Origin of the sequence: Catenulispora yoronensis, from assembly GCF_039531695.1 — a bacterium.
Taxonomy (GTDB): Bacteria; Actinomycetota; Actinomycetes; order Streptomycetales; family Catenulisporaceae; genus Catenulispora; species Catenulispora yoronensis.
Genome location: NZ_BAAAQN010000045.1, coordinates 1 through 109,966, shown reverse-complemented (window position 1 = coordinate 109,966; position 109,966 = coordinate 1). Strand labels below are relative to the sequence as shown.

Here is a 109,966-nt window from a genome sequence, read left to right as displayed (position 1 = left end):
GGGCGGCGGCGCGGCGGGCGGCGCGGGCGTCGGCCCGGTGGGTGGCGCGGGTGGGCGCGCGGGCGGCGGCGCGGTCGGTGGCGCGGTCGGTGGCAGAGTCCGGACACGGTACTCACCCGATCGACCCCATCGACCGGGTGAGTACTCGTCTGTCCGACCGAGTGTCAGTCCGCGGACAGAGTCACGCCGCCCTCGAAGGGCTCGCTCGTGAACCGGTACTCCCGCGGGCTGGCGCCGTAGGCGGAACGGAACACCCGGCTGAAGTGCGCGGCGTCGACGAAGCCCCAGCGGGCGGCGATGGCGCTGACCGGGCGGGTGAGCTGGAGCGGGTCGCGCAGGTCGCGGCGGCAGTGTTCGAGCCGGCGCTCCCGGATGAGGGCGGAGACGGTGGTGCCTTCCTGGCTGAACAGCTTGTGCAGGTAGCGGGTGGATATGTAGTGCGCCGCGGCGATCGTCTCCGGGCCCAGGTCCGGGTCGCCGAGGTGGCTCTCGATGAACGAGGTGATGCGGATCAGCAGGGCCCTGCGGCCCGAGTCCGGGTTCGGCGAGTCCAGTTCGAGCTGCCCGGAGATCAGGGTGACCAGCAGGTCGACGATGTTGTCGGCGAGGCGGGGGCCGGCCGGGCTCTCGTACTCGTCGAAGTGGTCGGCCAGGCGCAGCAGCAGCGGCGAGACCAGGGCGCCGATCCCGTGCCGGCCGGAGACCCGGACCGCGGTGATCCGGGCGACCTCCTCGGGCTTCAGGCGCAGGCGGGCGCGCGGGACCATCAGGACCAGCTGCCGGTAGGTGTCGTCGAAGGACAGGCTGTAGGGCCTGGTGGTGTCGTAGACGGCGAAGTCGCCCGGGGTCAGCGGGGCCTCGCGGCCGTCCTGCGTCAGCACGCAGTAGCCGCGGACCTGGAGGCCGATCTTGAAGTAGTCCCGGTCGGAGGAGGCGATGGTGCGCGGGGTGCGGCGCACGGTGTGGGCGTTGGCCTCGACCGAGGAGAGCTGCACGGCGCCCAGGCGCACGGTGCTCAGCTCGCCGTGGAAGTCGCCTTCGCCGGGCTCGGCGCGCAGCGGCACGAAGGCGTCGCAGACGACGCTGCGCCAGTAATCGAAACGCTCAGCCAGTGCGACATCGGCGGTGCGCAGGGTGAGGGACATCGCCACCTCCTTGAGGGTGGGGTCCATAGTGTCCTGCGGGCGGGTTTCTGCCAAGACCCGCGTTCGCTGACGGACAACCGGTGTGCGTTTGGACGCAAGGATGCACGGCGGGTCGGCGAGAAGACTGGGGGTCAACCTGACACAGTGCTGGAGACCCCCACATGCCGCACCCTCTCGGCGCGCGACCAGGCAAGGTCATCGCCGTCCATCTCAATTACCGGTCCCGGGCCGCCGAACGCGGGCGGATCCCGGACCAGCCGTCCTACTTCCTGAAGCCGGCCTCCTCGCTGTCCGGGGCCGGCGATCCGCTGGTCCGGCCGCGCGGCTGCGAGCTGATGTCCTTCGAGGGCGAGATCGCCCTGGTCATCGGCGAGCGGGCGCACCGGGTGCCGCCGGAGCGGGCCTGGTCGCACGTGCGCTGGGTGACCGCCGCCAACGACGCCGGCGTCTACGACCTGCGGTACGCCGACCGCGGGTCCAACCTGCGGTCCAAGGGCTCGGACGGGTTCACGCCCATCGGCCCGCGGCTGCTGGAGGCGTCCGCCGTGGATCCGGCCGCGCTGCGGCTGCGGACCTGGGTCAACGGGCACCTGGTGCAGGACGACACCACCGACACCCTGCTGTTCGACTTCGCGCGGCTGGTCGCCGACCTGTCGCGGACCATCACCCTGGAGCCCGGCGACGTCATCCTGACCGGGACGCCGACCGGGGCCGGGGTGGTGCAGCCCGGCGACGTGGTCGAGGTCGAGGTGGTGGCCGGGGCGTCGAGCACCGGGCGGCTGGCGAACCAGGTCGTCGAGGACGACGGCCCGCTGGCCGAGTACGGGGCGATGCCGCGGCTGGTGGCCAGTGACCGGGACGACGCGTACGGGGTGCGGTCGGAGCCGGTGCTGACCGAGCGGCGGAAGGCGGCGCTGGCCGGCCTGGCCACCGCCACGCTCGCCTCGCAGCTGCGCAAGCGCGGGCTGAACGGGTTCTTCGTCGACGGCGTCCGGCCCACCCGGCCGGAGCTGAAGATGGTCGGCACCGCCCGGACGCTGCGCTACCTGCCGCTGCGGGAGGACCTGTTCCAGAAGTACGGGGGTGGGATGAACGCGCAGAAGCGGGCCGTGGAGTCGCTGCTGCCCGGCGAGGTGCTGGTCATGGACGCCCGGCGGGAGGCCGACGCCGGCACCATCGGCGACATCCTCGCGCTGCGGGCGCTGAAGCGGGGCGCGGCGGGGGTGGTGACCGACGGCGGGCTGCGCGACAGCGTGGCGGTCTCGGCGCTGGACCTGCCGGTCTTCCACGGCGGCGTGCACACGGCGGTCCTGGGGCGCAAGCACGTGCCGTGGGACACCGACGTGCCGATCGCCTGCGGCAACACCCTGGTGCAGCCCGGCGACGTGCTGGTCGGCGACGCGGACGGCGTGCTGGTGCTGCCGCCGCACCTGCTCGACGAGCTGATCGCCGACTCCCAGGAGCAGGAGGCGCAGGAGGCGTTCATCACCGAGCAGGTCGCGGCGGGGGCCGGGATCGCGGGGCTGTATCCCGTGGGCCCGGACTGGCGGGACGCCTACGAGCGCTGGCGTGCCGCCCGGCCGACTCCCTCTCCGGAGGAACCGGCCGCCGGGAGCCCGGCCGCGACGGGCTCCGCCGAAAACCGTTCCGAAAGCACTTCCCAGACCCGAGCGTTGGAGAACCGACCGTGAAATTCCGCAGCGACCCCCGCCAGATCCGAGGCTCCCTGGCCCCGGTGGTGACCCCGTTCACCGACGACGGCGCCGTGGACCTGGAGGGTCTGCGCCGCCTGGTGCGGTGGCAGATCGACGCCGGCTCCCACGGCATCTCCCTGGGCGGCTCCACCGGCGAGCCGGGCGCGCAGAGCGTCGCCGAGCGGATCGCGGCGATGGCGGCGGCGTCCGAGGTGATCGCCGACCGCGTGCCGTTCCTGCCCGGCACCGGCTCGGCGAAGCTGGCCGAGACCATGGAGCTGACCGCCGCGGCCCGGGAGCTGGGCGCCGACGCGGCCCTGGTGATCACGCCCTACTACGCGCGCCCCACGCAGGAGGCGCTGTACCGCTGGTACGCGGCGGTCGCGCAGGAGTTCCCGGACCTGCCGCTGGTGGTCTACAACGTGCCCTCGCGCACCGCGGTGGACATCGAGCCGGCCACCGTGGCCCGCCTGTTCCGCGACTTCGACAACATCGTCGGGATCAAGGAGACGACGAAGGATTTCGAGCACTTCTCGCGAACCTTCCACGCGTGCGGCCCGGATCTGCTGATGTGGTCCGGGATCGAGCTGCTGTGCCTGCCGCTGCTGTCGCTGGGCGGCGCCGGCTTCGTCTCGGCGCTGGCGAACATAGCGCCGACGGCGGTGGCCAGGATGTACACCCTGTGGGAGGAGGGCGACCACGCGGCGGCGCGGGACCTGCACTACCGCCTGCACCCGCTGGTGGACCTGCTGTTCGTGGAGACGAACCCGGCGCCGGCCAAGTGGGTGCTGAAGGACGCCGGGCTGCTGGCGTCCGGCCATGTGCGGGCTCCGCTGATCGAGCCGACCGAGAGCGGCCTGAGCGCCATCCGGGCCCTGCGGGCGGCGGGCGAGGACCTGCTGGACTTCTCCGCGGCGGACATCGCCGTCGCGGGCGCGGAAGTGGGGAGCTGACAACGATGGCCGTTCCGAAGGACTGCCCGGCGCCGGACGTGGTGCGCTCGGCCTACGCGCAACTGGCGGTGACCGACCTGGCGGCCTCGCGCTGGTTCTGGGTCGACATGCTGGGCTTCCACGTGCAGTGCGAGACCAAGGACGCCCTGCACCTGCGCGGCACCGACGAGCTGACGCACCACTCGCTGGTGCTGCGCCAGAACGACGTCGCGGCGCTGGACCACATCTCCTACCGGGTCCGCACCCCCGAGGACGTCGAGCGGGCCGCCCGCTACTTCGACGCGCTGGGCTGCCCGGTCCGCCGCGTCCCGGCCGGCAAGGGCACCAACGGCGTCGGCGACGCGGTCCGCGTCGTGGACCCGCTGGGCTTCCCGGTGGAGTTCTTCTACGAGATCGAACGCGCCGAACGCCTCATCCAGCGCTACGACCTGCACCGCGGCGCCCAGATCGCGCGGCTGGACCACTTCAACATCTGCACCCCGGACATCCCGGCGGCCTACGAGCACTACCGGGGCCTGGGCTTCGGCTGCTCGGAGACGATCGAGGGCGACGAGCACGAGCTCTACGCGGCCTGGATGTTCCGCAAGCAGACGGTCCACGACGTGGCCTTCACCGGCGGGGCCGGCCCGCAGCTGCACCACGTGGGCGTGGCCACGCACGAGTCGCACCAGGTGCTGCGGACCGCCGACATCTTCGGCGCGCTGCACGCCGAGCACCACATCGAGCGCGGCCCGGGCCGGCACGGCGTGTCGAACGCGTTCTACGTCTACCTGCGCGACCCCGACGGGCACCGGGTGGAGATCTACACGTCGGACTACTACACCGGCGACCCGGACCACGAGACCTACCGCTGGAACGTGCACGACGACCGGCGGCGGGACTTCTGGGGCAACGCGGTGATCGAGTCCTGGTACAAGGAGGCGTCGCCGGTGCTGGACCTGGACGGAGTGCCGCAGCCGATCTCGGCGACGATTCTGGACGAGTCGGCGGTGAAGGTAGGGGCTGACGGACTGGGGTAGGACCCTTGGAATCGTGCGCGGCGTCGTCTTGGGGGCGGCGTCGCGCACGTTTGTTTTTCGCGGATGTCGATTTCGGCCGGGGCGGTTCGTATAGAGGGTGAACCGGGCCGCGGAAGAACGGTCCGCGAACGAACGGAGCAGATCGATGCGTGCGATCACGGCGACGATGTCGGTCACCCTCGACGGGGTCGTCCAGGGCCTGGGCCGCCCGGACGAGGACACCCGCGGCGGGTTCGCCCACGGCGGATGGGGCGGAAGGTACAACGACGAGGTCATGGGCCAGGAGATGGGCAAGGGCATGAGCAAGCCCACCGACATGCTGTTCGGCCACCGGACCTGGCAGGACTTCATCGGGGCGTGGGCCGGCCGGACCGACGGCAACCCGTTCACCACGCACATGAACGCGGCCACGAAGTACGTCGCGTCCAGGACCCTCAAGGACGCCGACGCCTGGCAGAACTCGGTCCTGCTGCGCGGCGAGGCCACCGAGACCGTGGCCGAGCTCAAGGCCACCCCCGGCAGGGAACTGACTATCATCGGCAGCACCTCGCTGATCCACAGCCTGCACGCCGCCGGCCTGATCGACCACTACTGCCTGCTGATCCACCCGCTGACCCTGGGCGGCGGCACGCGCCTGTTCGAGGACCCCGCGCCGCTGACCGAGTTCGAGCTCGCCGAACCGGCCGTCACCACCACCAAGGGCGTGATCATCGCCCGCTACAGCCGCCGATAGAGCGAGAGGAGCAGACCGTGCCGAAGTACCTGCTGTCGATCTACCAGCCGGACGGCCCGCCGCCGGAGAGCGCGGTCATGGACCGGATCGCCGATGCCCTGCACCAGTTGAACCAGGAGCTGCGCGACAGCGGCTCGTGGGTGTTCACCGGCGGCCTGCATCCGCCGAGCACCGCGACGGTGGTGCGGTCCGACGGTCTGTTCACCGACGGCCCTTATATCGAGGGCAAGGAGTGCATCGGCGGCATCTGGGTGATCACCGCGCCCGACCTGGACGCGGCGCTGGCGTGGGGCCGCAAGGCCGCGGCGGCCACCACGCTGCCGATCGAGGTCCGGCCGTTCCGGGATGTCGAGCCGTATTGAGCACCCGGTGAGCACCCCGTTGAGCGCCCGGTTGAGAACTCTAATGAGCACCCCATTGAGCACTCCAATGAGCACTCCATCGAGCACCCTTTGACCGGCCGGTGAGCGCCCCTTGAGCACCAAACCGATGACGCCGCAGGACATCGCAGCCGTCTTCCGCGCCGAGTACGGCAGAGCCGTGGCCGTACTCGTGCGCATGCTCGGCGACATCGGCCTGGCCGAGGACGCCGTCGCCGACGCCTTCGAGACCGCGCTCGCCAAATGGCCGGCCGACGCCCCGCCCCACCCGGCCGGCTGGATCATCACCACCGCCCGCAACCGGGCCGTCGACCACCTCCGCCGGGAGAGCGCCCGCCCACGCAAACACGCCGAGGCCGCCCTCATCAGCGCCCCGGCCGAGCCCACCGAGGAGGACGCCGTGCCGGACGACCGCCTGCGGCTGGTGTTCACCTGCTGCCATCCGGCCCTGGGCCGCCCCGCCCAGGTGGCGCTCACCCTCCGCCTGCTCGGCGGGCTCACCACCCCCGAGATCGCCCGCGCGTTCCTGGTGCCCGAAGCCACCATGGCGCAGCGCCTGGTCCGCGCCAAGGCGAAGATCCGCGACGCCCGCATCCCCTACCGGATTCCGACCGAGGCCGAACTGCCCGAACGCCTCGCCGCCGTACTCGCGGTGCTCTACCTGATATTCAACGAGGGGTACGTGTCCGCCTTCGGCACCGACCTCGCCCGCGGCGACCTCTGCCTCGAAGCGATCCGTCAGGCCCGGGTCCTGGTCGAGCTGATGCCCGACGAACCGGAGCCGGCCGGACTGCTCGCGCTGATGCTCCTGACCGAGGCACGCCGCCCCGCGCGCACCGACGCCAACGGTGCGCTGGTGCGACTCGCCGACCAGGACCGCTCCCGCTGGGACGCCGACCTGATCGCCCAGGGCCGCGCGATCGTCCGCACCTGCCTGCGACGCAACCAGCCCGGCCGCTTCCAACTGCTCGCCGCGATCAACGCCGTGCACACCGACCCGGCGACCGACTGGAGACAGGTCCTCGCGCTCTACGACCACCTCCTCCACTTCGACCCCGGCCCGGTCGTCATCCTCAACCGCGCCGTCGCCGTCGCCGAGCTCAACGGCCCCGAAGCCGCCCTCCAGCAGATCGAAGACCTCGATCTCGGCACCTACCACCTCTTCCACGCGATCCGCGGCGACCTCCTGTCCCGCCTCGGACGCACCGCCGAAGCCCGACAAGCCTTCGACACCGCCGCCGCGCTCACCGGCAACCGGACGGAACACGCTTATTTGACCGCTCGGCGCGACCAGCTCGACGCAGAATCCCGCTGACCGCGAACGCGCCAAACCAAAGGGCGCGGCAGAAACCCGCCGCGCCCTCTCTCCCGCCCCATCGGGCCCGCCGACACCTACCGGGTAGCGAAAGCCTTCGTCAGCGCCGCCGCCGCGTGCTCGTGGGCCACGGCCGCGATCTCGAACTTGTCGTCCAGCAGGCCGAAGAAGCCGTGGATCTGGCCGTCGTAGCGGACCAGTTCGGTCGGTGTGCCCGAGGCGCCGAGGCGGTGTGCGTACTCCTCGCCCTCGTCGCGCAGCACCTCGCACTCGCCGAGCAGTACCAGGGCCGGGGGCAGGTCGGTGAGGTCGTCGGCGGCCAGGGGCAGCAGGTAGGGGTTCTGCAGGTCCTCGTCGTCGCGCGGGTAGAGCTTGAAGAAGTCGATCATGCTGTCGCGGGACTGGAAGTACCCGTCGGCGAACTCCTCGTACGACGCGCGCCCGTCCGACGGCGCGCCGGTCACTGGCGAGACCAGGAGCTGGAGCAGGATCTTCGGGCCCTTGCGGTCGCGGGCCATCAGCGACACCACCGCCGCCAGGTTGCCGCCGGCGCTCTCGCCGCCGACCGCGATGCGGGTGCCGTCGACGTTGATCTCGGCGCCGTGCTCGGCCAGCCAGGAGGTCACGGCGTAGCAGTCGTCGGGCGCGGCCGGGAAGCGGTTCTCGGGGGCCAGGCGGTAGTCCACCGACACCACCACCGCGTTGGTCCGGTGGCAGATCTCGTGGCACATGGCGTTGTTGTCGTCCAGGGCGCCGATCACCCAGCCGCCGCCGTGGAACCAGACGAAGACCGGGAACGGCCCCTCGCCCTCGGGGGTGTAGACGCGGACCGGGATCTCGCCGGCCGGGCCGGGGACGGTGCGGTCCGCGACGCCGCCGATCCGCGCGAACGGGCCGGGGCGCTGCCAGGCGCCGGCGAACATGGCGCGCATCATCACGGGGTCCAGCGGGCCCGGCTCGGGGGCCGGGCCGGCCGCCAACTGGTCCAGGAACGCCCGGACGTCGGGGGTCACAGTCATCTGAATCCAACTCCTGTCAGGTCGTGCGGTGAGGGGATCGGCGGACCGGCGGCGGCTGAGGGAGGCGGCCGCCGGCCCGCGCATCGAGGGCCGCTGGGCCCGGCGGATCAGCCCAGCCCGGGCCGGATCACCGGCTTGATCGCGGTCAGCTCCGCCATCGCCGCGATGGCGTCGGTCGCGCCGGACAGCCCGACCGCCGGCTCGAACATCAGGTCCCAGTCGAAGCGCTCGCGGTGGCGGCGCAGGAACTCCAGCGACGCGGCGAGGTCGCCGATGTCGCCGTTCATCGACCCGCAGACCCGCAGCTCCTTGCCCATCACGGCGGGCATCGGCAGCGGGTCGGCGTGCGGCCCGGCGATCCCGACGATCACGTAGGCGCCCTTGCGCGCGGCCATCATGACGCCTTCGCGGTTGGCCGACGGCGCCCCGGCGAAGTCCAGCACCAGGTCCGCCCCCAGGCCGTTGGTGAGCCGCAGCACCTCGGCGATCCGCGCGTCCGGGTCGGGAATCTCGTCCACCGACACCGTGACGTCCGCGCCCCAGGCCCGCGCCACCTCCAGCCGCGGCTCCGGCCCGCCGACGGTGATCACCGTCCCGGCGCCCCCGGCCCGCGCGTAGGCGGTGCCGAACAGGCCCAGCGGCCCGGCGCCCTGGATGACGACGGTCCCGCCGGTCGGCACTCCCCCGCCGTTGCGGAACCCGCGCAGCATGGTCTTCACCGCGCAGCCCGCGGCCGCCGCCCAGGTGTCGGCCACCTCGTCGGCGACCACGAGCCGCTGGGCCCCCGGCGCGACGTAGACGTACTCCGACAGCCCGCCGATCACGTACGGCGACACGTCCGCACGCTGCATGAAGCCCATGCCGCGCCGCTCGCACATCACCGACTCGCCGAGCACGGTGCAGGCGTAGCAGTGCCCGCACACCGCCTCGGACCAGACGATCCGGTCGCCGACGCCGATCTCCCGGCCGACCGCGTCCCGAGTCTCGAACGGGTGGATGGCCACCACCTCGCCGACCATCTCGTGGCCGTGGATCATCGGCATCGCCACGTCCAGGAACCCGGACAGCCGGCCGTCCCACAGGTGCGCGTCGGTGCCGCACAGCGTGGTGCAGTTGATCTTCACCAGCGCCGCGCCCGGTTCGAGCTCGGTCGGCAGCGGCACCTCCTGCACGGTCAGCGGCTGCGCGTAGGCGTGCATCACGGCCGCCAGGCTCTTGGCGGGCAGGCCCGCCCCGGCGCTCACGCCCCCACCGCCTGACGCTGCGCGGTGTGCTCGTCGATGAAGTGCAGCACCCGGTGCCAGGCGTCGTCGCACTCCTGCCGGTGGTCGTCGGCGGAGGAGTCGAAGAACGCGTGCGGCAGGCCGTCGTAGAGGACGGCGGTGTGCTCGACGCCCGCCGCGCCCAGCTCGGCGTCGAAGGCGTGGAAGTCCTCCGGGCTGGACATGAAGTCCGCGCCGGCGCCCAGCAGCAGCATCGGGACGCTCATCCGGTCCACGTAGGGCCGGCAGTCGTCCGGCCGGCCGTAGAAGCCGATGCAGCCGGCCAGGCTCTGGTCGAACGCCGACTGGTTCCAGGAGTGGGAGCCGCCGACGCAGAACCCGAGGGTGAACACCGCGTCGGCGCCCTCGGCCCGCAGCAGGTCGCTGGCGGCCCGGACATCGGCCGCCACCTGCTCCGCCTGCAACCCCATGACCAGTGGGAACATCTCCTCGGGCGTGCCCTCGCGGGGCCCGTCGGGCAGGACCCGGCCGTAGTAGTCGATCGCGATCGCGGCCAGGCCGGTCTCGGCCAGCCGCGAGGCGAAGGCCTTGTAGAAGCCGTGCAGGCCGCGCATGTCGGGCAGCACCACGACGGCGGCGCGGCGGCCGCCGGCGTGCCGGGCCCGGGCCGGGTCGGCCTTGCGGCCCATGAACACGGTGCCGTCGGCGCTGGTCAGATGGATATCAGTGGCCTGGGCGGCCGTGCCCGCACCGGGCGGGCGCGGAGGCTGGGCGTCTGTCTCGTGACACATGATGAGTGCTTTCAGCCGATCTCTTCTACGGACGGGTTGTACGGTTCTCGCAGCTCAAACCGGTGCGGGAGGAGTTACGGAGCGCGGTACGGAGCGCGTTACAGGGCGCGATACGGAGCGCGCCGCTCAGGCGGCGGCGTCCCACCGCGCGTGGCGCTGGTTCCAGACCAGCACCAGGATGATGACGACCAGGGGCACCACGCCCCGGTAGACGTTCAGCGACTCGAAAGAGCTGAGCAGGCCCTGGAGGGCTCCGAGCCCCAGGCCGCCGAACAGCGTGCCCCAGAAGCTGCGGAACGAGCCGAGCAGCGCCGCGGCGAAGGCCCAGGTGATCAGCAGGCTGAGGCTGGAGAAGTCGTTGGCGAAGCTCGGCGCCACCACCATCATCGCCAGCGCGGTGGCGGCGCCGGTGACGGTCCAGACGATCATCGCCAGCCGCGGCGCGGGGACGCCGACCAGCTCGGCGGTGCGCGGCCGGGACGCCAGCGCCCGCAGCAGCAGCCCGGTATGGGTGCGGTTGAGCACCAGCACCGGCGCGACCGCGAACACCAGCGCCAGCAGGCAGACCACGACCACGGTCCACACCACGGTGACGTTGGCGACGGTGAACGCCGGCTTGTTGAACGGGTCGGGGAAGGCGTGCGGGTGCGCCGCCCCGAACAGCATCCCGCCCAGTCCCAGCAGCGCCGTGAACAGCACCGCGGTGACCGCCGTCTTCACCTCCTGGCTGCCCTCGGCGAAATAACGGGTCATGCCGAAGCCGATGGCGGCGTGCGCGGCCGCCCCGGCTATCAGGCCGAGCACGACGGCCAGCGCGAGCGGGACGCCGTGCTCCTTGGCGATGACCATCGCGAAGGCACCGAAGGCCCCCACGGCGGTCTGCGTGAAGTTGACGACCGCGACGAAGCGGTACGTCAACAGCGTGCACAGACCGAGCAGGGCAAAGGCGCCGCCGCCGATCAACCCCGCGATAGCGGTGGACAGCTGCAACATCGAGACCTCCTGGGACGGCGCCTGGTGGACGGTGCGGTGGTGGTGGAGCAAGGACGCTGTGACGCGGTACTGCTGAGGGAGAGCAGGGCCGGGTGGGAGCCCGGCCGTGCCGGTACTAGGAAGCGGCGGGCAGCTGGAAGAAGTCCGGGTTCAGGGTCTGCCAGGTGCCGTCCTTGATGGTGACCATCTTGATCGCCTGGTTCGGCGCGTGGGCGTCGGCGGGGCCGAACACCAGCGGGGAGCCGACCATCGGGATGTTGTACGGCGTGCCGGCCTTCAGCGCCGCGGTCACCGTGTCCCGGGTGATCGGGCCCTTGATGTCCTTGAGCACCTGCAGGATCCACTCCGCCGAGACGTACGCGCCCTGGGTGAACGCGGTCTCGTTGATCTTGTTGGCCTGGGCCAGCGAGCGCCAGTCGGCGTTCGCGTCGCTGGTGGAGGTGTAGGGCTCGAACTCGCTGGCCAGGTAGACCTTCATGTTCAGGCTGGAGGCCGAGGAGGCGAGCTGCGCGGTGTAGGACGAGGCGTCGAACAGGAAGTTCACGTTCTGCATGCCCTGGTTGGCCGCGGCCTTCAGGATCGACAGGCCGGTGGTGTCCGAGCCGTTGCGGAAGATCGAGTCGCAGCCGGCGTCCTTGGCCCGCAGCAGGTACGGCGTGAAGTTGGTCTCGGTCAGCGGCACGTTGCTGTCGAAGACCGTGGGGGTCACGCCGGTGGCCTTGGTCCAGCGGTCCACCGCGGCGGCCTGGGCGTCCTTGGTGCCCGGGGTGGGCGCCATGAATATGCAGACCTTCTTGGCGTTCAGGTACTTGGTGGCGTAGTACAGGTCGGCGGTGACCGAGGTGAACGGGCCGATGTTGACCGGCGCGATGTTCGGGCTGCTGTAGCAGAACGGGTCGGCGCCGATCGCGGAGATCGCCATGATCTTCTGCTGCTGGTAGTAGGCGTGGTTGGTGCCGCAGTCCACGAAGCTGACCGAGCCGACCATGGCCACCGCGCCGTCGCCGACGTACTTGCGGACCAGGGCCGCGGCGGTGGTGGGGCTGGCCGCGTCGTCGCCGGAGGTGTACTCGATCTTGTGGCCGTTGACGCCGCCCTGGGCGTTGGCCCGGTCGAACACGGCCTGGACCATCTTCTGCGCGTCGTTGCCGAACGCCTGCGGCGTCAGGGTGAACAGGCCGCCGATCTTGATCGCCCCGGACGACGAGCCGCCCTTGCTGTCGGAGCTGCACCCGGCGAGCCCCACGGCCGCGGTCAATGCCAGCGCCAGGATGGCGGCGCCTTTGCGATTACCGGACATAGTGAACGTCATTCCTTCCTTGATCCTCGACTGATTCACACGAACCCGACCGTCGTCACTCGACGGCCGCCTCCGCCCCGACGTACGCCGTCACGACCGCGGGGTCGGACAGCACGGCCTGCGGGTCGCCGGAGGCGATGACCCGGCCGAAGTCCATGACGATCAGCGAACCGCAGACCGCACGGACCAGATCCATGTCGTGCTCGACCAGCAGCACGGTGCTCCCGGTGCGCGCCGGGATCTCGGCGATCCGCGCGCCGAGCAGCTCGCGCTCGCGCGCGCCCTGGCCGGCCGCCGGCTCGTCCAGCAGCAGCACCCCGGGCTCCCCGGCGGCCAGTCCGGCCACCTCCAGCAGCCGGCGGGAGGCGATGTCCATCGTGCCGATCGGCACGTGCGCCGGCGGGCAGCCGAACCAGGCCAGGTGGTCGTCGATCTCGGCGGCGGACAGCTTGCGCCCGGCGGCCGTGGTCAGGAACGACCCGACGGTCAGCGTCGGCGGCACCCGCAGCTGCTGGAAGCTGCGGCGCAGGCCGGCCCGGGCCCGGCGGTGCGGGGAGCCGGTGAGTTCGCGGCCGTTCAGCAGCACCTGGCCGGTGCAGGACGCGAAGCCGGTGGCGGCGTTGATCAGCGTGGACTTGCCGGCGCCGTTGGGGCCGAGCAGCGCGGTGACCGCGCCGGGCTGCAAGGTGAAGCTGACGCTGTCGACGGCGGTGACCGCGCCGAACCGGACGGAGAGGTCGCGGACCTGGAGCGTGGGCTCGGTGCCGTCGGGCCGGGCCGCGGCGGGCCGGCGTTCCTGGACGGTCGCGCCGGCGGTGCGGGTCCGGTCGGCGGTGCCGGTGGCGGAGGCGCCGTCGGCACCGGTGACGCCGGTGGCGCCGGTGGTGTCCGCGTCGTCGTCGGCCGTGCCGCTCGCCGAGCCGCCCACCGCACCGCCCGCCGTCGCCGCAGCGCCCGCCGCCGCCCCGGCCGGCGTTGTTACCACCGCGACCCGGCGGGCCTGCTCGGACTCCAGCCGCGCGATCTTGGCCTGCTTGCGGGCGATCATGATCTCGCTCTGGCCCATCTGCCCCTTGCCGGCGGCGATGGTGAACACCGCGAGGAAGCCGAACAGGACCGTGACGTAGGACTGCGAGATGTGCAGCTTGTCGATCAGCGAGGGCATCAGCGGCCCGGCCAGGCCGGCCATCAGGGCCGCGCTCCACTGCCGGGTGCCGATGACCACGGCGATGGCGAAGTAGGTCAGCGAGACCTGCGACCCGAAGCTGGTGGTGGTCAGCGAGCCGGACTGGCCGGCCATCAGGGCCCCGCCGATCGCGCTGAAGAACGCGGCGATGCCGAAGGCGGCGAGCTTGCTGACCGCGACGTTGGTGCCGTGCGCGGCGGCGCCGCGCTCGGAGTAGCGCAGTTCCAGCCAGGAGGCGCCCAGCCGGGTGCGGTCGATCAGCGCCAGCAGCACGAACAGCACCGCCACCACCAGCACCGACAGCTGCAGGAACGCCCCGTCGGACTCGAACATCGCGGGCCGGGTGACCAGCAGGAACTGGTCGGTGCCGGGGAACTGGATGTTGCCGAACACCACGTCCATGCCGGTGGCGAAGGCGAAGGTGGCGATCGCCAGCCGGGCGCCGCGCAGCCGCAGCGCCGGCAGGCCGATCAGCAGGCCGCACGGGATCGCGGCCAGGCCGCCGACGACGGTCCAGGCCAGGAAGCCGCCGGGCACGCCGTGCACGTTGCACCAGCCGACGGTCCAGGCGCCGACCATGGCGAAGGACATCTGGCACAGGGCGATGACGCCGACCCGGCCGGTGATCACGCCCAGCGACTGCATCACCGGGATGGTGCACACGCCGCCGGTGATCAGGAAGATCCAGTAGCTGCTGGCCACGCCGGGGATCAGGAAGAACAGGATGAGCGCGACCGCGATCGGCGGCCCGAAGGACAGCAGCCGCCGCTGCCACAGCGGACGCTCGGCGGTCCGCGGGCGGTCGGGCGCCGGCGCCGCGGCGCCGGGCACGGTGGACTCGATGCTCATCGTCCGGCCTCCGGGGTGTGGGCGAGGTCCTCGCCGAGGTACAGGCTGTGCAGCAGGCCCTCGGTGCCGGCCAGCTCGGCGCAGCTGCCGTCGTAGACGACGCGGCCGCCGCGCAGCACGTAGGCGCGCTCGCCGATCTGCAGCGCCAGGCGGGCGAACTGCTCGACGAGCAGCACCGCGACGCCGGAGCGGGCCAGCTCGGCCACCGCCTTCATCAGGCGGGCCACCAGCAGCGGGGCCAGGCCGAGCGAGAGCTCGTCGATGATCAGCGCCTTGGGGCGCAGCAGCAGCGCCCGGCCGACGGCGAGCATCTGCTGCTCGCCGCCGGAGAGCAGCCCGGCGGCCACCTTCCGGCGCGCGTCGAGCTCGGGGAACATGGTGTACGCGTCCTCGGTGGACCCGCCGCCGGTGGCGATCAGCAGGTTCTCCTGCGTGGTCAGGTCCGGGAAGACGCTGCGGCCCTCCTCGATGTGCACCAGGCCGGCCCGCACCCGCCGGTAGGGGGCGATCCTGTCGATCCGGGCCCCGGCCAGCGACACCGTCCCGCCGGCCAGCGGCACCACCCCGGACACCGCCTCCAGCAGCGAGGTCTTGCCGGCCCCGTTGACCCCGAGCAACACGGTGACCTGGCCCGCGTCCACGTCCAGCGACACGCCGTGCACGACCGGGAGGCGTTCGCGCTCCACGGTCACGTCGGTGATGTCCAACAGCGCCATGCCGTTCTCCTCTCTGCGAGAGCCAGCGACTAATAAGATATGGAATCGTATATGACTTGGGCGCTGGTCCCGGCCAGGAACCCCCCTTTCCGGGACCAGCGGTCTGAAGGGCCCGGCCCTGTGGCCGGGCGGTCGGCGCGGCCTCAGCCGAGCAGCTGGCCGCCGTCGACCGGCACCACCGCGCCGGTCACGTGGCCGGCCGCGTCCGAGGCCAGCAGCAGGACCAGCGGCACCAGGTCCGCCGGGTCGGCGATCCGGCCCAGCGGGATCCGGGCCTGCCAGGCGGCCAGCGCCTCGGGGTTCTCGGCGAAGCCGGCCGTCATCGGGGTCCGCACCGGGCCCGGGGCCACGGCGTTCACCCGGATCCGGGAGCCGGCCAGCTCGATCGCGGCCGAGCGGGTCAGGGCGTCGACGGCGGCCTTGGTCGCCTCGTAGTGCCCCAGGCCCGGGGTGGGCTGCGCGGCGCCGATCGAGGAGATGTTGACGATCGCCCCGCCGGCCCCGGCGTCCACCATGGCCCGGCCCACCGCCTGGGTGACCAGGAAGGTGCCGCGGATGTTGACCGCCAGCACCCGGTCCAGGACCTCCACCGGCAGGTGGATCAGCGGGCCGCCGCCGCCGGCGATGCCGGCGTTGTTGACCAGCACGCCGGGGGTGCCGAGCTCGGCCACCACCTTCGCGACGGCGGCCGCCACCTGGTCGGCGTCGGTGATGTCCACCTCGACCGCCAGGCCCCCGATCGACGCGGCGACCTCCTGCGCCGCCGCGCCGTCCAGGTCCAGGACCGCCACCTTCGCGCCGGCCTCGGCCAGCGCGCGGGCCACGGCCTGGCCGATCCCGCTGGCGCCGCCGGTGACGACCGCGACCTTGCCGGTGAAGCTCATGACGCGTCTCCCTTCGCGATCGGTGCCGGGTCCCGGTCCAGCCAGAACTCGTCGGTCTTCTCCCGGATCACGGCGGCGCCGTGCCGGTCCAGCAGGTCCAGCGCCCCGAGGTTGTCCTGGAGCTGCTCGGCCCTGGTCACCCCGACCAGCACGGTGGCCAGCGCGGGGTTGGTCAGGGTGAGCGCGATCGACAGCTGCGCGGCGGTGCCGCCGAGCTCCTCGGCGACCTGCGCGGCGCGCGGCGCCAGCTCCTTGATCCGCTCCCGGATCCCGCCGGGGTCGCGGCCGATCATCCGGTCGGCGCCGGAGCGGCCCGCCAGGATGCCGCCCTCCAGCACGTCGGAGGCCTCCAGGCTGATGCCGGTCTCGGCGAACAGCTCGCGGTAGGCGTCGGCCTCGGCCATGTCGCGGCGGCACAGACTGTACTTCAGCTGTGCCAGCTGCGGACCGGGGACCCCCTCGGCCAGCGCCAGCTCGTGCACGGCGCGGATGTGCTCCACCGACCAGTTGTTCACGCCCCAGGCGTGCAGCTTGCCCTCGCGGACCAGCTCGCCCAGCTCCAGCACCATGCGGCGCAGGTCCGGGGTCTCCCCGCGGATGTCGCCGAGCACGGCGAAGTCGGCGTAGTGGGTGTTCACCCGGTACAGCGCGCGGTCCAGCTGCGCGGCGAAGGAGTGCTGCGGGAAGCCCTCCAGCCACAGCTTCTCGCTCAGGACGTAGTCCTCGCGCTTGACGCCGGCCTTCTCGATCAGGCGGCCGAAGATCACGTCGGTGAAGCCGTGATACACCGGGCCGCCCTCGGTGATCGGGAAGCCGCTGTAGACGCCGACGTCGAAGAAGTTGACGCCGGCCTCCACGGCCTGGCGGACCAGGTCCACCCCGGCGTGGAAGTCGATGCGGTCGTAGGTGTGCCAGGAGCCGAGCGAGAGCACGGACACCTCGGGCCCGAGCGTCCCGATGCGGCGGCGGGGAAGAGTCATGGCGCGCCCCGCCCTCAGACCGCTTCGGCGATCAGCACGCGCGGGCTGCCCGGCAGCAGCCGGGTCTCCACCCAGCGCCAGCCGGTCTCCTCGACCCAGGACCGGACCTCGGCCTCGGGGTAGACCACGGTGCCGTCGATGGTCAGGTACTCCCCGGCCAGCAGCGAGTCCAGGGCCCGGCGCGGCTCGCCCTCGTCCAGGAAGAAGTCCAGGACCAGCAGCGCGGCGCCGGGCTCGACGGCCTCGCGGGCCCGGCGCAGCAGCGCGCGGTTGGCCTCGGCGTCGAAGCGGTGCACGACGTGCTCCAGCAGCACCGCGTCGTGGCCCTCGGGCAGCTTGTCCACCGCGGCGTCGCCGGCCACCAGCTCGATCCGCTCCAGGTGCTCCGGCTTCAGGCCGGGCCGGGCGAACTCGACCATCTGCGGGTCGGCGAAGAAGGTGCCGCGCAGCTCCGGGTGCCGGTCCACGGCCGCGGCCAGGAAGGCCCCGGACAGGCCGGCCAGGTCCAGGACCCGCCGGTGCGCGCCGAAGTCGTAGTACTGGTCCAGCATCAGCGCGTGCGCCGAGTTGTAGGCCTGGACGCCGCCGAAGAAGGCGGTCATCCGGTCGCCGGACAGGTCCAGCTCGTTGGGCAGCGCCTCCCGGGCGGTCTTGTCGAAGCCCAGCCAGTGCGGGTAGCTGATGGCGTCCCAGAACGCCATGTGCGGGCGCAGGTCCAGGGTCTCGGGGTCGCCGGCCAGGTAGGCGGCGGCCGCCGCGCCGTTGCGGTAGTCGGCGCCGTCCCGCTCCATCAGGCCCAGGCCGACCATCGAGTCGGCGAGGATCCGGCAGGACTGCTCGGCGATCCCGGCCTTCGCGGCCAGTTCGGACAGCGGCAGACCGCCTTGCGCCAGGGCCGCGAACAGTCCGGTGGCGCTGGCCGCGAACAACTGCTTGGCGGCCATGAAACCGGCCGCGACCTGCACGATCGGCTCGGGGCTCACCGCGGGGGCGGCCGGGCTGCGCCGGGGCGTCGATCCGGTCATGGGGTTCCTCGTCTCCTCAGATCGTATATGGAATGCTATCGTATTTTGCATCTGGTTCACCGGGCGGTCAAGGGATTGAACGCACCCGTTCGAAGGAGTTCCGCCGATGACGCACCCCGCTCCACCACCCCGCCGGGACCCCGGCCGGGCTCCGGACCAGGGCCCGGGCCCGCGCCCGGCAGCCCGCCGGCCGGTTCCGCACCACCGGCTCGGCGCGTCGGGGCCGCAGGCCTCCGTGCTGTCGCTAGGGTCGTGGCACATCTGGGACCGGATGGACTTCCACGACGCGGTGGACCTGCTCCGCTTCGCCGTGGACGCCGGGATCAACCTGTTCGACGTCGGGCACTACAACACCGGTCCGCACCAGGAGCAGTCGCACACCGACGTGCTGTTCGGCCGGATCGTGCAGGCCGCGGGCCTGGACCGCGCGGACTACCTGATCTGCCAGAAGCTGTGGCTGTGGAACCACCCGGCGCAGCCGCTGGCCGAGCAGCTGCACCGCAGCCTGTTCCGCGTCGGCGCCGAACGCGCCGACCTGGTGCTGCTCGGCGACTTCGTGGGCCGGCCCGACCTGCCGCGCCTGGTCGCCGAGGTGGGCGAGCTGATCCGCGCCGGCCGCGCCGACCACTGGGGCTTCAACAACTGGGCCGCCGAGGACGTGGTGACCGCCTGCGAGTTCGCCCGCCGCGAAGGCCTGCCGCTGCCCCAGCTGGCCCAGCTGAAGTACAGCGTGGTCCGCCGCTCGGTGGCCGACGGCGAGCCCTACCGCCGCATCTTCGAGGACTACGGGGTCTCCCTCCAGGCCTCCGACGTGTTCGAGGGCGGCCTGCTGGCCGGCAACGCCACCCCGAACCGCCGGATCGGCATGGACACCGGCGGCATCCGCGAGCAGATCACCACCGCCGCCCCCCAGATCGCCGCCCTGGCCGCCGACCTCGACGCGACCCCGGCCCAACTGGCCCTCGCCTTCTGCCTGACCCACCCCGCGACCGCGACCGTCCTGTTCGGCGCCAGCCGCCTGACCCAGCTCCAGGACAACCTCGGAGCCCTGGACCTGCTGGCCCGCCACGGCGGCATCCTGCGCGACCGCTGCGACCAGTGGTGGCTGGACCGCGGCGTGGTCGAACCGACAGCATCCTGGGGCACAACCCGCGAGGCCGCGGTCGACCCGCGATAGCCGACTCCGGAACCGGCCGGTCCGCGCAAGCCGAGCTTGCGCGGACCCGGCTTCCGCCGGGAGGGGCTTCGACATCCTGGCTGGCGGGGGCACTGACTCGGCAGATCCAGCGTGAGCAACTCCGGCCTTCGCTCGGCACGCTTGCCCGAACCCAGCCCGCACTTGCACAGCCTCGGCAAATCCAGTCCCAGTGAATCCGCCGCTTGCTCGGCAGGCTCGCCCGGACCTGGCTGGCGCGGGCACAGCTTCGGCAAATCCAGTCCCAGTGAATCCGCTGCTCGCTCGGCAGACTTGCCCGGAGCCGGCTCGCGCGAGCACAGCCTCGGCCAAACCAGCGTGAGCAAATCCAGCCTTCGCTCGGCACGCTTGCCCGAACCCGGCTCGCGCAGGTTCCGCCTGAGCGAATCCGCTGCTCGCTCGGCGAGCTTGATCGGATCCGGCTCGTGCGGACACAGCCTCGGCAAATTCAGTCCCAGTGAATCCGCCGCTTGCTCGGTAGGCTCGCGTGGACCCGATCGGCGTGGGCACCGCCGGTCCGATCCCGCCGTGCCAGGCTCCTGTTCCGGCGCCGCTTCCGGCTCCGGCAGATCGGCTCGGCTCCCGCGCGCATCGCGGATCCGGTTCCCGGTGCGCGCGCTGCTTTGGGCTCGGCCAGTGCGTCGGCCAGTGCATCGTCGGTCCGCCCGGCTCAGGCTTCGCGGTCGAAGACGACCCGTCCGTCGAGGACCGTCATGCGGATCTCGATCTCCGGGATCTTCTCGGGGGGTGCGGTGAGCGGGTCGGCGGCCAGGACGCAGAGGTCGGCGACCTTGCCGACCTCGATCGAGCCCTTCCAGTCCTCGGCGCCGTCCTGGCGGGCGCCGCTCATCGTGTAGGCGCGTAGGGCTTCGGTGACGGCTATCCGCTGGTCCGGGCCTCGCACCGGGCCGGCCTCGGCGGTCCGCAGCACCGCCGAGGCCACTCCCCGGCGCCAGTCCGGCATCGTGACCGGGCCGTCGGAGCTCAGGCACACCGGGACGCCGGCGTCGAGGGCGGAGCGCAGCGGCAGCAGTTCGTCGGTGCGGCAGGCGCCGATGGCGGGTTCGAGCATTCCCGGCGTCGCGGTGTAGATCGAGGGCTGGGCGTTCACGCCGATGCCGTGCTCGGCCATGGTGGTCAGGGTGTCCGGGCCGATCGCGTCGCCGTGGATGATGTAGTGGCGGCGTGCGGCGGCGGAACCGGCGGTGGCGTCGGAACCGGCGGCGGAATCAGCATCGGCGGCCAGCGCCTCGGCCATCGCGCGCACCGTCTCGCCGACCGCGCGGTCGCCGGTGGCGTGCACGCCGATCTGGCAGCCGGCGCGGTGCGCGTGGCCGATCATCGCGCGCAGCGCGGCGAGCCGGGCGTCGTCGTCGTCGCCCTCGACCATCAGCGTGCCGTGGCCGCCGCCGAGGTAGGGCTCGGACATCCAGGCGCTGTGCATCGGCGGGATGCCGTCGGCGAACAGCTTCACGCCGGCGACCGCGAGCCAGCGCGGGTCGACGTCGTCGGCGCCGGTGCTCCGGTCCAGCCCGGCGACCAGGTCGGCCACCGTGCTCAGGCCGTCGAGCTCGCCGAACAGGCGCAGCACGGTGACCCGGGCCCGCAGCTCGCCGGCCGTCGCGGCGTCGACGTACGCGGCGAGCGTCTCGTCGTCGCAGGCGCCGCCGTGCTGGCCGCGCGCGCCGGGGCCCAGGCCCGGCTCGGTGTAGCTGGTGATGCCCAGCGGCTGCAGGACGTCGGCGGCCAGGTCGATGGCCGCGCGCCGGTCGGCGCGGTCGGCCAGCTGCCGGGGCACCGGGAAGCCGCCGTCGGCCATGCCGTCGAGCCACATCGCGGGCCAGTAGGCGCCGAGCATCGCGGCGTGCAGGTGCGAGTCGTTGATGCCGGGCAGGACCGCGCCGCCGTCCAGGCGCACCACCCTGGTGTCCGGTCCGATCGCGGCTCCGACCTCCTCGGCCGTGCCCACGGCGGTGATCAGCCCGCCGGTCACGGCCACCGCTTCAGCGATCCGGTCGGCGCCGTCCACCGTGATGACGGCGCCCCCGGTGAATACGAGATCGGCATGCTCCATGGGCGGTTCCTTCCGCAGCGGCCAGCCCGGGCGGCGGCCCTCCGGCGGGCCGCGTCATAGCGGTGATCGTATATGATCTCATCGCGGATAAGTACCCTTGACACATCACGATTCGGTATTTGCTCAGGGCCGGCCGGGCCCGGCGCCGCCCAGCGGCGCGCAAGCGACACCGGCCGCCGTGACCTGGACGGCCGGTGTCGTCGCGGTGGCGGCCGGTGGTCGGCCGCGCGACGAATCGGTACGGTTCCGGCCGCTGCCGGCCGGGGTGCGGCGGGGTCCGTCCCGGCCCCGCCGAAGCGGCCCGGATCGGCCCCGCGGCACCGGATCGCGCGACGGGCGCGATCAGTGCGCGAAGTGCGAGCAGTGCGCAAGGTACGAGCACTGCAAAAGGTGCGACAAGTGCGAAAGATCCAAGAAGTACGTCAAGCAGGAGAAACAGGACCGGAACGAACCGGTCGAGGCGCGCGGCCCCAGGGACCGCGCCGGCCTCAGCCCTCCGTCCCCGTCTCGGCGTGCGTGTGCTCGATGACCGCCTGGAGCGTCCCGAGCTTGTGCCGGCGCGCGGCCAGCTCGATGTCCTGGGCGTCGGCCCCGGCCTCCACCAGGTCCAGGATGTGGTCGTGCTCGGCCACCGAGGCCCGGGCCCGGCCCGGCACGAAGGCGAACGAGCTGCGCCGGACCAGGTCCAGCCGGGCCCACTCGCCGGCGGCGAGGCTGCGGATGTAGGTGTTGGGGCACCGGTCCAGGAACACCTCGTGGAACCGGTGGTTCAGCTCGGTGAAGGTGGCCGGGTCGAATCCGCTCAGGGCGTCTGCCATCCGGCGGTTCACGTCGCGCGCGTTCTTCAGGTCGCTCTTGCGCATCCGCGGCGCCGCGAGCGCGGTGGCGTAGCCCTCGAGCAGGGCCAGGGCCTGCATGGCCTGGCCGTAGGTCTCGGTGTCGATGTGCGCGACGCGCGCGCCGACATTGTGTATGAACTCTACGTAGCCCTCGGCCTCCAGCCGGCGCACGGCTTCGCGCACCGGCACCGGGCTCACTCCGAACTCGCGCGCGAGCTGCTCCAGCACCAGCCGGTAGCCCGGGACGTAGGTGCCGTCCACGATCCGGCTCTTGATCATCTCGTACGCGAGTTCGTGCTTGGAACCGCCCGCACGCTTGGAGGCCGTGCCCCTCGCCGCAGTTGTCCCTGCCACCTGTGCCATCCAATCGTGCCGCCGGAAACGGGAACACCCGCTCCGACCTCGCACATATCCGGTTTCGTACATGGTACCGCCTCGTCCCCCCGCGCCGGTGGCGGACCGGCGCGGGGACGGCGCGGGGCCGTGCTCAGGACGCGGCCTGGCCCTGCCCGGCGCCGAAGCGGGGGGTGCGCGCCACGTCCAGCGCGACGTGCACGATGTGCTCGTTGGTGTAGAACTCGATGCTGCGCCGGCCGCCCTCGTGCCCGACGCCGCTGTACTTCACGCCGCCGAACGGGGTGCGCAGGTCGCGGACGTTGTGCGAGTTCAGCCACACCATCCCGGCCTCGATCCCGGCCGCGACCCGGTGCCCGCGCCGCAGGTCCGAGGTCCACACGTAGCCGGCCAGCCCGTAGCGGACGGCGTTGGCCAGGGCCAGCGCCTCCTCCTCGGTGTCGAACGGAGTCAGCGCGACCACCGGCCCGAAGATCTCCTCCTGGAAGATCCGGGCGTCCGGGTGCACGTCGGCGAACACCGTGGGCGCCAGGTAGTTGCCGTCGGGCAGGTGCGCCGGCCGGGCGCCGCCGGCCAGCAGCCGGGCCTCGGACTTGCCGATCTCCACGTAGGACAGCACCCGGTTGTAGTGCTCGGGGTGCACCAGCGCGCCGACCTCGGTGTCCGGGTGGTGCGGGTCGCCGACCACGATGCGCGAGGCCCGCTCGGCGAAGCGCGCGCAGAACTCCTCGTACAGCGGCCGCTCCACCAGGATCCGCGACCCGGCGGTGCAGCGCTCGCCGTTGAGCGAGAACACGCCGAACAGCGTGGAGTCCAGCGCCGCCTCCAGGTCGGCGTCGGCGAACACCACCACCGGGGACTTGCCGCCGAGCTCCATCGACAGGCCCTTGAGGTGCGCGGCCGAGCGCCCCATGATCGTCATGCCGGTGGTGGTCTCGCCGGTGAACGAGATCAGCGGCACCTCCGGGTGGTCCACCAGGGCCTGCCCGGCCTGCTCGCCGAGCCCGTTGACCAGGTTGAACACCCCTTCGGGCAGCCCGGCCTCGGCGAAGATCCCGGCCCACAGGCTGGCCGACAGCGGGGTGAACTCGGCCGGCTTGAGCACCACCGAGCAGCCCGAGGCCAGCGCCGGGGCCAGCTTCCAGCTCTCCAGCATGAACGGGGTGTTCCAGGGCGTGATCAGCCCGGCCACCCCGATCGGGCGGCGCAGCACGTACCCGAGCTGGGTGTTGGGCGTGGAGTAGGCGTCCTCGTGCAGGGCGACGACGACGTCGGCGAAGAACCGGAAGTTCTCCGCGGCCCGCCGGGCCTGGCCGGTGGCCTGGCTGATCGGCAGGCCGGTGTCGAAGCTCTCCCACTCGGCCAGCGTGGCCTCGCGCTCCTCCACCGCGTCGGCGATGCGGTTGAGCACCCGGGCCCGCTGCCGGGCGGTGGCCCGGGACCAGGACCCGCGCTCGAACGCGGTCCGCGCGGCGGCGACGGCGTCCTCGATGTCGCCGGCGTCGCCGGCGGCCACCGTGGCGTAGGTCTTGTTCGAGACCGGGTCCAGCACCTCGAAGACGGCGCCGGAGCGGCTCTCGACGGCGCGGCCGCCGATCGCGTGGCTGATGTGGTCCGGCAGGCCCGGCGGGCGGTTCACGGCGGCGACCACGGGGGCTCTCCGATCTGCCGGACCGGGCCGGCGTGTTCGTATTGGAAATCGTATATGGTTTGTAGGGTAACAGGCTCGGCCCGCCCTGCAAAGGGGCGAATTCGCCGGGCCGGCCAGGACCTGCGCGAACCGGCGCGCGAACGGGTGCGCCGGTGCGGGGACCGGTGGTCCGGACGGCTAGGACCCGTCCTGGGACCCGCCCTGGGCCCCGTCCTGGGACCCATCGGCCCGCCGGCCCGGCCGTTCGTAGACGACGCGGCCGTCGAAGACGGTGAGGTCCACCAGGACCTCGGGGATCTCGTGCGGGTCCAGCGCCGTCAGGTCGCGGTCCAGCACGCACAGGTCGGCCACCTTGCCGACCTCGATCGAGCCCTTCCACTGCTCGGCGAAGTCCTGGCGCGCGGCGTTCGTGGTGTACGCGCGCAGGGCGTCGGCCAGGTCCACGCACTGCTCGGGGCCGCTGGGGCGCCCGCTGGCGCGGGACTCGCGCAGCATCATCGCGGCGATCGCCCGCCGCCAGTCCGGCTCGGTGACCGGGGCGTCCGAGCTGGAGCACACGGGGATGCCGGCCTCCATCGCGGTCCGCACCGGCCACTGGTACGCCGAGCGCTGCGGCCCGACCACCTCGTCCATCAGGTCGGAGGTCATCCACTTGATGCCGGGGTTCATGTTCAGGCCGTAGCCGTGCGCGGCGAGCTTGGCCAGGCTGGCGGCGCTGACGAAGTCGCCGTGGATCACGTAATGCCGGGCGTCCGGGCGCGGCACCGCCTCGTTGGCGGCGACGAAGGCGTCCACCACCGCGTCGATGGCCCGGTCGCCGGTGGCGTGCACGCCGAGCTGATAGCCGGCGGCGTGCGCCTCGGCTATCGCCCGCCGCAGTTCCTCGCCGGTCATGTTCAGCGAGCCGTGCCCGCCGCCGTCGCAGTAGGGCTCGTGCATCCAGGCGGTGTGGTTGGGCGGCACGCCGTCGGCGAAGACCTTCACCCCGATGATCCGCAGTCGGCGGGGATCCTCGGCCTCGGGAATCGGATCCAGCGGCTGGGCCGCCGCCCCGGTCTCCGGCAGCAGCAGGACACTGACCCGCGCCTCCAGCTCCCCGGCGGCGGCCAGCTCGTAGTAGGCCGCCAGGTTCTCCCCGCTCAGCCCGCCGAGCAGGATCCCGCCGCCGCCGGGGCCGAGCCCCGGTTCGGTGTAGCTGGTGATGCCGCGGCTGTGCAGGTCGGCTATGGCGCTGGTGATCAGGGCCCGGCGGCGGGCGCGGTCCGGCTCGGGGATGGCCTGCTGGACCCGCTCCTGGGCGGCCTCGCGCAGGATGCCGGTGGGCTCGCCGTGCGCGTCGGCGTCGATGATCCCGCCGGGCGGGGGCACGGTGTCCCGGTCGATCCCGGCGGCGGCCAGCGCGGCGGAGTTCGCCCAGATCATGTGGGCCGAGAAGTGGGACAGGCACACCGGGTTGTCCGGCGCGACGGCGTCCAGGTCGTGCCGGTCCGGCACCCGCGAGGGGTCGGCCAGGCACTCGGCGAGATAGCCGGTGTCCCAGCCCAGACCGACGATCCACTCCCCGGGCCGCGCCCCGGCGACCGCGGCCCGCACCGCGTGGACCACGTCGGCGATCGACCCCACGGCCGGGCTGCCGACGTCCAGCGCGAACGGCGGCCGGGTCATGCCGTAGGCGGCGGCGTGCAGATGCGAGTCGTTGATGCCCGGCAGCACGCTGCGCCCGGCCAGCTCGACCACCCGGGTCGCCGGCCCGGCCAGCGCCCGCACCGCGGCGTCGGACCCGACCGCCACGATCCGGTCGCCGGCGACCGCCACGGCCTGGGCCACCGTGAACTCCGGATCGACGGTGACCACCCGGCCGCCGGCCAGGATCAGCGTCGGCTCGGCGTCGGGGGCCGGTACGTCTTCGAACATGGACGTCCCCTCCTCAGCTCCGGGCCGCACCCGGAGCTCCCTGAACCATCGTATCGCTAATCATATACAATATTGTCTTGTGCGATAGCGGTCCGGGCCGGTGGATTCCGGCCGGGCGACCCGGAATCGCCGAGGTGACACGCTGCGTGGCGGGTCGGTCTCGGTCTGCTATTGGACGCCGAGTCGACGCGCTGCCGACGCCGAGCCGGACGGTGGCCGGCGCCCGGATTCCGCCCCCGAAGACCAGAACCGCGTCCGCGCCCGGCTTCGCGACAGTGCGAGGCCGGGCGCGGACGCGGTCGACGGGACCCGTCGGTCGATCACACCGGCTGGGCGTCCCGGGGGTAGACGGTCCGGTTCAGCTCGGTGATGTACGCCCCGCCCGGCGCCAGCGTGACGCCGCCGGCGCCCAGGCCGAGGAACATGCCCGTGGAGCGCATCTGGGAGAAGTCGTAGAGCCAGGTCGCCGCCACCGGGATCTTGAACTCGCGGAAGGTGAAGACGTACAGGTCCTCGCCGAACTTCCACGTCGAGGCCAGGTCGATGTCGCCGTGGCCGCGCTGCTCGCCGACCAGGCACTGCCAGGCGTAGCGCTGAGAGCTCAGATATACGTGCTCGTACAGGTGGTTGGGGCTGTACCGGTACAACGCACGCCACCCGATGAGGTCGCGCGTCTCCTCGGCCACGCCGTCCGAGCCGGGCAGCGCGGCGTCCACGTCCAGCAGGCCCTCCAGCACGCCGGGGGTGAACACCTGGTCCACGCGCGGCGCGCCGGGACGCGGCGTGTCGCCGATCACCGAGTCGATGCGCAGCGTACGGCCGCTGCCGGTGTCCAGGACGGTCACCTCGGCGCGCAGCACGTCGTCGGCGAAGCGCTGCTGGAGGAAGAACAGGCCGGGACGGACGGCGACCGCCTCGTACCAGTCCTCGCCGGAGGTCTTCTCGCCGTCCACCGTGGTGCGCGTCCACTGCACCCGGTCGGCACCGGTGAAGTCCAGCGCGGTCGCGGTCCCGTCGCGGTCCAGCACGATCAGGCCGCGGCCGACCAGGTCGCCGGTCGCGGGCAGGCGGTTGGTGGCGATGCCGGCCGCGAAGTCGTCCATCGTCTTCCAGTCGGCCGGACGTTCGTTGCCGGAATCCAGGTCCGGCGCCGAACCGGGCCCGGAACTCTTCTCGGGTGCGGTCTCGTCGGTCATCGGGGGCTCCCCTCCAGGGCGGGCGGAATGAGTTAGTCGACGAAGTCCGGGACGAACGCCAGCGTCGGCAGGTCCACGCAGCCGGCGCCGCAGTCGGCGACCACCACCGCGCCGGTCATCGCCGACGCCTCCGGGGAGGCCAGGAACGCCGTCACCGACGCGATCTCCTCGGCCTCGGCCGCGCGGCGCAGCGGCGTGTCCTTGGTGACCAGCGCGTAGGCCGCGTCCCGGTCGATCCCGGAGCGCCGGCCCAGCTCGTCCATCTGCGTGTCCGCCATCTCGGTGCGCACCCAGCCCGGGCACACCGCGTTGACCCGCACGCCGCGCGCGCCGTAGTCGCGGGCCAGGGAGCGGGTCAGGCCGATCAGCGCGTGCTTGGTGGTGACGTACCCGGCCGCCTCGGGCCCGGCGAACAGCCCGGCGATCGAGGAGACCACCACGATGTTTCCGCGGGCGGCGATCAGCGCCGGCAGCGCGGCGCGCGCCATGACGAACGCGGTGTCCAGGTTGGCCCGCACCGCGGCGTGCCAGTCGTCGTCCTTCAGGTCCAGGACCGCCCCGGGGTAGTGCGCGCCGGCGTTGGCCACCAGCACGTCCAGCTGCCCGAACCGGTTCAGCGCGGCCTCGACGACGCGGGCGGCGTCCTCCGGCGTCGCGGCGTCGGCCGGCACCGCCAGCGCGGCCCCGCCGAGTTCGGCGGCGACCCGCTCCAGCGGCTCGGCGCGGCGGCCGGTCAGCACCACCCGGGCGCCCTCGGCGACCGCGCGGCGGCCCACGGCCGCCCCGATCCCGGTTCCGGCGCCGGTGACCAGCACGACCTTGCCTGACATCCGGGTGACGTCCACTACGGTGTTCCTCACGTGTCCTGAAGGGAGCGGCCGACCTGGCCGGTGCCCGACGCTAGCCGCCGGGCCCCCGGCCCTGAAATGCCCCGAAAGGGCACAGGGCCCCCTGGGACAACTTCTGATCCGCCACAGACAAGCTGCTGGGCCCTGGGCGACAAGCCACCCGGCGGGGGCATCGGATGGGATCGGGGAGGACCGCCCGATGCGAGCAAGGGAGTTGTCATGAGGACCGCGAAAGAGATCATCGAAGCCCATTACGCCGCGTCCGCCGCCAAGGACCTCGACGGTATGGTCGCCGACTTCGCCGCGCAAGTGGAGTGGACCGAGATGGCGGGCTTCCCGTACGCGGGCACGTACGTCGGCCCGGAGTCGGTGAAGGAGAACGTCTTCCTGCGCCTGGGCGCCGAGTGGGACAGCTACGACGCCACCCCCGAACAGCTGGTCGCCGACGAGGAGGCCGGCGTGGTGGTCGGCCTGGGCTGGTACACCGGCGTGCACGGCGGCACCGGCCGGGCGATGCGGGCCCGCTTCGCCCACTTCTGGACCCTGGCCGACGGCGAGATCGTGCGCTTCGAGCAGGTCACCGACTCGCACGTGGTGCGCGAGGCGATGCGGTAGCCGGGCCGCTCCCCCGGGGCCGTCGCGGGCCCGCGACGGCCCGCCCTGGTTTCGGATCATCAGTCCTGGATCACCGGTCATGGATCACCGGTCATGGATCACCGGTCCCGGAAGGCCCGGACCCCCACCCGCACCGTCGGATGGAAGTGTTCGGGCCCGATCACCTCGGTGAGCCCCGAGGAATCGAAGATCTTCATCATGAACCACTTGGCGCGCGCCACCGCCAGCACCACCCCGCGCACCCGCAGCGCGGCGTGGAGTTCGCGCAGCGCCTCCACCGCCGTGGAGTCGATGTAGGTCATCGCCTCGGCGTTCAGCAGGAACTCCGCCACCGGCTCGGGGCTCTCGTCGACGAGCGCCAGGACGCGCTCCTTGAAGTAGCGCGCGTTGGGGAAGAACAGCGGCGCGTCGAACCGGTAGACGATCAGGCCCGGGACGGTCTGCACCGGCGCGTCGCTGTGGTCGATGTCGTGGTAGCCGTCGACGTCCTCGACCTTGCCCAGGACGGCGTCGTGCGGGCGGACCGCGCGGTAGACGAACACGCCGATGGACAGCCCGATCGCGACCATCAGCCCGCCGAGCACGTTGAACAGCAGCACCGCCAGCGTCGCGGCCAGCGCCAGCGCGGCTTCGAAGTTGTGGACCCGGCGCAGCCGCGCGACGCCGCTGGCGGTGAGCATGCCGAGCGCGGCGACCACCAGCACCACGCCGAGCGCCGCCTTCGGCAGGTCGGTGAGCACGCCGGTGGCGAAGGCCGCGACGAGCACCGTGAGCCCGGCGACGGTGAGGCCCACCACCTGGGTCCGGCCGCCGGCGGCGGCGTTGACGGCGGTGCGCGAGCCGCTGGAGGAGACCGGCATGCCCTGGGTGAGCCCGGAGACGATGTTGGCGGTGCCGACGCCGGCCAGCTCCCGCTCCGGGGAGATCGGGTGCCCGTCGCGCGTGGCGTAGGTCCGGGTGATGGCCATGACGTCGCCGAACGAGACCAGCGCCAGGCCGACGGCGGTCAGCGCCAGGTCGAAGAAGTCGCCGGGGGCCAGCCGCGGCAGCCGGGGCACCGGCAGGCCACTGTCGACCGGCCCGACCGTGGCGACGCCGTGCCCGGACAGCGAGAACAGCGCCGAGGCGCCGGCGGCCAGGACCACGACGACCAGCGCGACCGGCGCCTTCGGGGCCACCGCGCGCAGCAGCAGCGCGACCGTCAGCAGCGAGGCCGACAGCGCGAGGGTGGCCACGCTCGTGCGGCCGAGGTGGGTCAGCAGCTCCCAGATCTCGCCGAAGAACTTGCCGGACTCGATCTTGAAGCCGAACAGCTTGCCCAGCTGCCCGGAGATGATCGCCAACGCGACGCCGTTGAAGTAGCCGATCAGCACCGGCTTGGACAGGAAGTCGGCCATGAACCCCAGCCGCAGCGCGGCGGCGGCGTACATGATCAGGCCGGTCACGATGCCCAGCCCGGCGGCGAGCGCCGCGTACCGGTCGCTGTGCGCGGCGGCGAACGGCGCGAGGCTGGAGGCGGTGAGCGAGGACAGCGCGCCGTCCGGACCGACGACCAGCTTGCGCGAGGAGCCGATCAGCGCGTACGCGAGCAGCGGGAACATGGTGGCGTACAGGCCCGCGGTGGGCGCGACCCCGGCCAGGTCGGCCATGCCGAGCGACCCGGGGATGGCGACGGCGGCCACGGAGATCCCCACCAGGACGTCCTTGTGCCAGTGGGTGCGGGCCTGCTCCAGGACCTCCGGCGCGCCGGGCACCAGGCCGCGCCAGCCGCGGGCGCGGGCGTCGCGCAGGACCCGGCGGACGTAGGAGGCCGCGGGGCGAGTGCGATCGGTCCAGGACGCGGTGAGGGGCATGCAGGTTCTCGGTCCTCCTTCCGACGCCGGCCGCCTGCCTGCGGGCCGCCTTGCTGCCGGCCGCCTTGCTGCCGGCCGCGGGCCGCCTTGCCGCGGCCCGGCGGATCCGGTTGGTCCAGCCGCAGCGGCGGGCCCGGTTCGGCACGACGCTGTTCGGGACAGCGAATCCGGGCTCGTCGACGCGCGCATCCGCTGCGGTCCGGGCGAGTGAGGCGCGCGGCGCGGGAGCCCCCTTTCGGTCGACCCGGATCGCCGCGCGGCGGCCCGGGCCGAAGACTCACGGTGTGGACATGCCTCCGCCTCCGGGCACCGGGGCCCAGCGGGTCGCGCGCAGCGGCTGGACCGTCACGGCGATCGTCACCGCCGGGATCGTGCTGGGGCTGGTGCTGCCCCGGCTGGAGCGCGGCCACACCCTGGCCGGCACGCTGCCGTTCGACGCCTCGGGGGCGCAGGCCACGCTGGGGGCGATCGCCGCCGGGATGATCACCCTGACCGGGTTCGTCTTCACCGCGATCACGCTGGTCGTGCAGACGGTGCAGAGCATGTCGCCGCGGCTGTTCACGGCCGTCCACGAGTTCGGCCGCTACGTGCGGATGTTCGCGGTCTTCGTCGGCACCTTCGTCTACGCGCTGATCGTCCTGAGCCGCGTCCGCGCCGACTCGGTGCCGCAGCTGTCGGTGACGCTGGCCGTGGTGTTCGTGGTCTACAGCTCCTTCCTCTTCCTGCGCCTGCTGCTCACCCTGCGCTCGGCGGTCACCGCCGGCGGCCTGCTGCGCGCGGTGGCCGACCAGCTCCGCGAGGTCGTCGCCGACATGCACCCGGAGGCGGCCGACCCCGCGCCGGACGCCCCGGCCTCCCCGTCCGTACTGCGGTACTCCGGCGCGCCCGGCATCTTCCAGGCCTTCAACACCGCGCGCCTGGTCCGCGTCGCCACCGAACGCGACCTGCGGGTGGAGTTCACCGCCGCGGTCGGCGACTTCCTGACCGTGGGGACGCGCCTGGCCGACGTCCACGCCTCCGGCCCGCGTCCCCGGACACTCACCGCCCCCGAGCTCCAGCGCCTGATCCGCGTCGGCCCGAGGCGCACCATCGCCCAGGACCCGGCCTACGGCATCCGCCTGCTCGTCGACATCGCGATCAGGGCCCTGTCCCCGGCGGTGAACGACCCGACCACCGCCGTCCAGGCCCTGGACCAGATCGACGACGCCCTGACCCGCCTGGCGTCCGCCGACCTCGGCACCGGCAGCGTCGCCGACGCCGGCGGCACCACACGGATCCGCTACCAGGTCCCGTCCTGGTCGGCGTACGTGAGCCTGGCCCTGGACGAGATCCTGCACTACGGCGCCGGCTCGCTCCAGGTGGTCCGCCGCACCCGGGCGCTGCTCGACGGCCTGCTCGCCACCTGCCCCGCCGCCCGCCGCGGCCCGCTCGAAACCCGGCTGGCGCTGCTGGACCGCCTGGTGGCCGAGCACTTCACCGACCCCGGGACCCGCCGCACCGCGATGATCGCCGACGCCCAGGGCCTCGGCGGCCAGGACGGCTGAGCCCTCACCCGTTCAGCAGCGAAAAGTGGCCGCCGCGCCCGGGCCCGGCAGACCGTGGAGGCATGGTGACCATGACCTCGGCCGCGGGCCGCCTGTCCGGCGTCGCAGTACTCGCCCTCGCGGCCCTGACGGCCGCCGGCTGCGGCAGCGACTCCTCGAACGGGTCCGACGCCGCGTCCCAGGCCGCGTCCAAGGCCTCCTCCGCCGCCTCCAGCATCGCCGGCCAGGTCGGCAGCGCCGCCTCCCAGGCCGCCTCGTCCGCGTCCTCCGCCGCCTCCTCGGCGATCTCGCAGATCAAGGGCGGCGTCGACGCGGCCGGCGACGTGACGGCCGGCGCGGCGAAGATCGACTCCGACGGCAAGGCGGTCTCCGAGCTGAAGGTGGCCAACCCCACCGCCGACGCCCACGACTACACCATCTCGGTCGCGTTCGACGACCCGAACGGCAACCTGCTGGACGCCGTGGTCGTGAACGCCTCGCAGGTCCCGGCCAACGGCACCGCGACCGCCGAGGCCCGTAGCAACCGGCAGCTGACGGGCACCGTGACGGCCAAGGTGACGGCCGCCGTCCGGCACTGACGGGGCCCGATGACCTTGGTCCGGCCCCGCGGGCTATCCTCGACCGACGTCGTCGGACTCCCGAAGCGAGGCTGGACCAGTGGCAGAAGCGACAGTGAAACCCATCCGGTGGGGCATCCTGGCCACCGGCGGCATCGCCGCCACCTTCACCGAGGACCTCCTCACCCTGGCCGACGCCGAAGTCGCCGCGGTCGGGTCCCGCTCCCTGGACACCGCCCAGGCCTTCGCCGACCGCTACGGAATCCCCCGCGCCCACGGCTCCTGGGCCGAACTGGCCGCCGACCCCGACGTCGACATCGTCTACGTCGCCACGCCGCACTCGGCCCACCACGCCGCGGCCGCGCTGTGCCTGGACGCGGGCAAGGCCGTGCTGTGCGAGAAGCCGCTGACCCTGGACGCCGCCCAGGCCGAGGACCTCTTCCGCCGCGCCGAGGCCGCGGGCGTCTTCTTCATGGAAGCCATGTGGACCCGCTGCGTGCCCGCCATCCTGCGCATGGTCGAGATGGTCCGCGACGGCGTCATCGGCGAGCCCCGCCTGGTGACGTCCGACTTCTCAGTGTCCTTCCACGGCGGCCCCGAGCACCGCATGCGCAACCCCGCCCTCGGCGGCGGCGCCCTCCTGGACCTCGGCGTGTACCCCCTCGCCATCTCCCGCCTGGTCTTCGGCGAACCGAGCACGGTCCAGGCCACAGCCGTGCTGACGCCCGAGGGCGTGGACGCCACCACCTCGGTCACCCTCCTGCACCCGGACAACGGCGTGTCCGCCCTGACCTGCTCGATCACCGCCGACGGCACCTGGAGCGCCACCGTGGCCGGCACCGAGGGCCGGATCGAGTTCGGACGCCACTTCACCTCCCCGTCGGGCTTCTCGGTGTACCGCGACGACGATCTGGTGGAACGCGTCGAAGCACCCTTCCTCGCCGGCGGCATGGTGCACGAAGCGATCGAGGCCCAACGCTGCCTCCGCGCCGGCCTCCTCGAAAGCCCCCTCGCGCCCTGGTCGGAAACCCTCGGCGTGATGCGCACGATGGACGAGGTCCGGGCTCAGATCGGCGTCGTCTACCCGGGCTGAAGCCCCGCATCGATCGCAGCCTGCAAAGAGGCCAGATAAGCCTTCGACGTATACGTGGCCCCGCTCACGCCATCGACGTGAGCGGACTGCGCCCCGACCACCTCCCCCGCGAGCCTGCGCGCCGCCACCACCGACCGCGCCCACGAGACGGCGTTGTCATGCGGCAACCGCACTGCCACCACACGGTCGATGTGCCCGGCCGCCACCGTGATGCGCACCTGCACCACGCCATGCGCGATCGGCACCGGCGGACCCGTCACCGTGACGACGGCACCCCGCACACTCTTCTTCGCCGCCACCGCACTGGCGTGCATCGTCTTGTCGACCACCAGCCCCGCCATCGCCCCCAGCGTGGCCACCACCGAAAACAGAGTCCTGACAGGTAGTCTCACAGCCGGCCTCAGAAGTCGAAGATCTCGGTATGGATGCGCCCCCGCCGAACCTTGGCCCGGCGCAGGTTGCGGACAACGGCAGCGGCCATCCCCGCCGACCCGCAGATGAAGACCTCCCGATCCCCCAGATCGGGAACGAGATCGAGCAACCGCTCCGCCGACAACGGATCATTCTTCCGACTCCCCACCGCCGGAATATAAATGATGCGCCCAGCCCGATCCAACGCCTCAAGCTCCCGCGTCAGAATCAAATCAGCAACCTTCGAAGCCCGTTGCACGAAAACGATATCCCGCCGTCGGCCATGCATCGTCTCGGCGATGGCCCGAAGCGGCGTGACACCGATACCGCCCCCGATCATCACCACACCCCGCTGTCGCCGCAGAATCCCGGTGAACGCTCCGTAAGGGCCGTCGACCAGCACCCTGGCCCCAGGCCGCAACCGCCTCAGCCGCCTGGTGTACCCGCCCACACACTTGAACGTCAGCCGAAACGTGTGCTCATTCGGCGCAGCCGACAACGAGAACGGATGCGCCTGGTACCACAACCCCCGGGCCATGAACCGCCACCGAAAGTATTGACCGGCTTCAGCCCCCAACTCACTGACATAACTGCCCGAGATATAGATACTCATGACATCGGCACCATGCTCCTCCACCCCCGTCACCCGAAACCGATGCCGCCGATTATTGAGCAGCGGAATCAGCACACGATTACTCACCACAGCCACCGCGACCACCGCGTGCACCCCCGCCCACGCCCCCGCCGCCCACCGATTCCGACTGAACTGCGCCCCCAACGTCAACTGATGCCAGAACGCCGCCGCGGCAGCCGGATACAACAACAGATGAATCCCATGCCAGCCCTCGTATCCCAGCCGCCGCCGCACCCCCCGCGCCGAGGCGAAGCCGGCCAGCACCATGACCAGAAACCCCACCGTCGCCGCCAGCACCCCCGGATACGTTTGCAGAACCCCGACCACCACCACCGGCGGCGCCTCCCGCAGACTGACCGAGTAAGCACCCACCACCAACCCGACATGCGCGGCCAACAAGAGAATCAAATACCCACCCAGATTCCGATGCGCCGACGCCAACCACGACCCGAGCCGCCGCTCCAGATAGGGAAACCGAGCCATCAGCGCAATCTCGACCAGCACCAAATAAGCCCCAACAAGGCCTGTTATCTGAGCCAGTCCCACCAGGCAATCCCCCACCGACTGCAACCGGTCCACAGGCGTCTGCCGCCACCACAGACCCACCACCCCTGCCAACCCACCCCCCGCTACCACCAACAACACCATCGAGAGCGGCCGCCGCGGCAACAACGGAAGCCGATGCCGCAAACCCGGCACAACCCAGTCCGGAACGTAGTGCAACGGAAGCCTTGGAAGCGCCACAGAGTGCTCCTCACGTAGGTGCACCCAGGGTGGACGCGCCCACAGCACCGCGAGGCACGTTTGTTCTATCTTTCCTCATGCTTTACCAACACTCGACCAGCTCCGGCGACCAGCAGTCCGAGGGCGTCCACGGCGATGTGCCGCTTGCGACCTTTGATTTTCTTGCCGGCGTCCGACCAGATAGCCCATCAGCGCCGCGACCACGGCCACCAACCCGGACGCGGCGAAGCCCGCAGCCGGCGCCGACATGTCGATCACGCCCCCGACCACCGGAGCCCCGATCGCGAAGCCCGCGCTCAGCGCCGACGACTGCAAACCCGTCGCCTCGCCCCGCGCACTCGGCGGCGCTAGCCGACTCACCGTGGCGGCCACGCACGACAACGTCGGCGCGGTCAGCAGCCCCGCACCGACCCCGGCCACGCACAACCAGGCCCAGCTGTGGGCAAGGCCGGCCGGAGCAGTCAGGACCCCGAGTCCGGCCAGCAGCAGCCACGTCGGCAGCGGCCGGGACAGCGTCCCGTACACCAGGCCGCCGACGATCGACGACACGCCGTAGACAGCCACGACCACACCGGCCCAGGACACCTGCCCGACCGCCTTGAGCGTGGCGACGATGGCCAACTCGGTACCGCTGAGCAGCACCGTGGCACCGAACGCCATCAGCAGGGCAGCGATCATCCCCGGCCCCAACCACTCCCGCCGCCGAGGCCGAGCAGCCCGATCGGCCTCCACCTCGTTCTCGCCTCGCAGCGGCGGATCGAGCACTGCGATACCCGCTCCGCCGATCGCGATCACGGCACCGACGCCCCACGCCACGGCGCGCGGAGACGCCACGGCCACGCCGAGGATCACGATCGGCGGCCCCAGCACGTACGAAAGCTCGCCCTGCACCGACTCCAGCGCGAACGCCGCCCGCCGCTGCCCGGCGGTCGTCATCGCGGCGAGCGCCTGCCGGATCACCAGCGGACTCGGCACCATCAGCAGACCCGCCCAAAAGGCCGCGACCACCAGAAGCGGGAACGGCAAGGCAGGCACGCTCGCCCAGAACACGATCTGCGCCGCGGCCGTGAACAGCAGCACGACACGCGCGCCCCGCCGGTCGACCAGGCGGCCGAGCAGCGGCCCGCCGAGGGCCAGCCCGGTGGTCAGAGCCGCCGCGACGCCGCCGGCCGCCGAGTAGTCCATGTGCAGGCCGAGCACGACATACAGCGTCAACGTCATCATGTTGGCCGCGAGCGCGGCGCGGGCCACCAACGAGACGCCCAGCAGCGCCGCCAGGCCTGGCACAGCGAGCACTTGTCGATATCCGATCACTCCCACGACGCTAGAACGACCGGCGAGCCATAGGAAGACGTTAATTCGTTGGACCTGACATAATGATCCCTTATGGCCAAGGACCTCGACACCACCCTCTTGCGGTCGTTCGTCACCGCCGTGCGGGCCGGCAGCATCAGCCGGGCCGCGGTGGCGCTCGGACACACCCAACCCGCGCTCAGCCAGCAGTTGCGCAAGCTGGAGCACACCGTCGGCCGTCCGCTGCTGCACCGATCACCGTCCGGCGTCTCACCGACCCGGGCCGGCGAGGAACTCCTCCCCTACGCCGAACGCATCCTGTCGCTGTCCGAGCAGGCTCTCAGCCAGGCCGGACGCGCACTCACCGGCCATTGCAGCATCGGCCTGCTCGAAGACCTCGCCGTCTCCCAGCTTCCGCAGGCCCTCGCCGACCTCGCCGGCCTGCATCCCGACGCGACCCTGGAGGTACTCAGCCTGTCCAACGCGGAGATGCGCGAGGCCTATGAGACGCACCGCGTCCAGCTCGTGCTCGACGCGGTGGGAGACCTTCCGGGGCCGCCACGCTGGACCGTACGCCGCCCCCTGGCCTGGGCGATCGGCGAAGGCGTGGACGCGACAGCCGATCCGCTGCCGGTGGTGCTGTTCACGAACCCGTGCATCTGGCGCACATCCCTGTTGCAGGCGCTGGAAAGCGCCGACCGCCGCTGGCGAGTGACCTTCGAGAGCAACAGCCTGATCGGCGTCCTCGCCGCACTGCGCGCCGGGCTGGGCGTCACGGCCCTCATGCCGTCGAACCTCGAACCGTCGATGGCCTGTCGCACCCCCGACACCCTGCCGCCGCTGCCAGACCTCGAACTCGGCTTGACGCGGCGTCCGCGTAGCGAGGGCGACGCGCTGGTGGATGCCGTGGAAATGGTGCTGCGGCGGACGATATGAGCAAGGGTGCAGCCGCCCGATGAGCAACGCTGGTGCACGCCCCGAGGGATCATACCGTTTTGCCGATCGGGCGGTTCGGCCCGTATCCGCAGCGGTTGCGTGAGTAGTTCGAGGCGTGATCTGGCGGTTCCGCACGGGCGGTCAGTGGCGGGAGATGCCGCTTGACTCTGGTCTTCGACCCCTTATCTAATCCGCACTCATCCATCCCCGAGCCCACACATGACCCAGAAACGCCCTCCCCGCCCCAGCCGCCCCAACACGCTCAAACCCACTCACCCCAAACCCATCGCTAGGCAACTCCCGATGAAGGTCATCAGGAACAGCCACCACAAAATCGTCCTCCAGCCTGTCCAACGTCTCACGCACCTGCAAAGCCTCCTTCAACCAAGACAGCGCCTCCACAGCATCCCCGACATGACCGCTCCCCACATGCTGTATCAGACCCCGCGTAAGCACCATCCGAACCCGCGTCCGCCCCCGCCGCGTCCTCCGGAGCCCCCGGTTCACTTCCCCAAGCTCATACAACATCCGCGGCACAACACCAGCAAGAAACCCATCCACATCAATCGGCGGCAACACAAACAACTGACTACCCAGCGGCCCTCCCTCTTCGAAGTACGCGTTCCCCCTGACGTTCCCGCGGTTGTACGCCTCGATAAGGATCTCCTGCAACCACTCGTTGAGCCCCGAAGTCCGCTCCTCCCCACCAACCACCTCAAACGCAACACACAACCGGACCGAAGGAATCTGCGGCACCGGATCATCCCAGTAGAGCGCCAAATGCCGCCCGACATGCTCGTCCCCACCCACACCAGAGGCCACAGCCGCCTCTCTCCGCAACCTCATGACCGCCTCAGGAAGCTCCCATACCGGCAGCTCGGCCAACCTCCGCAGCGCACTCTCGAACAACTTGCCCGCCCTCGCCCCACGACACCACAGAACCACCGGCACACCGCGGGCAATGATCTCGTCAACAGCCCTCCGCCCCCGACCATCCCCACCAATGTCCCCCGCCACAACCACGCCGGCGGGCCCACCCTCGACAAGCCGCTCAATATCTATCGGATCATCCACCCGCTGAACCACCAACGACGATCGCCGCCGAACGTACTCACCGAACGAGCTCCGTACATCTCTCCCATCAACACTGCGCACAACAACCGGGCAGAGCTCGCCCAAGCGTCGCTCAACACCACCAGGCGTAGTAAAAACCCACTGATCGAACTCGGTCATCAACAACGCCCGCGGCACCCGGAAGTCGACTCGCAACCCACTGTCGAGCCGCCGCGCGAACACCCTCTCAAGCGCCTCGGCCACCTCAGCCCGGAAGTCCTCGGCGATCGACACCACCGTCCGGCTCGGCGGCCAGCTCTCGCTGTCACCAGCCGTCGAAAGCGTCGTGGTCACGGTGCCCCGATCCATCCGGCCGGCGAAGGGGTTGAACTCGATCGCCAAGAAGGCTGCCTCGGGCCCTGACCTGCGTCGCCCGACACCCGACCAGTCAAGGTCCCACAGCCGTACAAGCAGACCCGGCTCCTCGACCGTCGCGATCTGGCTGCCGCCAGGTGCGATCGCCAGCGCCGTTATCCGGCCGAGACCGGCATCGAAGGACTCGCCGATCAGACTCCCATCAGCAAGGTCCCAGATTCGAATCCTGCCGTACGCATTGCCCGTGACCGCGACCGAACGTCCGTCGATCTCTGCGCAAGCGATGGCCGATACCGCTCCGGCCTGCCGCACCAAACTGGGCTGGACAGGGAGAACACCCCCCAACAGCTGGTATTGGATGTTTCCGCCTTTGCTGGCTGTCACAACCGCCGGGACCCCGCCGATCTCCCCGAGCGTCATCGCCGCATGATCAATGGGCTGCGACAAGCGCCGCCGTTCAAGATGACGCCCCGAGGACACGTCCCACAGGTCGAGACTGCCATCTTCGTGCCCGATCACCGCCGTCACGCGGCCGTCTACCAACATGCACGCGACAGCCGGCACCGACTCATCAGGAGACCCGAAACCCCGATGCAGAACATCCCCTGAAGCCCAGTCGACGAATTCGACCCGACCACTCGCGCCGGCAACAACCGCGTGCAAGAACCCGTCCAACACCACAAACGCCAGAGCCCTCGACCGGTCCGGCTCGCCAGTCGACACATACGCAGTGATCCGGCTGCCCTCGACATCCCACAGCCAGATGTCGTCACCCTCGCCGACCATCGCCAAGAAGGACCCGTCCGGGGAGTACGCGAGGCCAGTAGCAACCCTGTCGATCGTCGCCCTGGCCGTCCACACCGGTGGCTGGATCCGCGGCGAAGGCACAAGGCCCACCACCATCGGCGACTCCATGCCGAACTGGTGCTCCCAGCGATAGGGCGCCCGCTCATCGCCGAGCTCTCCCATTCGAGCAACCACATAAGTGTACGCATCATCGGACGACACAATTCCGTCGCCGTCTTCGTCTGCGTGACCCGATCGCAGTCCATTAGCCAGCACTTCGCCGATGGAAGCACGCCCCAGCGCATCGGATGGAGCCATGAACGTCCGGTGAATCGCGAATCGACGATCAGGTGCCGGCATCGCATGCAGCTCGGCCAGCTGAGGAGCATCGTCGCTCGCCCCGCCAACGGGACAGTCGAACAACACAAACTGTTCCTCAGCCGCACACTCATCCAGCAGGCCCCGGAACCAGTTCCAGTCCAACGCGGTCGCGGCCAGTCGGCTGACCTGGGAGTCCGAGGCCAGAAGATACAGCTGACCACCGCGATCATAAATGCTGTGGCCGACAAAATAGATCAGAACCGTGTCGCCCGGCTGCCGCTGCTCCATGAAGTCCGACACGACACTACGGATCTGCACAATGCTGGCGTTGACAATCGTGGCCATCTCGAACCCGCCGAGGCCGGGGGACTTCAGCGCCGACATCAACATATCGGCATCGTATTTGGCCTCAAGCCTCGGAAGTCGCTCGTCCGCATACGTATAGTTCGCGATCACCAGGCAGAAGCGATGACCGACCCTGAACTCCAAGCCTCCCACGGTCTCGGGCTCGCCAGGCGGCTCAGCCACGTCCACCGCCACGCTACCCACCGCACTACCCACCCCATCACCCACCGCGCTACCCACACCATCACCCATCACCCCGCCCAGCAGCTCGCCCTCAACCTCGATCTCCTCCTCCCGCTCCTCCCCTTCCTCCCGCTCCTGCCCTTCGTCCCACAACCCCCACTCCGACCCTGACTCCACGCCCACCCCTGAAGCCGCCCCCGACCCCCCGTCCAACAGCGCCATCACCCGCCGACTGGCCGCCGCGAACGGCTCGATCTCCACCGGCACAACCAACTCCCCGCCCGGATCCGCGACCAACGCCCGAAACCCCGGCGTCTCCCCGGCGTACTGATCGATGTACTGACTCAGCGCGTCATACGTCTCCCACGCGTCATGCGAGCCGAGCATCCCCACCAGCCGGTCGCGCGTCCCGTCGCGGAAACGGAGCGTCACGCCGTGGTGCTCATGCACCTCCGTATCGAACAAACCACCGGAGACCACCTCGGCCACGTCCGCCACGGTCGCCGCGGAGACCAGCTTCTGGCGAATCAAATGCAGCACCGGCATGTCGATCACAGGGTTCGGAGAGCACAGCACCGCGAGCCGAACAGCATGCGGCGACGCGAGATGAACGAATCGATTCACCAGCTGCCGACCTACATCAGGCCGCTCATCGGCGACAACCTCCTCGCCTCCCTCCCTCCACTCCTCCCCTGCCTCAACCATCCCGGCCCCGGCCGCAGCTCCAACCTCAACCATCCCGGCCCCGGCCCCGACCTCAGCTCCAACCTCGTCCAACCCGCCTGCTCCGCCCCACCCACCCGGCACCAACACCGCATCACAACCCCGATCATCACAACACATGACCATCCGCGCCCACCGCCCCAACGAGTACGGCGACAGCGTCACCACCGGCACCGGCACCAACCTCTCCGCCTCTGCCCGCGCCTCAGCCCGCACCGCCACTCCCGCCTCCGCCCCGATCCCCACCCCACCCGCCGCAACCACTCCAGCCCCCATCCCGACTCCAGCCCCAGCTCCCATCCCCGCGCCAACCCCAACACCAGCACCAACCCCGACCCCCATCCCCGCCCCATACCGATAACTCAACTCGACATTCGCCACCCCCGGCCGCTCCCCCGGCATCACCCGCGTAGACCTCAAGTTCAACCCCGTATGCCGCCACATCTTCTGCGGCAACGGATTCATCAAAGCCACCGGCACCCGCCGCGCCCACTCCCGGATCCGCGCCCACCGCTGCCCGTCCTGCCACTCCGGCGCCGTGCAGTCCGAAATCACCAGCACGACCTTGCGCCCGGCCCCACTCACCCCCTCGACATCGCCGAGATCCCTCACCTGCACCGCACGAAACGCCCCAGTCCGCCGCAGCACCCCGATGAAGTCCCCGACCGTCTCCGCCCACACCGTCATCGACGGCGCCGAGTCGACCACCACCAGCACCTCGAACCACCGCTCCGGCGCCGCCCTGAACGCCGGTATCAACTCCAGGCACCGTGCGAAGACATCCACCGTCGCCGGCAGATCCAGCTCACTGCGCCGGCCGTGCCGCCACGGCCGCTTCAACGGCCGCAACGACCGCGCCAGCTCCCCGCCCAACGCCAGCGCACGCCCCCCGGGCACCATCACCGCACGCCCCGGACGCCCTGCTCCCCCGACCGCCCCCGACCCACCGGCCGGATACAGCGGCCACCGCTCATCGACCGTCTCCGACGCCCTCTCGTCCCCCTCCCCCACCCCGACCACCTCGGGAACGGCAGGAACCTCCGGAACCAGCAGCTCCTCCCCGTCCCCCATCCCCGACCCCGCAGCCCCGGCAGACCCCGCCGACCGCCCCTCCGCATCCCCGTCCGCCATCGCCATATCCACCGCCGCCAACAGCAAGGCATCAGCGACAGTCTGCGCATCAAGACCCGGCACCGCAGCGACCAACTCGCTGACCACCCGGTCCAGCGCAGTCCCGAACGCCTGGTCCGCCCCCGCCTGCTCAGGCACCTGACAAGTTCTTCATGAGAAGCTTCGCCAACCGCTCCCGCTGCTCACCCTCCGGCGCATCCGGACCGACCAGCAAATGCACCGCGTTAAGCAGCTGATCCACCGCCAACCGCTCGCCCCCGTTGACACGCTCCACGAACTCCGCGATCAGCATTCCCGTCGGCGTGCCATCGGCGACATCGACATCCAGCCACCGCCGGACAACACCCTGAAGCATCTTCACGTCCGGCACCGGCATGGCGAACCGCAGACACCGACGCAGGAACGGTGCGGACAGCTCCTGCTCCCCATTGCTCGTCAGAACAATGAACGGGAACTCCTCGCAACGGACCCGCGCGCCCTCGACCCGACAGGTCTCGTCGCTCTCCCACAGCCGAACATCGACCCCGGACTGGTCCCTCTCCCGAAGAAGCTCAGTGATCTCGAACTCTCCGCGCTCCAGAACTTCGAGCAAGTCGCCCGGAAGATCAAGATCGCTCTTGTCGATCTCATCGATCAGCAACGCACGAGGACGCGTGGCCGGCGCCAACGCGGAGCCCAGCGGCCCCAACTGCAAGAACGGCGCGATGCTGTCGCCATTCATCGCCCCCGAATCACCCACAACGTCAACGGGCTCAGCCGCACCGTCACTCGCCTCCGACACCGGTACCGGCACGGGCACCGGCGCCTCCCCCGCCCCCGGTCCCACCCCCGGCCGCAACCGCTGAGCATGAATCCGCCCCAACGCGTCATACCGGTACAAAGCGCTGGGAAGACTGCTCTGCGACGTGATATGCCACCGAAACACCTTCCCCAACCTCAGCTCATGCGCCACATGCTCGATCACCGTCGACTTCCCCGACCCCGGCGCCCCGGTGATCAGCAACGGCCGCCGCAACCGCAGCGCCGCATTGACCACGTCCACCAACCCGTCCGGCGGCTCGAAGGCGTCCCCGGCCGACGCCCGAGGAAACGTCCGCCACGGCGGCGGAGCAGGCAGCCGCACCTCCGGCCCCTGCCGACCGTCGCCGTGGTAATACCGTTCCCAAGCCATCGTCGCCTCCGTCATCCAGCCCACATCAGCCCAAAGATGATCAGCTCATCGAAAAGTTCTTACAAAACGTCAGCCATTGCTTGTCGTCCCACAGTGCCCGAAAGTCCGCCAGCCCCTGGACATGCTCGCCCAGCCACCGCTCCCGATACGCCAGAATAAAAGCGTTCGGCAACTGGCCCCAGAACTGCTCGACACCAGCCTTCGCCGCCAGACCGAGCGCACTGTCCGGGTGGCACCACCACATAACAATCGGTACATAAGCACACAGAATGTCGACCAGCCGCGTGTTCTCCACCCCGAGCTGATGCCCGACAGCGATCGCCTGCTGATACTGCCCGAACACCATCTTGCCGAGCAGAGCGTCGGTGTCACAGGTCGCGTCGACCCCGAGCCAGGCCAGCTTGTCGGCGACCGCGTTCTCTATTCTCTCCAGACGCCGCAACACGACATCGGTCTTCGGCATCGACGGCTCGGGCAGGCCCATGCGCGGGCTCCAGTGCGTCACGACCATGTGATCCACGCCCAACAGCTGCCCGTCGACCTTCGCCTCCTCCGGCCGCCACTGCATCAGGACCGCCGCCCGCGCCGCGACGTCGATGTGCCACAGCTCCAGGCCCTTGCGCTGCGCGGTGTCCTTGCCCCAGGCGACAGCGGCCGCCAACGCTTGATCCGCACCCTCCTTGTCGACGGTCGGGCACTCGAAGCGGTTGCGGAAGTCCTCGTTGCCGACCGCCGGCAGCTCGCCGTTCAGCAGCAGCCACGTCTGCAGCTCCTGGGGCCAGTCCTCAGTGAATTGATTCGTGCTCACCACCAGGCGGAGCTGCTGGTCCCGGCGCCGCCCGGCCACGAACTCGCGCGCGTCCGCGAGCTGCACACCGGCTCTGACAGCCCTGGCCCACTCCAGCGTCCGCGCCGCGTCGAGGTGCTGCGGGCACTCGGCGTCGATCAACGCCACCAACCGCGCCAGCCAGCGACGATGGTCGGGGTTCCCCGCCGGATGGTTGAAGACCACGTAGTCGACCACGTCGACCAGGTCGTAGTTGAGCGCGCCGGTCGAACACAGCTGCTCCTCGGCGGCCAGCAGGGCCGTGAGCGCGGCGCGCAGCCGGGGCGTCGTCAGCTGCGACATGGTCCGCAGCAGGACCACGGTCTTCGCCGCCGCGTCGAGCTGTATCAGCACTCTGAGCAGCCGTTCGTCCTCCCGCGACCGGGGCCCCCGGAGCAGCTCCGAGCGGACCTCGGCCAGCCGGCTGTCGTCCCACAGCCCCGCCGGCTGGGCCGCTGCCGCCGGATAAGCCCGGCGCGCGGCCTCCAGCCGGACCCGGCCCAGCGGCCCGATGTCGTCGACGATCAGGCGCGAGGGGGACCGCCGGTTCATCCCGAGCCACAGCGGGCTGGGCGTGACCAGGTTCCCGTTGTGGACCGACGGCACGATCGACTGCCCGGCGATCCGCCCCTGCAACACCGGAGCCGCGGTCTCGATCCGGATCAGGTCCTGGCCGTCGTCCAGGCCGGTCTTCAGCAGGTCCGCCAGCGTGCTGGACAGTTGCAGCCCGAAGGCCTGCTGCTGCGCCCTGCACGCCATGATCACGCCCAGCCGCTTGTCCGCGGCCACCAGTTGGCTGCTGTCGGGAAGGGCGGCCGCGGCGCGGCAGGTGTCGATGACGGCCACGACCCCATTGACCCTCGGACCGAGCACCGCCCGCTGAAGCAGGCTGTTGACATCGACCGCCGTGCTGGCGACGCCGTTCATCGTGTTCCAGCCCATGTAGTACAGCGTCGAGAAGTCGCCGACCACGAACCCGTGGCCGAGCAGCGCCAGAACCAGCGTCGCGTCCTCCGCGTCGGCCCGGTTCACAGCCTCGATCACCAGCGACTCGACGCGGTCGGCGGCCAACGGCCCCAGCCACAGGGCCTGGTCCCCGGCCAGCGCCGGCAGGCAGCCGCCGACCTCGGGGTCGAGCAGCTGTTCGGTGAGTGCGCGCGCCGCGTCCTCCAGGCTGGGAAGCGGCAGCATGTCATCGCACTGGGTAGCGATGACCAGCAGGCGGCGGGCCGGGACGGGCATCAGGGAGCGGCGGCGTAGCGCTGCGCGATCGGGCCGGCCACATCCCCCTGGGCCAGGTACTTGGTGGCGGTGTGCACCCACAGGCCGTCGGAGTCGACCCGCGCGGTGTCGGCCTCCACTCCCGACTCGCTGGGCAGGATGTCGTCGGCCAGGTCCGGACGGCCGGTGAAGATGTCGTCCCGGTCCCAGAAGTTCAGCCAGCGCCGCACCGTCGCCGGAGTGCGCGGCGGCCGAGGACGCAGCCGCGGCAGGACCACCGTCCGCATGGCCAGCGGGGAACCGATGGTGACGAACAGATCGACGAGGCCGGCGTACTCGGCGAGCGTCTCGAAGGCGACGACCGAACCGAGCGAGTGCGCCACGACGATGGCCGGCCCGTCACCCAGGGCCTCGGTCACGCGGGCCCGGATCCGCGCGTCGAGCGTGACGCCGTCCTGGTCCGGCTCGGAGCGGGCGAGATACCGGGCGACCTGGGCCAGCTGGAAGACCATCAGGTGCGGGGTGGCCCACTGCGCGCCCTTACGCAGGGGTTTGATGTTTACCAGCGTGCCGGCGATGTCGATGGCCACCCGCAGCAACTCGCCCAGCCCCTGGGGCTCCTCCGGCGGCCGGGCCAGGGAGTTCGCGTAAGCCAGCAGGGCGCTGTCCTCGTCGTCCAGCGGCACGTCCAGCCGGTCTTCGACGACCTGGGCCATCAGTTCGGCGAGGATCAGTTCCTCGGCCTCGTCAAGCGCGTCGTCGTCGCCGTCGCCCTGCCCGTCCGCCTTCCCGAAGAGGTCTCCGTAGTACGCGAAGCGCGTTTCGATATCGCCGCGTTCCAGGGCTCTGGCGAAGTCCGGATGCGCGGCCTTGTTCGCTCCCACGGCGAGCGCCGCGGTCCAGGACGCCAGCTCCTTTTCGGGCACGCGCGGACGGCCGATACCGTGCACGAAGACAAGCCTCGGTCCCACAAGTCCCCCTCGACCGGCCTGGTCAACCACCAGCAACCACCAGCAGACGATCCATCCACGATAGCGCTGTCGCCGCTTCAGGACGCTGCGATAGGGGAAAGCCATGCCACCTCGGCACTCGGCTCTACCGGCTCGGCCGAGTCGCCTCGCCTCGCTACCTCGGCCTTCGCCGCTTCAGAGCCCACCGCTCGAAAGCCCTACCGCTCCAGAGCCTTAAAGGCCGGGGAGCGATAGTCGGCGGCTGGCGGGCCTGACCTGAGGAGGTGGTCGTTTGGCGTGCGGGGTCAGGCTGCAGGCCGCGCGGTCAACACCGGCTGGAAGAAGTGCGCCTCCTCGACGCCGTGCCACGTGACGTTGCCAAACCCGCACTCTCGCACCAGTTCCGCCAGCTGCTCCAGTGCCCAGGCTCGCGACGTCGCCCGCCGGACCCGGACCTGCCAGGTGTCGCCATCGGGCAGCAGTTGCAGGTGATCGAAGTCGTAGACCCCGTCGTCTTGCCAGTGCCACAGCTGGAACGTGACCACCTGCCCGGCATTGCTGTCCGTCACCTGCGGCACTGTGGACTGCCGCCGAGCCTGCCGGGCGTCGCCGTAGTCCTTCGCCGAGAGCATCAGCAGCCCGCCGTCACGCACGACTCGGCGCATACCGCCCACCGCGCGGCGGACATCGTCCTCGGTCAGCAGGTGTGCCAGCGAGTTGTCCGCGCTCAGCACGACGTCGAACGAGGCGTCGGCGAACGGCAGCCGGCGCATGTCCGCCGCCAATGCCGCTAGCGCCACCCCGCGCCGCTGTGCTTCCGCAACCGCTCGAACCGCGGCGGCCGGACTCAGGTCGCTGCCCACGATACGGTGCCCGTGCTCGGCCAGGCCGATCGCCTGCGTGCCGATCCCGCAAGAGCAGTCCAGGACGTCCAGCGGCTCGGCACCGTCCAGATACCGTCGGACCAGCGCATTCAGGGCATTGCCCTGCCGCGATACCGACAGCGACCAGTCCGCGTAGATCAGGTGGTAGTCCTCGGCAAGCTGATCGTAGAAGTCCTGCGCAGAGTGGGAGGCCATGGCGGAACGCTACTGCCGAGGTCCGCGGACGTAACGTGAATATGGCTGTGCGGGTTGGTTTTGTGTGACGAAAACGTGGGCCCGCGCGGCCTTCGCCCATCCTTCCATGTCCGGTATCAGCCGGGAGCATCTTGGCGAGCTTGTCGCTGAACTGGCCCCGAAGTGGCAGGTCCAGCAGGAATCGGCGCTGGCCCGGCGACGTGGTAGCGATCGGCGACGTGAGCAGGGCGCCGGCCCCAAACACCAGTTGGTGTTCGTGGACCGGCTACTGGCGACGCTGGTGAAGCTGCGCCACGACCTGCCGGACGCCGCGCTGGCCGGGCTGTTCGGGGTGGACCGTTCCACGATCTCCGGGGCGATCCGGCAGATCAGGCCGCTGCTGGCCGCGCGCGGGTTCGCGGTGCCGGACCGGCCCGGGATCAGGCTGCGCGCCCTGGAAGACGTGTTCGCCTATGCCGCCGCCGAGGGTGTGAAGCTGCGGATCGACGGCACCGACGTGCAGGTCCGCCGCCCCACGGCCGGGCGGCCGGGTCGTAAGGCGTTCATCTCCGGCAAACGGAAGCAGAACACGATCAAGACCACGACGTTCACCGACGGCCAGGGCCGCACCCTGTTCTCCGGAATACCCAGACCGGGGCGGATGCACGATCAGACCGCGTTGCGCACCGAGGGCATCGCCGAGTGCTTTCGGCAGTTCCCCGACGTCCAAGCCGAAGTCGACGACGGCGACCGGGGACTGGCCAACGAGTTCCCGCACCAGGTCAGCGCACCTCCCAAGCCGATGGCCAAGAAAGCGCGGGAGACCGCAGCGCTGGGTGAGCAGTATGCCTGGCGCGAAGCCCGACGCCGCCAGTCCTCGACACGGATCTGCGTAGAACACGCCAACGCCGAATACAAGCAGTGGCGGCCGATGCGGCGCTACACCGGCAGCCGCGAGAACTTCGCCGAGACCCAGGCCGCGATCGCCGGCCTGGTCTCCGACCGCTCGGCCCGCCGAGCCACCCGCCACGAGGCCAGCACCGAACTGGTACTGGCCCACCCGGCGGCCTGCTGATCACGCCAGAGCCGATCCGCCAGGCCGCCACGTCCCGACCTCAATCGCTCCCCGAGTCGTTACCGCTTCACCGCCCTACCGCTTCACCGCGTACATGGCTTGGTCGGCGGCCTGGATCGCGGCCTCCGGGCTGTGGTGGGCACCGAGCTGCGTCCAGCCGATGCTGGCGCCGATCGGGGTCTGCGGGGCGACGGTCCGCCAGTCGGCGGAGGCGATGGCGGCGCTGATCCGCAGGCCGATCTCGCGAGCCTCGGGGTGGCCGGTGTCGGGGAGCAGGATGACGAACTCGTCGCCGCCGTATCTGGCCACGAAGTCGCCGGTGCGCAGGGCGTCGGCGAGGATCGCGGCGATGCCTTCCAGGACGCGGTCGCCGGCGATGTGGCCGTGCACGGTGTTGACCTGCTTGAAGCCGTCGAGGTCCAGGACCGCCAGGGCGGCGGCGCGGCGGGTAGTGGTGAACTCGGACAGCCGGCGTTCCAGGTGGCGGCGGTTGGGCAGGCCGGTCAGCGGATCGGTGAGCGCCTCGCGCACGTAGGAGGACAGCTCCCACTCGGTGGTGGTGGCCGCCGGCTGGGTGAGCATCAACCGCTGGAGCTGGTACATGCGCTGGCTCTGGATGCGGAAGGACTGCCGCTCCAGCTCGATCGCCCCGGCCGGGTCGCCGGCCTCGGTCAGGGCCAGGGAGCGCACGCGCAGCAGTTCGGGCAGCGGCAGCGGGCAGTCCGGGCCGATCCGGTCCAGGTACCGCAGGGCCTGGTGCGGGCGGTGCGCGGCGATCGCCAGACAGGCGCGGATGAGCAGGTCGAAGGCCGGGGCTATGGCGTCGTCGGCGGCGTGCCACAGCCGCCGCGGGTCGACGCCGCGCTCGGCGTCCAGGACGGTCAGGCGGGCGGTGGCGTAGGCGTAGCTGACGGCGTCCCAGTGCTGGAGCCGGCCGGGCCGGGAGGCCAGCTGCACGCGGGCGTGGTGCACCACCTCGTCCAGCGCGGCGACGGCCCCCTGGGTGTCGCCGATGTGGTCCAGCGCCAGGGCGGCGTCCAGGCGCGGGGCCAGCCAGGCCCGCCGGTCGCCGGTGGTCCGGGTCAGGCGCTGGAGCGAGACCAGGGCGTTGCCGCCGAGACCGAGGTTGCCCTGCGTGGTCGCGAGGTCGTACCAGGCCAGCTCGGCGCACGGAGTGACGGCCTCCACGGCGTTCAGGTACCGCTGGCTGTCCAGCAGGTGGGCCAGCGCCTCGTCGGCGGAGCCGCGGGCATTGCTGATGCCGGCCGCCAGGGCGTGGAAGTGGCCCAGCGCGGTCGGCGAGCCCACGGCCCGGGCCAGCTCCCGGGCCTGGTCCTCGGACTCACGGCAGTCCGCACTGTCGGCCAGACCGACGTTGAAGTAGGCGGCCAGCCGCTGCGTGGAGGTGACGGCCTTCTCCTCGGGGTCGACGCCGTGCTCCAGCACCCGCGACGACAGTGCGATCACCTCACGGGACCGACCCTGGCCGAGCAGCTCCCGCAACCGCTGGCTCCGCCCGGGAAGCCGACGCTCAGGGACCCGTTTCGGAAGACGGGCCGGCCGGACCGTGCCGGTAGTGACCATGGTCCGTCCCCTTCTCCGCGGCGCACTGAAGGCCAGTAGACCAACCATAAGCACACATCTTGTAAATTTCCTACCCTTTTCCCGACTGTTGGACTGTTCCTCCGAACACACGGGCATTCCCGCCGCACGCACCGTCAACCCACCAAGCCGCCTGACCGCTCACGCGGGGCTCCGATGCCGTACAACAAGGTGTCAACCACTACGTCAGCAGCCTGTCCGCGGTTCAACTCGGGCCGCTGCCGAGCCACGAGCTGCACCAGCTCCGTCAGCAGCACACGCGCCCAACCCTCGGGAAGACCGGACCGCAGCAGTCCCTCGTCGACAGCCCGCTGGAGGAAGGCGTCGACTTCAGCGGCGAGGCTGTCCCAATCCTGACGGACCTCCTCATTGGCATTGGCGAGCATGCGAGCCACGTCGACCGGCCAGACCCGGTTGACCGCGACGAGGTTCTCGACGTAGCGGTGCAGCGCGACAACAACCGGCGCCTCGCTCAAGCGCGCGTCCTCTATGCCGCGGCTGACGGCTAACAGGCGCGCTTCGTAGATCGCTTCTAGCAACTCCTCACGGGAAGCGAACTGCCGGTAGACGGTACGCCGGTCCACGCCGGCCACCGCGGCGATGCTCGCGATACTCACGCTCGGATCAGCGGCAAACATATAGGCCCCGGTGGTCAGGACCGCTTCCAGATTGCGCGCTGCATCGACTCTCACAGTTTCGATGCTAGATGACCGATTCCTGGGAGTACCGGTACGAAACGGCTGATCAGCGGCGCCTGATGAGCCGTTTCGCCCGGAATCAATCACCTAGACCGCAGTGTGTCACCTGTGGCATCTACTGCCACTCGGTGGAGCAATTCATACGTTAAATGTCACAATAACGTGGCAGATGACGTAAACATCGCCACAGAGACCGGACACCGGACTCACACTTGCCATCCATATCAGAGCCCAGATACAGTCGCCTGCGCTTGTGGCGTGGACCAGTCTCATGGGGGATCGATGCACAAGTGTCGTCGGACAGCCGTGGCCGCAATGCTTCTCGTCGTGGCCACGGCCTGCACTCAGGCACACACCGCCGGCCCGTCCCGAGGCCCGACGACCGCCGCGCCGCCGCCCCCGACCACGCCCCCGACCCCGACCCCGACCCCGACCCCGAGCGGACGGTCGGCCGTGGCAGCGGCCGCCCTGTCGAGTCTGCCCAAGGCATCGGACGCGGAGCTGGCTCAAGCGCCGCACATGACCGTGGTCCACGCGTACGACCTGCCTGCGGGCTGGCACGTCCATTCCTTCGGGGCCTGGCTCGACGCCGACTACGCCGTGTTCGAGGCCGTTGAGACCACCAGCGATCCCAGCCTCGACATCAGCGAGCTGTGGATCGTCCGTCTGTCCGACGGCGCGCTGCGCGAGATCCCCAAAGCCGACCCGGCAAGCACCATCGCCAACGACACCATCAGCGACGGCTGGATAACCCACCTGGAGAAGACGCCGGCGCCGGAGACCGCATGCCCCGGCGGTGCGCAGGCGGGCTGCTACTCCTGGAAGATGTACGCAATCCGCGCCTCCGACGGGACATCCACCCTGCTGGCGCAGAGCCCCCACCCGCAGGACCAGGCGCACATTCCGCTCGTCAATGCTCATGACGGGCTGTTCGCCTGGCAGCAGACGGACGACAACGGCAAGACCTATGCGGCCATGGACTGGAGGCCTGACACGTCGGCCCCGGTCCGACTGACCAGCTCTCCGAAACAGGCGACCGTCAGGACCGACGGCAAACACGTCTACATCGAACAGTCGGTACTGGAGAAGGACGGATCGCGCAGCGACTCCGTGATCTCCGTTCTCGGCCCGGACGGCACCCCTCGGCCCATCGCCACCTACCGTGGCCCGTGCTGCGCCGACGTCAAGGACGGCGTCATCGCCTACATGACCGGCGACCGGTCCGGTGACGGCGCGGTGTCGGTCGCACCGTCGGACCAGGCCACCCAGGCCCAGCTGACCGACGCGAGCCCGTCCTTCCACGGCTTCGGGATCTACACGGTGAACGTCGTCGACGACCACCACCTGTACATCTCCACCGTCAAGGGCGACTTCCTGACCGACACGCAGCATCCCGGAACGCCGGTGACCATCACCCCCGACCTGGACTCCATGACCGACAGCCATGCCGATCACGGCCTGATCGCGAATCCCGTCCGCCATCAGAACGGACTCGATACGCTTTTCATCCTGTCGGTGAACTAAGGGCTTACTCCGCGGCCGTCGGACCTGCCATCGTGGTCTCCCACCGTCCACTCCGTCCTCCCGGGAAGCCCGATGTCGCGATTCAGAACCCTGAAAGACGTGCACCCGACCCGGCGCGGGCTGGTGCTGGCGTGGTACGCGTTCACCGCGACGTTCGGCGGGATGCGGTTGCTGACCTGGCTGATACACATCCACGTGCGCGGGTTCGGCAACATCACCGCGGGCAGCGTGCACATCCACCACTACCTGTGGGGCATCCTGCTGCTCGTCGTCGTGGCGGCGGCCGGACTGGTGGAGCGGTCGCCGGCCTGGCACGTGTGGATGGGGCTGCTGTTCGGGATCGGGCTGGGGCTGGTCGTGGACGAGGCGGCGTTGCTCATCGAGCTCAAGGACGTCTACTGGGACAGCGCGGGCGGCGTCAGCGTCGCCATCGGGGTGATCCTCATCGGGCTGGTCGGGGGCATGCTGGCCATGACCCGGTCGCCCGGTGCCGATGAGGACCTCATGCTCCGTCAGGATTCTCAGCCAACGCAGTGAGCTGATCAGCCACGGCGGCGGCCAGTCGCCGCGCGCCCTCGTCGTCGACGATGCCGCCGGTGTAGGCGAAGGACAGGCGAAGCGCCGGACCGAGGGTGGTCCGGGCGAACAGCACGATGTCGCGGTCGAGGGCGTAAACGCTGCGGCGCGGCAGAAGGCTGATAGCCGCCTCGCCGAGCTTGGCGGGCGCCTCGACGTCCGGCAGGTGGTTCAGCGCGACGCGGTAGGGCTCCCGGTCCCTCGCCGTCCCGGCCAGATAGGCGTACTGGCTCAGGGAGACGCCCTGCTCGTCGCTCGCGGCCAGAACGGCGGCGCGGACCCGCAGCAGGCGTTCGCGGCGGCTCGCACACCCGGCGAAGTCGACGGCGATCAGGCGCGAGGTCGCCAGGAAGCCCAGAGTCCGCTCCAGGCCCGGCCGGTCGCGGCCGGCGACGCGGGTCGCGACGGCGACCCGGTCGGTTCCGGCGGCCTCGGCCACCGCGAGGAGGAAAGCCGTGAGCACCAGCGTCGGGACATCGGTCGCCGTCGAGCGGGCCAGCTCCTCCAGCCGGATCAGCGCGACGCTCCACACCTCGGCCACCGCGACCCGGGCCTCGATCGGGACGTCCGCCTCCCGCCGCCGGACGAAGGGCAGACGCGGCTCGGGCCACTGCTCAAGAGTCCGCCGCCACCGCGCCAGGGCCACGTCCAGCCCCGGTCCCGAGTACGCCGTCCGCTCCCACTGCGCGTAGTCCACCAGCCGCAGCGGCGGGGCCTCCAGCTCGTCGACAGACCCGGCGACCACCGACTCGTAGGCGCGGACCAGATCCTGGAACACCACCCCCATCGACCAGCTGTCGGCAATCAGGTGGTCGAGCGCCACGCTGAGCACGTGCTGCTGGTCGCCGATGCGGGTCAGGGCCATGCGATACATCGGGCCGTCGAACGGGTCGAAGGGCCGCTCCACGACCATCAGGCGCTTCTCCAACGCGGCGCGCAGCTCGTCGGAATCCTGCGGCTCGGCAACCAGGTCGGCGAAATCCAGGACCGGAGCGACTGGTCCGGCCAGCCGCTGCCGCACCGTCTTGCCGTCCTGCGCCCGGACGAAGACGGTGGTGAGCCCTTCGTGCACCTCGGTCAGGCGGCGCAAGGCCTGTTCGAGGGCTGCGATGTCAATCGGTCCGTCCACCAGACCGTGCTGCACGATGACGCGCGTCGCTTCGGCCGTATCGGCGAACAGGATCCGCTCCTGGTTGAAGGTGAGCGGGAAGTCCGTCTGCCCTTCGATCCGGACCAAGGGTCGATCCACCTCGGCCGTTTCATTCAGGCTCAGGCTCAGACTCAGCGGCCTGACAGCCGCCTCCGGCTGGGCGTCGACCGCGGCACCGGGCACCTCCTCCAGCACCACCTGCACATTGGTACCGCCGACACCGAAGCTGTTGACCACCCCGACCAGCGGCCCCTCCCCCTCCGGCCACGGACCCGGCGCACCGCGGCGATGCAACGCCAGCGCCAGCTTCGCCAGCCTGGCGACACCGCCGGTGGTCCCCGACTCGACATAACGGACCCGGTTCGCGGCGACGCCCGCCGTGGCCGAGACCTGCCGGCTCACCTCGGTGTGGGCCTGCGCGCCCGCCTCGGTCGGGCCCTTCGACCGGCCGTCGTGGGTGACGGCGCTCCCCCGGACGACGGCGTAGACGCGGTCGCCGTCGGCCAGCGCACGACTCAGTGACTTGAGAAGCAGCAGGCCGTCGCCCTCCCCGCCGGCCAGCGCCATCTCGGACTCCCCCGACAGGATGCTGGCACAGGCAAAGTGGACCGCGACCAGCGACGAGGACCCGGAGGTGTCGATCATCAGGCTCGGGCCCCGGAAGTCGAGCGTGTAGGAGATGCGGTTCGCCGCCATCGAGAACCGCGCGTAGTCGCCGGTGGGGACGCCGACGAAGACCCCCGTGGCGGTCCCGGCCGTGCGCTCCGGCGGGAGCTTCGCGTCCTCCAGGGTCTCGAAGGCCACTTCCAGCAGCATCCGCGGCGAGCCCTCGCCGACCGACCCCATGCCGATGATGGCGACCGGGTCCGGGCCGGGCGCATGGGGCGTCAGCAGCCCGCCGACGAACCGGTCCCGGGTCTCGCGCCGGCGGACCTTGCCGCTGGAGGTCTTCGGGACGGTGCGGGCGGCGACGAACTCGACGGCGTGCAGGCTGATCCCGTGGTTCGCCCGCACCGCGCGCCGCACCGCGGCCGCCACCAGCGCCGGGTCGCCCTCGAAGCCGTCGACCAGCTCGGCGACGACAGCCGCCTGCTCGCCGAGGCCATCGGTCCCCCCGGTCCCCGTCCCTTGGTCTCCCTCGGTCCCATTCGCCCGGCCGATCCCGTCAATCCCGTCGATCCGGTCAATCCCGTCGATCCCGTCGACGCCGAACGCCACCACCCCGCCGGCCCGGATCGCCGGATGCGCCTGCTCCACGGTGTATTCGAGGTCCTGCGGATAGTGGTTGACGCCCGCCACGATAATCAGTTCCTTGAGTCGGCCGACGACAAACAGCTCGCCCTCAGCCACGAATCCCAGGTCGCCGGTCCGCAAGTAGGGTCCGATGCTGTCCGACGTCCGAGCCAGGAAGGTCGCGCCGGTGAGTTCCGCATCGTTCCAGTAGCCGACCGCGTTGCTCGGGCCGCGCAGCCAGATCTCGCCAACTCTGCCGTCCTCCAGACGGTGCAGGCCCTGCGGATCAACGATGGCGATCTCGGTGTCGGCGGCCGGGGACCCGCAGGAGACGAAGGCCCGCTGCGCCGGGTCCGATGCCGCGTCGAGCTCGAAGCGGCTCGGCGCGCTGACGAAAAGCGTCGCCTCGGCGAGACCATAGGCAGGGCGGAATGCTTCAGCGCGGAAGCCAGCCTCCTGAAACGCCTCCGCGAAGCGGCGCATACTCTGACGCCGAACCGGCTCAGCGCCGTTGACCGCGATCCGCCAGGAGGACAGGTCCAGGTCCCGCACCGGCATGCCGTCGCTCGACTTGCGCGCGCACAGCCCGTAAGCGAAATCCGGCGCGGCGCTGAAGGTCCCGCCGTACTCCGACATCGCCTCCGGCCAGCGCGCAGGGCGTTCAGCGAACTTCGCCGGCGACAGCAGGGTCGCGGTGCCGCCGAGCCAAACCGGATAACAGAGACCTGCGATCAGACCCATGTCGTGGTGGTTGGGCAGCCAACTCACCGCTCGCACCGACGAGTCCAGCCCCCAAGCCTCGTTCTGCGCCCGCAGATTGTGCACCAGGTTGGCCTGCGTCACCACGACGCCCTTCGGCGATCGGGTCGAGCCCGACGTGTACTGGAGGAACGCGACCTGCCCGACCGCCCCGGCCGGCACGCCGTCGCCCACCGCCCCGCCACCGACCGCGTCCGGCAGCATTTCCGTGGCGATCCACCGCCGATCGGCGAACGCCGCCCGCCCCGGCGGGATCCACGCCGCGTCGGTCAGCACCACCGCCGCACCGCAGTCCGTGATGACCGCGCCGAGCCGAGGCACCACCCGATCGAAGGGCTCCGTCTCCGAGCACGCCACCGGCACCGCGACCATCCCGGCCAGCACGCACCCCAGGAATCCGGCCATGAACTCCGGGCCCGCCGGATACAGCAGCACCACTCGGGAACCGGTGGGCACCTGCCGCCGCAACGCAGTCCCCACCGCCTCGGCCCGCGCGATAAGCCGACCGTAGGTCCAGGTGACAACGGGTCCGTCGACGTCACCAGAAACGAGAAAACGGTACGCGATCCGGTCCGGATGCTCCCGCGCGTGGCCCCTGATAGCGGCTGCGAAATCCCGTTCGTTGTTCACCACCGAATCATGGGCGGCACCGGAAACCCACGGCTAATCATCCAATAACGTCGATAATGCGTTTGCCATCCTATCCGCACCCGGCATATGCGCTCGCCGATCTCCACGAGACCGGACCTGCTAAAGTCTGTCTATGACGAACCGCGCATCAGAGCCGGATCCACCGGCCGAGCGCCCGGACGACCGGCGAGCAGCCGACCACCGGAACCGTCTGACCGGCGCGCTGGAGTCCCTCCTGGCCGAAAAGGCATTCCAGGAAATCAACGTCGGCGACATCGTCGCCCGCGCCCGCACTTCCCGCCGCGATTTCTACGCGCATTTCGACTCCAAGAACGCCTGCCTGATCGCCTTGTTCAAAGAGGTCAGCGACACCGGCGCCGCCTACATCAACGCCGCCGTGGACCGCACCGCCGCTTGGCAGACCCAGCTCCGCCAGCTCATCACGGCCGGCTTCGGCTTCGTCGACGCCCGCCCCGCCGTCGTCCTCAGCTTCATCCGCGATCTGCCGCTCCTGGGAGCGGCGACCCGCGACTTCCTCAACCAGGACACTGACATCTACGCCGAGACCTTCCGCCAGATCTACTCCTCCGAGGAGTTCCGCCGCGCGGGCGGCACTCCCATGTCCCGAGACCGGGTCCTGATGCTGATCGGCGGCCTGGAACGCCTCGCCACCGACACCGTCTGCAACGGCGACAAACTCAGCGCCCACACCGAGGAAGCCGTACAGGTGGCCCTCCTCCTGGCCGCGCCTCACTCGTCGCACTGACCACGGAGGCCGGCGCCCCATAGACACCGGCCCGACCGGCCCGACCTGACCTGAACCGGCCCGGCCCGGCCTGAACCGGCCCGGCCTGAACCGGCCCGGCCTGAACCGGCCCGGCCTGAACCGGCCCAACATCCTCAGTGGCAGTGCCCCGCAGCGCTCTCATAGCTGTCGTGATGAGGAAACTCAGTGATATGCAACTGCCGCCCCAAAGGCGTCAGATCCAGGTAGCTATAGGTACCGACCAGCGTTTCGCAGCCCCGCCCATACGTCGAATACGTGTGGAACACCTGGTCGCCGTCGCGCAAGAAGACGCTCAGCCCGTGGTTGTCACCGGTGAGGAAGTAGTCGAACCCCTTCGCCTCCAGCTCGGCCTGATCCATGTAGTTGTACTCGATCGGCGCGACCTCCGGGTCGCTCGTCACGTGGAAGTCGTAGTTGAAGCCAGTGCCCTGCGACGAGTACCACGGAGTGCTCCACCCCATCCGCTGCTGGAAGCGGTCGATGTCCGCCCACGGCGCCCGCGACACCATCACCAGCGTCGTCTCGGCAGCCCCCAGATGCGCCGGATGCCCCATGTTGTCGGCCACCACCGAGCAGCTCGGACACCCCGCGTCCCCCACCCACATGAAGTGATAGACGATCAGCTGCCGCCGTCCCTCGAACAACTCCAGCAGTGAAGCCTCTCCGTCCCGCCCCACGAACACGTACGGCTCCACCACCTCGACCATCGGCAGCGCGCGCCGGCGCTCAGCGATCCGGTCCAGCAGCGCGGTGGCCGCCTTCTCCTCCCGCAGCAGCTCGACCCGGGCCTTGCGCCACTCCTCCGGCGACGCGACGACAGGCAGTTCCACGGCGATCCTCCTCATCAGTGAATCAGGGGTCGTACTCGGAGGACGGTAGCGGCGGTCACGGTGAGTGGCAAGGCGGTGGCGCACAGATCACCTCCCGGGGCTCGACCCCGTCGCGCCGATGCCCGCGGCACGCCCCGGAGCAGTTCATCGTCCGTTCTTCCACCGGTCTCCGAGCGGCGCCCGAGCCTCCAGGTTTGTCATGCACGCCGTCACCACACGGGAACTGGCGAGTCGTCAGTCAACGGGAGGTTCCCCCATGCCGAACGTCAGTGGGTCCGCGAGCACCTCGGTCGATGAGCTTGTCCTACTCATCGCGGGGGTGTTCGGACGCCGGTTGGAAGTGCCCGACTTCGGCGCCGACGACGACTTCTTCGGGCGCGGCGGGTCGTCGTTCCTCGCGGCGCTGTGTGTGGCGGAGTTGAAGAAGGCCGGGTTGGCGCTGGCCATTCAGGACGTGTTCCTCGGTAAGACGCCGCGGGCGGTGGCGGAGCGGATCGAGTCGCTCCAGAAGGTCGGGTGAGCATGTCCTCGCCCTCGCTGCTTTCGCCGCAATCCCGTACCGGCCCCCTGTTTTCCTCGCGCGGGGCCGTGGATCTGGTCGCGTTCCCCGGGGCCGGCACCGGTGCCTCGGCGTTCCGCGACTGGCGGGGCGCGCTGCCCGCCGACTGGCGCTTCACCGTCGTCAATCTCCCGGGCCGCGAAGGCAGCTACGGCGCCCCGTTCGCCACCGACATGGCCGCGGTCGCCGATGACATCGCCGCCGAGTTGCTCGACTTCCGAGCCGGGACGGCGTCGCCGCTCGTCCTCTTCGGCCACAGCATGGGTGGCCTCCTGGCTCTGCTCGTGGCCGCCCGCGTTCCCACCGCCGCCCTCGTCGTGGCCGCCTGCGCGCCTCCTGGCGCCCACCGCTACCGCTACGATCCCGGCGACTCTCGTCCCGACGACGACGCGCTCCGCGAGGACGTCGCCGAAGCGCTCGCCGCCGCCGGCATCACAGAGCTCATCGACGAAGCCGCCGACGGTGTGGACGAGCTGCTGGCCGAGATGGTGGAGCTGGCGGTCCCGGCCCTGCGCGCGGACATCGAGCTCCTGACCAGTTTCCAGCAGCTGCCGCATCCCCTCGGATGCCGCATCCTCGCGCTCTACGGCGACGAGGACGCCCTGGACCCAGAGCCCTGGTCGGCCGAGACGACGGCCGCCGCGGACCACCGGGTCCTCCCCGGGGGCCACTTCTTCGTGCAGCTCTCGCCCGACGAGGTGATCGCCGAGCTTCAACGCTACGTCGCACCCGTGCCGGAGGGCGTGCGATGACTGGACCGACCCTTCCCGTGCTGCTCGTCCTCGACTACCCCGGCCGCCGCCCCGAGGCGCGCATCTCAGACCTGCGTCTGGAGGAGTCCGGCTACGACGTCAGATACCTGATGCAGCCACCGCTGCCTCGGGAGCCCTCCACGGCGGGCTACGTCGCCGAGTTCCTCCCCGACGCCGACGTCTCAAGCCCGGTCCACGCCATCCTCACGTACTGCGGCGCCTCGGCCCTGGGCCAAGAACTCGCTCTCCGTACCGGCTGCCCCCACCTCCTCAGCTTCAACGCAGAACTCTGCACCCCCCGAACCATCGGCACCGAATACCGCGCCCTCCTGGAATCCGTCACCGGCGACCCGGTGGCCCTCCCGCCCTGGTGGGATCCCGCCCTCCTCGCCGACCGCTCGGACGACTTCCTCAAACGCTGCGAAGCCCATCTGCTCGACCACATCCGCCAAAGCCTCGCCGCGCAATTCGGCGCCGACCCGGCCGACCCCACCGCCGCCGAGGACCTCCGCGAAGCCGAGGAAGCCCTCATCCCCCTCCTCGACGGCTTCCTCGACTGGCTCGCCTACCTCGCCGCGTCGCACCGCGCCGACCACCCGGCCGTCGACACCGACGTCATCAGCTTCCTGTCCCAGGACCAGCCCGCCGTCGACCCGTGGCCCGGCGCCCGCTCCACCCGGACCATCCGCGTCGACACCACCCGCGACGACCTGCTCGCGCACGCCGCCACCCGCGGCCTCGTCCTAGAGGCCCTGCACCGACTCCCACCGAGCCCCGCCCCTTTCGACGGAGGAACGCGATGACCATCACCCTGTCGGCGAGCTCGGTGACCCTGGAGTCGGTGAGCCAGGGAACAGACACTCTCACCGCTCTGTGGGCCCGCTCCGTCGAGCGCCATCCCACTGCCCCGGCCGTCCACGACGACGCCGCCACCCTCAGCTACGCCGATCTCGACGCCTACTCCAGCGCCATCGCCGACACCCTCTCCGCCGCCGGTGTCGGCCCGGAGTCCGCCGTCGCCATCCACCTCCGGCGCGGCGCCGGGCTGTTCGCCGCCATCCTCGGCGTCCTCAAGGCCGGTGGCGCCTACGTCGTCATCGATCCCCGCTACCCGGCCGCCCGCCGCCAGGCGATGATCGACGGCAGCCGCGCGGGTCTCCTGCTCACCGAGCCCGACTGGAGCGGCGACAGCAGCGCCCGAGCGATCCTCACCATCGCCCCCTTCGATGCGACGCAGAGCCCTGCCGATCCCGCCCTCGCTCCCGGTCCGACCACCCCCACCTCCGCCGCCGCGATCCTCTTCACCTCCGGCTCCTCCGGCACCCCCAAGCCGACCGTCCTGACGCATCAGAACATCACCGGCTTCGCCCAGAACCCCTCGCTCCCGCCCCTCACTCCCGAAGACCGCGTCGGCCAGATAGCCAGCCCCTCCTTCGACGCCTTCCACTTCGAAACGTGGTGCACGTTCGCGCAAGGCGCCCAGATCGTCGTCCTCCCCGCGCTGCCCGACCTGCTCGCGTCCGACCTCCAGCGCACGCTCCGCCGCCTGCGCGTCACGGCGATGCTGGTCCCGACCATGGCCGTGAACCATGTCGTCCGCGAGGACCGCGACGCCTTCTCGCCCCTGCGCATCCTCCACACCGGCGGCGACGCGATCCTGCCCACCACCTGCCGCGATCTGCTCGCCGGCAGCTTCAGCGGGCGCTTCTTCAACCTCTACGGCCCCACCGAGGCCACCACCGCCTGCACCGCCTTCGAGGTCGCGGCCCTGTCGCCCGACGTCGACAGCGTCCCCATCGGCACCGCCCTTGACGGTGCTCATATATACGTACTCGACGAAGGTCTGCGCCCGGTTCCCTCGGGCCAGGTCGGCCAGCTCCACGTCGGCGGCCGCGGGGTCGCGCGCGGCTACCTCGGCGAGCCGGCGCTCACCGCCTCCCGCTTCCTCCCCGACCCGTTCCAGGGCGACGGCAGCCGCATGTACGCCACCGGCGACCAAGTCCGGGTGCTCCCCGACGGCCTCCTCGACTTCGTCGGCCGCGTCGACCACCAGGTCAAGATCCGCGGCTACCGGGTCGAGCCCGGCGAGGTGGAACGCGTCCTGCAACGCCACCCCCAGGTCCGCGACGCCGCCGTCATAGCGCACGGCGCCGGCCACACCCAGGACCGCAACCTGGTGGCCTTCGTCGTCCGGCGCGGCCCGCTGACCCCGGCCGAGCTCCGCGATTTCGCCGAGCGCGAGCTCCCGGACCACATGGTGCCCGCCAAGATCGTCGTCCTGGCCAAGATCCCGGCCACCGAGAACGGCAAGCGCGACCGCGAGGCCCTGATCGAGCTCCTGGCCGCCGACGAGGCCCGGATCCGCGCACACCAGCCTCCGACCAGCCCCAACGAGCTGGTCCTGGCCAAGATCTGGTCGACGCTGCTCGCCATGGAGGACATCGGCGTCGCGGACGACTTCTTCGTCCTCGGCGGCAACTCGATGCTCGCCTTCCGGGTGCGCCAGCAGGTGAAGCGGGAGACGGGAATCGCCATCGACATCGGCGTGGTCCTGGAGAACCCGATCCTGCGCGACCTCGCCGCCGTCCTGGACAGCCGCGCCGGATCGGCGGCCCGCTGATGACCGCCATCACGGCGACCGCCGTTGCCACGGCCACGGCCACCGCCGCTGCCGCTGCCGTCACCGACACCTCCGTCTCCACCCCCATAGACCTCACCGACGTCGAACTCTTCGCCTCCAACAACCACCACGCGGCCTTCCGCCGCCTGCGCGCCGAGTCGCCCGTCTACCGCAACCCCTCCGCCGACGGCACGTCCTTCTGGGCCCTGACCCGCTACGACGACATCACCGCCGCCTACATCGACCACGACGCCTTCAGCTCCCTGCACGGCGCCATCCTCGGCGGCTCCTTCCGCACCGGCGGCGGCGACACCGCCTCCAACGAGATGCTCGTCGCCTCCGACCCGCCCCGCCACCGCATCCTGCGCCGGGTCATGCACCCGCCGTTCGGTCCCGGCATGGTCGAGCGCATTCAGCACAGTGTCAGGACCCTGGTCTCCCGCGCGGTCGACGACCTCCGCGCGGACGGCGGCTGCGACTTCGCCCTCGACTTCGCCCCGCTGCTGCCGATCGGCGCACTGATGGCGATGTTCAGCATCGGCGTCGAGGAGGCCCGCCACGTCGTCGGCCTGACCCGCCGCATGGTCGGCTACCGCGACGCGGCGCTCACCGACGTCTCCGGCGACGAGCGCCTCCGCCTGGCGCACGCGCAGAGCGAGATCTTCGAGTACTTCGCCGACCTGCTCGACGAGCGCGGCGACGCCACCGGCGACGACGACGTGGTCGGGATGCTGCGGCGCGCGGAGATCAACGGCGAGCCGCTGACCGACGCCCAGCTGCTCTACGCCTGCATGAACATCGCCGTCGGCGGCAACGAGACCAGCTCCTACACCATCTGCTCGGGCTTCCTGGCGCTGCTGGAGAATCCGCAGGAGTGGGCCCGCCTGCGCGCCGAGCCCACGCTGCTGTCCGGCGCGCTCGACGAGATCATGCGCTGGGGCTCCACCAACGCCTACGTCCAGCGGGTGACCACGCGCGACGTGGTGGTGCGCGGCGTCCCGATCGCGGCCGGGGAGATCGTCACGCTGTGGAACGTCTCGGCGAACCGCGACCCGGACCAGTTCCCCGACCCGGACCGCTTCGACATCACCCGCAGCCCGAACCGGCACCTGTCCTTCGGCGCCGGCGTGCACCGCTGCATCGGGGCGCCGGCCGGCAACGTCGAGCTGACCGAGGCGTTCCACGCGCTGCTGGGCAGCGGCCTGGAGTTCCGGACGGCCGGCGACCCGGTCCGGCTCCGGTCGAACTTCATCCTCGGTTTCACCTCGCTGCCGATCGAGATCGGCGCCTGACTCCCGAGGGGGCGCGAAGCATGGGGACGCGAAGCATGGGACGCGAAGCATGAGCACCCGCACCGAGGCGGCGCAGGGCTGGGCCACCGAGCTGAAGCAGTACGCGGCCACGAAGCTGCCCGCGTATCTGGTGCCCGACGTGGTCGTGCCGCTGCCGAGCCTGCCGACGACGCGCAACGGCAAGATCGACCGCGCGGCGCTGGCGGCGATGCCGGTGCCGTCCGGCCCGGCCGGCCCGGGTCCCCGGACCGCGGTGGAGAAGGAGCTGCTGGCGCTGTTCGAGGAGGTGCTGCGGCTCACCGAGCTCAGCGTCCTGACGAACTTCTTCGCCGTCGGCGGCGACTCGCTGGTGGCGATGCGGCTGGTCTCCAAGGTGCGCTCCCGCATGGGCTACGCGCTGACGGTCGGCGACGTGTTCGACGCGCCGACCGTCGAGGACCTCGCCCGGCTGCTCGACGCCCGCAGCGCCCCGCTCCCGGACCTGCGCCGCTACCCGGTGGCGGCGACCGACCTCGTCCCGCTCTCCCCCGCGCAGCGCGGCCTGTGGTTCATCAACCGCCTCGAAGGCGCCGCGCCGACCTACAACATCCCGATGCCGCTGCGCCTGCGCGGCGCGCTGGACCGGGACGCGCTGTGGGCGGCGGTCAGGGCTCTGGCAGAGCGTCACGAGAGCCTGCGCACGGTCTTCCCCGAGACCGGCGGCGAGCCGCACCAGCTCGTGGTGGGCGTCGAGGAGGCCGGCCTCGCCGCAGCCCGCGTCGTCGAGCTCGACCCGGCCGGCCTGGCCGCTTATCAGGATGCGTTCGAAAGCCGCGGCTTCGACCTGCGGGTGGACGTCCCCCTGCGCGCCGAGCTCGTGGCCCTCGGGCAGCAGGACCACGTGCTGCTGCTCGTCGTGCACCACATCGCTTGCGACGGCTGGTCCATGGCACCGCTGCACCGCGATCTGGCCCAGGCTTATGAAGGCAGGACCCTGACGCCTCTCCCGGTCCAATACCGCGACTACACGCTGTGGCAACGGGACGTGCTGGGGTCCGCCGAGGACCAGGACAGCGTCATGTCCCGCGATCTGGCCTACTGGACCCGGGCCCTGGAAGGCGTGCCCCAGCGGCTCGAACTCCCCGGCGACCGGCCGCGTCCGGCGCGGGCGAGCAATCGCGGCGCCGTGCTCGACTTCACGCTCGGCGCCGATCTGACCCGGGCCGTCGACCGCGCGGCCGCCGAAGCCGGAGCCAGCCCGTTCATGGTCGTGAACACGGCGCTGGCGGCCCTGCTGACCCGGCTCGGCGCCGGAGACGACATCCCGATCGGGACGCCGACCGCCGGACGGGTCCACGAGTCGCTCGACGACCTGATCGGCTTCTTCACCAACACCCTGGTCCTGCGCGCCGACACCTCGGGCGACCCGAGCTTCCGCGAGCTGCTCGGTCGGGTCAGAGAACTGACGTTCCAAGCCTTCGCCCATCAGGAACTCCCGTTCGGCACCCTGGTCGAGGCCCTCAACCCGGAACGCTCGCTGGCGCACCATCCGCTGTTCCAGGTCATGCTCGTGTTCGAGACCGGCCCGAGCGAGCCGCCGCGGATCCCCGGCCTCACGGTCGCGCCGCACCCCTCAGGGCTCGGCGTGGCCCGCTTCGACCTGGTGGTCAACCTCACGCCGCCCGGCACGCCCGGCGGCGGCATGACCGGTTTCATCGAGTACTCCACCGACCTGTTCGACCGGGGCACCGTCCAGCGCCTCGCCGACTATCTCGTCACGCTGTTGGCGCAGGGCCTGGCCGACCCGGAGACGCCGATCGGGCGGATCGAGCTGCGCGGCGCGGACGAACGTGCCCTGATATCGACGTGGAACGCCACAGAGCGCACCGTCGCCAAGACCACGTTGCCTGCCTTGTTCGAGGCGCAGGTTCTGCGGACGCCGGAGCATCGCGCCGTGGTCTATGAGAACGAGGCGATCAGCTTCGCCGAGCTCAACGCCCGCGCGAATCGGCTGGCCCGGTATCTGGTCGGCCAGGGCGCGGGCCCGGAACGGATCGTCGCGCTGGCGCTGCCCCGCTCGCTGGAGATGATCGTGGCACTGTGGGCGGTTGTGAAGACCGGCGCGGCCTACCTGCCGGTGGATGTGGAGTATCCGGCGGCGCGGATCGCGGCGATGATCGAGGACGCCGCCCCCATCCTGACCTTGACCACCACGACCGCGGCCGACCGGCTTCCGGCCGGGGCCCCGGTCCGGTGCGTGGACGACGCCGGGTTCCGGCACCTGGTGGCCGCCGAGAGCGCGGCGGACCTCGTCGACGCCGAGCGGCTGACGCCCCTGCGGCCCGAGCACCCGCTCTACGTCATCTACACCTCGGGCTCGACCGGCCGCCCGAAGGGCGTGGTCATGCCCAGCGCGCCGATCGTCAACCTGCTGGCCTGGCACGGCTCGGTGATCCCGGCCGATCCGGACTCGGTCGTCGCGCAGTTCGCGTCGACCAGCTTCGACCCGGCGGCGCAGGAGATCCTGTCGGCGGGCACCCGCGGCAAGACCCTGGCGGTGCCGCTGGACGAGATCCGGCGCGACCCGGCACGCCTGGTGCCGTGGCTGGACCGGCATCAGGTCACTGAGTTGTTCGCGCCCAGCGCGCTGATCGATCTGGTGTGCGGGGAGGCGCAGCGGCAGGGCACGAACTTGCCGGCGCTGCGCGACGTCGTGCAGGGCGGCGAGGCGCTGGTGCTCAGCGGCGCCATGCGACGATTCTTCGACGACCAGCCGCGCCGTCGTCTGCACAACTACTACGGACCGACCGAAACGCATGCCGCCACCGGCCACACCGTCGAGCGGCCGGTGGCGCTCCAGAACGGCGGCGTCCCCATCGGCACGCCGATCTGGAACACGCGCATCCATCTATTGGACTCGCGGCTGCGCCCGGTCCCCCTCGGCGCGCCCGGCGAGGTGTTCATCGCCGGCGACGCGGTTGCGCGCGGCTACCTGAACCGTCCGGCGGAGACCGCGCAGCGCTTCGTCCCCGATCCCTTCGGCCCCGCCGGCGCCCGCATGTATCGCACGGGCGACCTGGCCCGGTGGAGCGCGGACGGCAGGCTGCACTTCCTGGGCCGCAACGACGACCAGGTGAAGATCCGCGGCTTCCGGATCGAGCTCGGCGAGATCGAGGCGACGTTGCGCGCCGTGCCCGGGGTGGCCCAGGCCGTCGTGCTGGCGACCGGCACCGCGAACGCCGGCAAGCGGTTGAACGCGTACCTCGGCACCGAATACGGGTTCGAACTCGATCCCCAGCAGCTCCGGTCCCGGGTCGCCCGACAGCTGCCCGCCTACATGGTCCCCTCCGGCATCTTCGTCCTGGACAGCCTGCCCACCACGCCCAACGGCAAGGTGGACCGGCGCCGGCTCGAAGCCTTGGAGCCCGCCCCGGCCGCGCCGTCCCGCGCACCGCGGACCGAGACCGAGGAACGGCTGTGCGCGCTGCTGGCCGACCTGTTCGGCCGGGACTCGGTCGGCGTCGACGAGAACTTCTTCGAGCTCGGCGGCCACTCGCTGCTCGTCCCGCGCCTGCTCGACGGGATCCGTTCCGAGCTCGGCCTCGAACTCTCCGTCACCGACGTCTTCGACCTGCCCACTGTCGAAGGCTTCGCCCAGCGGCTGCGGCCGATCCGGCGCCCCCGGCCGACGCTGCGCCGCAGAGCCGGCACCGAACCGACCACCACCCCGTGACCCGAAGGATGCCCGAGATGGAGCAAGAGCGACACGCGGCCACCTTCGCCCAGCAGCGGCTGTGGCTGCTTCAGGCGGTGGAGCCGGAGGCGACCGCGTACCACGTGACCGAGATCTTCGCCGTCACCGGACCGCTGGACGCGGACGCGCTGGCGCGCGCCGCCGGTGAGCTGTGCGTCCGGCACGAGGCGCTGCGGACCCGGTTCGAGCAGGTCGACGACGTGATCTGGCAAGTGGTCCAGGGTCCGCGGGACGCGGGGGCGCAGCCGGGGTTCGAGTGGGTCCGGCTCGGCGCGGCCGTGGGCGAATCAGGCCCGGATGAAGCAAGCCTGGCCGCGGCCGCCGCCGCGTTCCGCCAAGCCGCCCTCGCGCAGCCGTTCGATCTCACGACCGGGCCGCTGCTGCGCGTGCACGTCGCCGAACTCGGCCCCGATCGGCACGAGGTGCTGGTCACCGCGCATCACATCGTCTGCGACGGCTGGTCGATGGGCCTGCTGTTGGCCGAGCTGGCGAGCCTGTATCGCAGCTTCCTGCGGGACGAGCCGACGGCCCTCGCCGAGCCCGAGCTCCAGTACGGCGACTACGCCGCATGGGAGCGCGAGTGGCTGGACGAGGCACGGATCGAAGACTGCTTGCGCTATTGGGGCGGGCACCTGGCCGGTGCGCCGACGGTGCTGACCCTTCCGGCCGACCGACCGCGTCAGGCCACTGCGTTCCCGGCGGCCGGGGTGCATGAGTTCCCGGTGCCCGAGGATCTGACGCGGCGTTTGGAGGAGCTGGCGCGGACGTCGCGGTCGAGCCTGTCGATCGTGCTGCTGGCCGTCTATCACGTCCTGCTCGCACGGTTGAGCGGCGAGCGCGACGTCCTCGTGGGCTATCCCGTGAGCGGCCGCACCGAGGCGGGGTCCGAGTCGCTGGTCGGCATGCTCGTCAATACCCTGCCGCTGCGCGGCGACATGCGCGACGACCCGACGTTCGAGGAGTTTCTGACGCGGGTCCGCGCGAGCGTGCTGGACGGCCAGGAGTACGGGGAGCTGCCGTTCGAGCGCATCGTCGAGCAGGCCAACCCGGACCGCACCCTCGGTGTGAACCCGCTGGTGCAGGTGATGTTCCAGTTCCTGGACGACGCCTTCGCCGGCGCGCTGGCACTGGAGGGCACGACCGCCGAACGGGTCCAGGAAGCGCAGCCCTCGACCTTCCTGGACCTAGCGCTGGACGTGTTCCGCGACGGCAGGGCTCTGCGAGCGTCGCTGAACTACAGCCAGGAGTTGTTCGACCGGGAGACGATCGTCCGTTTCGCCGAACGCTTCCTGGTCCTGCTCGACGCCGCCACCGACGACCCGCGACGGCGCGTGTCCGAGCTGCCGCTGGTGTCCCCGGCGGAGGCCTGGCAGTTGGAGCGGTTGGGCCGGGGCGAGGCCGTGGCGGTTCCGGCCGGGGCGACCGTGCTCAGTGCCCTGAGTGCGCAGATCGAGGCGCGGCCGCACGACGTCGCGATCGAGGACTTCGAACAGCAGCTCACTTATCAGCAGCTCGGTGACGCGGTCGACGCGCTGGCCGCCGACCTCGCGGCGCGCGGCGTCCTGCGGGGCGACCGGGTCGCGCTGATGGCCACCCGGTCCGCGCTGCTCCCGGTCGGCGTCTTCGGTGTGCTGCGGGCCGGAGCGGTGCTGGTGCCGATGGACCCGGCGAACCCGTTCGAACGGCTGCACGCGATGGCCGAGGAGGCGGCCGTGCGGGTGGTGGTCGCCGACGATCTGACCGGTCCCGCCGCCGAGCTCCTCGGCCTGCCGATCGTCGACCTGGCTACGGCTACAGCTACAGCTACAGCTACAGCTACAGCTACGGCTAGCCTGTCAGTGAACGAAGTCCCGGCTCCCGCGCCGCAGGACCCCGCCTACATCATCTTCACCTCCGGCTCGACCGCCACTCCGAAGGGGGTCGTGGTCCAGCACGGCGCGCTGGCGAACCTCTATCACTCGCACCGGGCCGGGCACTACCTGGCCATGGCCCCGGCTGAAGCAGGCCGGCGTCTGCGCGTGGCCTACACGATGTCGATCGCGTTCGACGCGAGCTGGGACCAGCTGCTCTGGATGGTCGACGGCAACCTCCTGCACGTCTTCGACGACGAGACCTCGCGCGACGCGCACCTTCTGCTCGCCGGCCTGCGCACGCAACAGATCGACGTGCTGGAGGCGACCCCGTCCTTCGCCGAGCACCTGGTCGGCCTGGGGCTGCTGGACGCCGATCCGGCGCCGTCCCGGTTCGTCCTCGGCGGCGAGGCCATGCGGCCGTCGCTGTGGTCCCGGTTCGCGGCGCTGCCCGAAGTCAAGGTGCTCAATCTCTACGGGCCGACCGAGTTCACCGTGGACGCGCTGGGCGCGCCGGTGACCGGCGACAGCGGCCCGGTGATCGGGCGCCCGATGGCCAACTGCGCCGTGGCGCTGCTCGACGCGGCCGGGCGGCCGGTGCCGCTGGGCGTCGTCGGGGAGATCTGCCTGACCGGCCCGCAACTGGCCCTGGGCTACCTCAACGACCCGGTGAAGACCGCGACGACGTTCGTCCCGGACCCGTTCGGCGCGGTGCCGGGCGCGCGCATGTATCGGACTGGCGACCTCGGCCGCCTGCGCGCCGACGGGCAGGTGGATTTCGTCGGGCGCGCCGACGGCCAGGTGAAGATCCGGGGCTACCGGGTCGATCTCGGCGAGGTGGAGTCCGCGCTGCTGACCCATCCGGCGGTCGAGGACGCCGCGGTCGTGGCTCGTCCGGACGGCAGCGGCAACCTGCGGCTGGTCGGCTACATCGTGCCCCGCGACCTGCTGCCCAGCAGCGATCTGCGGCAGCACCTGGCCGAGCGGCTGCCCGAGTACATGCTGCCGACGGCGGTGCTGGAGGTGGCGGAGATCCCCCGGAACGTCAGCGGGAAGGTCGCCGCCACGGACCTGCCCGAGCCGGACGCGGAGTCACTGCGTTCGGAGGAGTACGTCGCGCCGGTCGGCGCGGTGGAAGGCACGCTGGCGGAGATCTTCGCGACGGTGCTCGGCATCGGCACCGTGGGCCGGTTCGACGACTTCTTCCGGCTCGGCGGCCACTCGCTGAACGCCGTCCAGCTGATCTCGCGGATCCGCGAGGGGCTGGGCCGCGAACTGTCGTTGCGCAGCCTGTTCGAGCATCCGACGGTGGCCGGGCTGGCCGCCGCGCTGGACGACCGCACGACGCAGGACCGGCCCATTCCGGCGCTGGAGCACGGCGGCCGGTCGCGGGTGTCCTCGGCCCAGCAGCGGTTGTGGCTGACGCAGCAAATGGCGCCGCGGGACACCGGCTACAACATGGTCGAGGCCGTGCGGCTGCGCGGAGTGCTCGACGTGCCGACGCTCGCCGCGGCGATCGGCGTCCTGGTGGCGCGGCACGATGTGCTGCGCAGCAAGTACGAGCTGGGCAGCGACCACCTGGTGCAGACCGTCTCGCCCGAATGGGGCCGGGACGTGACCTGCCTGGACCTGTCAGCACTACCGGCCGACCAAGCATGGCAGTGTGCTGAGGACTTCGTGCAGGACGTCGGCGGCCGGGACTACGACCTGGCGACCGGACCGCTGTGCGAGGCGGCCGTCCTCACCCTCGGGACCGACGAGCATCTGCTCGTCTTCGGCGCGCACCACATCGTCGCCGACGGCTGGTCCGTCAAGGTTCTGCTGACCGAGATCGCGGCGCACTACCGCGATCTGCTGGCCGGGCGGACCCCGCGGCTGCCGGCGCCGTCGATCCAGTACCAGGACTACGCGGCTTGGGAACACGGCGCCGAGCATCAGGCGCTGCTGGCCGAACACTTGGCCTATTGGCGCGAGCAGCTCGCCGACGCCCCGGCCGAACTTCCGCTGCCCGGCATGCGGGAGCGGCCCGCCGTGCGGATCGGCCGGGGCGCCACCGTGCAGTTCGCCATCGCCGCGGACGTAACGCGGGACCTGACCCGGATCGCGCTCGATCGGAACACCACTCTGTTCACGGCCCTGCTGGCGGGCTTCGAGGTGCTGCTCGCGCGCTGGACCGGCCACCGCGACCTGCTGGTCGGCGTGCCGGTCGCCGGGCGGACCAGGTCGGAGCTGGAGGACCTGGTCGGGCTGTTCGTCAACATCCTGCCGATGCGCGCGGACCTGAGCGGCGAGCATCCGTTCGAGGAACTCCTGGACCGGGTGCGGGACACTGCGCTGGCCGCGTACGCGCACCAGGAAGTGCCGTTCGAGCGGATCGTCGAGGCGGTGAACCCGGACCGGGAGCTCAGTCTCAATCCTCTGATCCAGGTCACGTGCCAGCTGTTCGAGGAGGCCGGGGCCGAGGGGTTCCGGGTGGAGGGCGTCACCGCCGAGTCCCTCCAGCTGGACATCCCGAGCAGCCGGTTCGACCTGTCGCTGGACCTGATGCGGCGCGGCGAGGGGCTGTCCGGGGAGCTCATCTACGACGCCGATCTGTTCGAGCCGGAGGCGATGGCACGCCTGGCCGAGGACTACGCCCTCCTGCTGCGCGAGCTGAGCGAGCGGCCGGGCCTGCCGGTGCCGGCCGGGGACGACGCCGCCGGACGGATCGAGGCGGCGCTGGTGGCGCACCCGCAGATCCGCTCCGCGGCCGTCACCGCCGGGGTGGACAAGTCGGGCCGCCGCGAGCTGGTCGCGCACCTGGTCCCGGAGGAGCGGATCAACGCCGAGGACTTCGAGGACTTCATGGACTCCTGGCGGTTCGTCTTCGAGACCACATATGTGCCGGAGGCCGCCGACGAGGATGAGGACCCTGCGTTGCAGGGCTGGGTCGACAGCTTCACGCAGTCGAACATTCCGGCGGACGACATGCGCGAGTGGGTCGAGGCGACGGTTCAGCGGGTGCTGGCGCTCGGGCCGTCGCGGGTCCTCGAAGTCGGCGCCGGAACGGGTCTGCTGGTGGGGCCGCTGTGCCGGCGGGCGGAGCCGGAGCGCTATGTGGCGACGGACTATGCCGACTCGGCGGTCGAGCCGCTCGGCCGGGCCGCCGCGCAGCTCCAGCAGGCCGGAGTGCCGACCGAGGTGGTGATCCACCAGGCCGAGGCAATCGAGGCGCCCACCGTCGTGCCGGGCGCCCACGACACGATCGTGCTCAACTCGGTGGCCCAGTACTTCCCGTCCCTCGCCTACCTGCACCGTTTCCTCGACGAGGCGGTGTCAGTCCTCGAACCCGGCGGCCACATCTTCCTGGGCGACCTGCGCAACAGCGCGCTGCTGGAAGCGTTCCTGAGCCTGCGCGAGCAGCGGCGGCAGGGCGCCGGCGCCGATCGGGCGGAGGTCGGCAGCGCGATCGGCCGGGCGCTGCGGACCGACAGCGAACTGAGTGTCGATCCGCTGTTCTTCGCCGCGCTGGTGGAGCGGGACGACCGGATCAGCGCCGTCGAGATCGCGCCCCGGCGCGGTGTCGCAGTCAACGAGATGTCGCTGTTCCGGTACGACGTGATCCTGCACGCCGGTTGCCCCGCTGAGGCGACCGACACGTGGTGGGAGGCGGACCCGCCGAGGGACCTCGCCGACATCGAACGGCGGCTCGTGGCCGAGACGGTGCCGTTCGGCTACCGGCGCCTGGGCAACGCGCGCCTCACCGAGGCGCTGGAGGTGCGGGACGGCTACGGGTACGGATCGGGCGGCGAACGCTCCAAGGCCGCGACGGCTTCGCAGGACTTTGATCCCGAGGCGTTGTGGCAGCTCGGCGCGCGCCACGGCTGGACGACCCGTGTCAGCTGGGGACACGGCGACGCCGACGGCACCGTCGACGTCACATTCCTGCCCGGCGACCGTCCGACTCACTACCGGCTCGGCACACCGCTCACGCGCCCCACGGCCACGGCGGCCGGACCCGCGCACCAGCCTTCGCGGGACGGCGCCCTTCGCAGGGTCCTGGCTCCGCAGCTGGAGCGAGCGTTGACCGCCTCGCTGGAGCAGGCGCTGGGAGCCGGCGGACTGCCCGACGAGCTGATCCCGCGCCGGTTCGTGTATCACCTGGGCCCGCTGCCTGCGACCGTGTCCGTGTCCGTGTCCTCGTCCGGAAGGCGGTGAGCGGTGATGCCCAGTGCCCCGCGCCCGGACCGGATCGTCGTCAAGATCGGCACGTCCTCGCTGGTCTCCGACGGCCGGGTGGACCCGGACAAGGCCGCCGCGTTGGTCGCGTCGGTCGCGGAGCTCGTGCGGATCGGGTACCGGCCGGTGCTGGTGGCCTCCGGCGCCATCGCGCTCGGCAACGCCGCGGGGACCGAGAGCCGTTCGCTCGCCGCGGCCATCGGCCAGGGGCCGCTGTACGACGCGCTGCGCACGCGCCTGGCCCACTACGGTCTGACGGCGGCGCAGTTCCTGCTCACGCCGATCGACCTCGTCGACCCCAGGCACCGTCCCGGTGTCGCCGCGACCCTCGACCACGCGCTCGACAGCGGTGTGATCCCGGTGGTCAACGAGAACGACGCGGTCCGGGTACGGAACAACGACATCCTCGCCGCGCTGATCAGTGCTCTGCTGCATGCGCGGTTGCTGGTGCTGCTGACCGACGTCCCAGGGCTCTACGACGGCGATCCGCGCGTCGACCCCGGCGCCCGGCTCATCCCCGAGATCAAGGGCATGAGCGTGGAGGTCGAGCGGTTGGCCGGGGTGACGGACCGGGCCGGGGTGCCCGGATCTGCTGACGGCGTTCAGGCTGGCGGCCTTGCCAGCGTTCAGGCCGGCGATCTGGCCGGCATTCTGGCCGGCGATCTGGCCGGCGGCTCTGGCACCGTCGGCCTCGGCACCGGCGGCATGGTCACCAAGCTGGGCGCCGTCTGGATCGCGACCACGGCCGGCGTCAGCGCCGCGATCGTCGGCGCGCGGGAGCCGAACGCCCTGACGCGGCTGCTGCGCGGCGAGCCCGTGGGCACCGTCGTCCATCCGCGCGCGGCGCTCGCCGACCACGACCTCGAACAGCTGTGGCGCGCGTTCGCCGACCCGCCCACCGGAACGCTGACATGCCGGCCCGACACCCGGCAGCTGATCGCCGCCGTGGCGTCAATACCCTGCGACGCCGTGGTCCGGACCGAGGGCCGGTTCGCGGAAGGCGACGTCGTCGACCTCGCCGTACCCGGCGGCGAAGTGCTCGCCCGGGGCCGCACCCGCCACCGCCACAGCTCGCTGGGCCCCGGTGCCGGCGGCGAGACGGTCGTCCACCCATCCGAATACGTCAGCTTCCTGGAGGCCTCCTGATGACCGTCACCGACCAATGCCGCGGTGCCGCAGCCGCGGCCCGACGGCTGCGCCTGACCCCGACCGCGGTCAAGGACCGTGTGCTGGAGCGGTTCGCCTCCGCCATCGACGCCGAGCGCGAGCACCTGAAGGCGGCCAACGCCCTGGACGTCGCCGCCGCCCGGCAGGCCGGCACCTCGGACACCCTCGTCGACCGGCTCACCCTGACCGACAAGCGGATCTCCGGCATGGTGCAGGCCATCCGGACCATCGTCGACCTGCCGGACCCGGTCGGGGCCGTCCCCGGCGGGCGGACCCGGCCCAACGGCCTGCTGATCGAGCAGGTGCGCGAGCCGCTCGGCGTGGTGGCCGTGGTCTACGAGGCCCGGCCGAACGTCACCGCCGACGTCGCGGCGCTGTGCCTGAAGTCCGGCAACGCCGCCGTGCTGCGCGGCTCGTCGATCGCCAAGTACAGCAACGCCGCCATCGCCGCGGTGATCGGGCAGGTGCTCTCCGAGCAGGACGAGGTGCCCACCGACTCGGTGCAGCTCATCGCCGACACCTCGCGGGACGCGGTGCTCGAACTCCTGCACGCGAAGGACTACGTGGACCTGGTCGTCCCGCGCGGCGGCCCCGGGCTGATCGACCTCGTCCGGGAGAACGCCAAAGTCCCCACGGTGATCGACGGCGACGGGAACTGCCACACCTACGTCGACGCCTCCGCCGACCCGGCGATGGCCACGAGCATCGTCGTCAACGCGAAGACGTCGCGGCCCAGCGTGTGCAACGCCATGGAGACGCTGCTGGTCCACCAGGACCTCGCGCAGACCTGGCTGCCGGACGCGCTGGACGAGCTGTCCGCGCTCGGCGTGGAGATCCGCGGCGACGAACGGACGCGGCATGCCTGGCCGAAGGCCGTCGAGGCAGTCGAGGCCGACTGGTCCACGGAGTACCTGGACCTGATCCTGGCCGTGCGGGTCGTCGACGACTTCGAGCAGGCGCTGGACCACATCGACCGCTACGGCACCGGCAACGCCGACGGCATCGTCGCGCAGGACATCGCCGTGGCCCGCCGGTTCGCCCGCTCGGTGGACTCCGGCAGCGTCTTCGTCAACACCTCCACCCGCTACTCCGACGGCGGCGAGTTCGGCTACGGCGTTGAGATCGGCGTGTCCACGCAGAAGCTGCACGCCCGCGGGCCGATGGGACTGGAGTCCCTGACCTGCGTGAAGAACGTGGTGTGGGGCGAAGGGCAGGTGCGGGTCCTGTGACCGGCCGGGGAGCGACGGCCACCGCCCTGGCGCCGCTGCGCCACTCCACGCTGCTCGACGACGTCTCGCAGGCGGCGTCGATCAAGCAGAACAACCGCGTCTACGAGCTGAAGGCGGCCGGCGCCGACGTCATCACGCTCTCGCTCGGCGAGGCCCTGTTCGACATCCCGATGCCGACGCTGGACGAGCTGGGCCCGGACGCGCACCGGTACTCGCACAGCCTCGGGGTGCAGCTGCTGCGGGAGAAGCTGGCCAAGTACCACGAGCAGACCTCGGGCACGCCGGTGGACCCGGACGGCGAGATCATGGTCACCGCCGGGTCCAAATCAGCGCTCTACATGACACTGCTGGCGCTGGTCGAACCGGGCCAGGAGGTGATCGTCCCGGAGCCGATGTGGGTCAGCTACCACGACCAGGTGCGGCTGTGCCGGGGCGTGCCGGTGGCGGTGCCGTGGGACGGCACGGTGGAGGACCTCGCGGCCCTGATCACGCCGCGCACCCGGGCGGTGATCGTCAACAACCCGCACAACCCCACCGGCCGGCGGATGTCGGCGGCGGAGCTGCTGCGGCTGCACGAACTGGCCGACGAGCACGGCCTGGCGCTGATCGCCGACGAGGTCTACAGCGAGTTCGTGCCCGACGACGCCCCCTGCGCCGGCACCGGGACGTTCGACCCGGGCAAGGAGCACACCATCGTGTGCAACTCGATGTCGAAGAACTTCGGCATCTCCGGCTGGCGGATCGGCTACGTGATCGCCGAACGGCAGCTCATCAGCCAGCTGATGAAGTTGCAGCAGCACATGATCACGTGCGCGCCGACGATCCTGTGCCACTACCTCGCGGAGAACTTCGAGACGGTGCTGGCCCGCACCCGGCCGCAGATCCGCCGCATGGTGGGACTGCGGGCCCGGATGGCGGAGGCGTTCGCGGCGCGGGGTGTGGCGTGCCTGCCCGGGGACAGCACGTTCTATCTGTTCCCGTCGCTGGGCTCCTCGCGGCTGTCGTCGACCGAGTTCGCCGACGAGCTGCTGCGGCGGTATCGCGTCAGCGTCGTCGCAGGGCTCGCGTACGGGCAGTCGTGCGACCGGTTCCTGCGCGTCTCGGTCGGCGCCGAGCCGGAGGACCGGCTGCTGCGCGGCATCCACGCGATCTGCGATCTGATCGAGGAGACCGGGACCGGGCTGGATGCGGGAACCGCGCTCGGTCCGGGAACCGGGCTGGGGGCGGATCGCCGATGAGCGAGGCCGGCAAAACGTCGTACCGGGCCGTCCTGGCCGTCCCGCACGCGCTTTCGACGTTCGCGGCGGCGCTGGTCGGACGGCTGGCGTACGGCGTCGTGTTCCTCGCGCTGGTGCTGACGGTCAGCCGGTCCACGGGCTCCTACTCGGCCGCCGGCGCGGCACTGGCCCTGTTCGGCCTGACCAGTTCGGTGCTGGCGCCGTATCGGGCCCGCCTGGTCGACCGCCACGAGGCTCGACGGGTCTTGCTGCCCATGGCCGGGCTGTGCTCGGCGCTGCTGGCCGGCATCGCGGTCGTCGGATGGCAGTCGGGGGCGCATCGGTTCGCGTTGTGGGTACTGGCCGCCGCGGCTGGCGGATGCGTGCCTCCGCTGGGCGCTTTCATGCGGACGCTGTGGGCCCGCCTCGTTCCCGACGAACAGCTGTTGCAGCGTGCTTACTCGCTGGACGCGGTCGGCGAGGAGCTGCTCTACGTCCTGGGGCCCTTGCTGGCAGGTATCTTCACAGCCTTCAACAAACCCGCGCTGGGTGTCGCGTTCAGTGCGGCGCTCCTGTTGGGCGGGACCGTGTTCCTGGCCTCGTCACCGGCGGCGGCGAACACTGATCCGGCTGCGGATCCGGACTCTGATTCTCCTGACGCGGCAGCCGCTTCTGCCAGCCGTAGTCTCTGGGCCGGAACCGGGTTGATCGATCCGGTCCTGGTCACCGGCGGACTCGGCCTCTGCCTGGGAGCTCTGGACCTGCTCGTGGTGGCGTTCGCCGGGGCGCACGGCAGTACCGCCGAAGTGTCGTGGGTGACCGCCGCGATGGCGGCGGGCAGCGCGGTCGGCGGACTGCTCTACGGCGCCCGGAGCTGGCGCTGGAGCCTGCGGGCACGGCTGCCGGTGCTCGCGGTCGCGCTCGGGCTGTTCTGCGCGGCGGCCGGACACGCCGGGACCATGGTGCTGTTCGTCCTCGCGGCCGCCGTCGTCGGCCTGCTGATCTCGCCGATCCTCACCACCGCCTACCTGATCAGCGGCGAGCTGGGCGCGATCGGGCGCGGCACCGAGGCCAGCGCCTGGGTCAACAGCGCGTTCAACGCCGGGAACGCGGCCGGGGCCGCGGGAATCGGCCTGGTCCTCACTCATCTGTCGCTGCGCTGGTGCTTCGCGCTGGCCGGCGCTCCCCTGCTGGTTCCCGCCGCCCTGGTCCTCGCCCGGCTGGCCCGCCGCGACGGCGGAGGCGACGGGGACGCCGAGCCCTCCGGAAGCACCGAGACCGCCGAGCCCAGCAAGACTCCTGGGACTCCCGAGACCACCATCGCACCATCGGACAACATCCATGCACTGTCATAACGATTGGGGAATGCTGTGACCATCCTGGAGACCGCGCCGACCGACACCGCCGAGGAGCAGAAGGTCCTCGTGCGCTCGGTGTATCAGAAGATCGCCGAGGAGTACGACGAGCGCATCCCGGGTGTGGGGCCGTCGGACGAGGGTTTCACCGCGTCCGAGCACGAGTTCGTGCTGAGCAAGGTCCGCGCCGGGCAGAAGGTGCTGGACATGGGCTGCGGGACCGGGCGCTTCACCGTCCCGATGGCCGAGGCCGGCGCGATCGTCTCCGGCCTGGACATCTCGCGGGCGATGCTCGACGTCACGCAGGGCAAGCTGGCCGAGCAGGGCCTGGTCGCGGACCTCTACGAGGGCGACATGGCCGCGCTGCCGTTCGAGGACGACTCGTTCGACGTGGTGACCAGCATGCTGGCCCTGATGCACATCCCGCTGTCCGACCGCGGCCGGGTCTTCTCGGAGGTGGCGCGGGTGCTGCGGCCCGGCGGCCGGCTGGTGATCTGTGTGAAGAACAGCTTGTTCGAGCAGTTCTTCAAGGGCGACCGGTTCGCCTCGGTCGACATCACCGATGTCGAGGGCGGGCAGCTGCTGTTCACCAACACCCGCGGCGGCGAGGACCTGACGGCGATCTGGCACAGCTTCAGCCCGCACGAGCTGAAGGCCCTGTTCGCCGAAGCCGGGCTGGTCATGACCCACCTGCGTGGCAACTCCCCGATCTCGGCCTGGCTGGCCGACGAGGTGCTGGCCGACAACGCCGTCGCGGGTGTGGTGCGCAGCCTGGAGCGCAACCTCGGCGACGTGCCGCCCTTCAACTACCTGGGCTACCACATCCTCGTCGAGGCCGTGAAGATCGCCGGCTGACCCGGCGCCACCGCGGAATGCCGAACGCCGAACGCCGACCACTGATGACAGAACCCTGATCGCAGAGTACTGATGATTGATCACCGATCGGGAGACGCGGCGCCCCGCGTCTCCCGGCCCCTTCCGGAGGCGACCATGGACAAGCAGATCGTCGTGCTCAACGACGAGGAGCAGTATTCGATCTGGCCCGCCGACCGCCCGATCCCGGCGGGCTGGCGCGCCGAGGGCTTCGAGGGCGCCAAGGACGCCTGCCTGACCCGCATCGCGGAGGTCTGGACGGACATGCGGCCGCTCAGCGTCCGCGGCCTGGCGGCGCACGGCGCGGGGCAGGACTGAGCCGATGATCAGCACCCTGGCCGACCTGTTCGAGGAGCGGGCCGAGCGGGATCCGGAGGCCGTGGCGGTCAGCGGGGAGGACGGCTCGCTGACGTACCGGGAGCTGGACGAGGCCGCGAACCGGGTGGCCTGGGAGCTGACGGGCACTCCTGTCAGTGGACGAACTGTCCTCTGCGCGTTCCACCGCGGCTGTGCGTCCCTGGTCGCACAGCTCGCCGTCTACAAGGCCGGAGCGGTCTACGCCCCGATCGACCCGGAAGCGCCGCTGGACCGCCTGCGGCGGCTGGCCGCGCGTACCCAGGCCGCGGCGGTTCTGACCACCGGGCCGCGGTATCCGGATCTGGCGGCGCTCGCGCCGTTGCATCACAGTGTGCGGATCGCCGACCGTGACTCGCGGCGTCCGCCGCGTTCCACCTCCGCCGACGACGTCGCCTACATCGTCTTCACCTCCGGATCGACCGGCGAGCCCAAAGGCGTCGTGGTCTCGCACCGCGCCATCATCGGCACCACGCGCGCCAAGGTCGGCGTCTACCCCGACCCGGTTCGCAAGTTCCTGATGATCTGGCAGCTGACCTTCGACGCCGCGATCGGCTGCACCTGGTGGGCCCTGGCCGACGGCGGCACCGTCGCGTTCGCACCGCCCTCGCTCGACGGCATCATGACCGCCGTCGACGCCATGCTCGACGGCACCGACGCCGTCTCGCACACCGCGATGACCCCCTCGCACTATCACAGCGCCCTGCAACGTCTGGTCGGCCCGGCCCGCGGTCCGGCGGTGGTCGTGGTCGCCGGCGAGCCCTGCCCCGAACAGCTCGTCGCGGACCACTTCCGGGCGCAGACGTCGTCGCTGCTCTACAACGAGTACGGCCCCACCGAGGCGGCGGTCTGGTGCACCGGCGGGGAGCTGCGCGCCGGGGAGCCGATCACCGTCGGGCCGGCCATCGCCGGCACCGGGATCCTCGTGCTGGACGCGGCGGGCGCCGAGGTGGCGCCGGGCGAGCTCGGCGAGGTCCACATCACCGGCGTCGGGCTGGCCGAGGGCTACCTCGGCGACCCGGCCCAGACCGCCGAACGCTTCATCGAGCACCCGGCCGGACGCCGCTACCGCACCGGCGACCTCGGCCGCCTGCTGCCCGACGGCCGCCTGGTCGTCGTCGGCCGCACCGACCACCAGATCAAGGTCCGCGGCTACCGGGTGGAGCCGGGCGAGGTGGAGTCGGTCCTGCAATCGCATCCCGAGGTCGCGCAGGCGGTGGTGACGGAGCACCGGGGACGGCTGGTCGCGTTCGTCGTGCGGAGGGAGGCGGCCGAGACGACTGCCGCCGCCGTTTCTGACAAGACTGCCGCTGCCGAATACGCCACTGTCGCTATCGCTGTCGCCGGCGCCGCCGCTGCCGCCTTCCCCATCGACCCGGCCGACCCGGCCGACTCGGCCAACCCTGCCGCACTCGTCGTGTGAGCTCACGGAGGAACCCATGTCAGACCCCATCTCCATCCGCGTGAAGCAGGTCCTCGTCGACCTTCTCGACATCGACATGGACGCCGAGGACGTCGAGGACCGCAGCCCGCTCTACTCCACGCCGATCAGCCTGGACTCGCTGACGCTCCTGCGCCTGATCGCCGCGCTGGAGAAGGCGTTCTCCTGCGAGATCGACGACGAGGCCGTGATGACCGCGGACCTGGTCGACGTCGGCAGCCTGGTCGACCTGGTGCTGGGGCAGCTGGCGGCGGCCGGCCTCGTCGCGGATCCGAGCCTGGCATGAGCGGCCCCGTGAACGTCCCGACGCACTGGTACAACGTGGTCGCCGACCTGGCCGGCTACGTCGCCGAGGAGCGGCGCCCCGCGCTCCAGGTCGGCACGCACGGCATCCGGCCGCAGCTGCCGCTGTCGATCTACCGGCAGAGCGTGAGCAAGGAGCCGTTCATCGAGATCCCGCCCGCGGTCCGGGCCCAGTACGAACGCTGGCGACCGACGCCGCTGGTGCGGGCGCACCGGCTGGAACGGCTGCTGAACACTCCGGCGCGGATCTACTACAAGTGCGAGGCCGCGAGCCCCTCGGGCAGTCACAAGCTGAACTCCGCTGTCGCGCAGGCCTATTACTACAAGAAGGCCGGTGTGCGGGGCCTGGTCACCGGGACCGGCGCCGGGCAGTGGGGCACGGCGCTGTCAATGGCCTGCGCTGCCTACGGCTTGGAATGCATCGTCTATATGGTGCGGTGCAGCTACGAGCAGAAGCCACAGCGCCGGATCCTCATGGAGCTCAACGGCGCGCAGGTGCTGCCGAGCCCGAGCCTCACGACCGAGGCGGGGCGGTCGATCCTGGCCGAGGACCCCGACTGTCCGGGCAGCCTCTCGGTCGCCAGCTCCGAGGCGCACGAGATCGCCCAGGAGGGCGAGGGCATCCGCTATTCGGCGGGCAGCGGCGACAACCACGTCCTGCTGCACCAGACCGTCATCGGGCAGGAGGCGGTCGCGCAGATGCAGGCACTCGGCGACTACCCGGACACCGTCGTGGCGGCGCTCGGGGCGGGGAGCAACTTCGCCGGGATCGCCATGCCGTTCTATCAGCAGTCGCAGATCACCGGCCGGCCGACGCGGCTGGTCGCCGTCGAGCCTCGGAGCTGCCCGAAGCTGACGCGGGGCGTCTATATGTGGGACCACCACGACGCGCTCGGCAATACGCCGATGTCGAAGATGTACACGCTCGGTCATACGTTCATCCCGTCGCCGATTCATGCCGGCGGGCTGCGGTATCACGGCGCGGCGCCGGTGATCAGCTGGATGTATCACGAAGGGCTCATCGACGCGGTCGCGCTGGGGCAGAGCCAGGTGTTCGAGGCCGGCGTCACGTTCGCACGGGCCGAGCAGCTGATTCCGGCACCGGAGTCGGCGCACGCGATCGCGCATGTGATCGAGCGGGCGGTGCGGGCGCGAGAGACCGGGAAGGCCGAGAGCATCCTGTTCAACCTGAGCGGGCACGGGCTGATGGACCTCGCTTCGTACGACAAGTACCTCAGTGGGCTGCTGGAGTCCGACTCGGCGGCCGATGAGGACGTGGAGCGGGCGCTGGCGAAGCTTGAACCGGCTCGGGTGTGAGGGAACTGATATGGATCTCGCATGGAGCCCGGAGGAGGTGGCGCTGCATGATCGGATGCGAAGCTGCCAGCCCGAGGACGGCGCTGACTGGAAGACGCTGGCGAACGCCCAGGTGATGGCGCTGCCGGTCCCGGAGGAGTACGGCGGGCTCGGGTTGTCGCCGCTGAGCTGTGCTTATGGGCTTGAGGGCCTGGGGTACGGATGCCGCGACATCGGGCTGCTGGTGCGGGCCGGGGCGCACTTGTGGGCGGTGGAGGTTCCGCTGTTGCGGTATGGGAGCGAGCAACAGCGGCGTGATTATCTGCCCGGGTTGGCTGAGGGGCGGCTGGTCGGGGCGCACGCGATCACGGAGGCCGAGTCCGGGTCGGATGCGCTGGCCATGAGCGCGGTGGCGCGGCGGCGGCGTGATGGCGGTGGATATGTGCTCAACGGGCGGAAGCGGTTCGTGACGAACGCGCCGGAGGCGGATGTCTTCCTGGTATACGCGACGCTCGGCCGGGAGTTGGGGTTCACCGGGGTGACGGCGTTCTTGGTGGAACGGGACAATCCCGGGCTGCGGGTGGAGACCGAGTTGCGGAAGGCGGGGCTGGAGTCGTGTCCGTGGGGCCAGGTGGTGTTGGAGCAGTGCGAGGTCGGGCCGGAGGCGCTGCTGGGGGCTGAGAAGCAGGGCTCGGAGATCTTCGGTGTGGTCATGGCCTGGGAGCGGACCCTGATATTGGCGCCGTTGCTGGGGGCGATGGAGCGGCAGATCGAGGAGTGCGTCGAGCGGGCTCGGACGCGGCGGCAGTTCGGGCGGCGGATCAGTGCTTATCAGGCGGTGACGCATCGGATTGTGGAGATGCGGCATCGGTTGGAGACGTCGCGGGGGCTGGTGCGGGCGGCGGCTTGGGAGTTGGGGGCGGGGTTGGAGCAGCCGCGGGATGCGCCGTCGTTCCTTCCGGAGATGGCGAAGCTGCACGTCAGTGAGGCGGCTGTGGCCACGTTCGATGACGCTATACAGATCTTCGGCGCTTTGGGATACACCGAGGACGCCGGGATCGAGCGGCGCTTGCGCGACGCCCTGGGGACCAGGATCTCCTCCGGTACTTCTGACATGCAGCGCGAGGTCATCGCTGGGAAGTTGGGATTGAGGTGAAGTCGTGACAGAGGTGGCGACCGTATCTGGGCACGAGGAACTGGGTGTCGCAGGTATCGAGGGGACGTTGACCGCGCTACTGGAAGCGGCGGTGCGGCGGGACCCGGAGGCTATCGCGGTTGTGGAGCGGCAACGGCACCAGCAACGGCAGGTCGGGTATGGGGAGCTCGACGAGATCAGCAGTTGTGTGGCGCGGTTGTTCGCGGGGCGGCTGTTCGCGGGGCGGCAGCAGGTCGGGATCTGGCTGAACAAGTCGGTCGAGGCGATCGCGGCTATTTATGCGGTGCTGCGGAGTGGTGGCGCGTATGTGCCGATCGATCCGACGGGGCCGCCGCGGCGGGCGGCTGCGGTGTTGGAGGACTGTGCGGCGTCGTGGCTGATTACTACGCCGGAGCGGGCGGAGAGTCTGCGGGAGTGTGCGCCGGAGTTGATGGAGCGGGTTTCAGTGCTCTGTGTTGGGGAGCAGTGGGAGGAGGTGGTTGCAAGGAACGCGGGATTGCCGTTGGTGTATGTTCCGACGGCGCCGAGTGATGTTGCGTACATTCTGTATACGTCGGGGTCGACGGGGACGCCGAAGGGTGTGGTGCTGACGCATGAGAATGCGCGGGCGTTTGTGGATTGGGCGGTGGAGGAGTTTGAGTTGACGGCGGATGATGTGCTGTCGAGTCATGCGCCGTTGCACTTTGATTTGTCGATTCTGGATGTTTTCGGGGCTGTGGCGTGCGGTGGGTCGGTGGCGTTGGTGCCGGACAGTTGGGTCGGGTTGGGGGCGGGGTTGGTGCGGTTTGTGGTTGAGCAGGGGATTTCTGTGTGGTACTCGGTGCCTAGTGCGTTGCGGCGGATGGTTGAGGCGGTGGGTGGGAGTGAGTTGTATGAGAGCAGGCTGCGGCTGATCGCGTTTGCGGGTGAGGAGTATCCGGTTCGGCATTTGAGGGCTCTGCGAGAGGTCGTGCCGGCTGGGAGTGCTTTGTATAACTTGTATGGTCCGACTGAGACGAATGTTTGTACGTTTCATCGGGTTGAGGCTGCTGATTTGGGTGAGGATGCGCCGAGTGTTCCGCCGATCGGGTTGCCGTGTCCGTATGCGACGGCGGTGGTTGTCGATGGGGAGTTGTGTATTGGGGGGTCGTCGGTGATGCAGGGGTATTGGAATGATCCGGCTAAGACGGATGCGAGTTTGGTGCGGACTGAGGGTGGGGTTTTCTATCGGACTGGGGATGTGGTGAGGGAGTTGGAGGATGGGCGGCTGGTCTACGTCAGTCGTAAGGACACGATGGTGAAGGTCAAGGGGCATCGGATTGAGTTGGGTGAGATTGAGGCGGTGTTGGAGCGGCGGGGTGATGTGGCGGAGGCGGTGTGTGTTGTTGCGCAGGAGGGTGGGGTTGGGGGTGGGAGTGGGAGTGGGGGTGAAGGTGGAGCAATAAGGCTGGTGGCGTTTGTGACGGTGCGCAGCGTCGGAGCGGGAGAGGAGCCTGATGAGCGCACGCTTCGTCGGCACTGCCGGGAATATCTGCCTACTTATATGGTGCCCGAGAAGATCGAGATCGTGGCGTCGCTGATGTACACGTCGACCGGCAAGATCGACCGCCGGTCGCTGGCGATGGCAGCGCTCGCATGAAGACGTTGGAGCGCAAGGAGGAGTTGGGGACGCACACGTTGGAGACGTGGGCGTGGGCGAGTTCGGCGTTGGGGTGCGTGAAGCGGGTTGATGTGTTGGTGCCGGCGACGTGTACGGCGGGTGGGAGTAAGGCTGCTGTTCTGGTGTTGTTGCACGGGTTCGGTGGGAGTCGGTCGACGTGGTTGAGCCGGACGCGGTTGGTGGAGCATCTGCGGGGGTTGGATCTGGTGGTGGTGCTGCCGGAGAGCGGGCGGCGGTGGTTCATCAACGATCATCGGGGGTGGCGGTACGAGGACTACCTGGTAAGGGAGTTGGTGCCGTTCGTGGATGAGAACTATGCGGTGCATTTGCGGCACGGGGTGCGGGCGATCGGGGGGTTCTCGATGGGGGGAGCCAGTGCTCTGATGCAGGCGTTGCGGTATCCGGGGTTGTTCGGGGTGGTGGTGAGTCATGCGGGGGCGTTCGAGGCGCCGGCGCGGGTGGGGGATCCGTATGCGGGGTTGCGGGAGGAGCGGGATTTCATGATTCCTTCGGTGGTGGCGCATGAGCGGGTTTGGGGGCCGGTGGGGAGTGAGGTGCGGGGGCGGTATGAGGTGGGGGCGTTGATTGAGGGTTTTGGGGAGGGGGGCGGGGCTGCTTCTGCTGGTGGGCTTTGCGTTTATGCGGATGTGGGAGAGCAGGATTATCCGCGGATCCTGGAGATGAATCGGCGGACCGTGGGGCGGCTGCGGGGGGCCGGGTTCGAGGTGGAGTATCACGAGCGGGTCGGGGCGCATGATTTGGATTATGTGGATCGTGCGTTGCCCTTCTCGTTGAGGTACGTCGATGACATGACTAGGAGGATCTGACGATGTGTGGGATTGCGGGTTGGGTGGATTGGGAGCGGGACTTTGGGGGCGGTGGGGAGGCTGCTCACGTTGTGAGGGGGATGACGCGGACGCTTGCGCCGCGTGGGCCGGATGCGGAGGAGGTGTGGGTTGGGGGGTGCGCGGCGTTGGGGCATAGTCGGTTGGCTGTTATTGATATTGAGGGTGGGAAGCAGCCTATGGTGCGGGGTGAGGTGGTGGTTGTTTTTAGTGGGGAGATCTATAACTTCAAGGAGTTGCGGGCCGAGTTGGCGGGGTTGGGGTGGTCGTTTGCGACGCGTTCGGATACTGAGGTGTTGTTGACTGCTTATTTGCAGTGGGGTGTTGAGTTCGCGTCGCGGTTGGTGGGGATGTATGCGTTCGCGATTTGGGATCAGCGGGTGCGGCGGTTGGTGTTGGTGCGGGATCGGGTGGGGATCAAGCCTTTGTATTACGCGCGGGTTGGGGGTGGGTTTGGGGGTGGGAGTGGGAGTGGGGTTGTTTTCGGATCGGAGCCGAAGGCGTTGCTTGCGCATCCGGGGATGGTTGCGGAGGTGGATGCTGAGGGGATTGCGGAGTTGATGGCGGTGCCGCGGGCTCGGACGCCTGGGCATGGGACTTTTCGAGGAGTGCGGGAGGTGCGGCCGGGGTGTGTTGTCGTTGTTGATGAGGTGGGGTTGAGGGAGACCTCGTATTGGCGGCTTGAGGCTGGGGAGGATGTTCGGGATTTCGGGGCTGGGTGCCGTGATGTTCGGGCGCTGTTGGATGACATCGTTCGGCATGAGGTGGTTGCTGATGTGCCGGTGGGGGCGTTGTTGTCGGGTGGGATTGATTCGAGTGTTGTTACGGCGTTGGCGGCTCGGGAGTTGTTGACTGGTGAGTTTGTTGCCTTTTCGGTGCGGCCGCCGGGGACTGGTGGGGCGGGGGCGGGGGCGAGTGGAGGGTCGACGGCGGGTGCGGGTGGAGGGGCGGGGGCTGATGTTTGGCGGCCGTCGGATGATGAGCCGTTCGCGGCGTTGGTGGCGGAGCGGCTGGGGTTGAAGCATGTGGTCGCGGGTGTGAGTGTGGATGCGCTTGTGGAGTTGCGGGATGTTGGGCTGGCTGCGCGGGATCTGCCGGGGTGGGGGGATCTGGACACGACTATGCATGTGCTGTTCCAGGCGGTGCGGGACCACTGCAAGGTTGTGCTGTCGGGTGAGGCCGCTGATGAGGTGTTCGGGGGGTACTTGTGGCAGAACGATCCTGGGTATGTGGGGCACTCTTCGTTTCCGTGGATGTATGGGCGGCGGCAGCCTGAGGTTCTGCTGCATGAGGACATTCGGCGGGCGATTGAGCCGGAGAGGTATGAGGCGGATCGGTACCACGAGGCTTTGGGGGAGGTTTCGTATGTGCTTGGGGAGTCGGCGGAGCGGAGGAGGGAGCGAGAGGTTTTCCACTTGGGGGTGACGCGGTGGTTGCCGGGGTTGTTGGATCGGCAGGATCGGATGAGCTCTGCGTTGGGGTTGGAGGTGCGGGTGCCGTTCGCTGATCATCGGCTGGCGGAGTATTTGTTCAACGTGCCGGGGGTGGTGAAGGGGAAGGCCATGCCGAAGGCGCTGTTGAGGGAGGCGTGCGCGGATCTGTTGCCGCGGGAGGTTGTTCAGCGACCGAAGAGTGCGTATCCGGTGAGCAGGGCGGATGCCCATGTGGAGCGGATGCGGGAGTTGGTGTTGGAGATGGTGGCGGATGCGGATGCGCCGGTTTTTGAGCTGTTGGATCGGGAGCGGGTGCGGAGGGCGGTGATGGCGGACGCTGGTGGGGGTGAGGCTCTGCCGGGGCCGATTACTGCGGTGACGCCGGCTATTGGGTTGTCGTATTTGTTGCAGGTCAACGAGTGGGTTGGGAGGTATGGGGTGCGGGTGAGGGTTTAGGGGTGGGGTGGGTTTTTGATCAAGGTTCGGGGGTGGTCAAGAAAGTCAAAAGCTGGGAAAAGCTGGGCAAAGCAGGCGCCTCCGGCGGGGGCCTCGGATCCCTCGGGGAACTGGCGCCGGCTCCATAGGGGGGTAGCTGCTAGTCCCTGCGCTGGCGGTTGGTGAGGTGGGGGTTCGTTCCCCTCGGTCCCGTCGGCAGCCCTACGGGTACAGCGCCGCCGCCCGGGTGTAAAGTCCATGCCGTCACCTTTTTGACCATTGCCTTGCTGTTGCCGATGCATGAACTTGACACCCGGTCGGCGGCACTGTAGGCAAAGCCCTGCCGACGTGACCGAGGGGAACGAACCAAAAACCCAGGCAGGGGACTGACAATCACGGGGCTGCTGGGTCTGATGCTCAGCTTCCGGCCGCCGGTTCGAGTCCCGGGGCGATTTTGCCTTTGAGCGCTGGGCTTCCGGCCGCCGGTCCGAGTTCATGATTTGGTGCTCTGGGCGTGCCGCTGCCGGTCCGAATCCGGGGGCCTTTTTGCTTTTGAGCGCTGGGCTTCCGGCCGCCGGTCCGAGTTCGTGATTCGGTGCTCTGGGCGTGCCGCTGCCGGTCCGAGTCCCGAGGCGTTTTTACTTTCGCGCTCTGGGCTTCCGGCTGCGGGTCCGAGTCCCGGAGGTTCGCTCGTTCGCGCTCTGGGCTTCCGGCTGCGGGTCCGAGTCCCGGAGGTTCGCTCGTTCGTGCTCTGAGCATCCGGCCGCCGGTTCGAGCCTCGGCAGCTCGCGTTTCCTTGCTGCGCGGGCCTGCGGCGGTTCGGCCGGTGCTGCTGTTGGCTGAAAGTCGGTGTCCGGCTGGGGTCTTGGGTGAACATTAAGCGCTGTGGGCGCGGGCGTTGCTTGGCGCGTGGATGATTGTGCGAGTGGTTGGCCGAGGGTGGGGGGACGGGGTGGAGAGTGTTTCGCAGGTGTGGGCGGAGCCTGTGGAGCGGGTGGGGTGGTCGTGGATCACTGGGATCGCGTTGGGGAATTTGGGGTTGTTCATGGCTTATTTCGGGCCGTTGGCGGTGTTGTTGCCCAATCAGGTTGAGGCGGCGGTGGGGGCTGGGCACAAGGTGGTGGCTTTTGCGTGGGTGTCGGGGGTGGGGGCTTTGGTGGCTACTGTTACGCAGCCGGTGGCGGGGGCTTTGTCGGATGTGACGGTGGGGCGGTTTGGGCGGCGGCATCCGTGGACGTTGGTGGGGGCGGTGGCCAGTGCGGGGGCGTTGGTGTTGTTGAGTGCGCAGCATACGGTTGGGGGGATCATGGTGGCGTGGTGTTTGGTGCAGGCTTCGCTCAATGCGATGCAGGCGGGGTTGGCGGCGGGGGTGCCGGATCGGGTGCCGGTGGAGCAGCGGGGGTTGGTTTCGGGATGTATTGGGATTCCGACCACGGTGGGGGTCATTTTGTCGGTGGTGCTGGTCAGTAAGGTGGTGCCGGGTAATGCCGGGTATGTCGCGTTGGCTGGGCCGGTGGTGTTGTTGGCGTTGCCGTTTGTGGTGGCTTCGCATGATGAGCCGTTGGTGGCCGGGGATCGGCCGGTGGTCGAGTGGCGGGGGTTTGTGCGGTCGTTCTGGGTGAGTCCGAGGCGGAATCCGGATTTCGGGTGGGCGTGGTTGACGCGGTTTTTGATCATCCTGGCGGAGTCGGCGGCGATTCTGTACCTGTTGTATTTCTTGCGCGATCGCATTCACTACAGCGTGCTGTTTCCGGGGCAGAAGGCGGAGGACGGGCTGGCGCTGCTGCTGGTGGTCTACAGCGTGGTGGCTATCGCTACGGCGGTGGTCGCGGGGGTGGTGTCGGACCGGTTGGGGCGGCGGCGGGGGCCGGTGGCGGTGTCGGCGATGGTGATGGTGGTGCCGGCGGTGATGCTGGCGGTGTGGCCGACGTGGCATGTGACGATTGCCGCGGCGGTGGTGTTGGGGCTGGGGTTCGGCATCTACCTGTCGGTGGATCAGGCGTTGGTGACGCAGGTGCTGCCGACCGCGGAGGGGCGCGCCAAGGATCTCGGGGTGATCAGTGTGGCCAGTGCGGGGGCTCAGGCGTTGGCGCCCGCAGTGGCTGCGCCGTTGGTGGCCTATGGCGGCGGCTATCCCACGCTCTTTTTCGGCGTGGCGGGGATTCTGGTGCTGGGCGCGCTGGCGGTGGGGCGGATCAAGTCTGTGCCCTGAGTCAGGTCAGGGCCGGTACTCCGCCGTTGCGGGAGCCGACGACGGCCAGGTCGGCTCGGCCTGCCACGCCTAGTTTGCGGTAGGTGTGCGTCAGGTGCTGCTCGACGGTGCTGACCGTTATGTAGAGCCGCTTGGCGATCTCGCGGTTGGTCAGGCCGTGGACCACCAGGTCGGCGACGCGACGTTCGGCGTCGCTGAGGACGGCCGCGGACGGCGTGGGTGGGGGCTCGGGGTCGGTCAGGCCGGCGTCCTGGGCCAGGCGGGTGGCGACGGTCTCGGCTTGGCAGGCCTGGGCGATGCTCAGGGCTTGGCGCGCGATCACCTGTGCGCGGCGGGTCTCGCCGAGTTGCAGGTAGGCGGTGGTCAGGTCGCAGAGGGCGCGGGCGAGGAGGTAGCGGTCCTCGCCTTCCTTGAGGGCCTCGGCCGCTGTGCGCAGGAGCATCGGGCGCAGGTGGAGTTCGTGGGTGGCGGCCAGGACGCGCAGGGCTTCGCCGTGGGCGCGCGGGTGGGTCTTGCGGTCGCAGAGTTCGAGCTGCCGTTCGAGGAGCTCGCGGGCCTGGTCGACGGCGCCGGTGGCGAGCAGGGCCTCGGCGGCGTCGGTGCGCCAGGGCAGCAGGCCCGGGACGTCGATCTGCCAGGTGCGCATCAGGTCGCCGCAGGCCAGGAAGTCCGTCAGGGCACTGCGGGGGTCGTCGGTGGCCAGGAAGTGGCGTCCACGGGCCCTGATGTAGTGCAGTCCGTAGCGGCTGCCCAGCATCGCCGGCGGGACCGGGCGGGAGAGCAGTTCGGCGGCGTCCTCGTGGCGGCCCATGTCGGTCAGGGCGGTCAGCAGGCTGGCGAAGCAGGCGCCGAGGGTCACGCCCCAGTTGGCGGCCGGGATCAGGGCCAGGCCGTCGCGGGCGTGGCGCTCGGCGGCGGGCAGGTCGCCCTGGCGGACGCTGATCTCGGCGCGCAGGGCCAGCAGCCGGGCCCGGTGGCTCGGCGACTCGTGGCGGTCGGCGGCGGCCAGGAGCTTGTCGCACCAGGAGGCGGCGCGGGCCGACTGCTCGCCGTAGACCAGGGCCAACAGCGCCGACTCCAGGGCGTCCATGCCGACGCCGGACGGCGCCGAGCGGCGCAGCACCCGTTCGGCCTCCTCGAACACGTGGTGCGAGGGTCCGGTGGTCAGCACCTGGTCCAGGGCGGTGGATGCGCCGAGGCGATGGCGCAGGTCGGTGGTGCCGAGGGTGGCCGCCGGGTGCGCTCCGGGCTTCGCCGGCGGCTCGGGCGCGGCCTCGGGCAGGTGCTGCAACAGCGGCGTGAACGACGAACGCAGCCACGCCCGCGTGATGTGCAGGTCGGCGGCTGCCTCCGGGTCGGCCTTGAGGTCTCCTCCGGACCAGCGTTTGAAGACCCGCAGGGTGTCCTCGGTGCGGCCGTGCCAGAGCAGGACCCGGGTCAGCAGCGTGGCGTCGGAGACCGCGAGCCCGCCGGACTCCAGCGCCTCCAGCAGTTCGTCAAGGTACTGCGACGGCACGGCCGGGCTCAGCCGCCACTCGGCCCGGACCAGCAGCGTGGTCAGCCGCAGCCGGACGTCCTCGTCGTCGCACGCGGCCCGGGCCAGGTGCAGGTAGCCGATCGCGGCGACCGCGCGGCCGTCGGCCAGCGCGGCCCGCGCGGCGTCCTCCAGGACCGGGACCGCCCACGGCGTCGTGGTCCGGCCGGCCGCCCGCAGGTGGCCGGCGATCTCGGCGTTCGGCCGTCCGGCGGCGTGCGCGATGTCCGCGGCCTTGGCGTGCAGCCGGGCGTGCTCGTCCCGGGTCAGGCCGGCCAGGACGGCGGCGCGGGCCGCGGGGTGGCGGAACCGCCCCTGGCGCACCAGTCCGGCCCGCTCCAGCGAGCGCAGAGTGGCCGAGGCCACCGCGGGCTCCAGGCACAGCAGGTGCTCCAGGCCGCTGATGTCGTCGAGTACTGCGATGCCGCGCGCCACCTTCAGCAGCACCGGGGAGGTGCGCCGCAGGCACGACCGGACGGCCCGCGCGTAGCCGTCCCCGATCCGCGCGGCGCCGGGGGCGTCCTCGGGCTCCGGCTCGCCGGGGGTCCGGCGGGCGGCCTCGCGCTGGTCGGCGACCAGGCCGACGGTCAGCAGCGGGTTCCCGCCGCCGGCGTCGAAGCACTCGGCGGCGACCCGCTCCACGGCCCCGGCGTCCAGGCCGGCCCCGAGGTCGGCGCCGAGCCGGTCACGAAGCAGCGCCGCCACCCCGGTGCGGGTGAGCGGCGCGAGTTCGATGACGCGGCTGTGCGGCTGTCGCAGGACATTGAGCCGGAAGGTGGAGTCGGTGGGGCCGATGTCGTCGCCGTGGCCGAGCACCAGCGCGATCCTGGTGTGCCGGATCCGCCGGACCAGGTACTCCAGGCAGGACAGCGACGCGGCGTCGGCGTGGTGCGCGTCGTCGACCACCAGCACCAGCGGCACCCGTTCGGAGATCGCCACCAGCCGCTGGCAGAACCGGTCGGCCACCCGGGCGCAGACCGCGGAGAGCCGGACCCGGTCCGGGGCGTGTCCGGGCTCTGCGAAGCCGGCCGGGTGCCCTCCCCCGCCGGGATCCGGCGCGCCCCGGGACTCCGGATCCCGGCGGGAGCTCACCCCGGCGCAGACCGCGTCGAGTTCCTTGGCGCCGTGGGTGATCAGCGTGTCCAGGAACCGGCGCTCCTCCTCCTCGACCCGCGCGCCCAGCACCAGCTGCGCCAGCACGCCGAGCGACAGGCCGTTCTCCGCCTCGGCGGCGGTGGCGGTCAGCGTCAGCGTGCCGGTGTCGGCGGCCAGGCCGGCGAAGGCGTCGAGCAGGGCGCTCTTGCCCAGCGCGACGGCGCCGCAGACCAGCGCGACCCCGCCGCGTCCGGCGCGGGCGCCGTGGAGCAGATCGGTCAGCTCCGCGATCTCCCGCTCTCGTTCCACCATCTCGATCATGAGGGCCCCCGTCCCATCGCACCTCACGTCCGTCAGAGGGCCAAGCGTGCCGCAGAGCGGCGCTCATATACAAGGGACCTGAGATACTCGATACGCCGGGCCGATCGCAGGTACCCGGCAAGGGGATCGAAAGTTATACCCCGCCCCGGTTTGGCACCCTCGGCGGGACGGTGACTGCGGCCAGGATCAGGTTCTCGCGGACCACCCAGCGCCCGGAGAACTCGGACACCTCGCGGCCGCCGACCACCGGCCCGCCGGTGCGCAGCTTGGCGGTGAACCGTCCGCGCTCGGGCTCGACGGTGACCGCGGCGTCCACGAAGTCGAGCCAGCGCAGGGTCAGCGGGTACCAGGCCTTGTAAACGGCCTCCTTCGCCGAGAACAGCAGGCGGTCCCAGCTCACACCCTGGTGGGTCGTTGACAATCGTTCGATCCAGGCTTGTTCGGCGGGCAGGCTGATGGCGTCCAGCACGCCCTCCGGCAGCGCGGCGTTCGGCTCGGCGTCGATGCCGACCGAGGCGATCTGCGCCGAGCGGGCCACGACCGCGCCCCGGTAGCCGGCGCAGTGCGTGATGCTGCCGACGATGCCGCGCGGCCACTTCGGTTCGCCCCGCGCACCGGCCAGGATCGGCCGCGGCCCCAGGCCCAGCCGGGCCAGCGCCAGCCGCGCGCAGGTCCGCCCGGACACGAACTCGGCCCGGCGGGAGGGCACGGCCCGGGCGATGTGCTCCAGCTCCCCGGCCAGCAGCTCGGCGTCGAGTTCCTCGCGGGTGTCCACGCACTCGGCCGGGGCCGGGACGATCTCGGCGATCAGGGCTCTGGCCGCGAGGTGCGGCGGCGTCTCGACCGGGGTCTGGGCACTGTCCATGGCGCCACGGTAGGCATCGGGCCACCGCCGGCGTAACCGCCCGGAACCCGGTCTAGGGGCGTCGGCCTCGATTATCCGGGCGGATAGTGGCGGCGGCGCCGGCAGCGGCGGCCGGCGTGCGGACATCGGCGCGGCGTAACGGAGGCGCGGGAAAGCAGAGCCCTTGTAATCCATGTGCGGAAGCCCGATCAGCAGTACTGGTAGAACCCTCGGCCGGCCTTGCGTCCGAGCGCGCCGTCCTGAAGCATGTCGAGCAGCACCGGGCTGGGCCGGCAGGACTCGTCGCCGGTGCGGGTGTAGAGCTCGTCCAGGGTCAGCACCAGGGTGTCGATGCCGATCAGGTCGGCGGCCCGCAGCGGCCCGACGGTGTGCCCGTAGCAGCTGCCCATCACCGCGTCCACGCTGGCCGCCCGCGCCCCGCGCCCGACCAGTCCGGCGGCGGCGTTGATCAGCGGGTACTGGAGCCGGGCCCCGACGAACCCGGGCTGCTCGCCGATCAGCACCGGCCGCAGCCCCAGCGCCAGGACCAGGGCCCGGGCCGAGGCCACGGCGTGCTCGGAGGTCCGGCGGCCCCGGGTCACCTCCACGCCGTCGCAGGCCGGGTTCGGGAAGTGGGTGCCGACCAGGTCCGGGGGGCGCCCGCTCCAGTCGGCCAGCTCCTCGATCGGGATGGCCGAGGAGCACGAGGCCAGCGGCGTGCCGGCGGCGAAGACCGCGCAGGCCTGGGCGAAGGCCCGGGTCTTGGCCACGGCGCTCTCGGTGACGGCCTCGACGACCATCGTGGCGTCCCCGCCGTCGGCCACCGACCCGGTGACGCGCAGCAGCCGCCGGGCCGGGCCGGCGCCGGCCGCCTCGGCGATCGCGGCCGCGGCCCGCTCCAGCACCCGGCGCCCGGGGTCCACCAGCACCACCGGGATGCCCCGGTGGACCGCGACGCGGGCCAGGCCCGCTCCAGTGGCGCCCGCACCCAGGATGGTGAGTCGCAACGGCTGCGTGACGGTGTCCACGCGGCCCTCCTCATGTCGCTGACGGTTCTCGGGCGGCCACGCTAAGTGCGCCACGAGGAGGCCACAACCCCGGCTTCCGGATCAGCAGCCCCCTATAAAGGGCCTGATTCCGTCGGCACAGCTGCCTCAGCCGTCGGGTGTCCAGGCATTGTCACCCGGATCCCCCGTTATCAGGCCGGCGGCCGTGGCCTTGTTCACCGCGTCGATCCGGGACACCGCCCCGAGCTTGGTGAACACGCTGTGCAGGTGCCGCTTCACCGTCGCCTCGGAGACCTGCATCCGGCTGGCGATCTGCCGGTTGCTCAGCGCGCCGGCGACCAGCCGCAGCACCGCCAGCTGCGGCTCGGACAGCTGCGGTCCGGCGGTCCGGTGCAGCTGCGCCAGGCTCTCCCGGGAGATCGAGAGCACCATCCGCTCCGGGGCCAGGTGCACGCTGCGGATCGCGGCCACCAGCTCCTTGCGGTCCACGCTCTTGAGCAGGTAGCCGCTGATCCCCTCCGATATCAGTTCTCTGAGGATGATCGGCGGGTCGTACATGCTCAGCATGATGATCCGGCTCGACGGGCTGTCCCGCCGCATCCGGGCGACGGTGTCGGTGGTCCGGCGGCCCGGGATCTCGACGTCGAGCAGGACGATGTCCGGCCGCCGCTCCACCACCCGGGCCAGCGCCTCCTCGCTGTGCGCGGCCTCGCCGACCACCCGGATGTCCTCCTCGACCGACAGGATCTCCCGGACCCCCTCGCGCACCAGCACGTGGTCGTCGACCAGCAGCACCGTGATCCGGCGGTCGCTCGGGCCGTCGCAGACCGGGCCCTCACCTCCCTGCGACATCGCCGGCGTCCCGTCCCTCCAGGGGAATCACCAAGTCCACGTGCGTGCCCTTCCCCATCCTGCTGCGCAGGTGCAGGGTGCCGCCCAGCAGCCGGGCCCGCTCCCGCATCGAGCTGATACCGAACCCGTCGCCCCGGTCGTGGACGTCGAACCCCTCGCCGTCGTCCTCCACGAACGCCCGCAGCTCCTGGGGCGTGATGTCCACGTTGATGACGATCGTGGACGGGCTCCCGTGCCGCAGGGCATTGCGAGCCGCTTCCCGCAGCACCAGGAAGACCTCGTCGACGATCTCCGGGGCGGCCCAGCTCTCGTCCCCCTCGACCCGGATCCGGATGTGCACCCCCTCCCCGGCGCCGCTGTCGACGTACTGCTTCAGCGCGCTCTCCAGACTCTTCAACGAGTGGAACTCGTACAGGTCCGACGTGAAGGCGCGCAGATGCTGCATCGACTCCACGACGGCGCGCTGCGCCGCCTCGACCTTCTGGCTCGCCTTGCCGGAGTCCACCTCGGAGTACATGTCGAACAGTTCGAGCTGCCGGTGGGTGACGCTGATCGAGTGGCCGATCCGGTCGTGCAGATCCCGGGCGATCCGGCGCCGTTCGGTGACTTGCGCGTCATGGATCTGATTCAGGAGAAACCCCGTATAGCCGGCGATGGCCGTCCGGACCCGCAGCATGATGCTGCGTTCCAGGGCCACGGTCGCGGTCACGATCAGGCCGAAAGCCTCAGGCCGTTCCTCAAGCACCCGCGCGACGGCGTCCAGCACCGTCCGGAACATCAGCGAGGCCGACTGCAGCGAGGCGCCGGGGTTGACCCCGCGGGCCGCCCGCGTCAGCCCGATGTCCCAGGCGATCGCCTGATACCCGTCCCCGATGCGCACCCGCCCGGCGCGCAGACTCGCCGCCACGTCCTCCAGCACCTGCCCGGCGTTCGTCATCGCCTGGGCCAGAGCCTCGTCGTCCTGCACCAGCGCGTTGCCCGAGGCCGTCATCTGCTCCCGGTAGCGCTCCAGAATCCGCTCGTGATCGGCCTCGATACGCGCCGCCAGCCAGTCGGCGTCCGCCAGGTCCCCGTTCGATTCCATGGCACCGTCCCCCCTCATTCGCCATGCCATCGGTCGGCTGATGAAATCAACAACCTGTCGAACGTCAAGTTGCCGCTCCCCCTCGCCTCCGCACGTCTGAAAGTCAGCGATTATTCGACGTTGTATGCAACAGACCAACCTCCTTACATCCTACGCGGGCCCTCCGTCGGTCAGGATCGTTTTGCCCCACCGCGTCCCTACCGACCAGTCAGTAAGAAGGGGTGCACGTCCCACCCGATGGTGGAGAAATCTGACCTAACATGCTGACTATATACAGAAGCCAGCGTTACTACAGGCACCGTAGTAGGTCGCGGTTGCATGAACGTTTCGGGCATATCCCGCGTGGTGAAAGTGGGTGCGGAGCAGGTTGTGACGGGGGTGCCGGGGGCTCGTTCTCGTGCTGTGAGAGGCCTGACGGACGTAAATCGGTTCCGTCATGTTTTCGCCTGACAGCGGCGGCCGCGGACGCCCGCCGTACCCCCGCCGACGACACACCACCCCCACCGCCACCCCTGTTCTCCCTGCGCCCCACCCCAGTCCGGACCACCGCCGGAAAGCTGGGGTGTGGCGCGGGACGGGGAGTCCGTAGTCTTCGCGTCAGGAGACTGACGACTGGGGGCCGCGGTTCGCGGCCGGCAGGCCCGACCTCGCTCTCCGACCTGCGAGGCGGCGGTCTGTGGGGCCGCTGCGACCAACGGGTTGCGGCCCGGTGTCGTCCCATCCCAAGAGGGGTGCGCGGGACGGCGCCGGGCCGCGAGCGCCCGAAGGCGGCCGCGACCCGGCGCCGGATCCACCGAGCCCGGGAGACCCGGGCTCACACCGCGCTCACCCCACCTCGGTCCGAATCACGTCCAGCACTTCCGCCACATGCTGGAGCAAGAAGAAGTGCCCGCCGGTGTACACCTTCATCTCGAACCGCCCCGAGGTGTGCTCGGCCCAGGCCTTGGCCTCCTCCAGGCTGGTCTTCGGGTCCCGGTCCCCGGTCAGCACCGTCACCGGGCACTCCAGCACCACCCCCGGCGTGTGCCGATACGCCTCGATCGCCGTGTAGTCGCCGCGGATCGCCGGCATCAGCATCGCGCGGGTCTCGGGGTTCTCCAGCAGTCCGAGCTCGGTGCCCTCCAGCAGTCGCAGTTCACTGATGATCCCGGCGTCGTCCCGCTCGTGGACCCGCTCGTCGCGGTACGTCGACGGCGCGCGCCGCCCGGACGCGAACAGGTGCGAGACCCGGGCCTTGGCCCGCTCCAGCCGCACGGCGACCTCGTACCCCAGGGTCGCGCCCAGGCTGTGCCCGAAGACGGCGACCGGGGCCTGGCCGTCCCCGATCCACGGTTCCAGCGCCTCGCACACCTGATCGGCCAGCACGCCGAGGTCCTCGACGCACGGCTCCAGCCGCCGGTCCTGCCGCCCCGGGTACTGGACGACCAGCACCTCGATCCCCGGGCTCAGCTCCTTCGACACCGGATAGTAGAAGCTCGCCGAGCCGCCGGCGTGCGCCAGACAGAGCAGGCGCGGGGCCGCCGCGTCCGCCGGATGAAATCGGCGTATCCAAGTGTCGCTTCCACTCGCCTTAACAACCATGACCAAGCCTCAAATCGTCTTTATCCGGCAGCAAGAATCAGAATCGGCGATCATGTCACTGAGCATGCGGAACAACGGCGCCCCATCCGGCCGCTTCGCGATGCAACCCGAACGGCAGATCATGCCGCCGTGTCACATTCAGTTTGCTGTACACCTTCGTCAAATGCTGCTCCACCGTGCTCACGGTAATAAACAGCTTCCCGGCGATCTGCCGATTGGTATACCCGTCCGCGGCCAGGGCGGCCACTCGACGTTCGGCCTGGCTCAAAGCCGACCCCGGCTTCGACCCCTGACGCTCGGCCGCTTCCTCGGCCGCCTGTACGGCGTCCGTCTGTGGCAGCAGCGAGCCGGTAAGTGCCCGCGCGCCGCACTGCCGCGCGATCTGGAACGCACGCTGGCTGATCCGGCGGGCCTGGCTGATCTCGCCCAGCGCGTGGTAGGCGACGCCGAGGTCGGCCAGCGCGTAGGCGAGCTCCAGCCGGTCCCCGCTGACTTGCAGTTCCTTGACCGCCTGGCTCAGCCGCAGCGGACGTTTCGCCGGATCGCTGCACGCCGCGAGCACCCGCAGCGAGATCCCCCGTTCCCGGGTGTGCCGCGGCGTCAGCAGCTTCAGTTGTTCGTTGACCAGGTCGTGCGCGGCCTGGGGTTCGTCCATCCGCAACAGTGTCAGCGCGGCGTCGGTCCGCCACGGCACCAGCGCCGGGTAGTCCATCCGCCACTCGCCGGCCAGCCGTCCGACGGTCTCGAAGTCCCGCAGGGCGCTGCTCAAGTCCTCGCGGGCGTAGTGGACTCGCCCCTGCGCCTGCAAATACAGCAGTCCGAAGGGTGTCTCGAACACCGCGTCCGGTACCGGGGTCCGCAAGTGGTTGAACGCCTCGTTGTAGCGGCCCATCGCGGTGCAGGCCTGAAGCAGCACACTGAGTGGCAGGCCCACCGAGACGCCCCAGCTGCCGGCCGGGTTCAGTTCCAGGGCTTCGCGGGCCCGGATCTCGGCCAGCGTCACGTCGCCCTGGCGCAGCGCGGTCAGGGCCCGGGCGACGGTGAACAGCGCGTTCCACGTCGGCGCCCGGTGCTCGGCGGCGTTCTGCTGCAACAGATCGGCCCATTTCCCGGCCTCGTCGAGCCGCCCGCCGAAGCTCAGCGCGATCACCGCCGACAGCAGCACCGGCAGCGTGCGCTCCTCCAGCCGGAACTCGTGCAGCACCCGCTCCGCGACCGTCGCCGACTCGCCGGTCTCGTCGGTGAGCATGCCGACGGTCAGCGCGAGCGCGACGTTCGCGGCCCCGCCGGTCACGCCGCTCGCCGCCCCGCCGAGGTGGAAGCGGGCCGCGAGCTCCTCGACGCCGACCGCTTCGGCCCGGCCCGGGAACAGCAGCGAGGACCAGGCGCGGTGGGCGTCCAGCCGGGCCCGGTAGCGGGGATCCTCGCCGCCGCGCGCGGCTGCTTGGCGCATCGCCTGGCCGGCCTCCTCGGCGCGTCCGAACCACAGCAGACCACTGACTCGCGTCAGGATCGTGCCGTCGTGCGTCAGATCGCCGAGCTCCGCGCTCGTGGGGTACCCGTGGTGCCGCATGGCCAGGGCCGGGTCGATGCGCCACTCGGCGCGGGACAGCAGCCCGCGGGTCTGGGTCCGCGTCGTCTCGTCGGTGGCCAGACTGTGCGCCAGCCGCAGATAGCCCAGCGCGCTGCCGACCTCGGCGTCCGCCAGGGCCTGCTCGGCCGCCTCGTTGAGCACCGCGGCGGTCCAGACCCCGTCGTGCCGGCCGGCCAGCAGCAGATGGTCGGCGATCACCGAGGCCCGCGCGCCCTCCAGCCACAGCGCCTCGGCGGCCGCGGCGTGCATATCAGCACGCTGATCGGGCGTGAGGCCGTCCAGCACCGCCTTGCGCAGCGCCGGCTCCCGGAACCGTCCTTCCCGCAGCACGCCGCCCTGCTCCAGCAGGTCCAGCATCCGCTCCATGGTGCCCAGGTCCTGTCCGGCCAGCCGGGCGGTGGTGGCCACCGAGGTCTGCTCGGCGACCAGCGCGGACCACTGCGCCGCGCGCAGCAGCGCCGGGTCCGACCGGTGCAGGATCCCCACCAGGGCGGCGGTGGTCTCCGCGCCCACCCGCAGCGCCGCCTCGGCGGGCTGGTGCCGCAGGTCCTCGATCAGGCCCCGGACGATGGCCGGGTTGCCGCCGGACAGGCGCAGGCAGTCCGGGGCCAGGCGGACCGCGGCCGCGTCCCCGACCTGGGCGGCCAGCAGGGCCTGGACCGGGCCCGGGCCCAGCGGGCGCAGCCGGATCCGCCGGCTGCGCGCCGGGGGCAGGTCGGCCAGGAAGGTCGGGTCCAGCGGCTGCGCCCCGTTGGCCGCCGTCACCAGCAGGAACATCGGGGCCCGCCGCAGCCGGTTGGCGACCGAGGCCAGGCAGCGCAGGGAGGCCGGGTCGGCGTGCTGCGCGTCGTCGACGGCGAGCACCAGGGTCCGGCCGGTCTCCTCGAACATGTCCAGGATCAGGGCGCTGAGATTGTGCGCGACCCCGGAGACGATGGCCTCGTCGCCGCCGAGCGGGTCGATCTCGTCCCGGCCGGTGAGCACGGTGCGCACCGCCAGCTGCCCGGTGGCCCGCTCCCGGACCCAGGCGGGCAGCGCGGGACTGAGAAAGAGCTGGCTGAGCACGCCGAACTGCAGGCCCCGTTCCACCCGCGAGGCGGTGGCCTCGCAGAACCGGCCGCCGGCGCCGAGCACGTGCTCGGCGAAGGTGTGGACCAGCCGGGTCTTGCCCATGCCCACCGCGCCGGACACCATCGCTATCTGCTGGTTGCCGTCCCGGCAGCGCTCCAAGAGGTCGGAGAGGGTGGTGAGCCCGTCGTCCTCGTCAACCGTCAACATCGTTCGCCGTCACCCCGATTCATCGATTCCTGCCTGCGTGCAAGCCGACTCCCCGCGGCTTCCCGCATAGGCGGCCCGCGCGTTCCCCGCCATCGGCTTCGACGTCCCGGGCTCCAGCGAAAATCGAGGAGCGTCGAATAAAGTGGGGAAGGCACAACCGCGGGCCGAATCCGGTTCGAACGCTACCCGGCGGCCCGAACCGGGCAGACCCCTATCGCACCCCAGATCGAATGCCCCCGGGGGTGGTCGGGCCGGGTGCGGCCGACTCCGGCGCCCGGGCGCCCGGCAGGCGGGCGATGACCTGCGCACCCTTCGCCGACCCTTACCGCCGCGCACCACTAACGGTCGAGCTAGGGGTGTCGGCGGCGCCGAGGCCGTGGATACCGTTGCTCCCGGCATGGGTCGTCGGGCTCGTATTCACCGCGACAAGCTCCTGGTGGGGCGCACGCGCCGTCCTCCCCCGCTCCCCGCGCGGACGGACCGACACCGCATCCGGCCGCCGCGCGCCGCGCGGTCGCCGAATGGCTCTCGGCACGGGAAGCGAGCTCGCGACATGATTGTTTCTACCCTGGAGGCACCGGCCGAGCGGCCGGCGCGGATCATCGGTGTGGGCAACGCCGTCGTCGGGGAGTCCTACTCCCAGGACGACCTGCTCGACATGATGTCCATCGAGGATCCGCGCATCGCCTCCGTCTTCCGCAACAGCGCCATCGAGCGGCGGCATCTGAGCCTGCCGCCGGAGACCGGGCCCGGGACGCGCCCCCCGGAGAGCCAGGGCGGGCTGCTGCGCAAGCACACCACGCAAGGCATCGCGATGGGCGTGGCGGCGGTGACCGACTGCGTCAAGGAGATCGGCGCCGACCTGTCCGACATCGGCTACCTGGTCTGTGTCACCTCGACCGGCTTCCTGACCCCGGGTTTCAGTGCCCTGCTGCTGCGCGCGCTGAACCTCAGCCCGCACTGCGGCCGCCTGGACGTGGTCGGGATGGGCTGCAACGCCGGTCTCAACGGTCTGATCGCGACGACGGCGTGGAGCCGGGCCAATCCCGGCCGGCTGGCGGTGATGGCGTGCGTGGAGGTGTGCTCGGCCGCCTACGTGATGGACGGCACCATGCGCAGCGCGGTCGTGAACAGCCTGTTCGGCGACGGCGCGGCGGCAGCCGCGATCGTCACCGACCCGGGCACGGCCGAGCTCGAGGCGCCGGCCGGTCCGGCGGTGCTGAAGTTCTCCAGCATGATGATCCCCGAGGCGCTGGACGCCATGCGCTACGAGTGGAGCGACGAGCACGGCAAGTTCTCGTTCTTCCTGGACCGCGAGATCCCGTACGTGATCGGCGCCAACTGCGAGACCGCGCTGGAGCGGCTGCTGGAGGGCACCGGCGTGCTGCGCAAGGACGTCTCGCACTGGCTGGTGCACTCCGGCGGCAAGAAGGTCATCGACTCGGTGATGATCAACCTCGGCCTGACCCGGCACGACGTGCGCCACACCCGCAGTGTGCTGCGGGACTACGGGAACCTGTCCAGCGGCTCGTTCCTGTTCTCCTACGACCGGCTGCTCAAGGAGCGCGTCCCGGAGCCGGGCGAGATCGGCGTGCTGATGACGATGGGGCCCGGCTCGACCATCGAGCTGGCCCTGATCCGCTGGTAGCCGAAGGCTCCGCCCCCGCCCGGCCCGCGGGCGGGACCCCCTTGGACGAGGAAGGCACCACAGCCGTGAGCACTGCGACCCTGTCTGACACCCATCCGTCGCCGCGCGACGTGACGGAGATCCCTTTGAACGTGATCGGCACCTTCGGGCAGCTGACCGAGCTGACCGAGCACGCCTCGCGCGCGGCCCGCGACGCCGAACTGGCCGGCGACCGCGCGGTGCTGGTGCTGCGGGCCGGCGGCGGCCGGGTGCACGTGCCCGGGCAGACCGGCATCCACCAGGTGAGCAAGTGGGAGCAGGCGCTGCGTCGGCTGGAGCGGCTGCCGACGCCGATCGTGGCGCTGACGCAGGGCGTGCTGAACGGCCCGGGCATGGAGGCGATGCTGGTGGCCGACTACCGGATCGCCACCCAGGACATGGTGGTGGACCTGTCGCAGGCGGACGGGACGCTGTGGCCGGGGATGGCGGTGCACCGGCTGGCCCAGCAGATCGGGGTGGCCCGGGCCCGCCGGCTGGTGCTGTTCGGGCTGCCGATCGGGGCCGAGGAGGCGCTGGAGATCGGGCTGGTCGACGAGCTGGTGGCGGCCGGCCCGGCGGCCGAGGAGGCGCTGGCCGACGCGATCGGGCTGGCGGCCGGGACCACCGGGCCGGATCTGGCGATCCGTCGCAGACTGCTGATCGACGCGGTCACCACCGAGTACGAGGAGTCGCTCGGCGCGCACCTGTCCGCCTGCGACCGCGCGCTGGCCCTGGTGGTCCGCTCCGCCGACGGCGGAAACCCGTCATGACGGGGATCGCGCCGCCGCGGGCGGCTTCCGTCGCCCCGGGCGCGGCCGATCGGGCCGGTTCCCCGGAGTACGCCGAGCACCCCGAACACGCCGAACACGCCGAGTACCCGGCGCCGCCCGAGCCGCCGCGCCTGTCGGGCTCGCTCGGCCGCGACACCATCGCGCTGGCCGACTACGTCCAGGCCGTCGAGGCCCCGCTGGAGACGCTGCCGCCGCGCGCGGAGCGCACGCCCGCGCAGCAGCACACTGCGCAGACCGCGCTGGACGCGGCCCGTGCCGCGCGCACCTCGTTCCTGCGCCGCCACGTCGAGGCGGTCTACGACCGGCTGACGGACAACGGCGACGCGCATCCGCGTCTGGAGGCTCTGGTGCCGGAGGCCGCGGTGCGGTTCCCGGGCCTGGTGCCGACGGCGGCGCGGATGGCCGTCGAGGAGGGTCGTCAGCAGGCTGACAAGGAGGGCCTGGAGATCGATCAGGCGATCTTCTGCCATGCCGTCCTGTCCTCCCCCACCGCCGGCGCGCATCTGCTGGCGAGCATGCGGCGGCCGACGGCCCGCGCGCTGGAGCTGCTGCCGGAGTTCCGACGCACCGGTTCGGTGCGGCTGGCCGCCGTGCATCTGGAGCGGCGCGGCCCGGGGGCGCACCTGACCATCGTCAACAAGCACTGTCTCAACGCCGAGGACAACCAGCACGTCGAGGACATGGAGACGGCCGTCGACCTGGCGCTGCTCGATCCTCGGGTGCGGGTCGGGGTGCTGCGCGGCGGGGTGATGAGCCATCCGCGCTATCAGGGCAAGCGGGTCTTCAGCGCGGGCATCAACCTCAAGGAACTGCACGCGGGCCGGATCTCCTATCTCAGCTTCCTGCTGCGCCGGGAGATCGGCTACCTGCACAAGATGCAGCACGGGCTCGCTCCGCTTCAGACTCCGAGCTGGCCCCCGGCCCCGCTGTCGAAACCGTGGGCTGCGGGCGTGGAGGCGTTCGCGATCGGCGGAGGCGCCCAGATCCTGCTGGTCCTGGACCGGGTGATCGCGGCCTCGGACGCCTTCGTCAGCCTGCCGGCGGCGCAGGAGGGCATCATCCCCGGAGTCTCGAACCTGCGCCTGGGGCTCGGCGTCGGCGGGCGCCTGCCGGCGCAGATGATCCTGTGGGATCGCAAGCTCGCGGTGACCGAGCCGGAGGCGGCGGCGCTGATCGACGAAGTCGTCGCGCCGGAGGACATGGACGCGGCGCTGGAGGAAACGGTGCGCCGCCTGTCCGCGCCGGCGGTCGTGGTGAACCGGCACATGCTGGCCCTGGCGCGCGAGCCGATCGAGGCGTTCCGCATCTACCTGGCCGAGTTCGCGCTCCAGCAGGCGCTGCGAATCCACGCCGACGACGTCCTGGCCAAGGTCGGCCGGTTCACCGCCGCGAGTTCCGGAGGCGCCGGATGACGGCGGAGTCCGCGGCCGCGGCATTTATCAGGATCCTGCGGGAGGAGGGGGTGACCCGGGTCTTCGGCAACCCGGGCACCACCGAGCTGCCGTTCCTGGAGGCCCTGCAGTCCGCCCCGGATCTGGAGTTCGTCCTGGGCGTGCACGAGGGCTCGGTGGTCGCCATGGCCGACGGCTACGCCCGCGCCACCGGCCGGCCGGCGTTCGTCAGCCTGCACATCGCGGCGGGCCTGGCGAACGGCCTGGTCGGCCTGCTGAACGCGAGCCGGTCGCGCACGCCGCTGGTGGTCACCGCCGGGCAGCAGGACCAGCGCCACCTGGCGGCCGACCCGATGCTCTCCGGCGACCTGATCGGGCTGGCGCGCGCCGCGGTGAAGCAGACCTTTGACGTGCGCCGTCCGTCGGACCTGCCGGTAATGCTGCGCCGGGCCTTCGCCGCGGCGGTCACGCCGCCGGCCGGGCCGGTGTTCCTGTCGGTGCCGATGGACGTGCTCGCCGATCCGGAGCCGGTGCCGGTGCCGGACCGGTCGACGGTGGCCGCGCCGGGGCCGGCCGCCGGACTGCCCCGGCTGGCCGAGCTGCTGCGCGCGGCCCGGCGCCCGGCGCTGGTGGCCGGTGACGGCGTGGGCCGGGACGGGGCCGTGGCGGAGCTGGTAGCGGTCGCCGAGGCGGTCGGCGCGGTGGTGTATCAGCAGCCGATGTACGACGGCGTCAACTTCCCGGGCTCGCATCCGCTGTACGCGGGGATGCTCGGCGCCACGGCGAGCGCCCTCCGGGAGGCTCTGGACCCGTATGACACGGTCCTGATCGTCGGCACGCACGCGTTCATGCCGCACCACTACACCGCGGGTCCGCTGGTGCCGGAGCATTGCAGGATCCTGCAACTCGATCCGGATCCGGCGGAGATCGGGCGGAACTTCGGGGTCGCGTACGGGACGGTCGGGGCGGTGCGGCCCTCGCTGGCCGAGCTGGGGCGGCTGCTGGCCGGCAATGTTTCCGAGGCCGAAGCCGAAGCCGAGGCCGACGCCAAAGCCGTGGCGGGCCGGATCGCCGACGCCAAAGCCGTGGCAAGCCGGATCGCCGAGGCGGCGGCCGTGGCGGCGGCCACGCGAGCGCGTGTGGACGCGGACGCTCGGGCCCGCTACGGCCCGGCGCCGTTGGATCCGCTCGCCGCCGCGCACGCCGTGGCGGCCGGGCTGCCGGCGGACGCGGTGGTCCTGGAAGAGGCCATCACGACGGGTCTGAAGCTGCGCCAGGTGCTTTCCCTGGACCTGCCCAAGTCGTATGTCCATACCGTCGGCGGCGGGCTGGGATCGGGCATCGGCGCCGCGATCGGCAGCCGGCTCGGGGATCCCTCGCGTCCGGTGGTCGCGGTGCTGGGCGACGGCTGCGCGCTGTTCGGCTTGCAGGGCCTGTGGTCCGCCTCGCACCACGAGGTCCCGGTGACGTTCGTGGTGATGAACAACGGCGAGTACCGGACGCTGAAGGACACGCTGGACTCCTGGAACAGCGTGGCGACGGCGTCCGGCCGCTACATCGGCCTGGACCTGGCGCCGCCGCATCTGGACTTCACGCGTGTCGCGGAGTTCTTCGGCATCCAGGCCGCGCGCGCCGAGAGCGCGGAGCACTTGATCGACCTGGTCGCGAAGGCGGCGGCCGGCGATCAGCCGTTCCTGATCGACGTCCCGATCACCGGCCACGCCTCGGCGCCGCGCGTCCCAGAGGACTGATGGTCCCGGCTGCCGGCCCCGTTGGCAGGGACGGTCACCGTCCCTGCCAACGGGGCTCGCGCTTCTCCGCGAAGGCGGCGGGCCCTTCCTTGGCATCCGCGCTGTGCATACGCCGCTCCTCCCACTCGAAGCGGTGGTAGAACGCGTCTTCGAGCGGCATGTCCACGGAGCGGTAGGCGGCTTCCTTCGCCGCGCGCACCGCGAGCGGCGCACAGGCCAGCAGGTCCGCGACCCAACCGTCGACGCAGACGTCGAGCTGGTCGTCCGGGACGACCTCGTTGACCAGGCCGAGTTCGTAGGCCCGGTCGGCGGTGATGCGCCGGCCGGTGAGCAGGTAGCCCATAGCGGCGCGGAGCGGGGCTTGGCGGACCAGCCGGAACACTCCCCCGGCGCCGGCCATCAGGCCGACGCGGGCTTCCGGCAGCGCGAATTCGGCGCCGGCCGCGGCGATCACGATGTCGCAGGCCAGCACCAGCTCGAAGCCGCCGCCGAGGGCCAGGCCGTTGACGCGCGCCACGACCGGCTTGGAGAGGGTGAAGCGCTCGGTGAGCCGGGGCCAGCCGGGTTTGCCGCGGCTGCCGAAGGTCGACGGCGCGGCGAGGCCGGCCGCCTCCAGCTCGGCGAGCTCTTTGAGGTCCTGGCCGACGCTGAACGAGCGCGGGCCGGCGCCGGTGAGGACCGCGACGCGCAGGGCGTCGTCGGCCTCGTAGTCGTCCCAGATCTCGCCGAGTTCGGCGTGGGTCCGCCGGTCCATCGCGTTGAGGACGTGCGGCCGGTCGATGGTCACGTGGGCGACCGCGCCGCGCTTGTCGTAGCGGACGCGCGGCTGCTCCGGCTGGCCCATTCGCTTCCCTTCGGCAAGAGCCCTGATTCAGGGACGGCACCTGTCGGACACCACGTTCAGAACGGGAAGACCGGTGCTTCGCGCTTCGCGCTGACCCACTGCCACTGGGTGAAGTCGTCCCAGCTGTGCTGCGCACCGAAGCGCGCGCCGTTGCCGGAGGCGCCCCAGCCGCCGAAGGACACGAAGGCGTCGTCGTTGACCGTCTGGTCGTTGATGTGCACCATTCCGGCGCGCAGCCGGTCGGCGAGCGCCTCGCCGCGGGCCACCGAGCCGGTCTGGACGGCCGCCACCAGGCCGTGATCGGTGCTGTTGGCCAGTTCCAGCGCGTGCTCGTCGTCGCGGACGGCGATGACCGGCGCGACCGGACCGAAGATCTCCTCGGTGAACGCCGGCATCCGGGGCGTCACGCCGCCCAGGACGGTGGGCTGGTAGAACAGGCCGTCGTAGGTCCCGCCGGTGCGGATCCGGGCGCCGGCGGCCACCGAGGCGTCGACAATCCCGGCGACGCGGCGCAGCTGCGTGGAGTCGATGAGCGGGCCCAGGTCCGCCGGGCCGGTCCAGGGGTCGCCGACGGTGAGCTTCGCGGCCCGCGCGGTGAGGCGCTCCAGATAGTCGTCGACGACGGCCTCGTGCACCAGGTGGCGGCCGGCGGCCATGCAGATCTGGCCCTGGTGCAGGAACGAGCCCCAGGCGCCGGCCGAGGCGGCGGCGTCCAGGTCGGCGTCGTCGAGCACGATCAGGGCGTTGTTGCCGCCGAGTTCGAGCAGGGCCCGCTTGAGCGCGCGCCCGGCGGTCTCGCCGATCTGGCGGCCGACGGCGGTGGACCCGGTGAAGGCGATCGCGGCGACGCCGGGGTGCGCGGCCAGCGCGGCGCCGCAGCCCGCGTCGCCAGGCAGCACGTGCAGGACGCCGTCGGGCAGCCCGGCCTGTTCGAACAGGCGGGCCAGGAAGACGCCGCCGGAGACGGCGGTGCGCGGGTCCGGCTTGAGCACGACGGTGTTGCCGAGGGCGAGCGCGGGGGCGACGGCCCGCAGCGACAGGACCATCGGGACGTTCCACGGGGCGATCACCCCGACGACGCCGAGCGGCACGCGGCGCGCGACCGAGGTCGCGCCGGGCGCGGCCGGTTGCAGCACGCCGTGGGGCTGGGTCGGGAGCGAGGCGGCGACCCAGAGTTCGTCGAGGGCGGAGCCGATCTCGAAGTCGGCCTTGGCCCGTACCGAGCCGCCTTCGCGGATCAGCCACTGCTCGGCCTCGGAGCGGTGCTGCTCCAGCAGTTGCGCGGCGCGGCGCAGGACCGCGGCGCCCTCGGCGGCCGGGGTGGCGGCCCATCGCGGCTGCGCGGCGGCGGCGCCGTGCACCGCCGGGTCGATGTCGCCGGCGGCGGCGAG

At 71.0% G+C, this 109,966-nt stretch carries 79 protein-coding genes and 1 pseudogene; 41 read left to right on the top strand and 39 right to left on the bottom strand.

The window, feature by feature from the left end; translation table 11 throughout:
* Positions 1-164: 164 nt before the first annotated feature.
* Entirely contained in the window at positions 165-1,145 is a 981-nt protein-coding gene (locus ABD481_RS30820) for an AraC-like ligand-binding domain-containing protein (RefSeq protein ID WP_344669312.1), read from the bottom strand.
* Positions 1,146-1,306: 161 nt separating this feature from the next.
* Here ABD481_RS30820 and ABD481_RS30815 point away from each other — a divergent pair, with 161 nt between their 5' ends.
* The 6 genes from ABD481_RS30815 to ABD481_RS30790 all read left to right on the top strand — a co-directional run bounded on the left by ABD481_RS30815 (position 1,307) and on the right by ABD481_RS30790 (position 7,239).
* On the top strand, positions 1,307-2,836 hold the full coding sequence (locus ABD481_RS30815; protein WP_344669311.1) for a fumarylacetoacetate hydrolase family protein: 1,530 nt from the start codon (positions 1,307-1,309) through the stop codon (positions 2,834-2,836).
* Positions 2,833-3,792, top strand: a complete 960-nt coding sequence (dapA, locus tag ABD481_RS30810; protein ID WP_344669310.1) for a 4-hydroxy-tetrahydrodipicolinate synthase — start codon at positions 2,833-2,835, stop codon at positions 3,790-3,792. The genes ABD481_RS30815 and dapA overlap by 4 nt, the downstream gene beginning before the upstream one ends.
* A 5-nt stretch (positions 3,793-3,797) precedes the next feature.
* Positions 3,798-4,811 carry a 3,4-dihydroxyphenylacetate 2,3-dioxygenase gene (gene hpaD, locus ABD481_RS30805; protein WP_344669309.1) on the top strand — a complete coding sequence of 338 codons (1,014 nt, stop codon included), beginning with the start codon at positions 3,798-3,800 and terminating at the stop codon, positions 4,809-4,811.
* Between the two features lie 145 nt (positions 4,812-4,956).
* Positions 4,957-5,544 carry a dihydrofolate reductase family protein gene (locus ABD481_RS30800; protein WP_344669308.1) on the top strand — a complete coding sequence of 196 codons (588 nt, stop codon included), beginning with the start codon at positions 4,957-4,959 and terminating at the stop codon, positions 5,542-5,544.
* Between the two features lie 17 nt (positions 5,545-5,561).
* Entirely contained in the window at positions 5,562-5,906 is a 345-nt protein-coding gene (locus ABD481_RS30795; RefSeq protein ID WP_344669307.1) for a YciI family protein, read from the top strand.
* 127 nt (positions 5,907-6,033) lie between these two features.
* The gene (locus ABD481_RS30790; protein WP_344669319.1) at positions 6,034-7,239 is read left to right on the top strand and encodes an RNA polymerase sigma factor; all 1,206 of its coding nucleotides are present in this window, start codon (positions 6,034-6,036) and stop codon (positions 7,237-7,239) included.
* 77 nt (positions 7,240-7,316) lie between these two features.
* On the opposite strand, the gene ABD481_RS30785 is transcribed toward ABD481_RS30790, so the two are convergent.
* From ABD481_RS30785 to ABD481_RS30740, 10 genes are all read right to left on the bottom strand, one after another.
* Entirely contained in the window at positions 7,317-8,258 is a 942-nt protein-coding gene (locus ABD481_RS30785) for an alpha/beta hydrolase (protein ID WP_344669306.1), read from the bottom strand.
* 107 nt (positions 8,259-8,365) lie between these two features.
* Complete coding sequence (locus ABD481_RS30780; RefSeq protein WP_344669305.1) at positions 8,366-9,502, bottom strand: zinc-binding dehydrogenase; 1,137 nt, start codon at positions 9,500-9,502, stop codon at positions 8,366-8,368.
* A complete protein-coding gene (locus tag ABD481_RS30775) occupies positions 9,499-10,272 on the bottom strand; it encodes a dienelactone hydrolase family protein (RefSeq protein ID WP_344669304.1) in 774 nt (257 codons plus the stop codon). Before ABD481_RS30775 ends, ABD481_RS30780 begins: the two co-directional genes overlap by 4 nt.
* 126 nt (positions 10,273-10,398) lie before the next feature.
* Positions 10,399-11,265, bottom strand: coding sequence for an ABC transporter permease subunit (locus tag ABD481_RS30770; RefSeq protein WP_344669303.1), 867 nt, complete (start codon positions 11,263-11,265; stop codon positions 10,399-10,401).
* A gap of 115 nt (positions 11,266-11,380) precedes the next feature.
* Complete coding sequence (locus ABD481_RS30765) at positions 11,381-12,577, bottom strand: ABC transporter substrate-binding protein (protein ID WP_344669302.1); 1,197 nt, start codon at positions 12,575-12,577, stop codon at positions 11,381-11,383.
* Positions 12,578-12,620: 43 nt separating this feature from the next.
* Entirely contained in the window at positions 12,621-14,600 is a 1,980-nt protein-coding gene (locus ABD481_RS30760; RefSeq protein WP_344669301.1) for a branched-chain amino acid ABC transporter ATP-binding protein/permease, read from the bottom strand.
* The gene (locus tag ABD481_RS30755; protein ID WP_344669300.1) at positions 14,597-15,316 is read right to left on the bottom strand and encodes an ABC transporter ATP-binding protein; all 720 of its coding nucleotides are present in this window, start codon (positions 15,314-15,316) and stop codon (positions 14,597-14,599) included. The genes ABD481_RS30760 and ABD481_RS30755 overlap by 4 nt, the downstream gene beginning before the upstream one ends.
* Positions 15,317-15,459: 143 nt before the next feature.
* On the bottom strand, positions 15,460-16,200 hold the full coding sequence (locus ABD481_RS30750; RefSeq protein ID WP_344669299.1) for an SDR family NAD(P)-dependent oxidoreductase: 741 nt from the start codon (positions 16,198-16,200) through the stop codon (positions 15,460-15,462).
* Positions 16,197-17,180 (bottom strand): aldo/keto reductase, encoded by a 984-nt coding sequence (locus ABD481_RS30745; RefSeq protein ID WP_344669298.1) that lies wholly within the window; start codon positions 17,178-17,180, stop codon positions 16,197-16,199. Before ABD481_RS30745 ends, ABD481_RS30750 begins: the two co-directional genes overlap by 4 nt.
* A gap of 14 nt (positions 17,181-17,194) precedes the next feature.
* Positions 17,195-18,205 (bottom strand): methyltransferase, encoded by a 1,011-nt coding sequence (locus tag ABD481_RS30740; protein ID WP_344669297.1) that lies wholly within the window; start codon positions 18,203-18,205, stop codon positions 17,195-17,197.
* 106 nt (positions 18,206-18,311) lie between these two features.
* Here ABD481_RS30740 and ABD481_RS30735 point away from each other — a divergent pair, with 106 nt between their 5' ends.
* Entirely contained in the window at positions 18,312-19,382 is a 1,071-nt protein-coding gene (locus tag ABD481_RS30735) for an aldo/keto reductase (protein WP_344669296.1), read from the top strand.
* Between the two features lie 688 nt (positions 19,383-20,070).
* Here ABD481_RS30735 and ABD481_RS30730 read toward each other — a convergent pair.
* The 6 genes from ABD481_RS30730 to ABD481_RS30705 form a co-directional block, all read right to left on the bottom strand.
* On the bottom strand, positions 20,071-21,474 hold the full coding sequence (locus ABD481_RS30730; RefSeq protein WP_344669295.1) for an amidohydrolase: 1,404 nt from the start codon (positions 21,472-21,474) through the stop codon (positions 20,071-20,073).
* Between the two features lie 488 nt (positions 21,475-21,962).
* Complete coding sequence (locus ABD481_RS30725; protein WP_344669294.1) at positions 21,963-22,667, bottom strand: GntR family transcriptional regulator; 705 nt, start codon at positions 22,665-22,667, stop codon at positions 21,963-21,965.
* Positions 22,668-22,800: 133 nt separating this feature from the next.
* Positions 22,801-24,318: a 5-carboxymethyl-2-hydroxymuconate semialdehyde dehydrogenase gene (gene hpaE, locus ABD481_RS30720; protein ID WP_344669293.1), complete on the bottom strand. Its 1,518-nt coding sequence runs from the start codon at positions 24,316-24,318 to the stop codon at positions 22,801-22,803.
* Between the two features lie 177 nt (positions 24,319-24,495).
* Complete coding sequence (locus ABD481_RS30715; protein WP_344669292.1) at positions 24,496-26,232, bottom strand: amidohydrolase; 1,737 nt, start codon at positions 26,230-26,232, stop codon at positions 24,496-24,498.
* A 320-nt stretch (positions 26,233-26,552) separates the two neighbouring features.
* Positions 26,553-27,335: a MoaF C-terminal domain-containing protein gene (locus ABD481_RS30710; protein ID WP_344669318.1), complete on the bottom strand. Its 783-nt coding sequence runs from the start codon at positions 27,333-27,335 to the stop codon at positions 26,553-26,555.
* 125 nt (positions 27,336-27,460) lie between these two features.
* A complete protein-coding gene (locus ABD481_RS30705; RefSeq protein WP_344669317.1) occupies positions 27,461-28,258 on the bottom strand; it encodes an SDR family NAD(P)-dependent oxidoreductase in 798 nt (265 codons plus the stop codon).
* Between the two features lie 237 nt (positions 28,259-28,495).
* Between ABD481_RS30705 and ABD481_RS30700 the strand changes: the two genes are divergently transcribed.
* Entirely contained in the window at positions 28,496-28,891 is a 396-nt protein-coding gene (locus ABD481_RS30700; RefSeq protein ID WP_344669291.1) for a nuclear transport factor 2 family protein, read from the top strand.
* A gap of 98 nt (positions 28,892-28,989) precedes the next feature.
* Here ABD481_RS30700 and ABD481_RS30695 read toward each other — a convergent pair whose 3' ends face one another.
* Entirely contained in the window at positions 28,990-30,744 is a 1,755-nt protein-coding gene (locus tag ABD481_RS30695) for a SulP family inorganic anion transporter (protein WP_344669290.1), read from the bottom strand.
* A gap of 290 nt (positions 30,745-31,034) precedes the next feature.
* On the opposite strand from ABD481_RS30695, the gene ABD481_RS30690 reads away from it, so the two are divergent.
* From ABD481_RS30690 to ABD481_RS30680, 3 genes are all read left to right on the top strand, one after another.
* A complete protein-coding gene (locus ABD481_RS30690) occupies positions 31,035-32,288 on the top strand; it encodes a DUF2254 domain-containing protein (protein ID WP_344669289.1) in 1,254 nt (417 codons plus the stop codon).
* 62 nt (positions 32,289-32,350) lie between these two features.
* Entirely contained in the window at positions 32,351-32,866 is a 516-nt protein-coding gene (locus ABD481_RS30685) for a hypothetical protein (RefSeq protein WP_344669288.1), read from the top strand.
* Positions 32,867-32,960: 94 nt separating this feature from the next.
* Positions 32,961-33,938, top strand: coding sequence for a Gfo/Idh/MocA family protein (locus ABD481_RS30680; protein ID WP_344669287.1), 978 nt, complete (start codon positions 32,961-32,963; stop codon positions 33,936-33,938).
* Here the strand turns inward: ABD481_RS30680 and ABD481_RS30675 are convergent.
* The 3 genes and pseudogenes from ABD481_RS30675 to ABD481_RS30665 all read right to left on the bottom strand — a co-directional run.
* A complete protein-coding gene (locus ABD481_RS30675) occupies positions 33,926-34,300 on the bottom strand; it encodes an FMN-binding protein (protein WP_344669286.1) in 375 nt (124 codons plus the stop codon). The genes ABD481_RS30680 and ABD481_RS30675 overlap by 13 nt on opposite strands.
* Positions 34,301-34,338: 38 nt before the next feature.
* Positions 34,339-35,631: a ferredoxin reductase family protein gene (locus ABD481_RS30670; RefSeq protein ID WP_344669316.1), complete on the bottom strand. Its 1,293-nt coding sequence runs from the start codon at positions 35,629-35,631 to the stop codon at positions 34,339-34,341.
* A 273-nt stretch (positions 35,632-35,904) separates the two neighbouring features.
* A pseudogene (locus ABD481_RS30665) lies at positions 35,905-36,978 on the bottom strand (MFS transporter); the annotation flags it as partial.
* 135 nt (positions 36,979-37,113) lie between these two features.
* On the opposite strand from ABD481_RS30665, the gene ABD481_RS30660 reads away from it, so the two are divergent.
* Positions 37,114-37,956 (top strand): LysR family transcriptional regulator, encoded by an 843-nt coding sequence (locus tag ABD481_RS30660; RefSeq protein ID WP_344669285.1) that lies wholly within the window; start codon positions 37,114-37,116, stop codon positions 37,954-37,956.
* Positions 37,957-38,142: 186 nt separating this feature from the next.
* Here ABD481_RS30660 and ABD481_RS30655 read toward each other — a convergent pair whose 3' ends face one another.
* From ABD481_RS30655 to ABD481_RS30635, 5 genes are all read right to left on the bottom strand, one after another.
* Positions 38,143-43,011: a VMAP-C domain-containing protein gene (locus ABD481_RS30655; protein WP_344669284.1), complete on the bottom strand. Its 4,869-nt coding sequence runs from the start codon at positions 43,009-43,011 to the stop codon at positions 38,143-38,145.
* Complete coding sequence (locus ABD481_RS30650) at positions 43,004-44,044, bottom strand: AAA family ATPase (RefSeq protein WP_344669315.1); 1,041 nt, start codon at positions 44,042-44,044, stop codon at positions 43,004-43,006. Before ABD481_RS30650 ends, ABD481_RS30655 begins: the two co-directional genes overlap by 8 nt.
* A 40-nt stretch (positions 44,045-44,084) precedes the next feature.
* Complete coding sequence (locus ABD481_RS30645; RefSeq protein ID WP_344669283.1) at positions 44,085-46,112, bottom strand: vWA-MoxR associated conflict system protein; 2,028 nt, start codon at positions 46,110-46,112, stop codon at positions 44,085-44,087.
* Positions 46,112-47,017: an alpha/beta fold hydrolase gene (locus tag ABD481_RS30640; protein ID WP_344669282.1), complete on the bottom strand. Its 906-nt coding sequence runs from the start codon at positions 47,015-47,017 to the stop codon at positions 46,112-46,114. Before ABD481_RS30640 ends, ABD481_RS30645 begins: the two co-directional genes overlap by 1 nt.
* A 329-nt stretch (positions 47,018-47,346) precedes the next feature.
* The gene (locus tag ABD481_RS30635; protein ID WP_344669281.1) at positions 47,347-48,120 is read right to left on the bottom strand and encodes a class I SAM-dependent methyltransferase; all 774 of its coding nucleotides are present in this window, start codon (positions 48,118-48,120) and stop codon (positions 47,347-47,349) included.
* 106 nt (positions 48,121-48,226) lie between these two features.
* Here ABD481_RS30635 and ABD481_RS30630 point away from each other — a divergent pair, with 106 nt between their 5' ends.
* Positions 48,227-49,174 (top strand): transposase family protein, encoded by a 948-nt coding sequence (locus ABD481_RS30630; RefSeq protein WP_344669280.1) that lies wholly within the window; start codon positions 48,227-48,229, stop codon positions 49,172-49,174.
* A gap of 75 nt (positions 49,175-49,249) precedes the next feature.
* Here ABD481_RS30630 and ABD481_RS30625 read toward each other — a convergent pair whose 3' ends face one another.
* Entirely contained in the window at positions 49,250-50,677 is a 1,428-nt protein-coding gene (locus ABD481_RS30625) for a GGDEF domain-containing protein (RefSeq protein ID WP_344669279.1), read from the bottom strand.
* Positions 50,678-50,892: 215 nt separating this feature from the next.
* Entirely contained in the window at positions 50,893-51,414 is a 522-nt protein-coding gene (locus ABD481_RS30620; protein WP_344669314.1) for a TetR/AcrR family transcriptional regulator, read from the bottom strand.
* A gap of 387 nt (positions 51,415-51,801) precedes the next feature.
* On the opposite strand from ABD481_RS30620, the gene ABD481_RS30615 reads away from it, so the two are divergent.
* Positions 51,802-52,998: a hypothetical protein gene (locus ABD481_RS30615; RefSeq protein WP_344669278.1), complete on the top strand. Its 1,197-nt coding sequence runs from the start codon at positions 51,802-51,804 to the stop codon at positions 52,996-52,998.
* A gap of 72 nt (positions 52,999-53,070) precedes the next feature.
* Positions 53,071-53,535 (top strand): hypothetical protein, encoded by a 465-nt coding sequence (locus ABD481_RS30610; RefSeq protein WP_344669277.1) that lies wholly within the window; start codon positions 53,071-53,073, stop codon positions 53,533-53,535.
* Here ABD481_RS30610 and ABD481_RS30605 read toward each other — a convergent pair.
* The gene (locus ABD481_RS30605) at positions 53,501-57,346 is read right to left on the bottom strand and encodes an AMP-binding protein (RefSeq protein ID WP_344669276.1); all 3,846 of its coding nucleotides are present in this window, start codon (positions 57,344-57,346) and stop codon (positions 53,501-53,503) included. The two genes, ABD481_RS30610 and ABD481_RS30605, sit on opposite strands and share 35 nt — an antisense overlap.
* Before the next feature lie 133 nt (positions 57,347-57,479).
* Between ABD481_RS30605 and ABD481_RS30600 the strand changes: the two genes are divergently transcribed.
* On the top strand, positions 57,480-58,112 hold the full coding sequence (locus ABD481_RS30600) for a TetR/AcrR family transcriptional regulator (protein ID WP_344669275.1): 633 nt from the start codon (positions 57,480-57,482) through the stop codon (positions 58,110-58,112).
* A gap of 134 nt (positions 58,113-58,246) precedes the next feature.
* Here ABD481_RS30600 and ABD481_RS30595 read toward each other — a convergent pair whose 3' ends face one another.
* Positions 58,247-58,978 (bottom strand): DUF899 domain-containing protein, encoded by a 732-nt coding sequence (locus tag ABD481_RS30595; protein ID WP_425559327.1) that lies wholly within the window; start codon positions 58,976-58,978, stop codon positions 58,247-58,249.
* A 241-nt stretch (positions 58,979-59,219) separates the two neighbouring features.
* On the opposite strand from ABD481_RS30595, the gene ABD481_RS30590 reads away from it, so the two are divergent.
* The 21 genes from ABD481_RS30590 (at position 59,220) to ABD481_RS30485 (ending at position 90,942) form a co-directional block, all read left to right on the top strand.
* The gene (locus ABD481_RS30590; RefSeq protein WP_344669273.1) at positions 59,220-59,483 is read left to right on the top strand and encodes a phosphopantetheine-binding protein; all 264 of its coding nucleotides are present in this window, start codon (positions 59,220-59,222) and stop codon (positions 59,481-59,483) included.
* Between the two features lie 2 nt (positions 59,484-59,485).
* Positions 59,486-60,274 carry a thioesterase II family protein gene (locus ABD481_RS30585; protein ID WP_344669272.1) on the top strand — a complete coding sequence of 263 codons (789 nt, stop codon included), beginning with the start codon at positions 59,486-59,488 and terminating at the stop codon, positions 60,272-60,274.
* The gene (locus ABD481_RS30580; protein ID WP_344669271.1) at positions 60,271-61,077 is read left to right on the top strand and encodes a hypothetical protein; all 807 of its coding nucleotides are present in this window, start codon (positions 60,271-60,273) and stop codon (positions 61,075-61,077) included. The genes ABD481_RS30585 and ABD481_RS30580 overlap by 4 nt, the downstream gene beginning before the upstream one ends.
* On the top strand, positions 61,074-62,894 hold the full coding sequence (locus tag ABD481_RS30575) for a non-ribosomal peptide synthetase (protein WP_344669270.1): 1,821 nt from the start codon (positions 61,074-61,076) through the stop codon (positions 62,892-62,894). Before ABD481_RS30580 ends, ABD481_RS30575 begins: the two co-directional genes overlap by 4 nt.
* The gene (locus tag ABD481_RS30570; protein WP_344669269.1) at positions 62,894-64,186 is read left to right on the top strand and encodes a cytochrome P450; all 1,293 of its coding nucleotides are present in this window, start codon (positions 62,894-62,896) and stop codon (positions 64,184-64,186) included. The genes ABD481_RS30575 and ABD481_RS30570 overlap by 1 nt, the downstream gene beginning before the upstream one ends.
* Before the next feature lie 49 nt (positions 64,187-64,235).
* Positions 64,236-67,898 (top strand): non-ribosomal peptide synthetase, encoded by a 3,663-nt coding sequence (locus ABD481_RS30565; protein ID WP_344669268.1) that lies wholly within the window; start codon positions 64,236-64,238, stop codon positions 67,896-67,898.
* Between the two features lie 17 nt (positions 67,899-67,915).
* A complete protein-coding gene (locus ABD481_RS30560; protein ID WP_344669267.1) occupies positions 67,916-73,966 on the top strand; it encodes an amino acid adenylation domain-containing protein in 6,051 nt (2,016 codons plus the stop codon).
* 6 nt (positions 73,967-73,972) lie between these two features.
* Positions 73,973-75,133 carry an amino acid kinase family protein gene (locus ABD481_RS30555; RefSeq protein WP_344669266.1) on the top strand — a complete coding sequence of 387 codons (1,161 nt, stop codon included), beginning with the start codon at positions 73,973-73,975 and terminating at the stop codon, positions 75,131-75,133.
* On the top strand, positions 75,133-76,383 hold the full coding sequence (locus ABD481_RS30550) for a glutamate-5-semialdehyde dehydrogenase (RefSeq protein ID WP_344669265.1): 1,251 nt from the start codon (positions 75,133-75,135) through the stop codon (positions 76,381-76,383). The genes ABD481_RS30555 and ABD481_RS30550 overlap by 1 nt, the downstream gene beginning before the upstream one ends.
* On the top strand, positions 76,380-77,621 hold the full coding sequence (locus tag ABD481_RS30545) for a pyridoxal phosphate-dependent aminotransferase (protein WP_344669264.1): 1,242 nt from the start codon (positions 76,380-76,382) through the stop codon (positions 77,619-77,621). Before ABD481_RS30550 ends, ABD481_RS30545 begins: the two co-directional genes overlap by 4 nt.
* Entirely contained in the window at positions 77,618-78,955 is a 1,338-nt protein-coding gene (locus tag ABD481_RS30540) for an MFS transporter (RefSeq protein ID WP_344669263.1), read from the top strand. Before ABD481_RS30545 ends, ABD481_RS30540 begins: the two co-directional genes overlap by 4 nt.
* Before the next feature lie 15 nt (positions 78,956-78,970).
* Complete coding sequence (locus tag ABD481_RS30535; protein WP_344669262.1) at positions 78,971-79,810, top strand: class I SAM-dependent methyltransferase; 840 nt, start codon at positions 78,971-78,973, stop codon at positions 79,808-79,810.
* Between the two features lie 135 nt (positions 79,811-79,945).
* A complete protein-coding gene (locus tag ABD481_RS30525; protein ID WP_425559326.1) occupies positions 79,946-80,146 on the top strand; it encodes an MbtH family protein in 201 nt (66 codons plus the stop codon).
* A gap of 4 nt (positions 80,147-80,150) precedes the next feature.
* Positions 80,151-81,605, top strand: coding sequence for an amino acid adenylation domain-containing protein (locus ABD481_RS30520; protein WP_344669261.1), 1,455 nt, complete (start codon positions 80,151-80,153; stop codon positions 81,603-81,605).
* A gap of 16 nt (positions 81,606-81,621) precedes the next feature.
* Complete coding sequence (locus tag ABD481_RS30515; RefSeq protein WP_344669260.1) at positions 81,622-81,909, top strand: acyl carrier protein; 288 nt, start codon at positions 81,622-81,624, stop codon at positions 81,907-81,909.
* Positions 81,906-83,243, top strand: coding sequence for a TrpB-like pyridoxal phosphate-dependent enzyme (locus ABD481_RS30510; RefSeq protein ID WP_344669259.1), 1,338 nt, complete (start codon positions 81,906-81,908; stop codon positions 83,241-83,243). The genes ABD481_RS30515 and ABD481_RS30510 overlap by 4 nt, the downstream gene beginning before the upstream one ends.
* A gap of 10 nt (positions 83,244-83,253) precedes the next feature.
* Complete coding sequence (locus ABD481_RS30505; RefSeq protein ID WP_344669258.1) at positions 83,254-84,378, top strand: acyl-CoA dehydrogenase family protein; 1,125 nt, start codon at positions 83,254-83,256, stop codon at positions 84,376-84,378.
* A 4-nt stretch (positions 84,379-84,382) separates the two neighbouring features.
* On the top strand, positions 84,383-85,996 hold the full coding sequence (locus ABD481_RS30500; protein ID WP_344669257.1) for an amino acid adenylation domain-containing protein: 1,614 nt from the start codon (positions 84,383-84,385) through the stop codon (positions 85,994-85,996).
* Positions 85,993-86,844, top strand: coding sequence for an alpha/beta hydrolase (locus tag ABD481_RS30495; protein WP_344669256.1), 852 nt, complete (start codon positions 85,993-85,995; stop codon positions 86,842-86,844). Before ABD481_RS30500 ends, ABD481_RS30495 begins: the two co-directional genes overlap by 4 nt.
* 2 nt (positions 86,845-86,846) lie before the next feature.
* Complete coding sequence (gene asnB / locus ABD481_RS30490) at positions 86,847-88,751, top strand: asparagine synthase (glutamine-hydrolyzing) (RefSeq protein ID WP_344669255.1); 1,905 nt, start codon at positions 86,847-86,849, stop codon at positions 88,749-88,751.
* Positions 88,752-89,682: 931 nt separating this feature from the next.
* Positions 89,683-90,942: an MFS transporter gene (locus tag ABD481_RS30485; protein WP_344669254.1), complete on the top strand. Its 1,260-nt coding sequence runs from the start codon at positions 89,683-89,685 to the stop codon at positions 90,940-90,942.
* Position 90,943: 1 nt separating this feature from the next.
* On the opposite strand, the gene ABD481_RS30480 is transcribed toward ABD481_RS30485, so the two are convergent.
* The 7 genes from ABD481_RS30480 to ABD481_RS30450 all read right to left on the bottom strand — a co-directional run bounded on the left by ABD481_RS30480 (position 90,944) and on the right by ABD481_RS30450 (position 102,132).
* Positions 90,944-93,892: a helix-turn-helix transcriptional regulator gene (locus ABD481_RS30480; protein ID WP_344669253.1), complete on the bottom strand. Its 2,949-nt coding sequence runs from the start codon at positions 93,890-93,892 to the stop codon at positions 90,944-90,946.
* Positions 93,893-94,025: 133 nt separating this feature from the next.
* Entirely contained in the window at positions 94,026-94,757 is a 732-nt protein-coding gene (locus ABD481_RS30475; RefSeq protein ID WP_344669252.1) for a 4'-phosphopantetheinyl transferase family protein, read from the bottom strand.
* Between the two features lie 188 nt (positions 94,758-94,945).
* Positions 94,946-95,764, bottom strand: a complete 819-nt coding sequence (locus ABD481_RS30470) for a 3-hydroxyacyl-CoA dehydrogenase family protein (protein WP_344669251.1) — start codon at positions 95,762-95,764, stop codon at positions 94,946-94,948.
* Between the two features lie 126 nt (positions 95,765-95,890).
* Positions 95,891-96,595, bottom strand: coding sequence for a response regulator (locus ABD481_RS30465; protein WP_344669250.1), 705 nt, complete (start codon positions 96,593-96,595; stop codon positions 95,891-95,893).
* The gene (locus tag ABD481_RS30460; RefSeq protein ID WP_344669249.1) at positions 96,579-97,679 is read right to left on the bottom strand and encodes a sensor histidine kinase; all 1,101 of its coding nucleotides are present in this window, start codon (positions 97,677-97,679) and stop codon (positions 96,579-96,581) included. Before ABD481_RS30460 ends, ABD481_RS30465 begins: the two co-directional genes overlap by 17 nt.
* An 825-nt stretch (positions 97,680-98,504) precedes the next feature.
* The gene (locus ABD481_RS30455) at positions 98,505-99,260 is read right to left on the bottom strand and encodes a thioesterase II family protein (RefSeq protein ID WP_344669248.1); all 756 of its coding nucleotides are present in this window, start codon (positions 99,258-99,260) and stop codon (positions 98,505-98,507) included.
* A 55-nt stretch (positions 99,261-99,315) separates the two neighbouring features.
* Complete coding sequence (locus ABD481_RS30450) at positions 99,316-102,132, bottom strand: helix-turn-helix transcriptional regulator (protein WP_344669247.1); 2,817 nt, start codon at positions 102,130-102,132, stop codon at positions 99,316-99,318.
* Between the two features lie 553 nt (positions 102,133-102,685).
* Between ABD481_RS30450 and dpgA the strand changes: the two genes are divergently transcribed.
* The 4 genes from dpgA to ABD481_RS30430 all read left to right on the top strand — a co-directional run bounded on the left by dpgA (position 102,686) and on the right by ABD481_RS30430 (position 107,731).
* On the top strand, positions 102,686-103,780 hold the full coding sequence (gene dpgA, locus ABD481_RS30445) for a 3,5-dihydroxyphenylacetyl-CoA synthase DpgA (RefSeq protein WP_344669246.1): 1,095 nt from the start codon (positions 102,686-102,688) through the stop codon (positions 103,778-103,780).
* Positions 103,781-103,845: 65 nt separating this feature from the next.
* Complete coding sequence (dpgB, locus tag ABD481_RS30440) at positions 103,846-104,568, top strand: enoyl-CoA-hydratase DpgB (protein WP_344669245.1); 723 nt, start codon at positions 103,846-103,848, stop codon at positions 104,566-104,568.
* Complete coding sequence (gene dpgC / locus ABD481_RS30435; RefSeq protein ID WP_344669244.1) at positions 104,565-106,001, top strand: (3,5-dihydroxyphenyl)acetyl-CoA 1,2-dioxygenase DpgC; 1,437 nt, start codon at positions 104,565-104,567, stop codon at positions 105,999-106,001. Before dpgB ends, dpgC begins: the two co-directional genes overlap by 4 nt.
* On the top strand, positions 105,998-107,731 hold the full coding sequence (locus ABD481_RS30430) for a thiamine pyrophosphate-binding protein (RefSeq protein ID WP_344669243.1): 1,734 nt from the start codon (positions 105,998-106,000) through the stop codon (positions 107,729-107,731). Before dpgC ends, ABD481_RS30430 begins: the two co-directional genes overlap by 4 nt.
* Positions 107,732-107,765: 34 nt before the next feature.
* On the opposite strand, the gene dpgD is transcribed toward ABD481_RS30430, so the two are convergent.
* Positions 107,766-108,575, bottom strand: a complete 810-nt coding sequence (gene dpgD / locus ABD481_RS30425; RefSeq protein WP_344669242.1) for an enoyl-CoA-hydratase DpgD — start codon at positions 108,573-108,575, stop codon at positions 107,766-107,768.
* A gap of 56 nt (positions 108,576-108,631) precedes the next feature.
* On the bottom strand, positions 108,632-109,966 hold a 1,335-nt coding region (locus ABD481_RS30420), incomplete at its 5' end, for an aldehyde dehydrogenase family protein (protein ID WP_344669241.1).

Excerpts from the sequence above, each read along its gene's own strand:
- ABD481_RS30820 (WP_344669312.1), bottom strand. The coding sequence starts at position 1,145 with ATGTCCCTCACCCTGCGCACCGCCGATGTCGCACTGGCTGAGCGTTTC.
- ABD481_RS30815 (WP_344669311.1), top strand. The coding sequence starts at position 1,307 with ATGCCGCACCCTCTCGGCGCGCGACCAGGCAAGGTCATCGCCGTCCAT.
- hpaD (WP_344669309.1), top strand. The coding sequence starts at position 3,798 with ATGGCCGTTCCGAAGGACTGCCCGGCGCCGGACGTGGTGCGCTCGGCC.
- ABD481_RS30800 (WP_344669308.1), top strand. The coding sequence starts at position 4,957 with ATGCGTGCGATCACGGCGACGATGTCGGTCACCCTCGACGGGGTCGTC.
- ABD481_RS30790 (WP_344669319.1), top strand. The coding sequence starts at position 6,034 with ATGACGCCGCAGGACATCGCAGCCGTCTTCCGCGCCGAGTACGGCAGA.
- ABD481_RS30785 (WP_344669306.1), bottom strand. The coding sequence starts at position 8,258 with ATGACTGTGACCCCCGACGTCCGGGCGTTCCTGGACCAGTTGGCGGCC.
- ABD481_RS30775 (WP_344669304.1), bottom strand. The coding sequence starts at position 10,272 with ATGTGTCACGAGACAGACGCCCAGCCTCCGCGCCCGCCCGGTGCGGGC.
- ABD481_RS30770 (WP_344669303.1), bottom strand. The coding sequence starts at position 11,265 with ATGTTGCAGCTGTCCACCGCTATCGCGGGGTTGATCGGCGGCGGCGCC.
- ABD481_RS30765 (WP_344669302.1), bottom strand. The coding sequence starts at position 12,577 with ATGACGTTCACTATGTCCGGTAATCGCAAAGGCGCCGCCATCCTGGCG.
- ABD481_RS30760 (WP_344669301.1), bottom strand. The coding sequence starts at position 14,600 with ATGAGCATCGAGTCCACCGTGCCCGGCGCCGCGGCGCCGGCGCCCGAC.
- ABD481_RS30755 (WP_344669300.1), bottom strand. The coding sequence starts at position 15,316 with ATGGCGCTGTTGGACATCACCGACGTGACCGTGGAGCGCGAACGCCTC.
- ABD481_RS30750 (WP_344669299.1), bottom strand. The coding sequence starts at position 16,200 with ATGAGCTTCACCGGCAAGGTCGCGGTCGTCACCGGCGGCGCCAGCGGG.
- ABD481_RS30745 (WP_344669298.1), bottom strand. The coding sequence starts at position 17,180 with ATGACTCTTCCCCGCCGCCGCATCGGGACGCTCGGGCCCGAGGTGTCC.
- ABD481_RS30740 (WP_344669297.1), bottom strand. The coding sequence starts at position 18,205 with ATGACCGGATCGACGCCCCGGCGCAGCCCGGCCGCCCCCGCGGTGAGC.
- ABD481_RS30735 (WP_344669296.1), top strand. The coding sequence starts at position 18,312 with ATGACGCACCCCGCTCCACCACCCCGCCGGGACCCCGGCCGGGCTCCG.
- ABD481_RS30730 (WP_344669295.1), bottom strand. The coding sequence starts at position 21,474 with ATGGAGCATGCCGATCTCGTATTCACCGGGGGCGCCGTCATCACGGTG.
- ABD481_RS30715 (WP_344669292.1), bottom strand. The coding sequence starts at position 26,232 with ATGTTCGAAGACGTACCGGCCCCCGACGCCGAGCCGACGCTGATCCTG.
- ABD481_RS30710 (WP_344669318.1), bottom strand. The coding sequence starts at position 27,335 with ATGGACGACTTCGCGGCCGGCATCGCCACCAACCGCCTGCCCGCGACC.
- ABD481_RS30705 (WP_344669317.1), bottom strand. The coding sequence starts at position 28,258 with ATGTCAGGCAAGGTCGTGCTGGTCACCGGCGCCGGAACCGGGATCGGG.
- ABD481_RS30700 (WP_344669291.1), top strand. The coding sequence starts at position 28,496 with ATGAGGACCGCGAAAGAGATCATCGAAGCCCATTACGCCGCGTCCGCC.
- ABD481_RS30695 (WP_344669290.1), bottom strand. The coding sequence starts at position 30,744 with ATGCCCCTCACCGCGTCCTGGACCGATCGCACTCGCCCCGCGGCCTCC.
- ABD481_RS30690 (WP_344669289.1), top strand. The coding sequence starts at position 31,035 with ATGCCTCCGCCTCCGGGCACCGGGGCCCAGCGGGTCGCGCGCAGCGGC.
- ABD481_RS30685 (WP_344669288.1), top strand. The coding sequence starts at position 32,351 with ATGGTGACCATGACCTCGGCCGCGGGCCGCCTGTCCGGCGTCGCAGTA.
- ABD481_RS30670 (WP_344669316.1), bottom strand. The coding sequence starts at position 35,631 with ATGGTGTTGTTGGTGGTAGCGGGGGGTGGGTTGGCAGGGGTGGTGGGT.
- ABD481_RS30660 (WP_344669285.1), top strand. The coding sequence starts at position 37,114 with ATGGCCAAGGACCTCGACACCACCCTCTTGCGGTCGTTCGTCACCGCC.
- ABD481_RS30650 (WP_344669315.1), bottom strand. The coding sequence starts at position 44,044 with ATGGCTTGGGAACGGTATTACCACGGCGACGGTCGGCAGGGGCCGGAG.
- ABD481_RS30645 (WP_344669283.1), bottom strand. The coding sequence starts at position 46,112 with ATGCCCGTCCCGGCCCGCCGCCTGCTGGTCATCGCTACCCAGTGCGAT.
- ABD481_RS30635 (WP_344669281.1), bottom strand. The coding sequence starts at position 48,120 with ATGGCCTCCCACTCTGCGCAGGACTTCTACGATCAGCTTGCCGAGGAC.
- ABD481_RS30630 (WP_344669280.1), top strand. The coding sequence starts at position 48,227 with ATGTCCGGTATCAGCCGGGAGCATCTTGGCGAGCTTGTCGCTGAACTG.
- ABD481_RS30620 (WP_344669314.1), bottom strand. The coding sequence starts at position 51,414 with ATGTTTGCCGCTGATCCGAGCGTGAGTATCGCGAGCATCGCCGCGGTG.
- ABD481_RS30610 (WP_344669277.1), top strand. The coding sequence starts at position 53,071 with ATGTCGCGATTCAGAACCCTGAAAGACGTGCACCCGACCCGGCGCGGG.
- ABD481_RS30600 (WP_344669275.1), top strand. The coding sequence starts at position 57,480 with ATGACGAACCGCGCATCAGAGCCGGATCCACCGGCCGAGCGCCCGGAC.
- ABD481_RS30595 (WP_425559327.1), bottom strand. The coding sequence starts at position 58,978 with ATGAGGAGGATCGCCGTGGAACTGCCTGTCGTCGCGTCGCCGGAGGAG.
- ABD481_RS30590 (WP_344669273.1), top strand. The coding sequence starts at position 59,220 with ATGCCGAACGTCAGTGGGTCCGCGAGCACCTCGGTCGATGAGCTTGTC.
- ABD481_RS30585 (WP_344669272.1), top strand. The coding sequence starts at position 59,486 with ATGTCCTCGCCCTCGCTGCTTTCGCCGCAATCCCGTACCGGCCCCCTG.
- ABD481_RS30580 (WP_344669271.1), top strand. The coding sequence starts at position 60,271 with ATGACTGGACCGACCCTTCCCGTGCTGCTCGTCCTCGACTACCCCGGC.
- ABD481_RS30575 (WP_344669270.1), top strand. The coding sequence starts at position 61,074 with ATGACCATCACCCTGTCGGCGAGCTCGGTGACCCTGGAGTCGGTGAGC.
- ABD481_RS30570 (WP_344669269.1), top strand. The coding sequence starts at position 62,894 with ATGACCGCCATCACGGCGACCGCCGTTGCCACGGCCACGGCCACCGCC.
- ABD481_RS30565 (WP_344669268.1), top strand. The coding sequence starts at position 64,236 with ATGAGCACCCGCACCGAGGCGGCGCAGGGCTGGGCCACCGAGCTGAAG.
- ABD481_RS30560 (WP_344669267.1), top strand. The coding sequence starts at position 67,916 with ATGGAGCAAGAGCGACACGCGGCCACCTTCGCCCAGCAGCGGCTGTGG.
- ABD481_RS30555 (WP_344669266.1), top strand. The coding sequence starts at position 73,973 with ATGCCCAGTGCCCCGCGCCCGGACCGGATCGTCGTCAAGATCGGCACG.
- ABD481_RS30550 (WP_344669265.1), top strand. The coding sequence starts at position 75,133 with ATGACCGTCACCGACCAATGCCGCGGTGCCGCAGCCGCGGCCCGACGG.
- ABD481_RS30540 (WP_344669263.1), top strand. The coding sequence starts at position 77,618 with ATGAGCGAGGCCGGCAAAACGTCGTACCGGGCCGTCCTGGCCGTCCCG.
- ABD481_RS30525 (WP_425559326.1), top strand. The coding sequence starts at position 79,946 with ATGGACAAGCAGATCGTCGTGCTCAACGACGAGGAGCAGTATTCGATC.
- ABD481_RS30520 (WP_344669261.1), top strand. The coding sequence starts at position 80,151 with ATGATCAGCACCCTGGCCGACCTGTTCGAGGAGCGGGCCGAGCGGGAT.
- ABD481_RS30515 (WP_344669260.1), top strand. The coding sequence starts at position 81,622 with ATGTCAGACCCCATCTCCATCCGCGTGAAGCAGGTCCTCGTCGACCTT.
- ABD481_RS30510 (WP_344669259.1), top strand. The coding sequence starts at position 81,906 with ATGAGCGGCCCCGTGAACGTCCCGACGCACTGGTACAACGTGGTCGCC.
- ABD481_RS30505 (WP_344669258.1), top strand. The coding sequence starts at position 83,254 with ATGGATCTCGCATGGAGCCCGGAGGAGGTGGCGCTGCATGATCGGATG.
- ABD481_RS30495 (WP_344669256.1), top strand. The coding sequence starts at position 85,993 with ATGAAGACGTTGGAGCGCAAGGAGGAGTTGGGGACGCACACGTTGGAG.
- asnB (WP_344669255.1), top strand. The coding sequence starts at position 86,847 with ATGTGTGGGATTGCGGGTTGGGTGGATTGGGAGCGGGACTTTGGGGGC.
- ABD481_RS30480 (WP_344669253.1), bottom strand. The coding sequence starts at position 93,892 with ATGATCGAGATGGTGGAACGAGAGCGGGAGATCGCGGAGCTGACCGAT.
- ABD481_RS30475 (WP_344669252.1), bottom strand. The coding sequence starts at position 94,757 with ATGGACAGTGCCCAGACCCCGGTCGAGACGCCGCCGCACCTCGCGGCC.
- ABD481_RS30465 (WP_344669250.1), bottom strand. The coding sequence starts at position 96,595 with ATGTCGCAGGGAGGTGAGGGCCCGGTCTGCGACGGCCCGAGCGACCGC.
- ABD481_RS30460 (WP_344669249.1), bottom strand. The coding sequence starts at position 97,679 with ATGGAATCGAACGGGGACCTGGCGGACGCCGACTGGCTGGCGGCGCGT.
- ABD481_RS30455 (WP_344669248.1), bottom strand. The coding sequence starts at position 99,260 with ATGGTTGTTAAGGCGAGTGGAAGCGACACTTGGATACGCCGATTTCAT.
- ABD481_RS30450 (WP_344669247.1), bottom strand. The coding sequence starts at position 102,132 with ATGTTGACGGTTGACGAGGACGACGGGCTCACCACCCTCTCCGACCTC.
- dpgA (WP_344669246.1), top strand. The coding sequence starts at position 102,686 with ATGATTGTTTCTACCCTGGAGGCACCGGCCGAGCGGCCGGCGCGGATC.
- dpgC (WP_344669244.1), top strand. The coding sequence starts at position 104,565 with ATGACGGGGATCGCGCCGCCGCGGGCGGCTTCCGTCGCCCCGGGCGCG.
- ABD481_RS30430 (WP_344669243.1), top strand. The coding sequence starts at position 105,998 with ATGACGGCGGAGTCCGCGGCCGCGGCATTTATCAGGATCCTGCGGGAG.
- dpgD (WP_344669242.1), bottom strand. The coding sequence starts at position 108,575 with ATGGGCCAGCCGGAGCAGCCGCGCGTCCGCTACGACAAGCGCGGCGCG.